We start from the raw sequence: 115343 nt of genomic DNA, 5'->3' as shown, positions 1-115343 counted from the left end.
CAAGGGTGTAAAATAGGCATTTCTTGTGGGAGAAAGGTTGGGTTTAACCCATTTATTCACTTTTTCGCTTCCTGTCGCCGCTGAAGCATCTGTTTTTCCTGTCCATACCTGAGCCAGTTCATCCAGTTCCGCCTCCGTCCATTTTGCTGAAGGCGCCGTCGAAATTTGTTTTTTGATCAGATCCAATTCGGTTTCCGACAGCCAATGTGCCTTGTGAATCAAAATGAAAAAGGCCAAATCCGCCTTCAAGGCTTTGTCCGTAATGGAGGTAAGGTATGCCATGAATTTTTCAGGCATCTGTCTGTGGAGATTTGAGATGCCGGTATAAAATCGGGTCATATCATTTTCCCGAAGATTGCCCTGATCGTCCCAGGCCATCCATTCAGGGAAATCAATTCGCAAACTTTGATGAATGGCTTTTGCTTCATCTGGTTTTCCTCCAAAATAAAGAATAGAAAGATGAGAAGGCTTGAATTTAAGAAAGCCCATTTCTCGACCAACCAAAAGATCGATCCCCGCTTTTTCAAAATCCAATTGACCTATAAGAATTCCAGCTGCTAGAGAATGGAAATATCCCCCAGAACTCGGGTATGCATGGGCGATTCCATTTAAGTACTTGAGGGTTTCATTGATGTATTGATCCTGGTAGGTCCGGACCACCCTTGTTTCTCGATAATGCAATTCGTCGATACTCCGTTGTTCAAGTCCGATCATAGAATCCAAAAGGGCAAGATCTAGGTCCAAATTATCGACCACATGGTTGCTCCATAGATTGCGCAGTAACGAAGAACGGATCGCGAATTCGGAGGGTAGATCCCTCATGTCCATTTCGAAAGGATCAATATTTCCCAATCTGTTGGCAGTGGCCAATCTATTGATCTGAAGGATAAGATCAGACTTCCCTTCCATGGGAATGTTTTCCAAAAAGCCATGCTTTGTTTTCAAGCCAATCTCGTTTGCCAGGGAAACGGGGTTTTTGGAAGAGACCAAATTTATGGTTTCAAGGGCTTCTTTTGGTCTATTCAACTTGGAATACAACAAGGAAAGATTATTGCTTAAATGAGGGTTTCCCGGAAAATATTCCAATCCTTTTTCAAGATAAAACTGTGCCTCGAAAACCTTCTCCACCTCATGCAATTTGGAACTCAAAAGGAGAATGTTAGGAACATTCGGAGCATTGTCAAAGCTTTCAATCAAGTGTTCCATCGCCGCTGTAGGCTGGTTGAGCCGGTAGCGAAGATGTGTAGCCGCATTTTTCGCTTTGTCGTTTTTTCGGTATTGGAGCCATGAGTTTTCATAGAGAATACTCGCTTCCAAAGGTCTGTCGGTTTGGTAATAATAATCGGCAGACAAGTTGGTAGAGGCAGTGCTCAACTGTACCCCAATCACTCCCTCTCCGTAGATGGTTAGGATGACCAGGGTCATTGCGGCACCGATTCTCATGTGGAAATAGGCGAAAAACTGTGGCTTGAAAAGCACCTTTTCCAAGGCCCCTCCTTTGTTCATCAGGTTCGAAAAATTGGTGAATAAATAAGCGAAAAAGAGTAAGCTCAAAGCGATTTGACCATACAAAAAAACATTGTTGAAGAATTCGGATAAAGGTTGGTTTTCCGTGAAATCAGCTTTCCACCAAGTCCAAACAGTAATAGCAAAACCCAACCAATAAAAAGATATTCCGATCAAGGGATTTTCAAAGGGTTGCGGGACCTGATCAATTTTCAACCGCAAAACAAAATAGCCCATGATGCCACAAATAAGCATAAGGAACATGGGCGGAATTGTCGGGAAAGGCAGGTTGATTTCACCTGAAATTTTCAAAAGGGTGAAAATCAAAAGCAGAAAATACAGGATAAAAATAACAGTGATGTGCCAGGAAATCTTCAGTCCTACGCCCTTGTTCAACCGGGCAAGAAAAATATAGACACCAGAAATAAAGGCATGCCCGATGTGAAGCATAAACAAAACAGCGATTACTGTCGCTGGCAAAGTGAGGCTCTCTGAAATCAAGGTCAAAGGTTTTGAAACTTCACTTGCTTGAATAAGGAGGAACATCGTGCCGCTTGACAAAGTGGCGATCAGCAGGAATTTAAAAAGTATCTGCCAGTGTGAAAAGAAAAATTGAATCAATACGATTGGAACTATCGTTCCCAGCAGCAAAGCAATCAAGGCATAATTACTGGCGATTCCACCAATATTCAACCCATTGACGCCACTGAAAGCCAGTAAAAACATGATGGATGCGGTACCTCCGATGAAGTACATTTTCCTCAAGGTACTGACCAAAGTTAGACCCAGCATGAACAAGAACCAAAATACCAATCCAAAACCCAAAGTCACCCATGGGAAAAATATGGGAGGGAGGGATTCAAAGTTTTGAAATACCAGGGCATTATCGATTTCTATTGGGAGTATTTCTCCTCCCAAATTGATGAAATCCAGAGGGATGGTTATGGATTCCACGAAAAGTCCAGGTTCGATTGGCATCACAGCCTGGTCCCAAAAGAAAAAAGTAAACAATAAGAAAAAGCCTCCCAATGCCGTCAGGAGTATTGGGAGACTTTTCAAAAGGAATTCATTGGTTTTTTTCAGGGATAGCCAATCCATTATTCCATCACCTTAGGTACTCGGAAATAATCGGAATCCCGCTGCGGCGCATTTTTCAGCCCTTGCTCATGTGTAAGGTGATTGGCCACAGCATCTTCTCTAAGGACATTTACCTCTGAGGACATGGTGGTAATCGGTTCTACGCCTTGAGTATCGACTTCATTCAATTGCTCTACCCAATCCAGGATTTGGGACATGTCCTGAGTCATTTTTTCTGCTCCTGCCTCATCAAATTCCAATCGGGCCAAGTGCGCAATTTTTTTCAAGGTATTGACATCTATTTTCATAGGGTATTTAGACTTTGGTTATCGGGGGACAAAACGGTGTTGTCTTCCCATAATTGTTGTTGAATAATTTCGAAACAGGTTTCTCTCAATGACGCTACATCTTTTGATGTTTTCCCTTCGGTCAAAATTGGTTTGTGAAAAACCATTTTCGCGGTTCGTAAATTGAAAAGAAATCTGCCATCGTCTGGCAAAATTAAATGATTAAACGATAAAGTTACTGGAATGATGGGGATTTGTTTGTCGATGGCCAATGAAAATGCTCCATCTTTGAATCTGTTCATTTGGGGAGGATTGGTGGTGGTGATTCCACCTTCCGGAAAAATCACCAAGCTGCTCCCTTGATCGATGGATTTTTTAGCCCGTACCAAAACTTCCCCTCGACTTCTGGGGCTGGTTCTATTGACTGCGATGTGCAATTTCCTGAAATAATAGCCGAAAAGCGGGATTTTCCGAATGGAACTTTTGCCGATAAAAACCACATCTCCTGGAACCAGCCCCATCATGGCTATGTCCAGGTAAGAAAAATGATTGGCCACAAACACATAGTTTTTATCCTTTTCGATATTCTTTTTTCCTTCCAGTTCAACACGCATAAAAATTAGAACAAAGAATGTTTTGGCCCATATCCTGTTGATTTTGCGTCCAAATTTCTTGAGTCCGGGGACCCAAATGAAAATGAGTAAAAGTGGAAAGACTAGAAGAAAACCAATGCAAAAAACCAAAAAAACATAAAGAGTATAAATTCTTCGGATCAAAATCATGCCTTCCTATCTTTTTTCATTTGAAGTGAGATCACCAATAATTTGTTTGCGCTGCCGAAATTGAACAATTTTCATTTTTTGGCAAAGTGTAAACTTAATGATTTTGCATGGATTTTAGATGGCCTGATTGTTATTTGAAAAGATCAAGGCATTGCTTTATTCCATCTGTGAATTTTGAATCGCGGTTTTGGGGGATGCATTCCTTATAAAAAAAAACTCCGGATGGTCCACTAGGGGCGATCCGGAGTTTGTAAGTGAAAGAGATTAAAGCTTATTTAAAGGTGTAGTCCACATTTGGCAATTGGGACAATACAGGTGACGGAAGGTCCAAAGCTTTGGCCCTCCCGTCAATTTTCGGGGATACGGGTCCTTTTTTCTTAAGATATTGCTCGATAATATCATGGACCGTAAAGTCCAAGACTTTGGGGTTTTTTACATTTGGCATGCGGCAGATTACATCCATGGGTTCCCCTGTTCTCAGACAAGCCGCTAATGTATACTCTTTCTTCAAGTCAAGCGGCTTGCCACCCACGGAAATGGATACCACCCTGTTTCCTTTGGGTGCGTTTGCATTGAAGGTAAGTTCCATTCCGGAAAATCTCACCAGCCAGCCACCGAATCTTTCTAGAGGATTTTCTGCAAACACATTGTTCAACTCTTTTTCCATCCAATCTTTGATTTGTTGTCCGGAAGCGACGCCTGTTTTTGCTTTTTCGTTTACCGGTATCATATTCCAGACATCTCCATAAGTGATTGCCGCTTTTCCGGTTTCGTCCGGGACAATTGGGGTGCTAAACCTAAACCCATTCGAAATGGCGATATCTGCTCCAGTTTTCCATCTGACGGCGTCAGTGATCATGTTATCCATTGCATTTTCCACTACCAAATATCTGAATAATGCGGTGTTGGTATGTCCGATTACCCTATTGATAGTGGCATTATAGGGCGCTAGTTGTTCTTGAACAATTTTATCCAAGTCTGGATCTGCCGGATATACTTTCGGATCCACATCAATCAATTCATAGGACTGACCTACAATTTTTCCGTCTTTGACTTCAAGATCAAGTCGACCCACAAAAGAGGCAAATGCACCTGGCTCTACCACTTGGGCATACTTTCTTTTCAAAGGAACTCTTATCCGCTCATGGGTGTCATTGCCCAAAATAAAATCAACTCCCTTTACAATCTCCTGATCCGCAAGATGGACCTGTTTTGAAATCCCGATATGGGTGACCAAAAACAGGATATCCACTCCTTTTTCTTCCTTCATTTCCTTGATCATGGCTTGAAGATTGTCTTCAATGCTCTTAAACGTGAGCCCTTCGCTGAAGCTTGGGTTTTGTCGGATAGGAATTTCCGGATCGTTGTAAGACAAGAAACCAAGTTTTACACCCTTCACTTCCTTGATGATATAAGGTTTGAAAAGCATCTCTCCCGTCGCATCCTCATACATGTTGGCTGCGATGAGCGGCTTGTTGTAGGCTTTTAAGACTGCCTGCATTTGCGTGTTGCCATAGACGACTTCCCAATTCCCCGGTATCAGGAAATCATATTCCATGGCGGCTACAATCGGTCCAAATGCTTCACCTTTGGAGAGTGCCGCGATGGCACTTCCCTGGATCATGTCTCCTCCATCCAAAATGATGGTTCCTTCTGGATTTTCCGCCTTGATTTGCTTGAAAATTGTTTGGATATTGGCGATACCGCCTCTTACCTTAAAGACGAATTCGTCATTTTCAATGAAGAATTCCTGATGGGGCAACAACTGCCCATGAATATCTGCAGTCTGTAAAATCGTGATTTTTTCCACTTCTTGGTCTGAGTTTGATTGGTTTTCCCCAGATTGGCAGGAGCCAAGAAAGCCAATCGATAGGAGTATAAGAGGGAGTAAAATATATTTAGGCGAAAATTTCAACTTTGATTTCATCATGTTTTTTGAAGTTAGATTGATTATAATTCCAATGTGGTATACCCAATGCGCTTTAATTCGAAGATGTAAGTAAGTCCATTTGGGACCACTTCAAGGCCTTCCATTAGGCTTTCCGGCGCAACCTTAAACTGTTTTAGGGACATGCCACAAATGCGGTATTTGATTCCTGCTTCTGCGCCCTTAGCGATCACTTCCGAAAATTCGCTACCCATTACGAAAGCCTCAACGGATTTCCCACAGGCCATAATGACAAATTCTCCTCTCTGGAATTTGCTTTCTGCAGACAATGTTTCTCCGGTATCCACGGCAGCCACCACATGGTTGGGCTGACTGATCAATACAGCATAGTTCTTACTGGTGTGTTCGGGATCCTGCGTCTCAATTGTCTGAGCCATCGAGACAAAGGTGTGGAAAAAGAAGAATGCAGCAAAAGCCATTATTCCGACAGTGCTTTTTATGTTTTTCATATATCTTTTCTTTTAAGTGAATTTTTCATTTGAGTTTTATTGTGGATTAACTGATCCAATCCATAAGAAACAGCACCGTTCATGATGAAGAAAATCAAGACACCCATCAAGGCGATGTTCTTGAAAAGAGGTCCATTGGTTCCCGCATCTGAAACTTGGATGGTAAGGGTAATGGGGATCAAAATCAGTAAAAGAACAAGCGAGGAGATTTTGGTTTTGAAGCCAATCAAAAACAATATCCCTCCCAAAATCAGACCTATACCTGATAATAGAATCAGTGTTTCTACCGGAGCCATCCATGTTGCCAAATAGCCCAATTCAGCTTGTTCCAACTTTTTTGCGGCTTGTTCGCCATGGATAAGATGGTTGAGTCCTGCCATGATAAATATCAGGCTACTCATTCCACGCAATATTAAATAAGAAAGCTTTTCCATCAATTTATGATTCTTTAAAGAATTAAACCCTTATCATGCGTTACCTTTTTTCCAGCCTGAAATTGCTCAACAATCAGTCGTTATTTTCAATTTTTGACTTCACCCTATTGGTAAAATGCGTCAATCTCCAAATACTCTGATTTCTGTACAGTTTCAACCCTATCTGTCAAACTATTGCATGTTTCGGGTGAATAGAAAAGGAAGACAATCCTGATTTTCGGTTCGTTGGACCAATCAAAAGGAAGCTTTCCTCAATCATTATTAAATCAATAAAAATCTTGGAGGTTTGGAATCCGGTTCCTGATACAGGGAATTGTGGAGGTTTGACAGGCTCCTTGGTCTTTGGGATTCCAAGGTCAAAGGAGTATCGTAATTAATTTTCCAAATTGTCCCCAAGAAAAAACTAGTTGAAGGACATTCGGAAGTGAAATCCGATTTATTATTTTTGGATGTATCTGCAGGGTATTGAAGACATTTGTTTGGGCAATTTTGTTTTTGAGGGTTTGATGAACAAGTTTTTTTAACCTCCGTCTTTTGGTTGGAGGAGACAAAATCATATTTCAGGTCCGTGCTTGGGTTGGAGTAAATGAACAACAATGCTCCAAATATTGTCAATAAATTTTTCAACAGCATGCTGAGCGGATTTGTTAAGTTTGATTTTAATTGAACACAAATTCTTCGATAACAAATATAAAGCGCTCAAAAAGCAGGTTCAGTGTATTTTATCACACAAGGAATTTCGCTCTTCAAAAAGCCGACTCGATCAGCTTGCGTAAAATGGGTTTTAACCTAAAATATGTATTAGGTAAGCCAAAGGGGTTGAAATTTACCGATTGGGGAAGTTGAAAATTGCAGGCAAAAACTAATTGTATAGAAATTGTAGGCTAAATTAGAAATGGTAATGCAGAACACGGGTTTCATCCGCTAAAAAAGGCAGGGCAGAACAAAAAACTTGATTTTGAAAATTCCAGGAAAAATAGAGCTGATTGGAGCGAAAGACCCCAATCAGCCCTATTGACTTTAAATTTTTTTCACTTTTATAGAAGTCCCCTCAGTACTGATGACTTTGATTTTTTCACCCTTGTCAATGAATTCACCCCTCGAATAAGCATCGTAAACTTCATCCTCAATCATGACTCTGCCACTCGGCATCAATCGGGTATGTGTGACACCTTCCTTACCCAATAGGTCATCCGCATAAAATGTAGAGGTGTATCCTTCCGAGCTTTTTTGGGTAGTTGAAAGAGCAATGGTACTAAATGCCTTCCATTGATTGATTTTGGGGGCCAAAAAGAAAATGAGTGAAACAGCAACGATAGCAGCCAAAATCACAGTCAACAAGGCAACAAAAAGATCTCCTGAGGGAACGAAGGTGAAATCAAAAGCATCATTTGGAATCATTCCCAAAGTCAGGCCTGTAAGAATGCCAATAATCCCAAGTATTCCGAATATCCCAAAGCCAGGTATGACGAAGATTTCCACCATAAGTAAAATTACACCGGCTATAAAGACGGCGATTTCCCAATTTTGCGCCAAGCCGGTCAAGTAATAGGGGATAAAATACAAGATAATGGCGACCAATGAGGCAGCCAATGGAAATCCAACCCCGGGAGTTTGAATTTCAAAATAGATTCCGGCAAAAATTATCAGGATCAGAAAACCGCTAACTGCTGGGTTCAAGAAAAAGGAAATCACTGTTTCCACCCCTGAAGTTTGATAGGCAATCAGCTCGTAGTCCTCAATGCCCTGTTTTTTAACAATCTCATCGATGGAGTTCACCTGACCTTCACTAAATCCATTTGCAATGGCTTCCGACACAGAAAATGTGACCACCGAACCTGCTTTCGTAATTCCTTCCACTTCGAGTTTTTCATCCACCATTGCTTCCGCGATTTTGGGATCACGTCCCTTGGCTTCAGCGGTGCTTCTCATCATTGACCTCATGTAAGATTGATATTTGTCCGGTGCAGCTTCCCCACCACCGCCCATCACCACAGTGGCTGCTCCGATACTGGCTCCAGGAGCCATATAAATGCTGTCGCATGCAATCGAAATCAGTGCCCCAGCGGATGCGGCATCTTTGTTGATAAAGACGTGTATGGGGGTGTTTGTTTCCAAAATCATGGTTCGGATATCATCGGCGTCGTTTACGGCTCCACCGTAAGTATCCATTTCGATGATGATCATGTCGGCACCTTTACTTGCCGCATCTTCCAAGGCCAATTTCACCTTTCTGTTCATTCTCGGATCTATATCCGCCTTTATTTCAAAAGTATAGACTTTCTTTTTACCAGGGATACTATCGTTTTCTTGAGCAATAGTAGGCATGAAAGACAGTAAAAAAGTTAACAACAACAGAGGGAAAGCAAATTTCATAGTCAAATTTATTTGTGTTAAATATACCAAAATTTAAAATAATCTGGACTAAAATCTAAAACGAGCTGTTTTATTAACGCCTAATCCCACACCAAAAACAAATACATTCGTTAAATGTTGCGGACCTTTGTCAATATTCGGCACATGCTTGTCTTTGTCCTTGCAATTGATAAAATAAATCAGAAATTTGTACGAGTATAAATTGTGGAAGTATGAAGAAGTATCTATTGGTAATGTATTTTATGATTTTTGGCTTTTTTGCCCATGGATCCAATTTGGTTTTAAGGGACTCTATAGGCATCGAAAAAATAGGGAATCAATCTTTTATCGTTCATTTGGTAAGTGAGAAAGAAACCTTATTCGGGATTTCAAGAAGATACCAAACCTCTGTAAATGAAATCATTCAAAAAAATGAAGAGCTCAAACAAGGCCTTAAGATTGGCCAAAGAATACTGATTCCTTACATCACCAAAACGGCAATCCCGACAGGTGCAAAGGTTCATAAAGTAACCGCTGGAGAAACATTGTTTTCCATTTCAAAAGTGTACAACATCACAGTGGGAGAAATTATGTCCTGGAACAAACTTCAGGGAAATGACCTGAGTGTTGGCCAAGCATTGATCATCGAAGGAGCAGCACTTGCCAATTCTCCGAGTGAAAAGCCGGAGGTAGGCGCTCAGAAAAACGCAGAGACAGCAAATCCCAACAGAGAAAAATCTTCAGCTGAGCCAAAGAAAGCAGCTGAGAAACCTATTGCCAAGGAAAATAATAAAGTCGCCGAGGTGAGAAACACTTCTTCTTCTGTACCTGCGGCCCCCTCAAACAATGCGGAAACATTGGTGCCAGGAGATTGGATTACCCATACGGTTGGTGCGGGAGAAACCCTTTTTGGTGTAGCCACCAAATACAATGCAAAAATGGGCGATCTGATCAATTGGAATGCGTTATCTTCCAATAACCTCGCAGTAGGACAAAAACTAAAAGTAGGAAGGGAAGCCGCAGCACCTTCCACAGTACCCGTGATCAAGGCGACAGTTCCAGTCATCGTAAACAATGAGAGAGTGAACGGTACTTTGAGTAGTCCTGAGCCTGCAGAAGCGGAATCCAATACGGCATATAAAAACATGAAGCAGACTGGGTTGGCAGAGGTCATCGAAGGGACAGGAAATCATAAAAAATACCTGGTACTTCATCGGGATGCACCAGTTGGAACGATCATGCGGGTAAGGAATGAAGAGAATGACATCACGATCTTTGCAAGGGTTGTCGGCAAATTACCGGAAACAGGAGACAACAGCAGGTTGGTTATAAAATTGTCGAAAGCAGCATTCGATCAGTTGCGTGCAATCAATTCCAGATTCCCCGTGGAGATTTCGTTCTAATAATTGGATTTACCCGTTTTGTGCAAAAGCAATTCAATTTTGGGCTGAAATCCCATCATATTCATTCAGTTGTTCATGGTATTCGACTTTACAATATCGCGATTTTACATTATTCTCTAAAATAGTCAGATATTCTTGCAGTTTCAGCTCCTATTAGAAACCTAATGCCTAATTCGGGTTTAATCTGGACCTTTTTCACTGAAAGATTTACATTTTAACCCATAAAAGACCATTGAGACACAATCCTGTCCCAATGGTCTTTTTTTTGGTCAAGTAGAACTTCTTTTTTTAGTCTATATGAGGGGAGTGGAAGATGACTCTGAGGTTAAGGACTTGGTTTTTGGAAGTGATATTAGCCGCATTTTTTGTACTGAATTCTCGAAGACAATTTTCGGACACAATCCCAGCTTTGGTATTGAAACCTTTATCGCTTACTTTTGTGTCGGCATTGGCACTTCGCATGAATAAATTTCAATTAATTATCCATCATGTTTTCAGATTTGTCTGGAACATGCTTTTTATCATTTCCTATCCGGTTTTGGCGACTTTTGGGATCCTTTTTGTAGGGGTAACCTATTTTTTTTCTGCATTATCCAAATTGCTGACAAGGTTGAGCCCCAACAGAGAAGAAATTGTTTTGCAAAATTCAGAATGGGAGCCTCTATCAAATTCAAGCGTGCTTTTGGAAGGCAAAATATTCAAGCAAATCATGTTCGGTCCAGCTTGTTACCAAATTAGGAGAACAGATGGAATACCCTCCGTGCTTGAAGACCATTATTTTGGCAAAAAAATAAAGATCATGGAAGAAGGATTTTTATTGGAGAAATGGAATGCGACCGAATCCAAAGATCTTCCAGATTTTGATATTTGCCTTTACGATCCAGACCAAGATAAACTGACTAAATTGACTACCATTAAATCCTTTGATTGGCATCTTTCGCAAAAAGAGGACGACTGGTTGTTGTTAAAGTGGTTTGACGGTACGCAAGGTGGCGAAGTAAAAGTCACGATATAGGATGGATTTAAAAGAGTTTTTGGATCAAAAAGTGTTGCAGTTCAATCAACATGGATTTATTGCATTGGACCCAATTTCCATTCCGCACATGTTCAGCAAAAAACAAGATATCGAGATCGCTGGTTTTTTTGCTGCGGTTTTGGCTTGGGGGCAGCGGAAAACTATCATCAACAAATCCTTGGAATTATTCGAAATGATGGACAATGCACCACATGATTTTATTCTCAATCATTCCGAGGAGGATCTTAAGCCATTTCTGAATTTCAAGCATCGTACCTTCAATGACATTGATACACTATATTTCTTGGCGTTCTTCAAATGGCACTATCAAAAACATGAGAGTTTGGAAAATGCTTTTTTAATCGGTTGGAAGGATGAGCCAAACATAATGGAGCAACTACTTACCAATTTCCATGATTATTTTTTTCAGTTGGAAGACGCGCCTCAACGTACCCGAAAACATATTGCCACACCCAAGAGGAAGTCCGCATGCAAGCGGATCAATATGTTTTTGAGGTGGATGGTGCGCTCGGATGACAAAGGGGTGGATTTTGGTATTTGGAATACCATAAAGCCAAACCAATTGATCTGCCCTTGTGACCTCCATGTGGATAGGGTAGGGCGAAAGCTCGGCTTGATTACCCGAAAACAGACTGATTGGCAAACTGCCGTAGAATTGACGGATAAGCTTAGGGGATTTGATCCCGAAGATCCCGTAAAGTATGATTTTGCCTTATTCGGACTGGGAGTCGAAGAGAAGTTTTAGAGAATCATTTTTTGTTACCCAAGCCTAGTGCTTGACCAAGGAAGCGCTCTTCTTTGGCAAAATGGTTTTCGAAAATCCGCTTAACATGGATCATGTTCGGAGAGGAAAAATTTGTCCCATCCCAAGTCACCCAAGACGTTTTCCATGATTCCCATGATTTTTTCAATCAAAAAAATCGACAATGGGATTCCAGTTTGGGAATCCCATTGTCCATAATCTTTATAATACAGGATCAATCCTGTTTCCAGATGGATGGATTTTGTCTCCATTTTTCCAGAGAAGTCAAGGTGCCGTTGTCAATGTAACCATCAGCAACTGCTTGGGGCAGCATGGCCGCATAATCGCTCAAACAAACCAATGAAACTCCAGCTTCCTCAAAGTTCTTTTCCGCCAATTCAAAGCCATAGGTGAAAATAGCGACCATTCCCAATACTTCAAATCCCGCAGCTTTCAAGTCAGCCACTGCTTTTAGGGAGCTTCCACCGGTGGAAATCAAATCTTCCACCACAACCACTTTCTGACCAGGAGTTACTTTTCCTTCGATCATGTTTTCCATACCATGCCCCTTGGCTTTGGAACGGACATATATAAAGGGAATGTCCAAAACATCAGCCAAGAGTGCTCCCTGAGGGATTCCAGCCGTAGCAACTCCTGCGATTGCCTCTACCTCTGGGAAATGTAAGCGGATGGCTTTGGCAAGGTTGTCTTTGATGAAGTTACGAACATCAGGAAAGGAAAGCGAAAGTCTGTTGTCGCAATAGATGGGTGATTTCCAGCCTGAGGCCCAGGTAAATGGTTTCTCTGGTTGAAGACGAATGGCTTGAATTTCGAGTAGTTTGGCTGCTACCTCGGAAGCGATGGTTGAATCGAATAATTTCATGGTCCAAAAATAATGGATAAAAAATAAGGGGCTGTTGTGCAGGCTGAAAATTTTTATGCAATTTTGACAGATATTCAGTTTTATCCAGATTGAGAATTACCCCTAGCCATGAAGATTTTTATCAATGACAAACCGGTAGACATCCTTTTACCAAAGGATTTGCCAGAGGAGAAAACCTTTGAATGCATTTATGACAATCCCCAAGATTTTCCGGCAACTGCAGATTTCCATGATGACGTATTGATCATTGAGCCCTCTAAAGATGTGATCATCAAGTTGCTTTACTTATTGCGAAACAGAAAATTGAAAAACTTGGATTCGGTCACCTTGGTGTGTGCCAAGAAAAATGAAGTTACAGCATTTATAAAAAGTAGGTTTACCATTATCAAAGCTGCTGGTGGGATCGTAACGAAAGGACAAAAGGCACTTTTTATTTTTAGATTGGGAAAATGGGATTTGCCAAAGGGGAAATTCGAGAAGGGGGAATCACCTTTGGACTGTGCATTAAGGGAAGTGGAAGAGGAATGCAATATCAAGGTCAAGTTGGGGCCGGAGATTTGTAAAACATGGCATACTTATACCCAAGACAGGAAAAGCATTTTGAAAAAGACCTATTGGTATGCGATGGAGAACATCAATGATGTAGGCATGAAACCCCAAAAAGAAGAAGGTATCGATGATATTCGTTGGATGACGCACCATGAAGCAAAGGTTGCTTTGGTCAATTCCTATCCATCTATGCGGTATTTGTACAAGCGTTTTTTAAGAATGGAACAGACCCTTCACAATTGATAAGGTAAATACTCCTCAATTTTCCCCCCATATTTGTGAACTTCGCGAATGATAGTGGAGCTGATTGCTGAAAACTCAGGAGAGGTAATCAAAAACACGGTTTCCAAATCCGGGTTTAGATTTCGGTTCATTTGGCTGATTGTGTTTTCGTATTCGAAATCGGTAGTGTTTCTCAGGCCTCTAACCAAAAAAACCGCATCATGTTTTTTTGCAAAAGTAGAGGTCAATTCGTTATAGATGAGTACCTGTACTTGTGGCATTTTTTGGTAAATACTTTTGATTTTATCTACCATCAACTCTATCTCAAAATATCTGTTTTTTTTGGCAGAATTATAGCCAATCCCGATGATGACCTCATCAAAAATGTTGAGACTTCGCATGACAATATCATGGTGCCCTTTGGTAAAAGGATCGAATGTACCAGGAAATATGGCTGTTTTTTTCATGAAAAGGCGATGGATTTATTTGAATTCATACAAGGATTCAAAGAGCATTGACTCTTTGAAAAGTAGTGTGCCTTCGTGATAGCTTTGATTTAGACTTGGAGTGGGAAGTTTGAAATTCCAAAAATATTGCTCTCCCCAACTGCTGGAGATCCCAAAATCCTGCGTTTCTCCAAAGATCGAAACTCTGTAGTGCCTGGCATTGAAGGAAAGTTGATGGGCAACACCTGAAATGTAATCCAGTAGGATTTCTTTGTTATCGACTTCAAATCGATTGAAAAGTGTAAGTTCTTGATTGGTGAATGCTGACAAATAGCAAAACCCATCATAGATTACTACTAAGATTTCCTGATCTATATAATCGGTTTTTCCCTTTAGGCCAAAGGACAAGAATGAACAGGCACCATGGTGGAAGGAGATTTTATGCTTGTTTTCGGAAATCAAATCAAACAATTCCTGGTTTAGGCTTCCAACTAGTTGGAGCTTGGAACTTTCGAAACTTGAATGGAATGTTTGTTGGTTTTCTTGAGCTTCCCCAGAAAACAAAAGGTAGGCTGAATCTAATGACGGATCATATAAGACCCCCGGTACCAGACTGAATGAGTCATTGTGGACATATACCTGAGTAGGGACATCCATTTTGAAAAGGAAATCCGATTTGATTGCATCTTTCAAGCTGCCCGTTTCCGGAAACCCAACTTGGTGAATTGCGGAAATTTTATCGTTTCTATCCCGACCCATCAGTACATATTGATGGGTAAATAAGAAAAGCGATAGATTTGACACCTCTTGGATGTCAAATCTATCGCTATATACCTTATTTTGGATATTTTCTTTTTGAACTCTCAAGATTATTCCCAGTTACCTGCTGTAGAAGAATCCGTTCTGGATCCAACTCTCAAGGCTTTTTCTTTGTTGTTCGCCCTTCTCTTAGGATTGATTGGATCTGGATCCCTTATTTCGAATACACCGATCTGTCTTTGGCTTCTTTCTATTTTGTCTGCAAAGAACTCAAACTGCTTTCCACCGGATCCAGGTACGATGTGAAGGTTTTGGAGGTTGAAGTTTGGATATTTCCTTTCGTTGAACAAAGAGTCCATTACGTTTACTGAACCTAAAGTGTCAATTTTTACAGTGATTTCCTCTTTGCCATACTCCAACAAGGTTGTTGATTCTTTTCTTTGAATCAACCAAATTTTTCCTTCTTCAATGAATTTTTCTAGGTCCTTCCAATTTCCTGCATATTCACCGTGGGTTGCTTGGTACGCAATTTGTGCATCTCTAAGCATTTGGAGTTTTTCAATGATTCTAGCTTCCGTAAGCGCAATTGTTTTTTCATTTTCAACCACATCATCTACACTCATGTAGAGTTTATAGCCTAGGAAGAGGGCAATTGCAAGAAAGACAATTGATAAAATTCTGGGTAAAGTCATAATTGGATAAATTTAAACTTCAAGATTAGATTGATGGTTGATTAATGTGTTGTTATTAAGATGCTATGTTAAAGAATTATTTTCAAAATTAAAATATCCTTTCCACATTCCTATCTCTTTCAAGGATTTTATTCCCCAAAAAAGCTGATGTTTCTCCTCTTTTTTTATGACTGCCAAATTTTCGATGTTGAGGAAGCCTATTTCAGTGATCAACTGCCGGTCAAGGGCCAGTTCAGGATCGGTGCCCATTTGTAAATGCCCCCCGATCTCTTTTACCTCAAAATACAATTCTACGGCATGAAGTGGCTTTTTTAAATATTCATAGGTAAATAAGAAATTTGAGACCTCTACTTCCAAACCTGTTTCTTCCAAAAACTCACGTTTCAGGTTTTCAGTGGCAGAACTTCCATACTTCATTCCACCTCCAGGGACATTCCACAGGAATTTCTCTTTCCCCATCATGTGTTTGATCATCAGTATTTTATTGTCACGAATCAAAACCCCATTCACCCGGGTCCGAAGTCTTCCTCCAAATTTCTCTTCTATTTCTTTCTCCAAGTTTATCATAATACTCTTAGATTCGCATTCGATGGATGGTAAAGATAATCAAGAGGCAATAAAAGCCTCTCTTCTGATCAAAAGAAATTTCCCACATGTCCCAACCCAGGGACAGGAATTGTTTTTCTCCAAGATGGATGGGTTCCTCACGGCAAAGGTTAGGGATTCTTATGTTTTCGTTCTCCGGGGGTATGCTGGAACAGGAAAGACATCCGTCATTTCAGCCTTGGTCCGGTCGTTGCCTGCTTTAAGGTTAAAATCAGTACTCTTGGCTCCAACAGGACGCGCCGCCAAGGTCATGAGCAATTACAGTGGGAAGTCTGGTTTCACGATCCATAAAATCATTTACCGTCCCAACAGCGAAGCTGGTGAAGTCGGCCTAAGGTTTGAATTGCAAAAGAATTATTACAAAGACACCATCTTTATTGTGGATGAGTCTTCCATGCTCAACGATGATGGTGGGGGAAGCGGAAGCCTATTGCGTGACCTTATCCAGTATGTGTTCCAAGAATCCAGCAATCGCTTATTGCTGGTGGGAGATACCGCCCAACTGCCACCTGTGGGAAGTACCAACAGTCCAGGTTTGGACACGAATTACCTGATCAGAAATTTTAGACTTCAGGTTCAGGATACTGAATTGACCGAAGTCATGAGACAGCAATTGAGTTCGGGCATCCTATACAATGCCACCCAACTCAGGGGCGAAATCACGAAGGACAAGCCCCGGATTATTTTCACAACCAAAGGTTTTAGGGATTTTTTCAAAATGACTGGAGAAAGGCTTGAGGAAGGTTTGCGGTATGCTTATGAAAAATTTGGTACTGAAAACACAATTGTGATCACCCGTTCCAATAAATCTGCCGTACAATACAATAGGTATATTCGTCAGATGATTCATTTCTTTGAAGATGAGATCAATGCTGGTGATCTTTTGATGATTGTGAAAAATAATTATACCTATATGGCTGATTCCGAAAAAGTTAATTTTCTTGCCAATGGGGATTTTGCAGAGGTGGTGAAAATCCGATCCTTCGAAGAAGTATATGGCCTTAGATTTGCTACATTGGAATTAAGATTGATTGATTACCCCGAAGAACCGTTCTTTGAAGCCAAAGTGATTTTGGATACGCTGTATAGTTCCACACCGGCCTTGTCTCCAGAGGAATACAAATCCCTTTATCGACAAGTTGCCGAAGATTATGCAGACGTTGCCAATAAGTCAGAAAGAATGGCGCTGATAAAAAAAGATCCATATCTTTCAGCCTTACAAGTCAAATTTGCGTATGCATTGACTTGTCATAAATCCCAAGGAGGACAATGGAGTGGCGTTTTCGTGGATCAAGGATATCTTACTGAAGAACAAGTAGACAAGGAATATCTACGTTGGCTTTACACTGCGGTGACAAGAGCAACCAAGGAGCTTTTCCTGGTGAATTTTCACCAAAGGTTTTACTCAAATGAAGAAAATAACGAATTAAATTAAACAAATCTATAGTATGAAAAAGCTAGCTTTATTTATGGTGATGGTCTTGGTGGTTTTTGCCGCACAAGCCCAAGAACAACAAACTGGTCCAGTATTGACCCTCAAAGAAAAATCCATTGATTTTGGAGATCTTACCCAGGGAGACAAGGTGGAACATACATTCGTTTTCCAAAACACAGGTACTACACCTTTGATCATTTCCAATGTGGCTGTTACTTGCGGGTGTACTGCAACTCAGTGGCCAAAGGAACCAATCGCTCCTGGAAAATCCTCTGAGTTGAAGATCAGCTTCAATTCCGCTGGTAAAATGGGAAAACAAAACAGTGTGGTCAGGATTTATTCCAACGCCTCAGAACCAATCGAAAAAGTGTCATTGATTTCGAATGTTCTTCCCAAAGGAAAATAAAAATTTCTCTGAATAATTTAAACTCCCACAAAGGCCAATAGGTCTTCGTGGGAGTTTTTTTTATTACCTAAATTCCATGGAGGCCAATATCGTTGCAGTCAACTTTTTCGACCATCTCTCATAAACCAATTTGCTGGGATGTAGATTGTCGGAAACCACCATTTCAGGCAAAGCCCCGATTTGGCGGTATTCTTGGGTGATCTCTATAAAATGCACCTTTAATTCTTCTGCTATTTCTTCTTTGGCAGTGTTGTATGCGTCGATTTCACGTCCGACTTTGTCCTGATCGGTACTTCTCGTTTTGGCAAAAGGGGTGATACCCCAATCCGGTATTGAAATCACTGCCACTCGGTTGGGATCGCCTTTGGCAAAAGCAATTGCATCCAAAAGCAAGCTCCTGAATTCTTCCTTATAATTCTCAACCGGTCTTCCCCTGTATTGATTGTTGACTCCAATCAACAAAGTCACCATGTCATAGGTGTTTCCTTGGATATTTGCAGCCTCTATTCCTTTCGCCAATTCATCTGTGGTCCAACCTGTTTTGGCAATGATCATGGGTTTGGAAAAAAAGATGGCTTCTTTTGCCAACAGGGATCTTGTAATATTTGGATATCGACCCGATTCTTCGACACCTTCTCCTATAGTATAGGAATCTCCAAGTGCGAGATAAGTATATTCTTGATTTTCCATTGATTTGGTGCCTTTTTGATCGGTACTAGTAGGCTGCAAGCTGACGCAGGCCATTTGAAGTGAAAATATAGAACCCACAATCAGGATTCTGAATAAGGGTTTTTTCATGAATTATTCAATTTTATTTTTGAAAAATCGTTTTTTGTAAGGTGAAAATCCCCCTGTCCGCATCCATCTCTACTTCAGCACCCACCGGAATGATGAATTGCTTGGACAAATGTCCGATCATGGCGCCTTTGTAAGCTGGAATTCCCAAAGGGAGAATGTAATCATCCAAGATATCATCCAATGTCAACGAACCATATCCGCCTGACGGGTTGCAATCCGAACATTGACCGAAAATAAAGCCCTTGATCTTATTCAGGGTTCCGTTTAATTTAAGTGTGCTAAACATGCGGTCCAGTTTGTAAGGCTCCTCACCGACATCTTCCAAAAACAGGATGGAATTCTTGAAATCCGGAAGATAGGGGGTGCCGGACAATGCCGTCAAAACAGTGAGGTTTCCACCAAGAATTTTGCCGCTGACTTTACCGGAAGTGATGGTTTGTATTCGGTTTTGTTTGATGACCAAGTCGTCGCCCTTGATTTGCTCGTTTTCGAATAGGATTTGTTCTTCCTTGAAAAACATATCCTCAAACTGTTTTACATTGAAGCTGTTCCAACTTCCCGAGCCGTTGGGCCCATGAAAGGTGATCAAACCTGTTTTGGCATGGATGGCATTGTGCAGGGCGGTAATGTCGGAATATCCAATGAGTGGTTTAGGGTTTTTTTTGATCAAAGAAAAATCGATCAGGGGAAGTATCCTTGCAGCCCCAGAACCGCCTCTGATACATATGATGGCCTTTACTTCCTTGTCCGAAAACATCCCGTTTAGGTCTGCGGCTCTTTCATTATCAGTCCCGGCGAGATGACCTCTTCGGTTTTTTAAATTATCCCCCAATTTCACATGAAGTCCCAATGCTTCCAATGCTTCCTGGGCAAATTGAAACTGAATCCTTTCGGCGGTAGCAGCGGAAGGGCTGATCAATCCTACGGTATCCCCTTTTTGAAATGCTTTTGGCAAAAGGGTTTTTGCATTGGGCTCGTTGGTGTTTTCACCGATGAAGGAAACCAAGGGAAGGCTTCCTAATCCCAATCCGAGTGTCTTGAGGAAAATTCTTTTGTCCATATTTCAATTAAAAGGAATCTCTGACATAAACCAATACTTTCTCCATTTCTCGACGGATTTCACTGGCCTTATTCAAATAATTATTGTTCATGAAAGCAAATGCATAAAATTTATTTCGGCTCGTTCGAATGATCCCCACCATGCTGTGGTTGTTGCTGATGGTTCCGGTTTTTGCAAACACATAGGGTCGAGGGGCTTTGTAATTGTTTTTTAGCGTACCACTGATTCCGCCTTGCGAAAGCAGCTGCATCAATTGATTTCTGGGAAGGAGATCTTCAATCTTCACCATTAAGTCAACCATGCTTCTCGGCGTGGCCAGATTGTGTCGGGAAAGTCCTGAGCCATCCACCCACTGTGGACGATCTGGTAAATCCATGAGGTAGGTTTTTAGGATGTAATCGATCGCCCGCTCGGTATTCATTTGACCCATAATCTGATCTGAGACCATCATGAGCAATTGCTCTGCAATAAAATTATCGCTTTCCTGGAGCATTTCGGACCATAATGGCCGAATGTTTCCGCCCCTGAATACTTTGTGTCCCGGGGGCAGAACTTCTTTTACCAGTTGAATGGGTTTTTGCAAGGTTGCACTGGCCAATTCCACGAATATTTCCGGAGAGGTGATGAATGGAACAGCTTCCTTTTTAGGGATGTATAATTTCGGATTGTAATAAAATGCATTTGAACGGAAATCCCTTTCTATTCCTTTCATTTCCTTATCCGTCACGGAAAGGGAGTTTTTGAAAAGAGTAGGGGATACCCGGGGGATGTTATTTGAATGGCTGATGGTGACCAGATTTCCAAAGATGGGAAATGGAGATCTTTCGGAAGAGTAAGCATAATAATAATCGTCCCATTGCCAGCCATAGCCGAAAGCAGTTGAATTCCAGTTTTGATCGGAAAAGTTAATCTTTTTGTATGGAGCCAAAAACTCCTTGATTTTTGGTTGGGGAAGTATGTCATACCCCCAAGAAGGATCACCGGCCCCCCAAATGGTGATTTCATCCCCATTGGCAACATATCGGAAGGTATTGATGCTGTCACCTAAGGTGACGAGGCTCGCATAAAAGGTCAGCAACTTGATAGTGGAAGCCGGGATGAAATTGATATGGCTGTTTTTTTCAAACATCACCCATTGGCTGTCAAGATCATAAAGCATAAATCCCGTCAAGTGGTTTTCGAAGAAAGAAGTCTCCCCCAAAAGTTCATCAAGGCCTTGGTACCTTTTTTTGATTGCCTCCTCCTGCCCAAAGGCGAACTGGAAAGTAAACAGGAATAATAAGAGGGAAATGAATGATTTAATTGGCATTCTCGATCATTTTTTGGGGTTTTTAAAAGACCAAAACAACAGGGTCCAGCCCAAAATGAAAGCGACTCCACCTAAAGGAGTGATCGCTCCTAAGATATTTATTCCCGTCAGGGCAAGGATATACAGAGAACCTGAGAAGATGATGATGCCAACGAAAAAAAGCCAAATGGATTTTTTTAAGAGCGTTTTTTCGGGGAATATTTCGAAAAGAATGGCGGTGCCGAAAATCGCAAAGACATGATAAAAATGATAATTGACGGCAGTTTCAAAAGTGGCTTGTTTGCCTGTACTTTCGAGAATGGACGAAAGGCCGTGTGCACCAAATGCGCCGATTGCAACGGCCAATGCCCCCAAAATAGCTGCCAGGCGGATGTATTTTCCTTTTTTCATTTCAATGATTGTTCCTCTGACCAAAAATAGCGCTTCCTATCCTAACCATGGTGCTCCCTTCTTCTTGTGCTATTCGATAATCGCCACTCATACCCATCGATATTTCTTTCAGGTCGAAATTTGAAGGTAAATCCATTTGATTCAGCTCCTCCATCAATGTTTTCAACCCTCTGAATTCCTTCCTGATGACAGACTCATTTTCGGTAAATGTGGCCATTCCCATCAATCCAATTATCTTTACGTTTTCGAGTTGGTGAATCTCCGGGCTACCCAGCATATCTTCCAGTTCTGCTTTGTCAAAACCGAACTTACTTTCTTCCTTGGCGATATGAATCTGCAGAAGGCAGGAGATGGTTCTGTCTGCTTTTATTGCTTGTTTGTTGATTTCCTTCAAAAGTTTGAAAGAATCCACTCCATGGATCAAGTAGATAAAAGGAGCAATGTTTTTGACTTTGTTGGATTGAAGGTGTCCGATCATGTGCCAGCGGATGTCAGAGGGCAATTGGGCGTGTTTTTCCAGGATTTCCTGGACTTTATTTTCCCCAAAATCCCTGATTCCGGCATCATAGGCTTCTTGTAAGAGTGGGACAGGTTTGGTTTTGCTGACGGCCACAAGGAGACAATCCGGGTGAACAAAATCTTTTTTAATGCCAATAAGATTTTCTTTAATACTCATTCCTTTAAATTTGATTAAAAAAACAGTTAAACTCTGAAAACAAAGATATGGCTATATTGGGGACATTGCTAAAAAAAGGCATCAGATTAAGGAGCGCATTGGAGCAGGAATTCAGTTCCTCTTTGGAGATCCAAAAGAATGAGCTGAGAAAGTTAATGATCAAAGCAAGGCATACCGAAATAGCTAAAAAATATCATTTTGATCAAATACTGAAGTTCTTCAAAAAAGAAAACGGCGATTTTTACCAAGCTTTTTCAAAGAATATACCCATCTACAATTACGAAAAGATTTATGAGGAGTGGTGGCACCGGTTGAAAAATGGAGAGAAGAACATCACTTGGCCTGGCAATATCCAATATTTTGCCCTGACATCGGGAACTTCTGGTGCTTCTTCCAAATACATTCCCATCACCAAAGACATGGTCAAAGCCATCCGCAAAATTGGGGTACGTCAGATGTTAACGCTTTCAAAATATGATTTGCCTGACAATCTTTTTACTAAGGGAATTTTAATGCTGGGAGGCAGCACAGATTTGGATTTTAACGGGACTTTTTTTTCCGGAGATCTCAGTGGGATTACCACAGGAAACCTTCCGATTTGGTTCCAGCGCTTTTATAAACCGGGAAACAAAATCTCCAAAAATAAAAATTGGGGAGAAAAACTGGATCAAATCGTTGAAGAAGCCCCGAACTGGGATATTGGGATCATCGTAGGTGTGCCTGCCTGGCTTCAGATCCTACTGGAAAAAATCATACAAAGATATCAACTTAAAACCATTCACGACATCTGGCCCAATTTGATGATTTACGTCCATGGAGGAGTTTCCTTCGAACCTTACAGAAAGGGTTTTGAAAAGCTGTTGGAAAAGCCACTTGTCTATATGGAAACCTACTTGGCTTCTGAAGGTTTCTTGGCCTATCAAGCCATCCCAAACCAAAGGTCCATGAGATTGGTGCTGAATCAGGGGGTTTTCTTTGAGTTTATTGCATTCAATGAGAAAAATTTTAATGAGGAAGGAGAGTTACGCGAAGATCCCCAAACCTTTAAAATCGACGAGGTGGAAGAAGGTGTGGATTATGCACTGTTGATCACGACCTGCGCAGGCGCATGGCGGTATCAGATCGGTGATGTGATTCGATTCGTTTCCAAAGAAAAATGTGAAATCGTCATCACAGGAAGAACAAAGCATTTTTTGAGTCTTTGCGGCGAACATCTTTCTGTGGACAATATGAATCATGCCATCGAACTGGTTTCGGAGGAACTGAATTTAAATGTCCGTGAGTTTACGGTTTTGGGACTTGCACATGAAGGGCTTTTTGCGCACCATTGGTTTGTGGGAACCGACGACTCCGTTAGCAAAGAAGATCTATTAAAAAGGATTGACTCACATTTAATGACCCTGAATGACGATTATGGGGTAGAAAGACAACATGCATTGAAAGCTGTTCATTTAACGGTTCTTTCACCCTCTATTTTTTACAATTGGATGAGGGAACAGGGAAAAGAGGGAGGTCAAAACAAATTTCCCAGGGTGCTAAAAGGAGAAAAAGCAGAGGCATGGCTTTATTTTTTGAAAGTAAATAATATTGATTTATGAGCCAAGCTTTGTTAGAAGGTTTGAGTATGGGCATGATATTGTCCGCTATGATCGGTCCGGTCTTTTTTACATTAATCCAGAGCAGCATCGAAAGCGGTTTCAGGTATGCAGCCATCGTAGCGCTCGGGATCTTTACCAGTGATTTGCTTTATGTGGTGATCACTTATTTTGGGGTAAGCTTATTTGTTCAAAACCCGATGTTCGAAATTGTATTGGGTTATTTTGGTGGGGTCGTTTTGATTGGATTCGGAGTCGTTACTTTTTTTAAAAAGGCGCCTTTAAGACCCAATTCCGGAGGCATTCCCATCGCCAAACCACTAAAAAAGATGGGGTTTCTGAAGGGTTTCGGCATCAATGGCATCAATCCATTTGTTTTGCTTTTTTGGATCTCAATCGCTGGACTTGTCAACCTCAAGTCGGATTTCCGGAAAGTGGACGTGTTCGTGTATTACACCGGCTTATTGCTGACTGTATTCAGCATTGATTTGTTGAAAGCTTACATCGCAAAACAACTTCGTCCTTTGGTAACGCCCAAGGTCATGAAAAACTTAAATAGGGTGACAGCAGTTGTACTTGTAGTTTTCGGAATACGATTGTTTAAATATGCATTGGACAAACACTTATTATTAACCTGAAAATAATGAAAACAGACAACAAATCAAATCGATTTTGAATGGTGTTCATATTGATACTGGTCAGTTTTGGTTTTGTCAATGGCCAAAATGAAATGGGGGCGATGGAATTCAATCAGACCCGCCTGGACTATAACAAAAAAGGAATGCTGATTCTGGGTTTGTGGGCCGCTGGAAATATGGCTGTAGGTGGGGTAATGGCCGGTAGGACAAGCGGTGAAACAAAAGGTTTCCATCAAATGAATATTTATTGGAATTCGGTCAACTTGGCCATTGCTGGTTTTGGGTATTACCAAGCAACCAAGGAAATTCCCAACTCGGAATTTTGGGCAACCATGGAGGCGCAGCAGGGGATAGAAAAAATCCTATTGGTCAATGCTGCGCTTGATGTGGCTTACATGGCAGGAGGCTTGTTTCTTTTGGAGCGGGGGAAAAGGTTGGAAAAAGACCAATTCAAGGGTTTCGGCAAGTCTATCGTGCTTCAAGGAGCTTTTTTGATGGGATTTGATGTGGTCATGTACGTTTTTCATCATCAGAACGGACAAAACCTTCCCAAGATTTTCAATAAACTGGAATTGACTCAGAATGGAATTGGTCTGGTCTTCCCCCTTTAGCTTTTTCCATTAAACCCTTGTTACGCATTGCCAATTTTATTCTAATCTGAAATTCCTAAAAATCAGTGAGTTGTTAATTTTTTTTGACTTCGCCAAATCTCGGCGCTACGCATCATTCTCCCAATAGCCTGATTTTCTTTAAGTTTCAGACCCATTAGGAAACGGAATGCATATTTCTGGTTGAAATACCGAATTTGGGATTCTATGTTATTGGTTATTGGTTTTAAAAAAAAAAGACCCCAAATTTTAAATTAAAAAACCCTCAAAGCATGAAGCTTCGAGGGTTTTTTAATGTTTTATTTGAAAAAATTAATCCTCCAAATATTTATTTACAGGTACGTAAGGCGCATTGAAAGCCTGAGCCACACCTTCGAAAACAATGTCTCCGTTGATGATATTCAAACCAGGGATCAACTCTGGGTTTTCCTGAGCTGCTTTTTTCCACCCCTTATCCGCCAATTGAATGGCATAGGGTAGTGTCGCATTGGTTAGCGCCAAAGTCGAAGTATAAGGCACTGCACCCGGCATATTGGCCACACAGTAATGCACCACACCTTCGATCACGTAAGTTGGGTTTTCATGAGTAGTTGGTTTGCATGTTTCGATGCAACCTCCTTGGTCCACGGCCACATCTACCACGACCGCTCCCTGTTTCATGTCCTTCAACATGTCTTGGGTGATCAAATGCGGAGCTTTTGCACCAGGGATCAAAACTGCTCCGACGATCAAATCGGCATCCTTGATCATTTCCCTGATGTTGTATTCATTGGACATCATGGTTTTTACATTTGCAGGCATCACGTCTGCAAGATAGCGCATCCTTTGCAGGGAAACATCCATAATGGTGACGTCAGCTCCAAGACCGGCGGCCATCCAAGCTGCTTGTGTGCCCACGATACCACCGCCAAGAATAAGTACTTTAGCAGGCAAAACACCTGGAACACCACCAAGAAGGATACCTCTTCCTCCAAGTGGTTTTTCAAGGTAGTTGGCTCCTTTTTGAATCGCCATTCTACCAGCTACTTCAGACATGGGTACCAAAAGGGGTAAAGACCTATCTGTTTTTTCAACGGTTTCATAAGCCAGGCAAACAGCTTTGCTCGCGATCATCGCCTTGGTCAAAGGCTCATAGGAGGCAAAGTGGAAATAGGTGAAAAGCAATTGACCTTCCTTGATCAGTTTGTATTCTGGCTCAATGGGTTCCTTTACTTTGATAATCATTTCGGCAACACCGTAAACCTCTTCAATAGAAGCGAGTACCAAAGCACCTGCCAGTGTGTAATGCGCATCTGTAAATCCGCTACCTTCACCTGCATTGTGCTGAACATACACGGTATGTCCTCTTTTGACAAGTTCTTTTGCGCCTGCAGGGGTGAGGGCAACCCTGTTTTCATTGTTTTTTATCTCCTTTGGAACACCGATTATCATAAAGTTGTAATTTGGGTTATTAAATAGTGTGCGTAAATATAATAAGGGAATCCATTTTCAGAACACAATCCGATCACTTATTTTGATTCAAATAGGAAATCGGGACCTATTTGAAATTTAATTTTATTCAAGTACATTTAACTTCATATTATTTCAACTTTTAAAGTTTAATGAGGAATAATTCCGACAGTTTTTAAATATGATTTAGCCTTTGTTTCCGTTGGCGGAATGAATTAATTGTATTTAAAAAAAACCTTGAATTATTTAAAATCAAAATAAAATTTTGTTTATGTAATTTTTAAGTATTTTAAATAAAATTTATCTTCAAAAAAATTCACAATCATTCTGTCTGGAGCTTTGTTAAAATAGCAAATTTAATTATTTTTGAAATACTTGCACAAAGCGTGCAGTAAACCCAAATTAACTTTTAGTTCATCTAAACATGACTGTAGTGGCAACATTATCAAAAAACAAAAACCTAAAAGTGCTTGATAAAGAGCAACTTCTGAAAGATTACCGTTTGGCCCAAGTGAGCCGTCAAGCTTCCCTGATGGGGAGAAAAGAGGTTTTTATGGGGAAAGCCAAGTTCGGGATTTTCGGTGATGGAAAGGAAATGGCCCAGATAGCAATGGCAAAACACTTCAAAGCTGGAGATTTTCGCTCGGGATATTATAGAGATCAGACTTTTATGCTCGCCATAGGTGAGTTGACGATCGAAGGGTATTTTGCACAGTTGTACGCACATACAGATGTAAAGGCCGAACCAGCGTCTGCAGGAAGGTTGATGAACGGGCACTTTGCTACCCGTTTTCTCCATGATGATGGGACGTGGAAGGAGTTGTCTGCAATGAAAAACTCTTCAGCGGATATTTCTCCCACTGCAGCCCAGATGCCAAAACTTTTGGGATTGGCCTATGCGTCGAAATTATTCCGTCAAAACAAGGAAATCCAACACCTCAAGCAATTCAGCAATCATGGAAATGAAGTGGCATGGGGAACTATTGGGAATGCCTCTACTTCAGAAGGTATGTTTTTTGAGACAATCAATGCGGGCGGCGTGTTACAAGTGCCAATGGTCGTATCGGTATGGGATGACGGGTATGGAATTTCTGTTCCAAATGAATACCATACCACAAAAGGGAGTATTTCCGAAATCTTAAGAGGTTTCCAGAGAAATGACGACCAAGCTGGGTATGAGATTTTTGTGGTAAAAGGTTGGGATATAGAAGGTTTGGACCGAACCTATGAGAATGCCGCAAGGATCGCTCGGGAAGAGCATGTGCCGGTATTGATCCATGTGATAGAAATGACCCAGCCTCAGGGGCATTCCACTTCCGGATCCCATGAAAGGTACAAGAGCAAGGAAAGACTTTCTTGGGAATTGGAAAACGATTGTATCCTAAAATTTAAAGAGTACCTGATCAACAAAGAGGTTGCAACCGAAGAAGATCTCGATCGTATAGAAAAGGAAGCCAAGACTTTCGTGAAAGAAGCGAAAGAAAGCGCTTGGAAAGCATTTGCTGGAGGGATCAAAACGGAATTGGAAGAAGCTGTGAGTTTAATCAAGAACCTTCCTTCCACATCAACCAAATTCGTACAAATAGCAGAAGAACTAAACAAAACGCTCAATCCAATCAGGAAGGATGTGATCAGTACGGTACGAAGAGTCTTATGGATGCTTCGTAGTGAACCGGAAAGCATAAAAACGGAACTGAGGACTTGGTATCAAAATCAGCAAGCCATCAATGAAGATCGTTACAGCAGCCATTTATACAGTCAGTCAGAAGATAGGGTTGGCAATATACAGCCCATCGCGGTTGAATATGCCGATGATGCTTCTCTGGTCGATGGCCGTGAAATACTCCAAGCCTGTTTCGATAATTTACTTGCAACAGATCCGCGGTTTTTTGCCTTCGGCGAAGATGTCGGTAAGATCGGAGATGTCAATCAGGCATTTGCCGGATTACAATCAAAATTTGGCGAATTGAGGGTAACCGATACCAGTATCCGGGAATGTACCATTATTGGGCAAGGAATAGGAGCTGCTTTGAGAGGATTAAGGCCGATGGCCGAAATTCAATATTTGGACTATTTGTATTATGCGCTGATGACCTTGGCCGATGATCTTGCCTGCTTGCAATACAGGACCAAAGGAGGACAAAAAGCACCTTTGATCGTCAGAACCAGAGGCCACCGATTGGAGGGGGTTTGGCATGCGGGCTCGCCGATCGGAATGATTTTGAATTCCCTCAGGGGAATGTTGATCTGCGTACCGAGGGACATGACCCAGGCGGCAGGAATGTACAATACCCTGATTAAAGCCGATGAACCGGCATTGGTGATTGAGTGCCTGAATGGCTATAGACTTAAGGAGAAAATGCCTTCCAATATTGGAGAATTCAGGGTTCCATTGGGTAAACCAGAAGTGCTCAGGGAAGGAAGTGACATCACTGTGGTCACTTATGGATCGATGTGTAGAATCGTCATGAGTGCAGCGGAAGAATTGCTGCAAATGGGGATAGACATAGAGGTCATTGATGTGCAGACATTGCTGCCATTCGATACCGATGGGATGATTGCAGAATCGTTGAAGAAGACCAATAGGGTTTTGTTTACTGATGAGGATTTGCCGGGAGGAGCTTCTGCATTCATGATGCAGCAGGTGATTGAAGGCCAAAAGGCATTCTATTATCTTGATTCTGAGCCAGCCACATTGGCGGGAAAGGCACATCGACCAGCGTATTCTTCCGACGGAGATTATTTCTCAAAACCATCAGTGGAAGATGTCGTGGAAAAAATATATGAAATGATGAGTGAAGTGGATCCCATAAGATTCCCGGAAATCTAAGTAATAGCCTTGCACAAAAAAAGACCCATAAAATATTTTATGGGTCTTTTTTTGTGCAAGGCTATGAAACAATCCTGTTGATGCTTCGAGCTGGATCTGTTTTAACCTGTTTTATGCATTGGGAACACAATTCAATATTGTAATTGACAGGTAATCAATTGGGTATTTGCTATTTTTAACTGCCCCCTATTGGTATCGGAATTTGTTCTCCCAATCGTCTGATTTTCTTTGAGGTTCAATCCCATTTGGAAACCTATATTAGGTTTCGGGTTTAAGGGATTCCCAAAAAAAAAAATTCAGTTTCACTCAAAAACCTACCTTCTTGAAATTTGGGAAAGGGTTACTTCAGGACTGGATACAATATTGCTTTTGTTGAGCGCTCTGTCCTGAATCTGAACATCTATCCTTATTGTGTCATTTCTGAATAGGGATTGCCAACCAAAGGATAGCATTGAATACCTGATGGTGCCTTCCACAGCCTGGGTATTGTTGTTGTTCAGGATCCTTGGGAATCGACCGTTGAAGGTGGTGTAAAATGGGGGATTTTCCCAGCGGAATTCACTGAATACCCCATTTCGTTTGATAAAGAATTTAACGAAGATATTGTTGTGATTTTGATTTTGTTCGACCCAAACGGTATCCCGAACGACAATGTTGTTGACTGTGGGATTGACTGCCCAATCTATTGGGTTGAATTGAGGAGCCTCTGAGGGACGTTTACCGTAGAGAATCAGCGCTCCTGTATTGTCCCTTTTGAATTCCAAGGCATTGAAGGGGGGATCCACATCCGTTGCATTGAGTCCAAGATCTCCTTCGGCATCCTTGAAAGTAATGGAGACAATCAAGGAGTCGGAGCTATTGGTGGAAACAAATTCCATACCCTTAAAAGCCACTTCTGGAACGGAGGGGAAATTATCCGGTGGGGAAATGCATGATCCCAGCAGGATTAAAAACAATAAATTGTAGGTAAAATTTTTTACACTCATCATGCTCCTCTAAATTTACAAGAATTCTGGCAATTGTAAAGTTGTTCAATTTTGCCAAGACAAATTATAAAACGATGAATTATTTCAAAAGTTTTTCCGAGAGATTGCTTCAAATGGATTTTGGTGATTTCCAAGATCGAGCTTTGGAGCTTTTTGAATTTCAAGCGAGGAACAACCCCATTTACAAGGCTTATCTTGACGCCAGGAAGATAAACCTGGCTTCCGTCACAACCATAGAGGAAATTCCCTTTCTTCCGATTGGTTTTTTCAAGGAACATCAAGTGATCAGTGGGAGGCCTAAAGATTCAGAGGAGTTTTATTCCAGTAGCGGAACCACCGGAATGATCACAAGTAGGCACTATATTTGGTCTGAGGAGTTTTATCTTGAGCATTCCTTGCATCTGTTTGAGCGGGAATATGGATCCATTAAGGATTTTCATGTTTTGGCATTGTTGCCTTCTTACTTGGAAAGAAAAGGAAGTTCCTTGGTCAGGATGGCCGATTACTTTATTCAGGAATCCGGATCTGCGCATTCAGGATTTTATTTGTACAACCATCAGGAATTGGTTGAAAAACTCCATTTCCTTAAAAGTGGAGAAAGGAAAGTTCTGCTGCTTGGGGTTACTTTTGGTTTATTGGATCTCGTGGAAGGTGGACATGAACTACCCAAAATGGACAATTTGATCGTAATGGAAACGGGAGGCATGAAGGGGAGGAGAAAGGAAATGATCAGGGAGGAAATCCATCAACTGTTAAAAACCGGTTTTGGATTGGATTTAATCCATTCGGAATATGGGATGACGGAATTGATGTCACAGGCCTATTCAAAAGGGGATGGTAAATATAATTTACCGCCCACCATGCGCGTTCTTATCCGGGATGTCAATGACCCTTTTTCTTGGTCCAACAGAAGTCAAGGAGGTGTCAATATTATTGACTTGGCAAACTTTTATTCTTGTGCCTTTTTGGAAACACAGGATTTGGGTAGAATCGACTCGGATGGCATGCTGGAGGTTTTGGGAAGGTTTGACAACAGTGAGTTGAGGGGCTGTAATTTAATGCTGAATTAATTTTGTATTCAATTAGTAAATAAACATATTTGATATTAGAAATTTAAAAAGTATGAAAAGATTAGCAATTATAGTGTTAGCAGCTGGAATAATGGTACTTAGTGCATGCGCTTCAAGTAGACCTTGCCCTGCTTATTCAAAGGCGTTGGATTCAAAGGAAGTAAAAGTATAAAAATATGCTGACCGTCAATAGTCAGCATATTTTTTTATATCCTCTAAGGAGATTGTTTTTTCTCCTAGAATCACCAATCTTTCCACAACATTCCGCAGTTCCCGAATATTTCCAGTCCATGGAAACTCCTGGAGTTTTTTGATGGCTTCCTTGGAAATTTCTTTCTTGGCCGTTCCATATTCTTTTGCGATATCATCGAGGAATTTATCCACCAATAGCGGAATGTCTTCCTTACGATCCTTCAATGATGGCACCTGTATGAGGATCACACTCAAGCGGTGGTAAAGATCCTCCCGAAAATTTCCCTCCTCTATTTCTTTTTTCAGATCTTTGTTGGTTGCCGCCAATACCCGAACATCCACTTTGATGTCTTTGTCGCCGCCGACACGAGTAATTTTATGTTCTTGGAGGGCACGAAGCACTTTGGACTGGGCCGATAGACTCATGTCGCCTATTTCATCCAAAAATAAGGTTCCATGATCCGCTTGTTCAAATTTGCCCTGCCTTTGCTTCATGGCAGAGGTAAAGGCTCCTTTTTCATGACCAAAAAGTTCACTTTCTATCAATTCAGAAGGGATCGCAGCGCAGTTTACCGCCACAAATGGAGCGTCAGAGCGATTGCTCTTGCTGTGAAGCCAATGGGCGACCAATTCCTTGCCGGTGCCGTTTGGACCGGTGATCAGTACCCTAGCTTCCGTTGGCGCAACTTTCTCGATGGTTTCTTTCACCTGTTTTATGGCCGGTGATTCTCCGACCATATCGAATTTTTGGGAAAGTTTTTTCTTAAGGACCTTGGTTTCTGAAACCAGGTTTTTCTTGTCCAAGGCATTGCGGACCGCCAACAAAAGTCTGTTGAGATCCGGTGGTTTGGAAATAAAGTCGAAAGCTCCTTTTTTGGTTGCTTCTACCGCAGTTTCAATGCTGCCGTGTGCGGAGATCATGATGAATTGGGGCTGTTTTTCCAATAGGGCAACTTGATCCAAAACGTCAATGCCATCCATTTTGGGCATTTTTATATCGCACAGTACAAGGTCAAACTCTTCTTCTTGAATCATTTTCAATCCTTGCTCTCCGTCTTGGGCTTCGAAAATTTGGTATTTTTCGTATTCCAAGATTTCTTTTAAGGTAGCTCTGATGACTTTTTCATCATCTATGATCAGAATTTTCGACATAATTTCCTGGATTGTTTTAAAGTAAAAGTGCAAGCCTGTAAGCCGGGTTCTGTTTCCCGCAAAACGGGACACTTGCCATTTATCTAGGCCAGAACTCGCGCTCTGGCTCAATCGATCTACCCACTCCGGTTTCCCGTATCGATAAAAATATCGACATGGGATTGGACGAGCAGCCCTTGGACCGGAGCCTATTTGATCTTTCAACCCATAAGGTTTGCCTTGCCCCCTTCATCACTGTCGGGGCGGTGGGCTCTTACCCCACCTTTTCACCCTTACCCGGTTTAGGTTTTCACCAGACCCGGGCGGTATATTTTCTGTGGCACTGTCTGTAACCTTGCCGTCACCAGCAAAGCTCCTTCCCGTTAGGAAGTATGGCGCTCTACGTTGCCCGGACTTTCCTCCCTCTTCTTTCGGTGGTACCAAAAGAAAACAGCGACAAGTCGGCTTGCACTTCGCAAATAAAAGGATTTTATTCCAATGCTCTGCAAGTGTCTTTTTTTTTTCAAATTTTGTTTCGGTCAAAAAGGTGGAATAGGGGAAGTCGAACCTTCTAAATTCAAGTGGATTGATGAAATCTATATTTTTTGGGGTTTGAAAGAAAAATCCAATTAAAATTACTCAATCCTTATTTGGATTAAGTTTAAATAGATAATAGATTTGCATCATTATTTAAATTAAATCCAAATAACAATAATGGATTGTTGTATGAAATACATTTACACAGTGCTCTTGGCGGTGGTTTTGACTCCACTCATATTTACCAATTTCTCCCAGGCAACTGGGTTAATCTCCAATGAAAAAGAAGGAAAATCAGTTTCTATTTCCGGGAAAGTAACCTCCCTTGATGGTGAAACCATTCCTTTTGCCAATATTTTGGTGTTGGGGACAGTTAAAGGCACCTATACCAATTTGGATGGGTCTTTCCAGATTTTTGATCTCCCAGACGGGGATTATTCGATCAAAATTTCTGCCGTTGGTTTTAAAAGCTTTACAAAAGAAGTGAATGTGACATTGGGCCAATTGAATAAACTCGATTTGGTTTTTGAAGAAATCGGTGTAGAAATGCCACAAATCACCGTCATCGCAGATAAGGATAGGATTTTCAGTAGGGTTCCGGGATCAGTTTCCTATATAGATCAAAAAGAATTGAAAGCACTCAATCCGATTAGTGGAAATGAAGCGATCAGAAGATCCCCGGGAGTACATGTTGTGGATGAAGAAGGTGTGGGCATGCGGGTCAATATAGGGATCAGAGGTTTGGATCCAGACAGAAGCCGGTCCGTATTGGTGATGGAAGATGGAATTCCCGTTGCTTTAGCACCTTATGGAGAGCCTGAAATGTATTATTCTCCAGCCATTGATCGGATGACGGGAGTAGAAATTCTCAAAGGATCTGGACAGGTACTTTATGGTCCACAAACCATAGGTGGTGTGGTAAATTACATCACAGCCAATCCGCCACAAGAAGAAGAAGGAGCAGTCAAAATTCAAACAGGGCAGGGGGGATATTTTTCTGGAATGGTTTCCTATGGCAATACCTTTGGGAACACTGGAATTGCCGTAAATCTTTTGAAAAAACGCGCAGATCAAGTCGGTTACGTTGGATTTGACATCACCGATTTTAATACAAAATTACTATTTAACATCAACCCCAAATCAAGTTTGGGTGTAAAGCTTGGGATTTACAATGAAACTTCCGACGCTACCTACATTGGGTTGACTCAAACCATGTTCGATGCCGGAAATGAGGATTTCACAAGAATGGCTCCAAATGATCGCTTGGATGTCAGAAGATATTCTTTGAGCTTCAGCCACCAATATGATTTTAACAAGAATATCAGGTTGAAAACAACTGCATTTGGATATACGACCACCCGTAATTGGAACCGGCAGGATTTTACAAGAAACACCAATTCAAACAATCCGCCGGCCAACTGGACGGGCGTTACTTGGGGGGATACGGCTGTTCCCGGTGGAGCGGTTTTTATGAGAAATTCCACAGGAAACAGAGACAGGCAATTTGAGGTTGCAGGATTGGAACCTCGACTGGAGATCGATTACGACTTGTTTGGAGCCAAAAATGAATTGATCGTTGGTACCCGTTTTCTATATGAAAGAGCTTATGAGCAAAGAGTGAATGGTACCAAAGTGGGTGTTCAGAGTGGCAATTTGGTGGAGGATGAAATCCGAACAGGATATGCACTCAGTGGATATGTACAAAATAAAATCAATGTCACTGACAAATTATTGCTGAGCGCCGGGCTCCGGTTTGAAAACTTTGATTACGAAAGAGACATCAACAGGAGAAGCTTTCCGGGCATTGGGGTCAGGGATACAGTTTTGATGGCGGGAAATGCCATCACTGAAATCATTCCAGGTATTGGTTTCAACTACAAACCAACCCAAGTAATTAGCGTCTTTGGAGGAGCCCACAGGGGATTTGCGCCGCCAAGAGTGAAGGATGCCATTTCTAATGTAGGTGAAATATATCAGCTCGACGCTGAGAAAAGCTGGAACTATGAACTCGGATTACGCACGGATATCAACAATTGGATTTTTGTGGAAATGACCGGATTCTTCATGGATTTTTCAAACCAAATCATCCCGGTATCCGAATCCTCAGGTGGACTGGGGACGGGCTTGGTGAATGGAGGAGCGACAAACCACAAAGGAATTGAAGGTGCTGTTGTATTTGATTTGAGTAGGGTAATTGGAATGAAAAAAACCAAATTGATGTATGATTTCAATGCCGCCTACGTAAATGCAAGTTTTTCAGAGGATAGATTTCTCGAGGAGGTCAATATCTCCGGAAACAGAACGCCCTATGCTCCACAGTTTTTCATCAATTCTGCTTTTACTTTGGAAACCCAATCTGGTTTTGGGGCCAGGTTGAATGGGAATTTTGTAGCAAGTCAATTTACGGATGAATTGAATACGGTAGCATCTAGCTCTTCTGGAGAAATAGGACAGATCCCTTCTTATTTTGTAATGGATGCCGTTTTGAATTATAATGTTGCGAAATGGAACACCAATTTTAATCTTACAGTAAAAAACCTCACTGACGAAAGATACATATCCAATAGAAGGCCTCAAGGAATCAGACTTGGCCTACCGAGATTTGTGACTGCCGGTTTTGAATTCAGGTTTTAAAAAAAAAATACTCTGGTGACAAACAAAATTTAAACCTGCGGGTTAGATATTGGAAGGCTTAATGCTTTTCTTCATAGTGCTGGGTTGAACCGTTCCAAGAAATTGGAACGGTTCTTTTTTTGCCCAATCCAATTTTGGAAATACCCTCGTATATGCTTTAAAAAAAATGGAACGCACAAGAAATTTAAAACTGAATATTTTGCTTTTGACCTTAGTGTCGGGTCTTTTGTTTTTGGCTTGCTCGGATGATAAAAAGGAGATGGAGCCAATGCCTGTCATAGAGACGATCTCGGGAACAGTTGCATTCACCAATATTGGTGCCAGGGCATTTGTATTCACCGCAGTGACAGGCTCTGGAATCAGTACCGATCTCAACGTGGAAAATGCACCTCTAACATTGAAGATCGGAAACAGGTACCAGTTTATCAATAATGCAGGAGCAGGACATCCATTCCAGATCTTAGGCATTGGCAATACCATTTTGCTATCACAAAATAATGTTGAGGGGACTCTTGAAAAGGATAATCAGGTCAATTATCAGGTAGATGGAATGAACATCACTTTCACACTAACCCAGAATTTGGCCGACCAAATTGCTCCTTATATCTGCGGCAACCATTCTTCCATGTCCGGAAGAATAAATGCGGTAAATTAATACAAGGCTTGGATAATTTTTAAAAGGCCAAGATCCACGGATCTTGGCCTTTTTGGTGGTTTTTGGGTAAGCTGAAAAAAAGCAATTTTGTCAGGAGCCTAAATAACCTCCCACAATGATTATATTTGCGGTCGACTAGAAGAGGATTAAAATGATATTGGTAGGAAATGCTGTGATTAGTGATGACATCAAGGAACAGTTTTTTGTCTGTGACTTGGAAAAGTGCAAGGGTGCTTGTTGCGTTGAGGGAGATGCTGGTGCACCTCTAGAAGACGAGGAAACGAGGATCCTTGAAGAAATTTATCCCCAGATCAAAGACTATATCACGGAGGAAGGAAGGGCAGTGATCGAGAAACAAGGAACCTGGGTGTTTGACAAAGACGGAGATAAGGGAACGCCTACTATCGGTGAGAACAGGGAATGCGCATATGCTTTGTATGATGAAAGAGGAGTCTTAAAGTGTGGGATTGAGCAAGCATATTTAGATGGAAAAACCACTTTCAAAAAACCCATCAGTTGTCATCTTTATCCCATCAGGATCAATAAATATGATGAGTTTGAAGCCTTGAATTACGACAGATGGGATATATGCAGTGCCGCCTGCGTTCTGGGGGGCAAATTGGGTGTACCACTTTACATTTTCCTGAAAGATGCACTGATCCGTAAATTTGGAGAATCTTGGTACGGCGAATTGGTAAAGGAAATAGAAGGATAATAAAAAAAGAAAATTTGATTTTTATCCAATCCCAAACAGTTGGGCACAATGGCTTTTTGGCTAAAACCAAACAAAATCTTCTGATGAAATCAGAAGATTTTTCCTCGTGAGACAGGTTGGAATCAATTCTAAGGATTGTCGTAAGCCTCTTTGATCCAGTCAAATAATTCTTTGTCGGCGTATTTTGTTTTTGTCAACTGTACCTTATGGATGTAACCTGTCGGTAAGGTTTCTTTCCTTGAATTTCAAACCGAGGATGAGGCGGGTTTTGTAGCATGTTTTCGTAGGACGAGCTGTCTTTTTTGGAGTTGCGGTAGTTTCATTCCCGAATCATTGGATTTTTTGAAATCAATCTTCGGATTTCCATATACTATTGGACTTTATTGTATCACATCACACTGATCCAGTGTCCAAGTGAATGCCCGGCTTTCTGGAGAAGGATTTATTCCATATATAGAAGAGGAAATTTTGTGACCGAATTTATGGAAAATTTTACTCTTCGAACTGAATTGAACGGTTCAATTACAATTTAACCGGGGTCTTGCCTTACAAATCCCAATCCAACCTGAATTAATTGATAATCAGTTAATTGGTGCTGATTTTGACTTCACTATATCGGTTATAAGCCCAGTTCTCCAAATAGTCTGATTTTCTTGTAGTTTCAAGCCCATTTGGAAACCTAAAACACCTTTCAGATTTAAGGATGTTTGTTTTTTGGAATCGTGTACATACATCACATTATTCGCCTAAAAAATCTTGATCTACAGAATTAAGAAGGGAATTGGAGGGTTTTTTTAAAAAAAATCACGAATCGAAAAATACAGGTTGCGTGAATATCAATAGTATTTGCCAAAAGGAAGCTTATTTCCCTCTTGGTAAATACCATTGAGAATCCCATTAATTCCCTGAAGAACTGGTTCTTTTAATGACGGCAAACAAGATGGAGACTGCTGCGACTACCAATAGCAAATGAATGATAGCGCCAATGCTGTAAACAAAAAAACCAATTATCCAGCTGATGATGACGATCACAGCGATCAAATACAATAAAATTCTCATTATGAATGTGGTTAAGTTTTAAACAAGACTTCCTGCTGGATCTAATCCTGCAGGAAGTCTGGGTTTCCCAAATGTTAGGGGTTAATCTTTTTTCTTGAAATTATCTTTGATGTACTCGATTTCCTCAGAAGCTTGTTCTTCCAAAACTTCAAATTCTTTTTCAATTACTTCTTTTTGGTCTTCTGCAGCATCTCTGTACTGGGTAGCCTTATTTTCCATGGCTTGAAGTTTTGCGTCTAACTTTGCGGTAAGATTGTCAAATTCTTTTGCCATGGTGCCAGCCCTCAGATTCTTTTCGTTTTTCAATTCCATCAATTCTTTTTCCAGTTTTACTTTTTCCTGAATCAGATCTTCATAAGTAGTGGAAACCAAAGCAGACAAATTGGACTGGTCATTGGTCACGATGAGCGTGTCATCGTTGGTGGTGCCATTGTTTGATTGCTCGCAAGAAACGAGCGCAAACATTAGTGCGGCGCTTAAATAAATTATTTTTTTCATGATTTTGCTGGTTTGGATTGTTGTTTAACCAAATTTTAAAAAGAAATGTGATTCTGTAAATAAGCGAAATTCACCTATTTTGAATTGCAAATTACGACCATCTTGGCATGGTAATCCTTACACCTTTTTTTAAAAAATTGCATAATTCTATGGTGATGCATCTATTTACATCAATAATATTCTTAAAAAAAAATTATTGGTATTTTTCAATCCTTTTAAATAACGCAAAAAATGCCCAAGGAAGGCCTTTTTACTGTTCAAATTCACTGGGCTGCTTTTTATCTTTTCAAAATCAATCTTCCTGGATTTTCAAGGTTTCAATTTTGATTCATATAAATCGATCCAAGCCTGAACTGTCATTTTACCCGAAAGCTGCCCAATGAGTTCGTATGGGATCTGATCTGTTTTTTTGAATCGTATACAGCTTTTTCCCATGTCCAATTTGAGTTTGCTGTGTTTTGGATATTCCCCAACAAACCATTCCAATAAATTTGGATCCGCATAAATCCCCATGTGATAGACAGCGATAAACCTCTTTTGGGAGGCAATTCCCATAAAAGGGACAGGTAATTTTGGATCGCAATGGTAGCCAGCAGGGTAGAGAGAATGGGGGACTACAAACCCAATCATCCCGTAATTGAGCATTTCTTCAAAGCCTTCGGGAAGATTCGAAAGGATGGTCTCCCGAAGTTTTTTCATTGGAATTACTCTGTCCTCAGGGATTATGGAAAAGTATTCTTCGATGGAGCTGGCTTCAAATTGCATAGGCCTGGTTGCTTGTATAGTCAAATTTGGGAAATTATTTCAGAATTGCTATGCTGGAGAATTCATTATTTGCTTTATTGTTGTAAACCAAAAATTTTCAATAACATCCATGGAGCTTTCCCACTTTGAAATTTCAGTGTCATTGGATTTTCAATTGCGAAGAGAGCACCCAGTCCGGTTTTTATCCCTTTTCATTTTTTTCAAGTGAGATTAAAATTGAACAGGGTCAATTTATGGAGATAAGGGTGCTTAGATTATTTGTTTCTTGATTTTTTTCAAACAAAGGTTTGACTATCGGATTTAAACTTCCTGCTTTTTAATGATTTCAATATGCAAATCACACTTTCAAAACCAATCTTATGCCTTACATTAGCGTAAGATTAGTATATGGAGTTAAAAATAAACGCATCATGACCAACAATGACATCATCCGAAGTATTCGGTACACTTTCGATTTCAGCGATTCCACAATGATTGAAATCTTCGGCTTGGCTGAATTCCCTGTTACCAGGGCTCAGGTCAGTGATTGGTTAAAAAGTGATGAAGACCCCGAGCACCAAAGCCTTCACGATAAACAGTTGTCGATCTTCCTAAATGGACTGATCAACTACAAGCGTGGCAAAAAGGAGGGTGAACAGCCAGTCGCAGAGAAAAATCTAAACAACAATATTATTTTTAGAAAACTGAAAATCGCATTGAACTTAAAAGATGATGAGGTTTTAGACATTCTTGATTCGGTGGATATGCGCATCAGCAAACACGAGTTGAGTGCTTTTTTTCGCAAACCGGAACAAAGCCAATACAGGCAATGCAAGGATCAAATCTTACGGAATTTTCTTCACGGCATGAAGTTAAAATATAGGGAAAATCAAGATTAACATGAATCCAATAAACGCTTTAAATTCAAGGACACCTTTGATTACAAGTCTGTTTTCAGAAATTAATCCCTTCGGAATCTACTTAGTTTTTGGAATTTTTGCGTTTTTGAAATTGGGTGGGCTTAATAAATTCAATTGATTTGTCTGGTCTTCTTTGCGCATGCCAATTTGATTCAATCCTCAACCAAGTATCAGAGCATACAAAGTCTGCCAAAAATCCCAAAATGAAGAAAGACCAGTCGAAAATATCGATCAAAGATGTTGCAAGGGAATTGGGACTTTCCATTACGACTATCTCTTTTATCATCAACAATAAGGCAAAAAACCGGATCAGTGATGAGGTCATCAAGAAGGTAGAGGATTACATCGAAAAAGTGGGCTACAAACCCAATGCTTCTGCTCAAAGTCTGAGAACCGGGAAATCCAATACCATCGTGTTTATGGCAGAGGATATATCAGATCCCTTTTTTTCAACCATTGCCAAGGAAATGGAAGACTTGGCCTTCAACAATGGATACAAAATCATTTATTGCAGCACGGAGAACAAGAAAGAAAGAGCCTTGGAATTGCTTTCCACATTCAAGGACAGACAAATAGATGCCTTCATCATTACACCACCGGAGGACTTTGAGGATGAAATCAATGCACTGATCGCCGAAAATAGAAAAATAGTGCTTTTTGACAGGCATTATAATGACCCGAATCACAATTATGTGGTTCTTGACAATTACAACAGTTGTGGAAAGGCGGTAAAGTCTTTGTTGGAGGAGGGGTTTGAAAATATAGCATTTGTGGGATTGGAATCCAATCTTTCACCCATGAAGGAAAGGCTGGAAGGCTATATGGATGCAGTCAAAAACAATCAAAAGCATCCAATTTCACTTCTAATTAAATTTGACGAGGTTAAGTCCGCAAAGGGAAAACAGGTTTTTGAGAATTTATTGAAGGAGCACCCAAACATTGATGCAATTTTGTTTTCGACCAATAGTTTGGCAATAACAGGGCTGCGGGTGCTGCGGGAAGTGGGAAAAAGACTACCTGAAGATATTGGCGTGATTACTTTTGATGACAGGGAATTGTTTGAACTCCATTCGCCCCCGATCAGTGTGGTTTCCCAACCTGTTTCTGAACTGGCAGAGGAGCTTATAAAAGGCACTTTGAATTTGCTCAAATCAAGATCCAAAAGCCCTAAATTGTTTCAGGTCAGCCTTCCAGGGAAATTGATACTCAGGAAATCCTCTATGTTGGAGTCGGGTGCTGCATCTGGGAAAACCAAATAGGCGGGGAGTTTTAGTGGAGTACATTTTTATTTTTCTCAAAGTTGTAATTATTTTTTCCATGACTTTGATGTTTGTAATAGACTGATTTTTAGTTTAATATGTCGGTTTTGATTGTTCTCCTTTTCATTTTCATTTCCAGAAATGGATATGGGTTATTTGGATTTCAGGAATATTAATTCTTCCTTTGAATCAAGTAAAACGTTTTACTAAACCCAAATCTGCACACCACTTTCAGTAGGTGTTTTTATTTGCCTTTTTAGTAAAACGTTTTACTTAAGCAATCCACACCAAAACAATTTACCCAAACTATGAAATGATATGATACTTTCAAGAACAAGAAAACTCAGAAATCCCCTCTTGTTGGCTTCGCTCTTCTTGATGTTAGGACAGGGTCCCATCAATGCAGAACCACTTGCTTTACAGATACAGGACCGATCGACACAAGGCGTAACGCTTAAAGGAAAAGTAACGGGTGAAACGGACAATCTTCCCATCCCGGGAGTTTCTGTTCTGGTAAAAGGAACCACCAATGGAACTGTCACTGACATTGACGGCAACTTTTTCCTATCCGTAAATGCAGCAAATCCAATTTTGGTTTTTTCGTATATCGGATATACAAGCAAGGAAGTAAATGCTTCCAATCAGGAGGTATTCAATATCAGCCTTTCGGAGAATGTTTCGGAATTGGGGGAAATGGTTGTCATGGGGTACAGGTCCCAAAAAGGAGCCACGATTTCAGGCGCAATTGCTCCTGTGGATGTATCTGCATTGGAATCCAGAAGAGTACCAATCGTCACTCAAGCTTTGCAAGGACAAGTAGCAGGCGTTCAGGTAACGCAGAGTACCGGCGCACCAGGGGACGAGATTGAAATCAGAATCAGGGGAAACGGAACCATTGGAAACAACAATCCTCTTTATATCATTGACGGAATTCCGAGCAGAGAGATTTCGTTTTTGAATCCCGCGGACATTGAATCAATGACAGTGCTGAAGGATGCTGCAGCTTCCTCCATTTATGGTTCCAGGGCTTCTGCCGGAGTGGTAGTCATCACGACCAAAAGAGGAAAAGAAGGTCAGGGACTTCAAGTGAATTATTTCGGAGGAATCCAGAAGGTGAGAAATCTCCCAACAATGCTCAATGCTTCCCAATACATGAACAAAGTGGAGGAAGCTTGGAACAATGCCGGTTATTCAGGAACGAATCCCTATACTGCGGATAAAAACCGGACCGATTTGTCGGACACAAACTGGCTGGGTGAACTTTTTGAAGTGGGTAAAACGCACAATCTCCAATTATCGACCCAAGGAGGGAATGACAAAACCACTTACTTGATTTCCGGTGGATATTATGGACAGGACGGTATTGTCGTATCCAAAAACGACAAATTCCAAAGGTTGAATTTCAGAACCAATGTCACTTCAAAAGTGAATGACCGCGTTACCATTGGTGCTAACATGCAGGTTTCTTATACGCTGCAGGATCGGATTTCATCAAGCGGAGATGCTCCGGGAATCATCAGGCATGCATTTTTGAGACCTCCAGTGCTTTCGGTTTTTAAGGATCCTTCTGATCCGACCTATACCGAAAACAGCCCCTACACCGATCTTCCTTTTTACAGAGGTCCAAACGACTACGAAAGTGGGAAATATGAATTCAGTCAAAACCCAATTGCCTTGGCCAATTTCACAGATGATAAATTGGAAAGGTTCAAAACCTTCGGGAACATTTTCGGAGAGTATAATATACTGAAGGATAAATCCTTAAAATTCAGGACCAATTTGGGTGCTGATATCAATTTTCTACACAACAAAGCTTTCAACACCAATTATGGTGATGATGATGGAGGAGGAGCCTCAGTTGATAGGGGTTTGGGAAGACAAAACAGACCCAATGGATTGTCTGAAATGCGTGGGCAGGATGTGACCATCACCTGGAACAATACCTTGAGCTACGACAAAACCTTTGGAAATCACTTCATCAGCGGTCTTTTGGGATCGGAATTCATCAACAATTCCTCATCAACAATGAACGCCTCCAGACAGCGATTTGATTTTACATCACCCAACTTCAGGTACCTTGATTTTGGAGGAACTGAATTGGATCTGTGGAATGGCGGTTTGGGTGAAGAATGGGCGCTCTTTTCCTTTTTTGGATCGGCTACCTATGTCAACAGCGACAAATACATGGTGACTGCGAACCTAAGGGCGGATGCTTCTTCGAGATTTGCCGAAAACAACAAATGGGGGTATTTTCCCTCCGTTTCCGCAGGTTGGTTGATTTCCGAGGAGGACTTTATAAAAAATAGCGACAAGATCTCCGAACTCAAATTGAGAGGGAGTTGGGGACAGTTGGGAAACCAAGAAATTCCAAATTATGCCTATCTCACTTTGTTTCGAAGGGATGCAGACAGGTATTTGATTTCCCGTTATGGAAATCCTGATCTCAAATGGGAAACTACTACCCAATCCAATATTGGTTTGGATCTGGGAATGTTCAGGAACAAATTGTTTTTGAGTTTGGATTATTTCCAAAAAGTCACTTCGGACATTTTGTTGCCGATCTCACTTCCACAACTTGTGGGGGATGTGTCCGCCACCTTCCTGAATGCTGGCCAGGTCACAAACAGAGGTTTCGAAATGTCACTTTCTTACAGAAATAATGACAATCCATTCAAATATTTCATCAATGGAAATTTGACTTCCCTGAAAAACACTGTGGATATGCTGCATCCAAACCTTCCTTATATAGTGGGGAATGTGACCAGGGTTCAGGCAGGCCATCCACTGAATGCGTACTATGGTTTTCTTCAAGAAGGCATTTACCAAAACCAGGAAGAAATCAACAATCACCTCACCGGTACGCCAAACCCAGCCCAAAAACCAGGTGATATCAAGTTCAAGGATTTGGATGGCAACGGGATCATCAATGACAACGATCGGGACTTTATCGGAAACCCAAATCCAAGGCTGGCTTTCGGGATGAATTTTGGAGGGAGTTTTAAATCTTTTGACATCAGCGTTCTCTTTCAGGGGGTGTCAGGTGTGGAAAGATACAATGACCTCAAGAAAATCATCGATTATGATACCAGACCATTCAATTACACTGACAGGGTTTTGAACAGCTGGAATGGAGAAGGATCCACCAATACAATTCCAAGGGTAAGCTTCACGGACAATGGAAGCAGTAGGGTCTCCGATATTTTTGTGGAGGATGCATCTTATCTAAGACTTAAAAATCTGGAGATTGGTTATAGCCTTTCGGCCAATAAAATCAAGGGTTTGGGGAATTTAAGGATTTATATGTCCGGCCAAAACCTGCTGACATTCACCAAATATTCAGGGTTGGACCCTGAGTCGACAAATCTGATTGATATGGGTACCTATCCACAATCGATGACATTGTTGATGGGTGTAAACGCTTCATTTTAAGGGAACAATTTAACAATCCAAAAAAAACCAGGAATATTCCTTGAAGGCCCAAGACCAAATAGAAAGCTTCTTTCAAAGTCCGGCTTCCAATATTCCAATCCAAAAAATAGCTGTTATGAAAAACATACTCAAAATTTTCTTTGTCGCTTCCATCGGTTCCATGATGGGTTGCGAATCCTATATGGAGAAAGAACCCATAGGATTGATTACTCCAGATCAGATCAATACCGACCTAACGGTGCAATCCTTGACTTCTTCGGTGAATGCCACTTACCAACTGCTCTCCAATACTTTGAATGTCATCGGTCAATGGGATTGGACTGGTGGAAGGGTTTTGCGAAACGATTTCGTTGTTTATGACATCGCGTCTGGGGACATGATGAAAAAATGGAATCCGGATGGAGACCAAGCCTGGATGGATGAAGTGGCTTCCTTCAATTTCACCTCCATCAATGGCGCCTTCAATGGAGTTTGGAGTTACAACTACGAAGGGATTTCCAGAGCCAACTTGGCGATAAAAAGCCTTGAAAGCCAGGATTTAACAGGGTTGAATATGTCCCAAGAATTGAAAGACAGATTGCTTGGAGAAGCATATTTCCTGAGGGCCTTTTATTATTTTGATTTGGTCAATAATTTTGGAGACATCCCATTGTTAACCAAGCCCTTGGAAAATTTTTCTCAGGCGTATGAGGTTGCCGTAAGGGCGCCAAAAGCGGATGCGTTTGCATTGATCAAAGCGGATCTTGAAAAATCCCTAGGGTTCTTGCCTGTCAGGAAATATGCCAATGATGCAGAACCTTGGAGGATTTCCATTGGCGCAGTAAAAGCCATGCAGGCCAAAGTGGCGCTTTTCCAGCAAGATTGGGTGGCCACATTGGGTTTTATCAACCAACTGGAGGCTTATGGTTTTTACCAATTGAACCCTAAATATTTTGATGCATTTGATGCTTCAAAAAAATTCCAGGAACAAGAAGTGATCCTGGCTTATGACCACAGAGAAGCCCAGAATCCTGGAAGGGGAAATGGTCTGGCGGCACTGACTGGCTGGGGATTTGTTGCTCCTTCGGAGAATTTCTTGCAGGCTTTCGAGCCAAACGATCCAAGATTGGCTTATACGGTGGAAGTGGAAGCGCGCCAGGTCCATAAAATATTGGGATCCACCGATGGTGCCTTTCGAGGTAATGATGACTCCCCGGGCAACAAGATTTATATCCGATATGCCGATGTCCTCCTTTGGAAAGCAGAAGCATTGATCCAAACCGGAGATATCACGGGTGGTTTGGTGCTGATCGACAAAATTAGGGAAAGAGCCAGAACAAGCCCTCAAATTGATGGAAGTGCTGTTCCTGCAGATGCACTTCCAGCCTACTCCGGAAAGAGCCTGACCAAGAATCAGGCGATCGAAGCCCTTATCCATGAAAGAAGAGTAGAGTTGGGATTTGAATCCCATAGATTCAATGATCTTAAAAGATGGGGAATAGCCAAAGAAGTTTTGACGGCCTTGGGGAAAAATTTCCAGGACCATCATTATCTGTATCCCGTTCCACAAGGGGAAATCGACAGATCCGGTGCCCAAATCACACAAAATCCGGGATATTGATCCATTGAATCTCCCCAACCTGTTCGATCAAATCAAGGGAATTTTCATATATTCCCTTGATTTTTATACAGGTCAAAACCTTAAATTTTACAATCAAAAATACTATATCCCATGCTACGCCAAATTACATTCATTGCTTCCCTCATTCTCACTGTTTCTTCTTCGGTCTTTGCCCAGGAAAAACCGTGGATGATGGGGCCTTTTACAAGAGGAATCGATCCAAAACCAATTATCGAACCCATTACCAATACTTCTTTCAAGGATCCAATGACCGGAAAAAAAGTCAAATGGGAATCCATGGCAACTTTTAATCCAGCCGCGGTGATTAAAAATGACACCATTCAGCTTTTTTATAGGGCTGAGGAAAAATTAGGCGAACAAGAGATTGGGGGACATACTTCCAGATTGGGCTTGGCAACCTCTGTAGATGGGATTAATTTTGACCGAAAAAAACAACCCGTCTTTTATCCAGACCATGACAATCAAAAGGAATTCGAGTGGACCGGTGGAACCGAAGACCCTAGAATCGTGGAAACCGAAGACGGAACCTATGTGCTGACCTATACTCAGTGGAATCGGGAATACCCAAGATTGGCGGTAGCCACTTCCAGGGATCTGAAAAATTGGACCAAATATGGTCCAATCTTCAAAACTTGGAAAGACGGAAAATACCATAATTTGGAAACCAAGTCTGGTGCCATTGTCACGGAATTAAAGGACGGGAAATTGATAGCTGCCAAAATTCACGGTAAATATTGGATGTATTATGGCGTCCCTCATATTTGGTTGGCCAGCTCCACGGATTTGATCAACTGGGAACCTGTTGAAACCCATGAGGGAAATCTGGCTCCGGTTTTGAGCCCAAGACCTGGATATTTCGATTCTTGGTTGGTGGAGGCCGGACCTCCTCCTGTGGTGACTGAAGACGGAATCGTCGTGCTTTATAATGCAGGAAATTCCAATGCAATCGGTGTTAAGGAATTGGGCAACAGAATCTATACAGGTGGACAAGCCTTATTTGATCTTGAAGAACCTTGGAAATTGAAGGACCGATCAGAACATCCTTTTATCAAACCGGAATTACCCTTTGAAAAATCCGGACAATATGTGGACGGTACCACTTTCATCGAAGGCTTGGTATTCAAAAAAGATACCTGGTTTCTGTATTACGGAACAGCCGACAGTAGGGTAGGTGTGGTGACTTGGACCGATAAGTAACGGGGAAGTTTAAGTTTTCCGAATTTTTCATTTAATTTGAGTTAAGAGTTATCCGTATGAATGATTTTGATAAATACAATCTCTGGGGGATTGATTTGGGAGGTACTAAAATTGAAGGGATTGTCCTGAAATCTTTCCAAGAACCCAAATCCTTATTGCGGCTGAGGGTACCCACTGAAGCGCATTTGGGATATGAGCATATTTTGCATCAAGTCAAAATACTGGTCGATCAAATGGAAGCCAAAGTCGGATTCCGACCCGAAATCATTGGAGTGGGAACTCCCGGAGTGTACATTCCCCATCAGGGCCAAATGAAGAACTGCAATGCCACGGTAGTCAATGGACGGGATTTGAAAAAGGATTTGGAGAAAATTTTGAGAATGCCTTTGGTCCTTGCCAATGATGCGAATTGCTTTGCTTTGGCCGAAACCAAACTTGGGGTGGTAGCCGACAAATATCCAGATGCCGAGGTCGTATTTGGAATTATTTTGGGTACCGGAGTGGGAGGAGGATTGGTGGTCAATGGAAAAGTGATCCAAGGAAAACATGGGATAGGAGGGGAGTGGGGACACAATTACCTATATCCCGGAGAAGGTAAAATCTGTTATTGCGGAAAACAAGGCTGTAACGAACAGATTCTTTCAGGACCGGCCCTTGAAGCATATTATACCCAACAGTCCGGAAATCAAATTTCTTTACAGAAAATTTACGAAAATCATCTAAAGGGTACAGATCCTATTGCTTCGCAAACAATCGAAAGACTCTTGACAGGATTTGCAAAGGCCCTGAGCGTTGTTGTCAATATCGTGGATCCGGATGTCATTGTCATGGGGGGAGGAGTAAGCAATATTGACAGCCTCTACACAGAAACTTACGGCATTCTGAAAGAAATGATTTTCAATCATGAATTCGAAACACCACTTGTCAAAGCCCAGTTGGGGGATAGTGCAGGTGTTTTTGGAGCGGCTTTATTGGCGAACCTTCCAAATTCCATTAAAATTATGCATCCTGCCTGAAACCATATCAATTTAAGGAAGGCCAATTTTATTAGGTTTTTAAAGAACAAAGCCATATCTCCAAGATCAAGGGATTGATCTTAAAATCCTTGATAACTGGAAATATGGCTTAAATCTGTGTTCTGCATTACCATTTCTATTCCAGTCTGAAATTGATAATCACAGTTAATTAAAATCTTGAAAGGAGTTCGTAATGCCTCAAACGGGTTAAAAGTCTGTTTACAAAAAAAATGAATTTTGGTTGGTTATTTGAAAAAGACAACTGATATTGAAACTAATTATATAAAAAGATCGTGTTTAAAGTTATTTACTGGAAATCCTTCAGCTCTTGGAGGATTTTCAGCTATTTTAATTGAATTCGGATTTTGAATCTGGAATTTGGAATATTTTCAACTTAAAATTTTATCGCATGAGATCATTATTGTATTTGATTGCTGTCATTGTCATCATTGGATGGATTATAGGATTCTTTGTTTATAGCATTGGTGCCATCATTCATTTCCTTTTGGTAGTTGCGGCTATATCCATTCTATTGGCAGTGATCAGAAGAGCTTAGCTATTCTAGACACATTGAATTCAGAGGTTTCACCAAAGGTTTTCGCCAAAGAATCGATTTTAAATTCCTTTTCAAAGTGAATTTTATCTATTCTGTTGATTGTAAAGCTTGATTTTCTCATTGAGCAATTTGAAATCCAATTTGCCCTTCACTTCTTTGAGGTGATGGAAAATTGCCAATGCTTTGTTGAGTCTGCTGTTGCTGGTCTTTAATTTCGAAACAAGGTAGACCAAACTCCTTTGTTTGCCTTTGGTCAGTGCTCTAAAGTGGAAATTGCCTTCATCATCCTGATCCAACAAAACCTGGAATTCCTCAGGCATTTCATGTCCATATTCGGAAAGGTCCTTCACCAGACTGATCTTGATAATTTGGTCATTCATCAGATTTAATTCTTCCCGATGTTGTTTGTTCACGAGAACAAACCAATAGCTTTCTGATTTCATCAATGCGGCTTGGAAGCTGACCTGATCATTGATTTTACAGATTATCCGCTTGTTGTCTCCTTCTATGAGCCTCAGGGCAATGGCATCTGGCACTGGAAAATGATATTGCCAGAGATTGGAATCGAACTTTTGAAGAGAAGTGCTGAATATTTCCATCGTCGGATATGCCAAGTCAGGAGGCTTTTTTTGGCCCACATTTACTGCAACCGCAGCCATCTGCTTGAACTTGGTTTTTGGACTTGAAAAAGGTCTTGTACACCCAAAAGAAGACCACTGCCGAGAAGAGACTGAATACAATGATTTCCTGCCACATAATAGTATTGTTAAGATAGGAGTTGATACGTAATCAATGCTGCAAAATAAGCCAAGCCGGTCATGAAGACGGTTTGGATAACTGGCCATTTCCAGCTTTTCGTTTCCCTATACACCACCGCCAATGTACTCATACACTGCATCGCAAAAGCATAGAAGACCATGAGGGAGAAAACGGTGGCTGTATTGAAGATTGGCGCTCCAGTGATGGGGTCTGTTTCCTGGGCCAGTTTTTCCCGGATGGTCAACTCATTGTCCACATCTCCACCGATGCTGTAAATGGTGGCAATGGTGGAAACAAAGACTTCCCTCGCGGCAAAGGAGGTGATCAAAGCAATGCCGATTTTCCAGTCATATCCCAAAGGCCTAATGACAGGTTCGATGGTTTTACCCAAGATACCAATATAGGAAGCCTCCAGTTTTTTGGAAGCAAAGTTGTTTTCGGATTCCAAAAGCGCCTCACCTTCCAAACCCTGAATGGCTACCTCCCTTTCGGTATCCAATTGTGCCATTCTTTCTGAAGGTCCATAAGAGGCCAAGACCCAGAGAATAATAGAAATGGCCATGATCACTTTTCCAGCTTCGACCACAAATGTTTTTGACTTGGAATACATGGTGATCAAGACATCTTTCCATCCTGGAATCCTGTAAATGGGCAATTCTATAATCAAGTAACTCTTCTCTTTGGTTTTGAGGATTTTGTTCAGGATCCAAGCGGAAGCCAACACGGCCACTATCCCCAAAATATACATGGAGAGCAGGGTGAGGGCCTGAAGGTTGACAAAACCATAATTTTCATTCGGCATAGCCAATCCAATCAAAATAATATAAACCGGCAATCTTGCCGAGCAACTCATAAAAGGAGTCACCAAAATCGTGATCAAACGCTCTTTGGAATTGCTGATATTTCTCGTTGCCATGATGCCAGGGATAGCGCAGGCCACTCCTGAAACCAAGGGAACCACACTTTTGCCATGAAGTCCAAAAGGTCTCATCAGCCGGTCCATCAAAAAAACAACCCGGGACATGTAGCCAGTCCCTTCCAAAATGGCCAGAAATCCGAAAAGTAAGGCAATCTGCGGAATGAAAATCATGATGCCCCCGATGCCGGGAACAATGCCCTCCGCCAATAGAGAAGTGATGGCTCCAGCTGGCAAATGCTCAGTAAGCCATTGACTGATGTTGGCAAACAAGCCATCGATCAAATCCATGGGAAATTCCGCCCAGGAAAATACAGCTTGGAAAATCACCAACATGATCCCCAAAAAAACCGCATAGCCACCGATTTGGTGGATCAATATCTTGTCCAGGGTACGGGTGAGGTTTTTGGACTCAATGGGTTTTTTGAGGGTAGCCTTCTCAAGGACTTTGGAAATAAGGCCGAATCTCATTTCGGTTTCTTGTATTTGGGCTTTTGCCAAGTTAAAATCATGGGCGATGACCAAGGCCTCGAGCCAATCTTTCTGTTCTTTTTTTAAGATTGATTCCTGTTCTTGAAAACCCAAGAGTTGAAATGCCTGATAGGAGGTTTTGAGTCCGAATTTTGATTGGATGGCATTGGATAACGTCTCTGAAAGGATGTCGTCCATTTTGATGAATCCCGGTGCTTCGAGGAAATTTTCGGTATAAAGCAGGTCTTTTATCTCCTCGATGCCTTTTGGTTTTCTGGCGTCCGTCAGCAAAATCGGAATGCCCAAGGATTTGAAAAGTGAAAACGCCTTGATTTCAATCCCATTTTTTTCTGCCAAATCCACCATATTGATCACCAAAGCCATTGGGATTCCCAAATCCATGATTTGAGAACAAAGCAAAAGTCCCCTTTCCAAGTTGGACGCATCAGCAATCACCATCGCGTAATCGGGATGTTCACTTTGATCGTAGCTGTTGAGCACCCGATGTGCGATGACCTCATCTTCAGAATTTGGATGCAGGCTGTAAGTGCCAGGCAAATCGATTAGACTGAATTTTTTGTCTTTGATCTCACAACTGCCAACCGTTTTGTCCACGGTGACGCCAGGATAATTTCCTATTTTTTGCTTGAGGCCTGTGAGTTGATTAAAAATAGTGGATTTGCCGACATTGGGATTGCCCACGATGGCCACTTCAATGGTTTTAGTCTGGAGGATGGCTTGAGATGATCCCATTATTTTTTTATTAAATCGATTTCGATCGCAGCAGCTTCTGAAACCCTGATTGCGACGATGTTGTTTTCAATCTGAAAAGCGATGGGACCACCCCAAATTGCACTGTTGAGAAATTCAATGGTCTTGCCAGGTCGAATTCCCATTTCCATTAGGGTCAACTTGGTTTCAGCATCTCCTATCGCTTTCACGATGCCGATATTGCCTTTTTTCATTGAATCTGCGGTCATTTTTGGATGGGATATATTTGACAACTCAGCGGGTTTATATTGAATCCTGAAAATTTTTAAGCAATTACCTTGGTGGGAATTGTTTTATTTAGATCAATTATCAATAAGCCAAATTTACAAAATCAAGTCAATATAAAAGGTTTTTGGAGGGAGAAATATTGGTAAAAATTTAAAGTGATATAAGCGCTTTGATAAAAGAGTTTTTGGTTTTACTTTTCTTATATCTTTTGAAAATGCAGAATTGGGATGATCTTTGATTTATAGCGAAATCAAAAGCCAATGGCCATGCAGGCTTGCTTTTCATTTGTGATACCAATTCTTAAAATTAGCCAATGAAATTTCTCTCAGCTGAACTCACCATTTTTCTTCAGAACAAACCCGGCCGTCGGAATCTTAAACTACTTTTTAGATTTTTATTGGTTTTAATGGTCATGATCTTGGTGTTTACTCTGATTTTCCATTTGTTGATGTTGAGAGAAGGACGTGTTTTTTCTTGGACAACAGGGTTTTATTGGACGCTGACCGTGATGTCCACGCTGGGTTTTGGAGACATTACATTTCACAGTGATTTGGGTCGGTTTTTTACCGTCATCGTTCTTTTATCCGGAATGGTTTTTCTTTTGATTCTTTTTCCCTTTACGTTTATCAACTTCTTTTATTCCCCTTGGATGAAAGCCCAGGAACAGGCCCAAGTGCCAAGGGAGTTGCCAAAGGATACCAAAGGTCACGTGGTGCTCACACGATACGGCGCAGTGACAGAGGCATTGATTAAAAAATTGAATCGATTCCAATATGCCTACGTCGTACTCGTGTCGGACCTGGCAGAGGGTTTGAGGCTTAGGGAGTTAGGGGTAAATGTGATGTTGGGGGATTTGGATGATCCGGAAACCTACCGTAGAGGACGGGTGGAGAATGCAGCCTTGGTGGCCACTACGGAAACAGATGTAATCAACACCAACGTGGCCTTCACTGTAAGGGGAATCAGCAAAGATGTACCCATCATCTCCACCTGTAATTTTGAAGCGTCTGTAGATATCCTCAAACTGGCAGGAAGCAACCATGTGCTGCAACTGGGAGAAATCATGGGTGTTTTCCTATCCAGACGGGCAAGTGGAGGAGATGCCAGTGCCCAGGTTATTGGTCGATTCGGTGACTTGCTCATTGCAGAGGCTACAGTGGCGGGTTCTAGTTTGGTAGGGCAAACACTACGGGAAACCAAACTTCGCGAGCAGATTGGTGTCAGCGTGGTAGGCGTTTGGGAAAGAGGTAAATTTCAATCAGCACAACCTGATACCAGAATTACCCAAACTACGGTGATTGTACTTGCGGGCACCGAAGCACAAATAGAAATTTATAATTCGAAATTCCATGTAGAAGCCATCATGAGTGCGCCCGTGGTGATTTTGGGAGGAGGACGTGTTGGGCGCGCCACCGGCCGTGCATTGGCCGCCAGGAATTTGGATTATCGGATTGTGGAAAAAGATCCACTTCGGGTAAAAGGAGACAAGAGAACCATTATCGGGGATGCTGCAGAACTCGAAGTGCTCAAAGAAGCCGGTATAGAGGATTCACCTTGTGTGATCATTACGACGCATGATGATGATGTCAATGTTTATCTTACCATTTATTGCAGGTTGTTAAGGCCGGATATCCAGATTATTACCCGATCTACTTTGGAGAGGAACATTGGTACAATACACAGGGCCGGTTCGGATTTCGTCATGTCCTATGCCTCCATGGGGGCCAATACGATTCTCAATCTTCTCCAGCGAAGTGATATTTTAATGGTCGCCGAAGGCTTGGATCTGATAAAGGTGAAGGTGCCAAAACAATTGGCGGGCCATACCATTGCGGATTCTTCCATCAGAAAAGAGACCGGCTGTACCGTGATCGCCGTCAAAATAGAGGATTCCATGAATATCAATCCAGAACCTTCACTGGTATTGCCCGAAGATGGAGAAATTATATTGATAGGAACAGTGGAGTCAGAAAACAGATTTTTCAAAACCTATGGCGGAAATTGAATTCTAAAAGTCAAAGTTAAACATCATTTTGTGCTTTTTTTCGATATCAGAATTTTTAACCATGTAGTGTCTGATGTGTAAAATCCAATGTCACAAATGGTGCTTTGCTGCAGCCGAGTCCAGTAAATACAATAATGGAAGCATCTGTAAAATAGAAAATTGCTTGCGGGCTCCTTTGGTTTGCCAAGGCTCCCTTTTTATTGAATTTATGTAAAAGCCATGCTTTTGAGCATTGGAAATTTGATTTCAATAGGATTAATGTTTAATATATTGACTTATAAATGTCAATTAAATAAACAATGGAGAATTTACCCAGAATCATAGCAGAGCTGAAGGAAATGGAGAAAAGGATAGACGCCAAGCTTGATTCGATTTTACTTCAAAATCCAAATCCTTTTCCCTTTGAGAGAATCAAAAAAGGAAAGAGATTGAAATGTTTTTGCAGGGCAAGCCGTCTGTTGATCGAAGCGGATTGGGTGGATGACGCCCGGATTTTGTTGGAGGAAATGGAGAAGGAAGGCTTGAAATGGAGGCAATGAAAATCCCGAATTCAATCATGGCTTAAGGATCTTTTCCGGGCTACCTATTTTGAGCCTAAAAAAATAGTGGTTTTAGTGTCAAATTCATTTAAATCTCGATCACGTGATATCCTATTCAGCCGCTATGGATGTTATTATGGAAAAGGACAAGAAAGGTCAAACAATTTGAAATCAAGATAACCATGGGTTTCATTTTCTGAAGGGGTCCAAATAACCCTAAAGATAAATGGATTGTGGGTGGTGGTTAAATGGGCATCCTGTCAAATCCACTCTTCTTTATTTGTTATTCACGTTTTTTGCGGTTTTTTGTAGGAATTGGCTTTTGATTTATTTTCATAATCCTTAAATTTCAGGGATTTTAAAACTATTTCACCCGAATTTAAACTTTTTACATGAAATTTGGACTACTCTTCATCATAATGATTTTGTCAGCAGCTGTCATTAACAGCTTGATATTGATCATTAAAAGAGAGGAAGGTATTAGAAATAGTCTAATGCTTGATACTTCATTGTTTTTTTATAATCTGCCATTGCTGGCCTATTTTCTTTGGTTTGAGGCAGGTTTTATTGTGGAAGCTCCCCATTTGCTTAGGGTATTGAGTCCAGTCATTTATTTATGCGCTCCGTTTTTTTACTTTTTCATCAGGAATTCTCTTTTCAATACCACAGGATTCAGGAAATTGGATTGGATTCATTTTCTCCCTGCCTTGTTTCATTTATTGGAACTCATCCCTTTTTTTATGCAATCCTATGAAGTAAAACTTTCAATTGCAGAGACTTTGGTTTCGGATCCCACACTTTTGAATGTTCTGCCAAGTGGTCTTATTCCGATCAGTTTTCATTATTCTTTTAGAATATTTTTGCAGACTGTCTATTTTGTTTATGCAGTATATCTGGTTTATACAATTAGACCTGACCTTTTAAGGGGATTCAAAAGAAATCTGAAACAAAGTTGGTTGGTAATTGTATTGTTTTTCATGGGATGGGTGGTGGTTTTTCAATTGATTTTTTCAGTATTGGATGTTTTGAAAAAGCTTGAATTGATGGATTTATCCAATGTAAATATGACGATGCGTCTCCTTTCCTTGGTTGGGATTTTATTGCTTAACGTATTCATAAATTTCAAGCCAATGTTTTTGGTGAGAAATGCATATCCGGAGTTCGGCAAACCACGAAGGAAAATCAAGAATTTTGGAAAGAAAGCGCATCTTCCAACCGAGTTGGAAGATGCGGGGCCTATTTCTACTATTGAGGCTGACAAACCTCTTTTGGAGGAATATAATGAAAGCTTGAAAGGCAAAATAATCCATCTTTTGGAGCAAGGGTTGGTCATTAATGAAAAGGGAATGACCCTCATGCTTTTTTCAATTAAGCTGGGAATTCCGCCCAAATTGGTTTCACAAGAAATAAACAAGGAATTTGGCAAGGGATTCAATGAGCTCTTGAACCAATACAGAATCAAATTTGCCATAGAAAAAATTGAACATGGATACCTGGATGATTTTACCGTAGAGGCACTCGGCGAACTTTCAGGTTTCAATTCCAGGACTACATTTTTTAATGCCTTCAAGAAAGAAATCGGTTGCAGTCCCAAAGAATTTTGGAAACGCTACCAACATTCTTTGGGTCAACAATGATTTTTTTGGTTGATAAACAGTGAGTTTGATTCTGTTTCAAGAGTCAAACAATCCGGATTTAGGCCATTTAGTTAACTTTTCCTTCCAATGTTCTCATGGTACAACCAATTTTACACACCAGTTTTTAAGAATCAAATACCGATACTATGCCCCCATACTTCTTGTTGATGTGGTTTTCTATTCTTTTTTGTACAGCTAATGTGGTCACTCCTGTATAGAAGCGATCCAATTGGGTTGAAAAGAGGATATAAAGGAAAAAATGTCCCATAAACAAAAAATGCCACCAAAAGAGGTGGCATCAAAAGTGGGCCCACTTGGAATCGAACCAAGCACCTACTGATTATGAGTCAGTTGCTCTAACCGAATGAGCTATAGGCCCAATTATTTTAAATTTCAAGACCTTTTCTCCCGATCACTATTGGGTAAGCCATGGGCAGGAATTGAAACATGAAATTCAAGGCCAAACCTTGCATTTCGGATTGCAATGTTACATATTTGGTTTTAATTATACAACTTGCGCACAATGAAAAAACTCGAAAACATCGATTTTTTGATCTTCGATTTGGGGAATGTCATTATTGATATTGATTATGCATTTACTATCAATACGTTAAAAAATCTACTTACCGATGATAAGCACATATTGACGAATAGTTTTTTTCCAGCCAAATTTCACAAAGACTTTGAAAAGGGCTTGATCAGTGCAGAAGAATTTCGAAATGCAGTAAGAAATCATTTTCAGGAGGATTGGAGCGATGCGTTAATCGATGAGCTATGGAACAGCTTGCTCAAACACATTCCCATGGAAAGAATCGAACTGATCAAGGAACTGGGTAAGGATTTTGGGCTTGCCGTCCTGAGCAATACCAACAGTATACATGTTGACAAACTGGATCAAATCCTCTTGGAGGATACTGGTGAGGCTTCCCTGAATGTCCTTTTCGACAGGGTGTTTTTCAGTCACGAAATGGGGTTGTCGAAACCCGACGAGGAAATTTATAAATCCGTTATCCAGGAACTTGGGGTTCAACCTGAAAGAACCCTGTTTTTTGATGATCTTTTGGAGAACTTAAATGGGGCCAAAAAAGTTGGGTTACAAACTTTCCATATCAATCACGACAAAGCCCTAATTCGTTTTTTTCAGGATGTATAGTAAAAAAGAATATCTTAGACACGGAATACTGTTTATTGTTACCTTGATCGCGACCACCCTTGCTGGTGGGGAATGGCTTTTTGGAAAATCGATTCTTGGAAAAGACGATGGGTTCCTTACCTGGGAATACTTCTTGAAATCACTTCATTTTTCGATTCCCTTTATCGGTATCTTGTTTATCCATGAAATGGGACATTTGCTCACCTCGATCAAGCATCGTGTGAAGTCGTCCTTGCCTTATTTTATCCCTGCTTGGTTGGGTTTTTTGGGTGTGCCATCTCTAGGAACCTTTGGCGCCATCATCCGAATGAAAGGTTTTATCAATAGCCGGAAAAAATTCTTTGATATAGGGGTTGCAGGTCCTATTGCGGGATTCGTGATCGCCTTTGCTGTATTGGTTTATGGATTTACACATTTGCCTGAGGCGGATTACATCTATGAAATCCATCCAGAATACCTTGATCCAGATTTTGAGGGACACACTGCAGAAGAAGGATATGTCACACTGGAAATGGGCTATAACCTTTTGTTTTATGGAATGGAAAAGATACTTGCGGATCCCGAAAGGATGCCCAACATGTCAGAAATCATCCATTATCCCTATATTTTTGCCGGTTATCTGGCCCTTTTTTTTACCGCACTCAATCTGCTGCCCATTGGGCAACTGGATGGGGGACATGTGATTTTTGGTTTGTTCCCAAGGATTCATAAAAACATATCATTGGCCTTCTATACTGCCTTTTTGTTTTATGCAGGGCTGGGCATTATCAATCCCTATCATGAGTTCAGTAGTCTTATCATTGCATTACCACTCTATATTGGCTTTCTGTTTATCTGTTTTCAGAAGGCTGGACTGCCATTACAGATGAGGTGGGCAATTGTATTGGTATTGGCCACAGTACAATATTTACTGGCATTCTATTTCCCTACTATCGAAGGATACAGTGGTTGGCTCTTCTTTGGGTTTTTGATGGGAAGGGTGATGGGCATCGTCCATCCAGAAGTCAGTGGTCTCAAGGAGCTGGATAGAAAGAGAAAAATAATTGGTTGGATCGCTATTTTGATTTTTATCCTTTGTTTTACCCCACAACCCTTTATGACTGGTTAATAAACCAAAGAAGAGGACTCAATAGCCCTCTTCTTTGTTGTTTGCAAGTGGTCATTATTTCAGAGTGTTAGGATTGTATCATCGATCAATCCTTTCCAATTATTCCTCCAAGTTTCTGTAAGCAATTATTCCTCCAAGTACATTTCTAACTTTGTAGTAGCCCTTGGTTTCCAAGAACTTCTTGGCATTTCCACTTCTAGCTCCTGAGCGACAGTGTACGATGATTTCTTCCCCTTTGTGTTTTTCGATTTCTGACAGCTGATGGGGTAAAGTACTCAATGGGATATTCAATGCACCAAGATTATCCTCTTCGTATTCCCATTCTTCTCGAACGTCGATAAAAGGAAATATTTCGTTTTTATCCAAGCGTTCTTTTAATTCTTCTACGGTTATATCTTCCATTTTGATCCTATTTTACTAAAATTCTAATTGATGTTTGTTCTTTGTTGATGATAAGCTTAATTAAATATACACCCTTCTGAAGTCCCGCAAAATTAATGATTTTTCCTTTTTGGAAATCCTCAGAGGCCAAGTTTAATATCCTGCCAAATGAATCATAAATCACGATTGAATCAAACACTCCTTCTACAAATAATTTATCCTCGACAGGATTTGGGTAGGCAACTGGTTTTGGAGGCGCTTCTGATTCTTCGGTGACAGGTGCCTCTGGATTTAAATGTGCCCGAATCATCAGCGAACCAGTGACACTTTCGTTTTGTTGCCAGCTTCCACTGACATTATAGAAAATCTCAGTTGCATTGTCCTTGGTTTTGTCCAAACCGACGTGAATGAAATCATTGGTAAATTGCATAAACCCCACAAAGAAAATATCATTTACTTGGACATTGGTGTCGAATTCAAAAAAGGAGAATTCCTGTATGTCCCTACTCTCTGGGATCAGAATTTCTTTGACGATTACCGGTGGTTCATCCAGATCATTCCAGACCATCAAATCCACACCTCTGCCTACTTGGTTGAAATTCGTGAAATTGATGCTTATGCCTGTTAAATAGGTCAATTCATCGATTTCATACCGAACAGCAAGCATCCCAGACCTTTGGTTGATTCCTGCCGAATAATCCACTGATCCATTGTCATACGCAAAATAGTCCCTCAAAGGAAGTGTTGTTCTTACCGTATCATTGACCCGATAATCGACGGCATCAAAAAACAAGGTGTCTCCATCAATCAATTTGAAGAGAAATTCATCGCCGGAACTGAGATAGGTTAGGATTTCCCAATCTTGTTGGGTATCAGGAAGTTTGATGTTGAGAAAATCATTGCTGGAAAAAGAACGTCTTTCCAGTGCCAAGGGTACAGGATTGAAAGGTGTGTTATTGTTAATCTTTTGAAGTATAGCTTGGCTGTTCCTTTCCCTGATTTCGACCGTAAATTCCATTGCCCTAAATCGATTGCTGAGGTTGTTGAACTCATTTCTGGTTTTAGCCCAATATCTTTCCGGATTCCTCTTCAATTCAAAAAGGGGGACGGCACTGTGCTTTTCAAATGGTCTGTCATTCGTACTGGTGAGGGATCGGTCGTCAAAAAAGGATGCATTTGCGGACCGGTCCTTGTTCAGAAACACATAATCCAAAAGCCAGCTGTCAAATGGTCCTGAACTTCTTCCACGGGCTTGAAAGCGGAACTGGAATGCGGCATGCTGATAGGAGGGGGGGACAGCAATTGTTTCAGGCGTGAATACTTGTTGGTTATCTTCAAAACCTCCGGCTTGGCTCCAGACTTCCGTCCAAATACCCTGGCCATCCAAAAACAACAAGGTCAATTCGTCCCTAGCATCCGGCAATTCCGCTTTTCCTCCCGCTTGCCAGTAAAAACTCAAAAACAAAGTATTTGCTTCCTGGGATGTCAGATTGGAAAGATCAATTGGTTTTGAGGTAATTCGATCTGTCAATCCCTGCGCTGTCGGGGCATTTGCATAGGGTTTACCGGTATTGTCTACCCCATCCAAAAGCAAGACACCCAAACTCGGAGGGGAATTCCCTACTGTGTTGGACTTGGTGACTCCTTCTACCATCCACTTGGCAGTATCGATTGCATCTGCTGAGAAATCATCCCAAAAAGGAATGTTAAGTGGAGATTCCTTTATTTTTAAATTTTGATTTTTGGTTTTTTGAGCCTTAACTCTTTCTGGCGTAGGCAATTGTGAGAATTGGGCAAAAGCCTTCCAGCTACCTGAAAATGCAATCAACAGGAAATTAAGCAAGAATATGGCTATTGCCTTTTTCATCAAAAATTGGTGGCTTTGGTTATCTCAGAGATCCAAAGATCAATTGGTTCCCCAGTTTTCACTACAGCACCGAATGGGGGCATTTGCTGCAAAATGGTGCCCTGTGGAACAGTATCCGTTGAGACATAATTGATCCTTCCCATTCTCAATCCAGATCCGATAATCAAAAATTCCGCATCTATTTCATCCATACCAACTAAGTTGGGAACATCCAGGATTTGATTGCCCAATCCATCTCCGACGACAAGATCTATTTGGGAGCCTTTGGCGATTTCGAATCCCTCTGGGATGTTTCTGCCTCTGTATTTTTGTTCAAGCACTACATTGATCCCTATATCTGGGACATAGATGATTTCACCTCTCACCAATCCGTTGTTGGCCAAGATTTCCTGGACATTTTTTAGGAGACTGTTAACCAAATTCGGCATTTTGATCAAGGGGGCATTCTTGGCATTCAGGGTGATATAAATCTTACGCCCCTGCTTGACCTTACTTCCTGGTTTTGGAGATTGTTTGATTACCGAAAGAGGTTTGCTTTCAGCATTGAACCCACTGTCTGAGGAGATCTCCAACTGGAGATCCCTTGAACTGAGATATTTCTCCAGCTCCGCATATTCGAAACCTTCCAGATCAGGTACGGTTACCGTCTGGCCATGATTGGTGTAGTTAGGCAAAAAGACGTTGAGGAAAATTAATGTAAGGATTAGGATTATACCTATAACGACTGCAATATGAATACTTATTTTTTTGAGGGAGTCTTTTATGGTACCCATTGAGTAGTATTTTTTTTAAGCTAACGTATAGCGTTTGAATAAAATTGAATTTCAAACACAAATGTATTCATTTGAATTGAAATTCAGGGCGCAAATCCTGTACCCAATTTCAAACAATCCTGAAAGATTTCAATCAAGACTGTTTGGAATTGCTGGTTTTTTCAAATGAGGGAATTAATACAGGATAAGCCTTCTGGTTTCGGTAATGGATCTGCTGGTGATTTTCACGACGAATAATCCCTTAGAAAAGAGTTGGGAGCTGAAGGAATATGTCTGATTCAATGTGTTTGGATAATCAATGTCCTGCACCAAAGCTCCTGTAGCTGAGAAAATCTGGATATTTACCATTTCAAAAGTCTCCAGATTAAAGGCGATATTGAAGATTTCCCTTGCCGGGTTAGGGTAAATGACTGTGTTTCCCAAGCCTGGATTTACAGGTTCCTCATTTGCGGCAAGAAATAATTCGACATTGTTTAGGTACAAGGTACTGTTTGTCTCCTCGCCTCCTTCCAACACAAAAGCCAATCTACTCTTTTCGTTTCCTTTTCCGGCGAAGGCCGTCAGATTTACATAGTCTCGAATATAGTCGGTTGAGGAATTTGGATTAACCTGCCCTGTCTGGACGGTGCTGATCTCATTTCCTGTTTTTCGATATACTTCCTGATAGGTCACACCACCGTCTTTACTGGCAAGCAATTTGAAAACAGTGCCAGCCGAAACCGGGCCAGATGCCCTATCAAAGAAGACACTGGCTTGACTGCTAATGCTCAAATCAAAGGTAGGAGAGCCTAACCAATAACTGTTGAGCGCTTGTTGCGCATCGATTCTGGCAACATTGCTTCCAGTCGAACCCACTTGCAAGGCCGCCAAATCCCAAGCTTCAAAATTATTCTCGGGATTCACCGTTACCCAAGGACCGATGGAAGTGGCATTGTCAAAATTTTGTCGCCAAGGTGCACGTGTACTTTCTGTATTTTGTACCACATACCTGAGCAAAGTACTTGGGTCTCTGTCGTTTTGATCGAAATTTGGAGCCGTCAGCGCATATCCCAATGAATTCATTCCCATGGAAGTGGACTTGGGTAGGTTGATGTTGGTGGTTCCTCCAGCAGGAAGTGCTAAACCCCGTGCAAGAAAGGATTGTGGGGAATTGTTGTTTGTCCGTCTGGTAAACATAAATCCAGAGACTGGGAGATTTCCGGTATTCGTGATGGAAAGAGTTTCCTGTCTATGTTCTCCGTTGGTAATGGGCTTCGGTTCCACCAATTCATTGATTCTTACGGCATATCGGAAAGTCTCTTGAGATAGGATTTCAATGTCTTTTATATAAATATTGTTTCCGTATCCATTTCTACTGATAAATGCAATTCTAACATTTCCGAAATCGGAGAACTTGGCCAAATTGACAATTTCCCTTCTGAATTGGTTTTCTGAAACAGGGACAAATTCGTCCAAAGTGGGGGCAGATGTTTCCAGAAAATCCCTGCCTTTGTTGTAGGGAGGATTCAAGATATCAAAGGTGTTTCCGCAGTCGGTTGAAACCGCTATCATTAATGCATCACCAAAACCGTTGGCTTCATATGGTGCATGAGCCAAATTGAAAGTTAACTGTGCATTTGGGAAGGCTGACAGGTCTAATTGTGGGGAAATGAAATAATCCAGTTCTCCTGCCCCGTCATATTCATAATGTCGGATCATAATGGCGTTTTGGGTTACGCCTGATATATTCATGTTGCGTTGTTCCCAAGTGATGCCACCATCTGGATTGTCGATGACCCATTTGGTATTGAAATCAGCAGGGATATAGGAGTAGGGCAGTGAGACGACAGTCTGTAAACTTGGAGTGGATGTGATCCGATTGTTTGATGGGTTATTGTCAATAGTGTTGTTGACAAACAGGATATTCGACTCAAATTCATTGCTCCCCGTAGGATTCAAAGTGATGGGGTTGAAAGTGAGAATGGTGGATTCACCAGTGGTAAGGTTTACCGAGAATGTTCTTGTCTCCAAGACCACACCATTGTTTTTGATCTCAACTTGGGTAGTGGTGATTGGATTGGTTCCAGAATTGAATACTTGGATTTGTGGGGTGATTTGATTGGTACATATGAAATCCTGTGGATTTATGATCCTTTCAAAACCAAGATCATTGCTGACCAATTGGGGGACGATTGTCGCCCTGTTATTCACCAAGGAAGATCTTCTGGGGCTGAACTCCAAAACCACGTTCATTCTGGCGACTTGCCCGACAGTAAAGATATTCATGCAGGCATCAGGGGTATAGTCCATGTAGTTTTCGGCCATGTCCCTGCGATCACACGAAAATCTTGGATTGTCCAAGCGGCAAGAATTGTTTGGAGAACCCTGTAAAGGCGTGTCTGCAACAAAGTCGTCCACACTGCAATCCCCATCTCCCCAAATATGCCTCAGTCCAAAAAAATGACCTACTTCGTGTGTGGCGGTTCTTCCGCGAGAACCACTGACAGCATTGTTTCCTTCCCCAAAATAACGATAATCGATGGTCACACCATCAGTTTCGGCCGGATTGGAAGGGAAATTTAGGCCAGGCAATTCTGAAATTGGAAATGACGCAAATCCAATAAATGGAGAGGTCAGGGGCACGACCCAAATATTCAAGTATTCATCCGGTGGCCATAAAGCCAACTGTCCGATTAAGCCCGCATCGCTGGGGCTGTATGTGGATTTTGGCCCTTGGACCCGCATGATTCCACTGGTTGGCAATCCCCGAGGATCCTGTTTTGCCAGCACAAACTCGATTTGTGCATCCGCAGCTACTCCCAAAAACTCAGAAGGTGTACTGCCGATATCTGGATTTTGTCTTCTAAAATCTTCTGTCAATGTTCGGATTTGGGACTGTATTTGTGCCTCCGGAATATTGGCACCTTCGCCTATGGCAGTACCATTGTGAATGACATGAACAACAACTGGGATAATTCTAGGCCCATTTTGGGTTTTGAATTGGGCGGCAGGACGTCTTTTGATTTCCTGCATTTTGCCGTTCATCCATGCTTCGAAATAGTCCCGACTGCCATAGATGCCCAATAGCTCTTCCTGCATTTTTTCCAAATGGAGAGCGCCGCACTTTTCATCGTGCTGATGTTCAATTGCTTTCCCGAAAAAATTTTGGGAAAAAGTGTTTCTAATGGGTAAAATAAATAAAAAGGATAAGACCAAACCCATCCTAAGTGTCAGAAATATCCTTTTCATTCTTGTTACTTTACATTTAAGCTAGGGCAATATTGACAGCCTCTACTTTGTTGATTTCTGGAATTGCTCGTTTTATAGCTTCTTCCACACCCGCCTTTAGAGTCATAGTGGACATTGGGCAGGAGCTACATGACCCCAACAACTCCAATCTCAGCACCATATCTTCTGTGATTTCTACGACCCTTACATTGCCTCCATCTGCTTCCAGATAAGGTCTGATAGTATCCAACGCCTCTTCCACTTTATTTAATATGTCTGTATTCATTCTATTTTTAGGAATTTACATGTACCACTTCTGTCTTTGATTTTTCCGAATTTCTGATCGCAACTTGTCTCGCGACACTCTCAGCCAATTTGGAAAAAGCTTCTCTAGTAATCCCATCTTTCAATACTGCTGGGTATCCCGTATCACCACTTTCACGGATGCTTTGCACGATTGGGATTTCTCCCAAAAAAGGAACATTGAATTTTTCGGAAAGTTTTTGTCCTCCTTCTTTTCCAAAAATATAATATTTGTTTTCAGGCAATTCATCAGGTGTAAAATAAGCCATATTTTCCACAACACCTAAAACAGGTACGTTTATTTGTGGCTGTCTAAACATGGTCAAACCCTTGGTAGCATCGGCAATGGCCACTTTTTGAGGAGTGGTCACAATCACGGCCCCTGTTACGGGGATGGTTTGCACCATTGTGAGATGAATATCAGATGTGCCAGGTGGAAGATCGATCAATAGATAATCAAGTTCTCCCCAGGCTACGTCAGAGATGAATTGCTTCAAAGCTGAGCTTGCCATAGGACCTCTCCATACCACGGCAGAATCCGCCGGCGTCAAAAACCCAATAGACATCAATTTTACACCATATTGCTCAATTGGGTAAATGGTGTTCTTGCCATCCACCTGCTTCACAGCGGGTTGCTCTCCTTCCACGTTGAACATGATGGGGACAGATGGTCCCGCAATGTCCGCATCGATTAACCCCACTTTTGCACCCAAATTGGCCAATGCCACAGCAAGGTTGCAGGAAACCGTGGATTTACCGACTCCGCCTTTGCCCGAAGCAATTGCGATGATGTTCTTCACTTGAGGGAGCAGCGGTGTATCCCCTCTGGTGGAGGTTACATTGGAGGTCATAAAAATATCGAGTTCAAAACCTTTGCCGAAAGCCTTTTCCAAAGCCTCAACACAATTGTTCTTGATAACTTCTTTCAATGGGCAAGCAGGAGTAGTCAACACCACACTGAAACTGATTTTGTTTCCCCCTGCCTCAAGGTTTTGGATCATTCCCAGGGTGACCAAATCTTTTTTCAAATCCGGATCATCCACTGTGGATAGGGCTTTCAATACCTGCTCTTTGTTAATATTCATGCTTTAAGATTTATAATTGCTGCAATTTAGTCTATAATTATTCTAAATAAAAGATTGGGCTGGTGAATAGCATTGATCTTTTAGCGTTAAAAACGAAACATGATTTCAATCCAAATGGTTTCTCTATTTCTAAGGCTAATGTTTTGCACAAATACTTTTTTTATCTTTGCATTTTCAAAGTGTATTCAATGGGCATTAGCAGAGGAACTACAGACAAGGTCAAAGAGCGGGCAGATATAGAGGAGGTGGTCAATGATTATGTGCCTTTGAAGAAAAAAGGTCAGAACCTTTGGGCCTGTTGTCCCTTTCACAACGAAAAATCCCCTTCGTTTTCGGTTTCTCCTGCCAAGCAGATTTATAAATGTTTCGGTTGTGGAAAAGCGGGTGATCCTATCCAATTTGTCATGGACATTGAGGGGGTGGGTTTCAACGAAGCGATAAGGCATTTGGCCCAGAAGTACGGTATTGAGGTTGAAGAAGACAAAGAAGTTACTCCCCAAGACATTCAGGCATTCAATGAACGCGAGAGTCTTTATATCGCATTGGGGTTTGCAAAAGATTTTTTTGTGGCGAATCTCCAGAAAGAGGAGGGAAAAGCCATAGGTTTCAGTTACTTCAAGGAAAGGGGATTCAGTCAAGCCATTATCGATAAATTTGATCTTGGCTATGCAATGGACGGTTGGGACCATCTGCTCAAGGCCGCCAAAAAATCAGGACATTCGGAGGAAATTTTGTTGAAGGCAGGCCTGATCCTCCAAAAGGAAGGAGAGCCAGAAAGACTGTATGACAGATTCAGGGGAAGGGTAACTTTTACCATCCACAATCTGGGAGGGAAACCCATCGGTTTTGGTGCCAGGATTCTCACCCAAGACAAAAAACAACCCAAGTACATCAATTCCCCTGAGACGGAAGTCTATCACAAAAGCGATGTGCTTTACGGGATGTTTCAGGCCAAAAAATCCATCAGGGAGAAAGACAACTGTTACCTTGTCGAAGGCTACACGGATGTGGTCTCGATGCATCTTTCCGGGATAGAAAATGTGGTTGCCTCCTCAGGCACTTCCCTTACGGAAAACCAGATTAAGCTCATCAAAAGATTTACGGACAATGTAACGGTGCTCTTTGATGGGGATGCTGCAGGAATAAAGGCGTCTTTGAGGGGGATTGACATGCTTTTGGAAGGTGGGCTTAACGTGAAAGCTGTCGTCTTTCCGGAGGGAAACGATCCAGACAGTTATTCCAGGAAGGTCGGGTCCAACGCCTTTCAGGAATACTTGGCAAAATTTTCAAAGGATTTTATCGCCTTCAAGATCAGTTTGTATGCTGAAGAAGCATCCAATGATCCCATCAAGCGGGCTGACCTGATCAAACAAGTCGTCCAAAGCCTTTCCAAAATCCCTGATCCGATTATTCGCTCGGTTTACATTCGCCAATCGGCCAATCTTCTTGAGATAGAAGAGGAGATCATCCAGATCGAATTGAACAAAATCCTTTTGAAGGTTCAGAAGGATCAGTTTTACAGAGAACAAAGGGAGGAGAATGAAACTCCCGTTGAGGACTATCTTCCCGTTCAAAAAGAATCGGTTTCCTACACTACCCAGCTTATGGCCCAGGAAAGGGAAATGATGCGGATGTTGGTCAGTTATGGATTTGAAATGGTCTCGGAAGACCTGCGTGTGTGCGAATATTTACTCCAGGAAACAGCGGAATTGAATTTCGAGACCCCGGTTTTTGTCAATATTCTCGTGATTTACAAAAAAGCCTTATCGGATGGTTTGCTTCCCAGACCGGAATATTTTTTGGATTCACCTGACCCAGAGGTAAAAAAAGAAGTCATCAATATGATCACCCGCAGGCATGAGATTTCAAAACTTTGGGAAGATAGACATCAGATTTTCACCCCCGATGAGGCAGATGACCTTGCCAAATCGGTGTACGACAGTATTTTGCGACTGAAGCAGAAAGTGCTCAAAAAAATGCTGGAAGAAGCCATTCACAAAATCAAAGAAGGAGAAGCCCAAAAGGCCAGCGATGAAGAAATCTCCCAAAGTCAGATGGTTTATATGGAATTGAAGAAATTTCAGGTTGAAATCGATCGGCAGTTGGGGATTGTTATCAGTTCATAAACCAAACTTTAATTGGGTAAATACAGTTTTCATCAACAAAGCATGTAATTTTACAGGCTCTAAATAATAGCATTCAACAAACTAACATGTCTCAAGAAAATCAACTCCATACCATAGAAGAAGCAATTGAAGCCATTAAGAATGGTGAGGTAATCATCGTGGTGGATGATGAAGACCGAGAAAATGAAGGTGATTTTGTCTGTGCAGCAGAAAAAGTCACTCCGGAAATCATCAACTTCATGGCCACTCACGGAAGAGGTTTGATCTGTGCCCCACTGATTGAAGACCGTTGCGAAAAATTAGGTCTCCAATTAATGGTGGGAAGTAATACTGCTGCTTTTGAAACCCCATTCACTGTATCCGTAGACCTTGTAGGCCATGGATGCACCACGGGTATTTCTACTAGTGACCGTGCCAAAACAATCAAGGCACTGATCGACGACAGCATTCACCCCGATGAATTGGGGAAACCGGGACATATTTTCCCGCTTAAAGCAAAGCGGGGTGGTGTGCTCAGAAGGGCTGGTCATACGGAAGCAGCCATAGATTTGGCAAGACTTGCAGGCTTCTCGCCCGCAGGAGTCTTGGTAGAAATCATGAATGAAGACGGTACGATGGCCAGGCTTCCCGATTTATTCGAAGTGGCCAAAAAATTTAACCTGAAACTCGTTTCCATCAAAGATCTAATCGCCTATAGGCTCAAAAACGAAAGCTTGATCAAGCGCGAGATTGGCGTCAGTATGCCTACAGAGTGGGGAGATTTTGATCTGATCGCTTTTCAACAAACAAATACCGGTGACCATCATTTGGCTTTGATCAAAGGGGAATGGGCCATAGACGAACCGGTCATGGTGCGGGTACATTCTTCCTGTATTACAGGTGATATATTCGGTTCCTGTCGATGTGATTGTGGATCACAGCTTCACCACGCCATGGAAATGGTCCAGAAGGAGGGGAAAGGGGTTGTGCTGTACATGAATCAGGAAGGAAGAGGAATTGGGTTGATCAATAAGCTGAAGGCATATAAACTTCAAGAGCAGGGAATGGACACCGTTCAGGCAAATCTTGCCTTGGGATTTCCAATGGACAACCGTGATTACGGGGTAGGAGCTCAGATTCTTAGGGATTTGGGAGTAAGCAAAATCCGTTTGATTTCGAACAACCCTACTAAAAGAGTTGGCCTTTTGGGTTATGGGCTTGAAATAGTAGAACAGATTCCCATCGAGATCCTTTCGAATCCACACAACGAAAAATACCTGGCTACCAAGCGCGACAAGATGGGGCATACCATCATGAAAAACAAATGATCAAAATGCCCTGAGCAATCGGGGTATTTTGTTTTATAAAATTGGATGCTCAATCAACCAATCCTTGCCCAAATGCGTTACTTAGTTAGTAACACCAAAAAACAAATCGATATGAATAAGATACTGCTTTCTTCTCTTTTCATATTCTTTATGGGCCAACATCTGATTGCACAACAGAATCAGTTTCCTTCGCAGATTTGGCACCAAGGGAAAATAATCACCAATGCGGGTCAGGTATTTCAAGGCAATATCAAATATGATCTTGATAACAATCTAGTTCAGATGCAGGACCAGAACTTGGAGACTTTTGGCGCCTCAAATGTGTCCCAATTTGAAATATTTGATGAAATCTATGGCGGAATAAGGGTGTTTTATGCGCTCCCCTATGCTTTGGCCACAGATTACGAAACACCGGTTTTCTTCGAAATCCTCACTCAGGGAGATGATATTGCTTTGCTCTGTAGAGAGTATATCGCCACAGACAACAGAGGGGTGGGTATGTATGGATCGATGATGATGAACCCCATGTGGGGACCCCAAATGATGGGTGCACATCGCTTGGCCTTCAATTATTACTTTTTCAAGGATGGTAAAATCCAGAAGTATTCGCAAAAGAAAAAAGAGCTGTTTGATTTTTTTGGAAATAGGGCAGATGAAGTCGAGCTGTTCATGAGAAAAAATAGACTTTCACACGACAAAAGAGGTGATTTACTGAGGATTACAGCTTATTACAACCAACTTAATTAATTATTTATGTCAAAAAAGCCCCTTATTCTTGTGTCAAATGATGATGGAATAACATCTAAAGGCATCAGGGTATTAGTTAGCATTATGAAAAAACTGGGTGACGTAGTCGTCGTGGCACCCGATAGCCCACAATCCGGAATGGGTCATGCCATCACCATCGGTGAGACACTCAGGTTATATGAAGAAGATATTTTTGAGGATGTAGTTGCATTCAAATCCAGTGGTACACCCGCGGATTGTGTGAAATTGGCCAAACATCATGTGTTGAAAGAAAGAAAGCCTGATCTGGTGGTCAGTGGCATCAACCATGGAAGCAATACCTCCATCTCAGTGCTCTACTCGGGAACCATGTCGGCGGCAATAGAAGGTGCTTTGGAAGGATACCCTTCTATCGGTTTTAGTCTTTGTGATTACTCTTCCAAGGCCGAATTTGACCATTTGGAAGAATATGTCTACAAAATCTGCAAGCAGGTACTGGATCATGGCATGGCCAAGGGAGTTGCACTAAACGTGAACTTTCCCCCAAAAAGAAACGAATCCATCAGAGGAATCAAGATTTGTCGCCAAGCACATGCAAAATGGCAAGAAGTTTTTGAGGAACGCTTTGATCCCAATGGACGCAATTATTTTTGGATGGCGGGCAATTTTGTCAATTTTGATAAGGGAGAAGACAATGACGAATGGGCAATCGCCAACAATTATGTTTCCATTGTCCCTTGTCAATATGACTTGACAGCACACCATGCCATCTCTCAAATGAATCAGGATTGGAACTGGGAAATGTTTTGATCTTAGGTGGTAAGACCCGATTACGAATTATTAAAATTAAAAAACCACTCCTCAGAGTCTGATCAATTTAATGGATTATGCAATAAAAGCTGATTCGGATTCCCCGCTTTTGTTGTATAATCCATTGATTATATGCAACTTGTTTTCTAATATTCATGAAATAACGCTCCTGATTCCAAGCATGTATAGAACCTTCATTTTTTTGATTGTTATCGTCATTATTCCGAATTTTACTGATGCGAGGCAAAAGAATACGGATAGCTTGAAACAGGTAATCCGCCAACAGCCAAATGGTTCCTTAAAAATTGATGCCCTGAACAAGCTAACTTTTTTATTAAGGGAACTGGATTTGGAGGAGGCTTTGTCCTATGGAGAAACTGCCGAAAAAATGGCGGTAGAATTCCAAGATAGTCTGGGATTGGGTAGGGCAATGGGGAATATAGGCTGGATCTATTACCGTTTGGGAAAATGGGAGCCAGCTTTCAGGTATTCTAGAACTGCCTATACCATAGGGGTTTCTCAAGGCGATTATAGAGAGGTAGCCATGGTGCTGAATAATCTTGGAGCGCTCTACTACCAGCAAAAAAATTATATAGAAGCGCTCAAAAAATTCAAGGAAGCTTATGGTCTGGGACTTCAATTAAATGATCCCTATGTCAAGATCAGGAGTGTGAACAATATTGCATTGAATTTTTCCCTAATTGGGGAGTTGGATTCGGCAATGGTTTATGCCTTGGAGGCCTTGAAAGTAAATGAACAAGATGGTTCTCATTATTTTTACAGTTTTACAAATCGGGTAATCGGAGATATCCACATGGGTAAAGGGGAATTGTCAAAGGCCATTGATACCTATAAGCACTCTTTGGAAGTAAGCTCGCATCAGAAATTGAAATCATTTGAAACCTCCGTGTTGCACAGATTGGGCAATGCATATCTTAAGAATGGGGAGATTTCCAAATCTATTCAAGTACTGGAAAGAGGCTTGGAGCTAGCGCGATCCAACTCCTTTAGGGATGAATTGCTCCAAATCTATAAAAATTTAGCGAAGGCTTATGAGGAATCCGGAGATATACAAAAAGCATTTATTTATCAAAAATCTTATATCGAGCTCAATCAAGAACTTGATTCTGAATCAGACATGAACCGATTGGCCTTGGTACAGGGAATGTTTGAGGTAGAGAAGTCAGAGACGGAACTTCTTTATTTAAAATCCGAGAATGAACTTAAAGCCATCAAATTGGAATCGGTGGAAAAGACTGTGTTTTTTATGACGCTTGCCGCGGTTGTATTCGTGATATTTTTAATTTGGCTTTTTATCCTGAATAGAAAGGCCGAAGTCACCAACATAAACCTCAAACAGGAGCAGGTAAAAGTAAACCTTCAAAAGAAGGAATTGGAAATTAAATCTTTGGAACTTCAAGATGCCAATACTACCAAGAATTCCCTTTTTTCGATTCTTGGCCATGATCTGAGAGCACCTGTTGCACAACTGAAAGGCGTATTGGATTTGATCCATCAAAAGGAACTGAGCAAAGAGGAATTTGAATCCATTTCCAATACCTTAAAACGTGATGTGGATGCCTTGTTTGTCAACCTTGACAATTTACTCAATTGGTCACGTACACAACTGGATGGGTTTAGGGTGAATATGGCGGAATTGGAAGTTTCTGAAGTTATCCTGCCTTGTTTAAACCTATTTCAATATCAGGCCAGTACAAAAAATGTAAGCTTTAAAATTCTCATTCAGGAAAACGCGTTGATAATGGCCGACAAGGATCTGTTACAAGTAGTTTTGCGTAATTTTATTAGCAATGCCCTTAAATTTTCCAAAAAAGGAGGGGTGATAGCTGTTTTTACCGAAGAGACAGCTCTCAACACTATATTGAAAATCCAAGATTATGGCATCGGTATGACAAAAGAGCAAGTGGAGGCCATTACTGGAGTGGATATGCTTATGAAATCAAGTATGGGAACGGAACAGGAACGGGGCACAGGCTTGGGCTTGCTCCTTTGTAAGAAGATCATCCCTATGATGGACGGGGCCATGGAAATTCAAAGTGAAAAAGGTAAGGGTACCTTGATAACCCTTACCTTACGCAAATCCACCATTACTTTGCCTGCACAAGTGGTTTAAAAACAAAATTGTCTGGACTTATTTTTTTCTGGATCAATCCCAATCTTTTTAAAATGTTCATTGTGTTTTCGAAAATCTCCAAATCCACCCGAGAATCTTCCGCCCATTGGGTTTGCTTAAGCCAAGCTTGAATATCTTCCTGTAAAATCCCGTATTTATCGCTCAACTGGATCGGGAAATCAGGGTCAGCACGGAGCGTACTTGATTTTTCATAGACCAAATCCCTCAATTTTCGTAATATTTCACGGTGTTTTTGAATGGATTCATCGGATGCCACGATCACAAAGCAGGGCCAAGGCGTCGGTATTTCGCCAATTCTCTTGAAAGAACCCTGGTCAACCAAAGGTTTGGTGGTGTATTTTTCCCAAAGAAAAGTCTTCGGAATATCACTGATAAAACTTTTTTTGGCACCTTCCATATTGCCAATAACCTCAAACTCCAAAACACTGAAATCCCATTTTTCTCTTTCGGCCAACAAAAAAGCCATTAGGTGAGAACCTGAACCAAACCTGCTGATGAGAAAAGGTGCATTTTTTAATTCTCCCAATTCAGTCACTTTGGACCTTCCGGAAACATGAATACCCCAAACCAAAGGGGATTTGACATGAAACCCGATAATACTTCCGGGGTTACCCTCTATTTTATCTTTCACAAAACTTTCTGTCAGTACGATGGCGACATCTGCGTTCCCTTCCCGAATCGCCTTGTTCATCTCTCCCGAACCTCTGGATTCATTTTGCCACTCCAGCTTGATTTCCTGATCTAAAAAAGGTTGACTTTCCACCACTTTTTCCCACACATAATTAAAATGTTCTGGTACGCCTATGATTCTTATAGTTTCCATAATCAAATTTTTTCGAAATTATTGCTCCATTGAGAATTCTAATATAATCTCTTTAAATCAAACAAATTTCAATTCTGGATGTGCATCCTTTGGGATGGATAAGTGGAGATCAAACATCATGTGTGGCGCCTCTATCGGTGATCAGAAGGTTACACAATCCAGCAAGAATCAATGAAGTCCCCGCCAAAACCATAGTAAAGATAACTTCCTCGCCAAACAAGAATTTATACAAGAAATTGATGCCCCCCAAAGCAGCCACAATCTGCGGGATTACGATAAACATGTTGAAAATACCCATATAAACTCCCATTTGCTTGGGATTTACCGTACCCGAAAGCATGGCGTAGGGCATGGAAAGGATACTTGCCCAAGAAATCCCCACCAAAGCAAAGCAAATATGGAGCATCCAAGGCGCTGAAATATAATAGATCAGGATAAAACCAAATCCGCCAGCGATCAAACTGAACATGTGCACCAATTTTCGGTTGATTTTCATTTTGCTGGTGACAAATGCCAAAATCAAAGCAAAAAACATGGAAACCAGACCATAGGTTCCAAGATAATTCCCAACGCTGTCCGCAGCATCGTTATACGCCACGGAAGCCGTATCGGTGGATTTGAAAATGTGTTCGGTAATGGCTGGAGTGGCGAAACTCCACATCGTGAAAAATGCAAACCAAGAGAAAAACTGAACCAATCCCAATTTTTTCATCACCATAGGCATCTCCGCAATGTTTTTGAAAATCTCCTTGAATCCATTGAAAAAACCTTTGCTTTCCTCATTTTCCCTTTGGAAGATTTGTAGGTCTTCGGGTGGGTACTCTTCGGTTTTGAAAATGGTAAAGAGAATGGAACTTAACAATACAAAAGCGCCTATCCCAAATGCAAATTTAACCGAATCGGGGATGATCCCTGGTTCTGCTGTGTTCGGGATACCGATCTGGGTCATCATCCAAGGGAGATTACTCGCCACCCAAGTGCCTATCCCGATAATCAAGGTCTGCACCACAAATCCATAGGACCGTTGACTGTCTGGTAGTTTGTCTGCAACCAAGGCCCTGAAGGGTTCCATGCTGATATTGATGGATGCGTCCAAAATCCAAAGTGATCCTGCCGCCATCCACAACGCACTTGAATAAGGGGCGAAAAACAAAGCGGCAGTACTCAAGACTGCACCAATAAAGAAAAATGGTTTCCTCCTTCCGAAGGTTGGATGCCAAGTCCTATCGCTGAGGTAACCCACGATGGGCTGCACCAACAGTCCGGTCAAGGGTGCGGCTATCCAAAGCAGCGGAATCGCATCTTTCTCCGCACCAAGGGTTTGGAAAATACGAGACATAAAACCTCCTTGAAGCGCGAAGCCAAATTGAATGCCCAGAAACCCGAAACTCATGTTCCAGATCTGCCAAAAATTGAGGCGCGGTTTTTCTATGATTTTTAGCATTATTTTGGGGCAATTGATAATTAACGGTTATGGGTTGTATTGGATTTCTATTGGAGTTCAATCGAAAAGGCTTCAGCCAGATGATCAATGGTGACGCTTTGGATTTCCTCTATATCAAAGTAGGGGTGGAGTTGATCCGGTAAGGGATCGAATTCAGAAAGTTTATCCAGAAAAGCCATGTTTTCCTTCTTGGTTGTTATAAGCTCTCCAGCAAATTTGATTTTTTTGATATCCAAGCCGTGAAAAAGAAGCTTTATAGAGTGGAATGCTGAGGCAAACTGCCCCTCAGATTTTCTGAAATGGAGCATTTCTCCTGTGGATGTCCATTCGATTTCCCTTTTGAAAAATCCACCGTTTTTATATGCCATGCTATGTCCATCATCTTCGTAGTGCAGATACTGGGCTTTTCCTTTGCTGTTGTAAAAATGAAGTCTTAAAATCCCATCGTGCTTTTCACCTGTATGCGAAACGTCTGATTGTAGGGCCAGTACAGATCCTGCTTTTACAAAAACCGGTAGGTAATTCAAGGGGGTATCGACGTAAATCACCTGATTGCCCGAATATTTTTGATCATTGAAGAGGTAATACCATTCTCCCTCGGGGAGATATACTTTGGCGATTTCCTTGGTGCTTTCTACAGGGGCGATCAGGAATTTATCACAGAAAATATATTGATTTTGGTAAGCCGTTTCATACACAAGGGGATCATGTGGGAAATCGATGGCAAGACTCCTGGCAATCGGCAAGCCATCGACAGTGCTTTTATAAAATCCGCTGTATAGAGTTGGCAGTAGACGATACCGAAGCTTCATGTAATTTCTGGAAATTTCTTCCACTTCTTCCCCAAATGACCAAGGCTCTGCGTCATTGCTGTTGATCATGGAATGGGCCCTGTAGAGTGGCGCAAAAGTGGCAATACTCATCCATCTGGCAAACAACGATTTGCTGGATTCTCCACAAAATCCTCCGACATCATATCCAGCAAAAGACACACCGCTGAGGCCCAGGCTATTGACCAGGCGAATGCCCGCCATCATGTGTTCTTCGCTGGCCACATTATCACCTGTCCAGGCAGCGGCAAAACGTTGGATACCTGAAAATCCCGATCTGCTTAGGACAAAGGGTCTTTCTTCGGGATTGTGAAGCAAACTTCCCTCCATCGCAGCTCTTGCCATCTGAAGACCATAAATATTCCTGGCTTTTCGATGGCTGACTTCTTCTCCTTCATAATGGAAGTTCAAGAGATTTGGTGTAAACTGACCCCAAGAAGCCGGTTCATTCATATCCGTCCAATAGCCATCTACTCCGATTTCTTGATAGAAAGCCATTTTTTCGGCCCACCATGCTCTGGTTTCTGTTTTGGTGAAATCCGGGAAAGCACACCAGCCCGGCCAAACCTGTCCTTCATAAATTTCCCCATCGGGATATTCCACAAAAAGTCCTTTTTCTCTGCCTTCGGCATAAGGAAGGTAATCTTGATCGGATTTGATTCCAGGATCCATGATCACGACCACCTTAAATCCCTTTTCCTTCAAGCTGCTTACCATCGCCTTTGGGTTGGGGAATTTTTCGCCGTCAAAGGTGAATACCTTGTACTTTTCCATATGGTGGATATCCAAGTAGATGACATCTGCAGGCATGTTTTTTTCACGAAAAGTGTTGGCTAGTGTCATCACTTCTGAATCAGGATAATAGGAATACCGGCACTGTTGGAATCCAAGAGACCAAAGCGGTGGCATCTCCATGCGTCCCGTCAATGTGGTGTATGCACTGATGATTCCTGAAACAGTCGAGTCGTGGAAAAAATAATAATCCAAATCCCCATCTTCAGCACTGTAATATACAAATCGGTTGTTGGAAGCACCAAAATTGAAAACGGTCTTGTGGGAGTTGTCAAAGAATATACCGTAAGCCAGATTATTGTGCAATCCTATGTAGAATGGGATGGACATATAGAGCGGATCATCATTCACCCCATAGGCAAAATAATCCGTGTTCCAGTTGGTATAGGCACGTCCAGCCCTATCGAGATTTCCTGTTTTTTCACCCAGCCCGATGAATCGCTCCTTTTTCTGAACTTTTTTGTAATTGCTAACTTCTGTACCCAGCCATGAAACCGCAAAAGCTGGATCATCTTGATTCAAAACCATCCCATCCGGGCTTAAAAAGGTCAGGCCAAATGGGGAAAGATTAATTTGAACATGGATTTTTGAAGTTTCAAGAGAAATAAATTTGTCATTTTCCACAACAGTGAAATCCAATTTTTTTGGGCTTCCAATGACGCTGTAGGGATTTGGGGAAAAATCATCGTCTTTGCTCACCTGAATCCGGATGGTGTGCACTTCATACAAAGTGATCGAAAAATTAGCCTCGGAAGTTTTTCCAGAGATTCCAATTTCCGATTTTTCCCAAGATTGAACTTCTCCTATGGCAAGGTTTTGCTTTCCCTTTCTTTTATTGGTCACTTCCGTCATTTGTATGGGTAATTTAAGCTGTATGTTTTAATTTGGGCAATTGCAAAAATCTAATTTAGGAAGGAAAATCAAAGTAAAAAACAATGGCAAAAGAAGCGGAGCAGACCCTGGCGAACAACGCAAGAATTAATGCCCCAAAACAAAAAATATGGCCCTATTCAAACGTTTGCACAAATAAAGCGGCCAACATGAAAATTAACCTAGAATTTTTTTCTTTGGGAAGATTGCCGGATAATGAGCTCAGTTTCCAGCACTATGGTTCGGTGTTCCCTGGTGGTGATGGCCTCTTTTTTCTTGTCGATCAGGTCCAAAAGCAATTTAGTGGCTGTTTGACCAATATTGAACCCATGTTGGGAAACCGTGGAAAGCGGTGGGTCAATCATTGCCGAAAACTGCCAATCGGAGAAGCCAACGACTCCGACATTTTCTGGTATTTTAAGGCCTAGCGATTTGAGTGCCATCATGCTGCCCGCCGCAGCGATATCATTGGAGGCAAACACCCCGTCCGGAACAGGTGATTTTTCGAAAATTTCTTTGGTGATCTGAAAACTTTCTTCCTGCGTGCCTTTCGGGCATTCAATGATCCAATCCTGATTCAGCGGGATATTGGCCTGCTTTAAGGCTTCCATATAGCCTTTTTGCCTTTGCTTGCTGATGTCCAGATTTTTGGGTCCTGCGAGATGAACGATTTTTGTACAGCCTTGTGCGATCAAGTGCTTGACAGCCTCGAAAGCTCCTTGGAAATCGTTGACGGTGACATTTACTGTATTCTCAAGGTCGGGAACCCGATCAAAAAAGACAATGGGGAAGTTGATGTCAATCAATTTTTTGAAGTGCTCAAAATCAACTGTCTCCTTAGAAAAACTCACCAACAGCCCATCAATCTGATTGGAAAGCATTGTCTCTATACTCGATTTTTCTCTGGCAAGGCTTTCATTTGTTTGGCAAAGAATGACATTGTAGCCATTTGAAAACGCGATTTCCTCCACTCCACTGATGACTGTTGAGAAGAAAAAATGAACCACTTCAGGGATGATCACACCGATGGTGAAAGATTTGCTTCTCCGCAAGCTCATGGCCACGGCATTGGGCCGATAGCTCCATTTTGCTGCCAAAGCTTTCACTTTTTCTTTTGTCTCATCACTGATTCCCGGATAGTCTTTCAATGCCCGGGAAACTGTCGATGGGGAGATATTCAACTCTTTGGCAATGTCTACAATCGTAACTTGTCCTAATTTCATAGATAATGATAATACTCGTCTGCTGACCAAATGTTTTGTCCCGATTGGGATTGAAATAAAAGATCAGATAGCCACCGCGTAATGTAATACTCCCTAGAACAATAAAAAAGTATTTTTTTCATTTGGGATGTGCAAACGATTGCGGTGACGTTTGCACTACTTTTTTTGTGGTTTTCTGGAAAAAGAACTTGCTTTTCGCAATTCATGGGGTAATATTTCGAATTAACATGCAAACACAACTCCCAAAATTACTGGCTGCCATTTTGTTTTTGACAATGGCTCAATTTACTTATGGACAGGTGACTACGGTTCCTGGATTTCCAAGGGGGGATCAAAAAGTAAAGATCATATATGATGCTTCCAAAGGAACCACCGAGCTTTCAGGTGTGGACCCCATCTATATCCATATTGGTGCGATTCTCCAGAATCCAACCTCCACCGTTTGGGCAATCGTGCCATTTCAATGGGGCACAGCCAATCCAAATGCCAAAATGACAAAGGTAGCAGGTACTGCCAATACCTGGGAGTGGGAAATGACGCCCAATGATTTTTTTGGTACCACTGCAGATCAGAAGATTTACAGACTTGGGCTGGTTTTTAGAAATGCTGATGGGACCAAAAAAGGGGCGTCAGAAACCAATTCTGATATTTTCATCGAGCTCAGCCAAGGGTTTCAGGTTGCATTTACCAAACCCAAAGCACTTTCCGTACTGCTTGAAATAGGGGATACCCAAGAAATTGAAATTGTGGCTTCTGAGAATGCAGCTCTTACGCTAAGCCTTGACGGGGATGAAGTAGCAGCTGCCACCAACAAAGATAAACTTCAATACTCCTTTACAGCCCAATCAGAGGGCGTTTTTTCGATTTTGGCGAAAGCTACCCAAAACCAGCAATCAGCTTCCGAAGAGCTGCTGATCAATGTGGTTGGCCAAAGCCCCCAGTTGCCATTGCCAATAGGTGCTAAAAAAGGGATCAATTATCTCTCAGATTCAGAGGTGATCTTGGCATTGGAAGCTCCGAACAAGAAAAATGTGTTTGTCATCGGAGATTTCAATGATTGGCAAGTATTGCCTCAATATCAGATGAATGCAACGCCGGATGGGGAGATTTTCTGGTTGAAATTGAATGGGCTTATTCCGGGTCAAGAATATATCTTCCAGTATTTGGTGGATGGCAGCATCAGGATAGGAGATCCCTATGCGGATAAAATTTCCGACCCTTTCCATGATTTGGAGATCATTAATGACAACAGATATTCTGGCTTGAAGCCTTTCCCCTCTGGTAAAACAGAGTTCCAAGCCACCTACCTCCAAACTGCACAAACTGCATATCCTTGGAAATATTTAGATTACAAGAAGCCTGCTGTTGAGGAATTGGTGATTTATGAACTCCTGATTCGGGATTTTGATGAGCGGAGAAGTTATAAGGCGGTGACCGAAAGACTGGACTACTTGGTGGATTTGGGAATCAATGCAATTGAACTGATGCCAGTTCAGGAATTTGAGGGGAATCTTTCTTGGGGATACAATCCTGCTTTCTTTTTTGCTCCTGATAAATATTACGGAACCAAAGATGAGTTGAAGACACTCATCGATGAAGCGCACAAAAGAAATATAGTGGTCATCATGGACATGGTCCTCAATCATGCCTTTGGTCAAAACCCAATGGTTCGGCTTTACAACGACGGCGACTATGGCGCACCCACCGAGGAGAATCCCTGGTTCAACAGGACCGCCAAACATCCCTTCAATGTTGGCTATGACTTCAACCATGAAAGTGCCTATACCAAATCTTTTGTCGATTCTGTAAACAATTATTGGCTGACAGAATACAAAGTGGATGGCTTTCGTTTCGATTTGAGCAAAGGTTTTACACAAGTCAACTCAGGAAACAATGTGGGCTTTTGGGGACAAAAAGATGAATCAAGGATCGCAATATGGAAGCATATTTATGATCGGATCAAGGGAAATCATCCCGACGCTTATGTGATTTTGGAGCATTTTGCCGATAACGTGGAGGAAAGGGAGCTGGCTGAGCATGGACTCCTGCTTTGGGGCAATATCAATGGTGATTTCAGGGAAATGGCCAAAGGAAATTCCAATAACTTCAATTGGGCGTATTTCAAAACCAGAGGATGGGCAAATAACAATCTGATCAGTTATATGGAAAGCCACGACGAAGAAAGGACGATGTGGGAATCTCTGACCTACGGGCAGACTTCCCCTTTAAACATTCGAAACCTCAGCAATGCCGTGAACAGGAATCAATTGATGTCTGCATTTTTCTTCGCCATACCCGGACCAAAAATGCTTTGGCAATTTGAGGAATTTGGATACGACCAAGAGTTGAACAACGATAGGCTAGGAGTAAAACCCACCAAATGGGAATACCTCGACAATCCCGACCGTCAGCGCCTTTTCAACCTCTATTCGGCAATGGCTTTATTGAAAAAGGAGCTCAATCTCTTCAATAAACCCGAAGAAGTCCTATTGGATTTTAACCAAGCCTTGAAATCCATTCAGATTTCCGATGGGGATCTTCAAATGTTGCTCTATGGTAATTTTGGTTTGACGGATATCGCAAATGCCTCTCTTTCCTTTCCCGCCTCCGGTCTTTGGTACAATTATTTTACGGGAGAGGAAGTTTCGGTTTTGGGTAGCACGAAGGACATGAAATTGAGTGCAAACTCATTTTTGCTTTTCACCAATAAAAGACTTCCCATTCCGAAAGGTGAAATTTTGGTAGAGGATTTGATTACATCCCTTGACCAAGAAATCGTTGATCTTTCAGTGTTTAAGCTGTTTCCTGTTCCAGCCAGAGACAGGTTGGAAGTGTTGGTCCCTTCAGGCTTTAACCAATTCAATTACAGGATTTTGGATATCACTGGGAGAATTCTCAAAGAGGGCGTTCATTTTGCTGCCACGAATATTTTAGAGGTCGATATAAGGGATTTTAGGGCAGGTCTTTATATCTTTGAGATCAACGACAATCGTCAGCTGCTGAGAAAGCGGTTTTTAAAAGAATAACCAAACCTTTAAATCTAAATTATGAAATTCAAACCGGGAGTTAAATACGGAGAAGAACTCAAAGACTTGCTGGAATATGCAAAAGAAAGTGAGTTTGCATTGCCTGCGGTCAATGTAATCAATACCAATACGGTGAATGCTGTCTTGGAAACAGCCAAAAAAGTGAATTCACCTGTGATGATCCAATTCTCCAATGGAGGTGCCCAGTTTTTTGCGGGTAAAGGATTGAGCAATGAAAATCAAAAAGCCAGTATCGCTGGTGGTGTTTCAGGTGCTTTGCATGTTCACCAAATGGCTGAGGCTTATGGTGTACCAGTCGTATTGCATACCGATCATGCTGCCAAAAAATTACTTCCTTGGATAGATGGATTGCTTGCAGAAGGAAAATCATATTATGAGGCGTACAAAAGACCTTTGTTCAGTTCTCATATGCTGGATCTTTCCGAAGAAACATTGGAGGAAAATATAGCCACATCCGTTGAATACTTTAAAGAATTCAACAAACTTCAAATGGCCATTGAAATTGAGCTTGGTGTCACGGGAGGTGAAGAAGATGGAGTGGACAATACGGATATTGACAGCTCAAAACTGTATACCCAGCCCTTGGAAGTGGCTTATGCCTATGAGCACCTGAAGCAAGTAGGAGACCTATTTACTGTCGCTGCGGCATTCGGAAATGTCCATGGTGTTTATAAGCCGGGAAATGTAAGTTTGAAACCAATCATTCTGAAAAATTCCCAAGATTACATCAATGAGAAATTCGGAACCACAGGCAAACCTTTGTTCTTTGTTTTTCATGGTGGATCAGGATCTACTTTGGAAGAAATCAGAGAGGCCAACAGTTATGGTTCGATCAAGATGAATATCGATACCGATATGCAATGGGCATTTTGGGAAGGTGTTTTGAAATTTTATAAATCAAACGAAGGTTACCTACAAACCCAATTAGGAAGTCCTGATGGACCCGATAGTCCGAATAAAAAATATTACGATCCAAGAAATTGGTTGAGAAAAGGAGAGGAGAGCTTCGTCAAAAGACTTGAAGTGGCCTTTGATATGCTCAATGCAGTGAACAGGAATTAAAATAGACGCATTATAGTGAGGAAAAAGCCGCTTTTGGGTGGCTTTTTCCTTTTTAAAACAAAAATTCATGAAAAAAATATTTATCTATTGCTTTATTTTTTTTGTCGCGGTTTCCTGTAAAAATTCTGGAGACGGTAAACTGGAGAACCACTGGCCGAATGCCGGTATTACTTATGAAATTTTTATACAATCGTTTTATGATACCAATTCGGATGGTATTGGTGATATCAATGGAGTCACCAAGAAACTGGATCATGTGAAAGAACTCGGCGCAAATGCCATTTGGTTTATGCCCATCATGCCCTCTCCAAGCTATCATAAATATGATGTGACAGACTACAAAGCCATTCATCCGGATTACGGCACTTTGGAGGATTTCAAAAAATTGATGAAGGAAGCACACAAAAGAGACATTAAGATAGTGATTGATTTGATCATCAACCACACGAGTAGCGAGCATCCTTGGTTTTTGGAGTCAAAGAAAGGAAGGGATAATCCTTACAGGGATTATTATGTATGGGCGCAGAAGGACACCATTTCTGCCTATTTGAATAAGAAAACAATTACCCTGGACAGTGACAATATTCGTCAATGGCATAACCCAGGTTCTGGAGAGGACTTTTACTACGGATTTTTTATAGGAGGAATGCCTGATCTCAATTTTGACAATCCAAAGGTGAGAAAGGAAATTTATGACATTGGGAGGTTTTGGTTGGAAGAAATGGGAGTAGATGGATTTAGGCTTGATGCTGCCAAACATGTTTTCCCTGATGATAGGCCTGTAGACAATCACGAGTTTTGGATTGAATTCAGGTCTGAAATGGAGAAAATAAAGCCTGATGTTTATTTGGTGGGGGAGGTTTATGATATGAAAGAAGTGGTGGCCCCATATTTACCCGGATTGCCTGCATTGTTCAATTTTGACTTTCATTATACCCTGATAGATGCTTTCAAAGAAAGCAACGGGAGTTTGCTGGTGGAGAAACAAAAAGAAATACTTGATTATTATTTGGGCATTACGCCCGATTTTATAGACGCAACTTTTTCATCCAATCACGATCAACCGAGACTTTTGAATTCCTTGAATGAAAATCCCAGAAAACTGAAACAAGCCATTGCCATTCTCATGACCATGCCTGGTGCACCTTATCTTTATTATGGGGAAGAAATCGGGATGTTGGGAAGAAAGCCTGATGAAAACATCCGAGAGCCCTTTTTATGGGATATTCAAGCAAATGATAAAGGGCGAACCACTTGGATGGAACCTGTTTATTCCATTGACGAAATGGTCACTCCTTTGGCCATCCAAAAATCAATGAGTACAAGTTATTTCAATCACTACAAGGAAATCATCGCAGTGCGGAATACGAATAGGGGACTTGCTTTGGGGAATTTGGAATTGTACTCTGAGGATTTACCTAAGCCAATTATGGCCTACTTTAGAAATCACAAGGATCAAAATCTGTTTGTAGTCCACAATCTGAGTGATCAGGGATTTACCATTGCACTGCCGGAAGGATATGAGAATTTGATCTATTCCTTCGGAATGTCAAAAGCGGATGATGGCAGTATTTCCATGCCTCCATATTCATCAATCGTGCTTGAAAAATAAAGGAATAAAAAAAGAGGCTGAAAAGCCTCTTTTTTTATTTTTAGGTAGAAAGTATTTTGGCAACCCTGAAATCATCCTCATCCACTTCTTTGTCTCCCACAATGGCTTTTGCGATCGGGGTATAGACAACTTTGTGGTTGATGACTCCAGCCATCACATCGTATTTCCCCTGGAGCAAGCCCTCTATGGCTGCCACGCCAAGTTTGCTTGCAAGGACACGGTCAAAGGATGAAGGTGACCCTCCCCGCTGCAAATGCCCCAAAATCGTCACCTTAATGTCGTAATAAGGAAGTTGTTTTTTGACTTTTTTGGCGATTTCAGCCGCCCCACCACTTTTTCCTCCTTCAGCCACAATGACTATATTGGATTGTTTCTTGGCTTTTGTTCTTGCCTTAAGTCTTTCTATCAATCTTTCAATGGGCATTTTTTTCTCGGGAATGAGTGTGGCTGCAGCAGCACTTCCTATACCTGTATTGATGGCGATAAATCCTGCATCTCTGCCCATCACTTCAACGAAGAAAAGCCTATCGTGGGAAGTCGCTGTATCTCGGATTTTATCGATCGCTTGAATCGCCGTGTTGCAAGCCGTATCAAATCCTATGGTGGAATCCGTCCCTGACAAGTCATTGTCAATGGTGCCTGGTAGACCGATCGCTGGAATGCCAAATTCTTTGTAGAATAAATGCGCACCAGTCAATGAACCATCTCCCCCGATGACTACAAGTGCATCAATTCCATGCTTGACAAGGTTGTCATAGGCCTTTTTTCTACCTTCTTGGGTTCTGAATTCCGCACTTCTTGCAGATTTCAGAAAGGTCCCGCCTCTTTCCAAAATATGGGTGATATTTTTGCTATCGAGTTTTTTGATTTCATCATTGATCATCCCTTCGTAGCCCCGGTAGATCCCGTACATTTCAAGTTCATAATAAAATCCTGCTCTCACAGTCGCCCTAATGGCTGCATTCATTCCTGGAGCATCCCCACCGGATGTGAGTACGCCTATTCTTTTTATAGTTTTTGGTTCCATTCAAGTTGGGTGGTTATGTATTTGATCATTATTTCTGCGGTGGCTGGATTTGTGGCCAAAGGAATATTATGTACATCACAGATCCTCATCAGCATCTGAACATCGGGTTCGTGTGGATGTTTGTCCAAGGGATCTCTAAAAAAAATAATGAGTCCCAATTCCTTTTGCGCAGCCATGGCCGCGATCTGTGCATCGCCGCCGTAGGGGCCTGACAATAATTTTTGAACTTTAAAACCTGCCTTTTCTATATGGGAGCCGGTGGTTCCTGTGGCTACAAGCTCCACATTGACACCTTGAAGCTCATTTTTGAATCCGCTGAGAAAATGCACCATGTCGGCTTTTTTCCCATCATGGGCAATCAATGCAATTTTCATAGTGAAGTTTTATAGGTTTGAGAATCAAAGTTAGGGAATTTTAAATATTTCTTATTGGACTTGATTATATTTAATCAAAGGCCAATACCAAAGCATAGACCCGACTGACTATTTTTTAAGTCCCTCCAAATGGCATAGAAACACATATTCCAAGGCCAATTCTTTCAATGCCTTGAACCGGCCTGAGGCACCTCCGTGGCCTGCCTCCATATTGGTCGAAAGCAATAGGAGGTTTTTGTCTGTCTTGAGTTGGCGGAGTTTGGCGACCCACTTCGTGGGTTCCCAATACTGCACCTGACTGTCATGGAGTCCAGAGATTACCAAAAGATTGGGATAGGCTTTCCGTTCGATATTGTCATAGGGTGAGTAGGAAAGGATATAATCATAAAACTCCTTTTCCTTGGGATTCCCCCATTCATGAAATTCTCCGGTGGTCAAGGGAATGGTTTCATCCAGCATGGTCGTCACCACATCCACAAATGGCACAGCTGCAATCACACCTTTGTACAGTTCCGGTTTCAAGTTGATCACCACGCCCATCAAAAGTCCTCCAGCACTTCCGCCCATGGCATAGAGGTGTTCGGGTGAAGTATATTTTTCTTTGATGAGGTATTCTGAACAAGCTATGAAATCAGTGAAAGTGTTCTTTTTCTTAAGCATCTTGCCTGTATCATACCATTGTCTTCCCATTTCCTGGCCACCCCTAATGTGCGCTATCGCAAAAACAAATCCACGTTCCAACAAACTCAAGCGACTTGGACTGAAAGTCGGGTCGGTGCTGTATCCATAGGATCCATAAGCATATTGTAAGAGCGGGTTATTTCCGTTTTTTTGAAACAGGTCTTTTTTATACACCAACGAAATCGGGATTTTGACACCATCTTCCGCAATAGCCCAAATCTTTTCTGATTGGAATTTTATTGCATCATATCCACCCACTACCTCTTGCTGCTTGAGTAGTTTTTTCTCCCCCGTAATCATATTGTAATCAAAAACAGATGCAGGGGTTATCAAGGAATTGAAACCAAAACGAAGCACATCGGTTTCGAATTCTGGATTGTGGCCGATCCATGCGGTATAGGTGGGTTCTTCAAAATCCAAATCGAATGAATCTTTCTTTTCCCAGGGTTTAATTCTTATTCTGGTAAGCCCTTCAAAGCGCTCTTCCAAGACGAGGAAATTTCTGAATATTTCAAAACTCTCAAGCAAAACGGCCTCCCGATGGGGAATCACCTCAATCCAATTTTCCAAGCCTGGATTTTCTATGGAAACCTTCACCAATTTGAAATTCGTGGCCTTCTTGGCATTGGTCAAGATATAGAAATCCTCACCAAAATGCTCCACTTGGTATTCAAGATCGGGGACTCTTTCTTGTAACATTTCAAAGGTTCCATTTGGCTCATCGGCCGAAAGAAATCTGAATTCTGAAGAAATGGTGCTGTGGCTTTGGATAAATAAAAACTTCTTGGATTTGCTTTTACTGACATGACAGTTAAAAGTGTCGTCCTTTTCTTCATAAACCAAGAGGTCATTCTCAGGGTTTTCACCCAATTCATGCCTGTAGATTTGGAAGGATCTCAGGGTTTGCGCATCCTGACGGGTGTAAAATACCGTTTTATTGTCGTTTGCCCAGACCATATTTCCGGAGGCACCCTCTATTTTGTCCTCCAAAAGCAGGCCTGTTTTCAGATCCTTGAATTTGAGGGTGTAGATCCTGCGGCCTACATGATCTTCTGCATAGGCAAGGATCTTTTGGTCGGTGGAAAGGCTGATTTGGCCTACTTGAAAATATTGGTACCCTTCGGCCAATTCATTGACATTGAGAATGATTTCTTCAGTTTCTGTCAGGGAATTTTTCTTTCTGCAAAAAAGAGGATACTCATCACCTTTTTGAAATCGGTGATAATGGAAATATCCATCCTTGAAATAGGGGACGCTTTCGTCATCTTCCTTGATCCTACTTTTCATCTCCTCAAAAAGGCTTTCTTTGAAAGATTCGGTTTCTTTGAGTGATTGATCCAAATATTCGTTTTCCTCCTTCAGATACTGAATGACTTCTGGGTTTTCCCTGTCATTCATCCAGAAATAATCATCCTGTCTCTTATGGTCATGAATTTCAAGGGATTTTGATTTTATAGTGGCAATTGGGTAGTTCATATATAAGGAAAGTTTAATAATTGAATTTTAATGTATTGAGTACAACTTTTAGGTGAATTTGGATCACCCTCTTTGAAGTTTGCGAAAGAAGGCATAAATTCATTTCTATTATTTTAGTAATTTTTACTCAAACCAAACAAATGTAAACTTTAACCAGCAAATCTATGGGTATGTTAAAAGAATTTAAAGAGTTTGCCATCAAGGGCAATGTAATTGACCTTGCCGTGGCGGTGATCATCGGCGGAGCTTTCGGGAAAATCGTCGCCTCTTTTGTAAACGACATTGTCATGCCCCCATTGGGTATGCTATTGGGAGGGGTGGATTTCAAAGACCTCGCCGTCGTACTCAAAGAGGCTTATGTAACTGCAGATGGTGTGGATATGCCAGCTGTATTGTTGAGTTATGGCAGCTTTATCCAGAATGTGGTTGATTTTACAATTATCGCATTTGTGATTTTTTTAGTAATCAAAGCAATTAATTCCACCAAAAAGAAGCCTGTTGAAGCCCCAGTTGCTCCTCCGGCACCAACCAAATCAGAACTTTTGTTGACAGAAATCAGAGATCTTCTTAAGAAAACCCCTTGATCATGCCGGAAAAAAAGGAAGCAGCCCAATCGGCTGCTTCCTTTTTATTTTTAGTCCTTGTTTCTTTTTTGATTCATTCGGTAAACATGCCTGGTGAATTCCCGGTTGACACTGCTTAGTTTGATCGCTTGGGTAGGCCTGATGATTTTGGTGATTTCCCCCATGAAGGCTTTTTCTCGATCTAGGATTTTTTGCTGAAGCGCAAATTTCTGATCGAGCATTTTGGAGGCTTCCCCTTCACTGATCGTACCATCCGAAGCACGGTTCAATTGAGAGAGCTGATCCATAAGATTGTTTTTTTCTTCTGAAAACTTGTTGAATTCAGGCCAAAACTTCTCGGCTTGTTCAGGCTTCAAATCCAGTCTATTTGTGATAAATGCGACTCTTGCTGACTCCAATTTCTCTTTGTCGTATTGCGATTGTGGTCTTTGGCCGAATACATTGCCTATTCCCAAAACCATCAAGCTGAACAATATTAGATATGTTTTTTTCATTTTTTCTTGATTTAAAACCAAAACTCTTCTTGGTATTGATATTCATCATTCTCATCAAATCCCTCCCATTCTGTCTGGATGATTTCATCCAGAATGGAGTTTGGATTATCGGAAAAACTGAGGATATCCTCGGCATTCCAGTAGCCAGCATTGATGTAAAGGTTCACTTCGGCATCAAGGTTGGCCTCCATGCTGTTTTGTTCCAAAGGTTTACTGGGAAGCAAAAACATGAACATTCCAATCACGACCACCGCAGCAGCGGCAATGCTTTGAAAATAGAGCATTCTGGTTTTTTTCCGCTTTCTTTTTTCCAGAATTTTTTCCGGAAGGGAATCAAAATAGCCCGTCGGGATTTTGAAAATATCGTTTTTTGGTAAATTTTCCATGTTGCTCCTTTTAGACAATGGGATCCCGAAGAGGTTTATTTGGTTTGCAATTGATTTTCTATTTTTTTGACTGCGTGGTGATAGCTTGCCTTCAAAGCCCCAATTGAGGTTCCTGTGATTTGGCTGATTTCCTCATAACCAAGGTCTTCAAAATATTTGAGATTGAAGACCAGCCTTTGTTTATCGGGCAAGCTGATGAGTATCTTTTGAAGGATTCTCTGTATTTCATCGCCATCGATATGGCTGGAATGATCGATATAATTCACCATGACTTCTTCATGATCCTCTATGGGAATGAAGAATCTCCTTTTTTTCTTTTCCAAAAAATTCAAGCTTTCATTGGTGGCGATCCTGTACAGCCAAGTAAACAAGGAGGAATTCCCCTTAAAATTAGGGATGTTCTTGAAGGCTTTTATAAATGTGTTTTGACAGATGTCATCGGCATCTTCGTGGACAATGACCATCTTGCGGATAATGCCATAGACTCTTTTTTGGTATTGCGCAATCAAAACACGATATCCCTTTTCTTGCGTCTTTGGATCGCTGATTAAATTTAAAAGTTCTAAATCACTCAATGAAGTCATGCTTTCCTTAGACTGCCAAGCCGGCCAGAGGTTTAAAGTAGTGTCGGTATTCCGAGAAAATCAAATTCAAAAAAATACACATTTGAAAGGAAATCGATTTCTCCGGCCAATTGAACGATTGTCTTTAAATGTGGTACTGCAATAAAACCCGTGTTATGCATTACCCTTCCCGTTCCAGCCTGAGATTGCTTAATAATCAGTCAGTAGTATCCTAGATTGATTTCAACTGAGATCGATAATAAATACGACACGCTCTCAAAAAAGCCTGATTTTCTTAAAGTTTCAAAGCCCAGTAGGAAGCGCAATACCTGTTTCGGGTTAAATTTCTAAAATGTAATCCAATATCCCGGCGTTTTTACCCTTGGGCCTAGTGACCAAAAGCGGAAATTCATCATTCAATTGGATCAATCTTTCGGCCATGCTGCCGATAAACAAAGCCGTGGCTGCAGTTCTCCCTTTTGCTCCGATAATAATGGCATCGGCATGGACATCTTTGGCTTTTTGAAGGATTTCTTCTACAGGATCATCATCATCATCCTTGGTATAGACGGGGGTGATTTTAATGTTTTTAGTGTCAATTTTACGGATGAATTTCTTGAAATTTATTTCAGCATGCATCAGCATGATGGCCGAAAATTCCTCATAACTCTTTCCTGTAAAATGGTACCCCGATGGAACCGTAAAAACGTTTTGACAGACTATTTCAGCCATTCCGCCATATTTCTCACTGACTAAAATGGCTGCCTCCATGGCATCTTTTGAATAATCGGAAAAATCACTGGGGACCAAAAGTCTATCTATTTTCGGAACGGCACCTTCTGGAATAATCAACAAAGAGCAACCGGCTCTTCTGGCCAATCTTTGGGATATCACTCCAGTCCCGGGTAAGTTCACCTTTCTGCCTACAATGATCATGTCGACAGATTTTTCATGTGCCAATTTGAGTATCTTCTTGGAAAGCTGCCCCTCCTTGATTACATAAGAAAGTTCGATATCCTTAAAAATGGAAATATTGGATTCCACCAAACTCTTCATCTGATTTTTTCTTTCCTCAACCATATTCTCAATGAGATGAGGGAATTCTTCCAAAACATCTTTTGGAATGTTCAGGTTTCTGATCACATTGGTGAAATAGATCTTCTTGGTCTGATTTGCATTGGCAATAAATGAGGCAAATTTTACCAGAGTCTTGTCCAAATCACTCTGATCCAGACAAACAATAAGTTTCTTTATTTGGTACATTCCTATTTGAGGATTTCGAATTGCAAAATTAACCGTTTATACTTTTGGAAAGCTAAAATTTTTAAAATAATGTTCTGATCTTTTCAATTACAGCATAAGCAAAACACCGTCCAACTCCCTATCCATCCTGTAAAACCCAGATATTTCGCGTCCCCTTTTTTCTTGGGAGAGCAAATCTGTCCCGAAAACTTGATATTTCCCATTTGATCTAAACCTTGATATAAATCTTTTTTTGATCCATCCAAAACCCAATGAGCCAGATCGTCGCGGTGTAAACCAAGGCGAACATTAAAGAGGCATCCTTGAAGGAAAGCCATCGCAAAAAGCCTTGTTCGTAGATGTACCCTCTCAAACTTTGATCCCCCATGGGAATGATCCCGAGGATACTGATCAGTATTCCCGATAGGATATACAATATCAATGGGTTGCGGCCAAAGACCACGAAAAAATAGGTCCATTTTTTCTTTTTCCAAACCTCGATGATATAAATCAGAACCCCAATAAGAATCAAATCATAACCCACCGTCAACAAGACATAGGAACTTGTCCAGATTTTTTTATTGATGGGGAATGACAAGTGCCAAACAAGGCTGAGCAGAATAAAGACAATACCGGTAATCACGATCACTTTTATGGTTTTGGTATTATTGCCTACCTTTTGGATCAATTTAGAGGCCCAATAACCTGCGATTACATTGACTACTGCGGGAATAGTACTCAAAATGCCTTCTGGATCGAACGGGATTCCTTCTCCGGTGTAGAGATTTTTTGCGCCGACCACCCAAAGGTCAAGTTTTAAAGCTGCATTTCCAGTTAGGGAGTAAGGATCGCCCGACTCTCCGTAGAAATACATGACTGCCCAATAGCCGAGTAAAGCGACTACTGAGAATAAAATCGACCCCAACTTTCCCCAATAATAAAGAATGACTGATGCCAAAAGGTAACAGAGCGCGATTCTTTGCAAGACCCCGAAAAGACGGACCTCTCCCCAATTGATCATTGAAATTTGGCCGGATTCAGTAAATTCGAAAAACGGGAAAGCGTTAAGCCCCCATCCGATCAGGAAAATGACGGCTGTCCTTTTGAATATTTTTTTCAAGAAGATTTCCGTCCCAGCTTTTTCCAGCTTCTTCATGCTGAAGCCCATTGCATTTCCTACTACAAAAAGGAAAGTCGGAAAGACCAAATCCGTGAGCGTGAACCCATGCCAATCAGCATGGGTAAATGGTCCATAAATATGGTTCCAACTTCCGGGAGTATTTACGACCACCATAAGGGCGATGGTAAGTCCCCTGAGTACGTCCAAAGAAAGGTAACGCTCCTGAAGAAGTGTGGTGGTGGGCTGCAGGGTTGGAGGCATAGGATGTTTTGTTTTTAGATATTTTATTTAATCAAAGCATACTTTATCTAAAATATAATTTAATAATGGTTCTAAAACTAATATAAAATTTAAAAATCAGGAAACCTGAATCCGCAAATTGTTATATTGATCTTTCTTGCCTCCATTTGTTTTATTGTTGAGATATTGTTTGAAACATTTAAGCCAATCCCATGAAAAGTATAAAACCAGAAGACTTTAAAGTCACTTTCCCCATCAAATTAAATGATTTACCAACCTTCTTGGAGATCGATGCATCAGAAAGTAAAAAAATAAAGGCATTGGAAAAAGTCAGGGGGCGACTAAGCAAGCACCAAGACGTGATGTACGCCCACAATAAATATGCGGTGTTGATTTGCTTGCAGGGCATGGATACTTCAGGAAAAGACAGCTTGATCCGAGAGGTCTTTAAGGAGTTTAATCCGAGGGGAGTGGTGGTTCACAGTTTCAAAACCCCAAGTTCCAATGAACTTGAACACGATTACCTCTGGAGACACACCATTGCTTTGCCGGAAAGAGGCAAGTATGCGGTTTTCAATAGGACCCACTATGAGAATGTTTTGGTCACAAGGGTGAATCCAAAATATCTCCTCAACGAGAATCTACCGGATATACTTGAAGTAGAAGATGTAACTCCGGAATTTTGGGAAAGGAGGTTTGAACAAATCAATAATTTTGAAAATCATATCGTACAAAATGGAACCATCGTATTGAAATTTTTCCTTCACTTGAGCAAAGAAGAACAAAGAAAACGCTTGGTCCGAAGGTTGGAAAAAGAAAAACACAATTGGAAATTTTCACCTGGGGACCTGGTAGAAAGAGCTTTGTGGGACAAATACCACGAATATTACGAAGAAGCCATCAACAAAACATCCAGCCCAAATGCACCTTGGTATATTGTGCCGGCAGACTCCAAAGAAACAGCAAGGTATATTGTGGCCAAAACCATTTATGATGAAATTTCGAAATATGTGGATATCAAAGAGCCTGAACTAGACGATAAAATAAAGCAAAACATTGCCTTTTATCATGATCAACTCCTTTCGGAAAAAATTTAAGAGAATCAAATTTGGCGATGTTCTGCAAGTATTAAAATTCCAAACAAGTTTTGTTTTCAGGTGAAAAGGAGGTTCCTGTGAGCTTATTTTGTCTGAAATGACAGATTCTGCCTATTGTAAAACCAAAAAGACGAAAAAGGATTTCTCCTTTTTCGTCTTTTTGGTTTGGTCAATTTTTAAACGAAATTTATCAAAGAATTCTTCTTCCTTGAATTACTCTTAGAAGAATCGCAATAACGGCGATAACCAAGAGTACGTGAATAATCCCGCCAGTTCCGTATCCAACGAATCCTACAAGCCATAAAATGATCAATACTACTGCGACAATGTAAAGTAAATTTCCCATGTTGATTAAAGTAAAACGATTAATAAAATGATTACCAATATTAAAGCACCAACAGAAAGATAAACTCCTCCGCCTTCAGCTTTTAATTCTTCTTTTACAGCGCGAACTTCTTTTCGCATCTCCTTCTTTTCCAAAGAACTCAGGTTGGATTTGTCTAAAGCGTTGATTTCATCCAATCTGGTCAATAATGCATTGGCTTTTTCGGACATCACAGCTTTGCCAGTGTGGGCAGGCACAGATTTGACGCTTGATTCGGCTTGCAATGCAATGGGATTGAATGCCAAAAAGAGCATTATCGCCATTAAACTGAGTCTAATTTTTCTCATTTTTTCGATTTTAAAGTTTCAAAAACCCGGAAGGATTTTTGTTTTATTTCAAAGTTTAAATTTGTAAAGTTTTCATAAAGTAAGGCTTACATTTTATTTGGTTTAGTTTACATAAATCACAGATTTTCCAAGTTAATCAAGCGTTTTTCCCTCATTTGTTTGAAATCTGATGGAGAAGAGCCCGTAACCCTTTTGAATTGGGTGGATAAATGGGCGGCACTGCTGTAATGTAATTTATGTGCAATTTCTGTCAAATTGAGCTCTTCATAGAGAAGTAATTCCTTGATTCTTTCAATCCTATGGTTAATGATAAACTGTTGAAGGGTGATGCCATTTACCTCAGAAAAAATATTGGAGAGATAGGTGTAGTTGTAATCCAATTTTTTACTGAGGTAATCAGAAAAATTGATTTTGGGTACATCATCTGAGTAATGGATCATTTCAATTATCACATTTTTAATTTTTCCGATGAGGATACTTTTTTTGTCGTCCAGCATTTCCAAGCCTGTTAAGAGAAGATTTTTCTTTAACTTTTCATATTGGCTGTCTGAAACAGGTTCAAAAATCTCGACTAATCCAAGTTCAATCTGAACTTTTTCAATCCCTAATTTTTTCAATTCTTCCTTAACCACCAATTTACATCGCATGCTCACCATATATTTGATGTAGATTTTCATAAAGGAGTGTTTGGGTGAATTCAAGGAGAATTAAAAGGGGACGTTCATTCTATAATGGTCCCTTATTCAATATTGATACCACGTTTTAAAATCAAAGCATGTGAATTGAAACCTACTTCCACGAGGTTTCCCAAATGATAAGCTTTTTGTTCACCATCATTTCCCTAAAAAAATCAAGAAAATAAAATCAATATTGGTGGGTTTTTCATTGATATAGGGATCTATTGATCCATGAACGCAATTTTGAGATTGGTGGAAGGAGATGATTTTAGAGGTGCATCTCTGGCGATTGAGTAGCTTTTTCAAGATCAAATCAATTCTTAAAAACAAAAAAATTAAACATCAGGATACCAAAAACATTTTCGAAATTGGATATTTAATTTATACAAAGATCTAATTGTCGAAATAAAAGTTTGATTTTGATTCAGGATTTCCCTTTGAGGACATTTCATATTCTTACCGAGATGCCATCAAACCCGTTTCTCCATTAGTTTTTGATCTTGCTTAATTCAAAAGAATTTCATCAATAAATACCCAGCCTTTCTGACCAACGCCGGGATGCCATTTTGGTAAAGACTTGATCGGGAGTATTCTCAATCTCAAAGCCTCAATTTGTAATTGCTCCATTTTGTATACTATCAAATTCAACCTCTTATCACCGGCTTGATTGGGTTGGTCGGGGGTGTCTTTTTGGAAAATTCTCCATTCCCCCTTCAATTCCCGCACCCATATTTCAACGGTTGAAGGAGGGAAAATATAAGAGGATTCATCCAAAAAGAGGCTTATGGCAACTTCATTGATGGTTTTAGGCTGATCAAACTCCATGAGGAGGTCCATTGGATTCTCCTGAAATCCGAGCCATTTCCCCGAACCAAAATCAAAATCCCCCTTTTGAAGGTCAAACAATGTTTCTACTCCCTTGCCTTTGTATTTTTCATTCGGAGGAAATTTTAAATTGAGGAAATCTGGCTTTTTCCCTGATTTAAGAAAAACCGTTGAAGCCTCAGGACTGCCCAACCAGCCTGCCGCAAAAGCCCTGGCCCGCAAAGTGCTGGATTTTTCCAAAACAATCGGTTTTTCGTATTTTAAGGAACTACTGCTGTCTGGTGGAGTATTGTCCACTGTATAAAAAAGTTTCGTGCTCTCAATTGGATGCTTCAGCCGGATTTCGGTTTGATCTGAAAAAACAGTTTGATCAAAATCGATGATAGGGGGATTCAAGACGTACAGAATCCCATCATTTTGAAAACCGATCTCAATTTTTGTATTGGTCAAGGATGCTTTTAGTTCTTTAATTTGTCCTTCGGGAAGAGAAGTGTTCCATAGATAAAGAAAATCCAATTGCTTCAAGCCTGAAAGTGCCTTGGTCTCATATGGAGCTATTGGGTTTCCCGAAAGAGAAAGACTTCTTAAATTTTTTAACCCACTTAGGATTTGAAGTGTATTTCCCCCAATTCCTGTAAAATTCAGGTTCAATTTTTCAAGGTTTTTGAATGCAGCCAAAACAGCCATGTCCATTTCCTTCAATGGCATGTAACTTAGGTTGATGCTTACGATTTGTTCCTTTATGGGCTCTAAGCCTTTGATTTCTTCTAAATTGAAATTTTCTTTCCCATAAAAATTAACTTCCAAACCAGCAGATTGGGGGTGAATGGGCTGGATACGTCGATAAAAATTATTGAGCGATTGGACAAGTTCCTGATCTGCGGAGGCAAAATCATAGGTGTTTTTTTGTGTTTGGAATTTAGACTTCGCCAATAAAAGGAACTCACTCTCCGCATTAAAGTGAACCAGTTTTTTTTCAAAATGTACCGAATCCTTAATCCAAGCTTGGATCAATAAGATTTCATCTTCTGACAATTGCATTTTCCCTTTGGGAGGCATATGGTCCTCGTCTTCCAAGGGGAGCAGGATGTGTCGGAGGAGCAGACTGTTTTCAGGCTTCTCAAAATCGATTACCGGCCCATTTTCTCCCCCAGTCAAAATGAATTCTGGCTCATCTAGTCGAAGGTCCCCTTTTTTCTTGGAAGCTTTGTGACAGCTGACGCATTTCTGTTCCAAGATGGGTTGGATGACATGCGCGTATGCCAAAGCTTCCTCAAATGGAGTAGAGGTAAGCGTTTTTTGATTCAAAGGAGACCAAAGGAAATCTTCTCCATGCGTAAGGGAAGCACCGAGGTGGCCGGCAATCAGGATACAAACAGCCAAACTTATCGCCATGATTTTATTGGCTGGCACAAAATCTTTTTTAAAACTCCAGTACAAAAGGGATCCTAGCCAAAAAACCAGAATTCCTGTCCATTGGTGGTTTTGGATATCCGATCTTTCATAACCGGACTCAGTGGCAAGGAACAATCCAGCAATAACCGTAAAGGCAGAAAATAGCAGACCCAGAAGCAATATCCCACTGGTCAATAATTTGGGCCGTTTGGATTCGGAAAGGATTTTCGGAAATAGTACAAGTACAACTCCAATCAGAAGCAATACGATCGGGAAGTGTAACAATAAGGGGTGCGTCCTTCCCACCACTTCCAGAATGGCCGGGAGTTGAATCCTGTCTTGTCCAATAATCAAGATTAGAATAAAACCGTGTGCTGCAATAAGTGCATTTTCTGAAATCGAAACCAAGCGGGAATTTAACGGCATACCATTGAAGTTAAATTTGCCATTAAACCAATATTTGCTTTACCACCTTACCAGAGACATCAGTCAACCGGTATCTTCTACCCAGATGTTTGTAGACCATTTTTTCATGATCGATGCCAGCAAGATGCAAGATGGTCGCCTGAAAATCATGGATATGAACAGGGTCTTCGGTGATGTTGTAGCCAAAATCATCCGTTTCGCCATGAACGATGCCGGGTTTGACTCCGCCTCCCGCCATCCAAATGGAAAATGCTCTAGGGTGATGGTCTCTTCCATAGTTGTCCGCCAAAATCTTGCCTTGACAGTAATTTGTCCTGCCAAATTCCCCACCCCAAATAACCAATGTTTCATCCAGCAGGCCCCGCTGTTTCAAATCGGTAATCAATGCCGCGGATGCCTGATCCACATCTTTTGCCTGATTGGCCATTTCATTGGGCAGGTTGCCGTGCTGGTCCCAGCCTTGATGGTAAAGTTGGACGAACCTGACACCGTTTTCTGATAACTTTCTTGCCAACAGGCAGTTGGCTGCATAAGTGCCCGGGATGAGACAATCGGGTCCATAAAGTTTGATGATGCTGTCGGGTTCTTTCGAAATGTCAGTGACTTCAGGTACAGCCGTCTGCATTCGGAATGCCATTTCATATTGCTGGATTTTGGCATTGATCTCAGGATCGCCAAAATTTTCATAATTCATTTGATTCAAAGAAGCGATTTGATCCAGCATCTTTCTGCGGTCCTGTCTGCTCATTCCTTTGGGATCACCAAGGTACAAGACAGGATCTTCGCTGGCAGAAAACTGAACCCCTTGGTGGACGGAATCCAGAAAACCATTTGTCCATAATTTGGAATAAACGCCCTGGCCATTTCCCTTTCCTCTGCTAAGCAGCACACAAAAGGCAGGCAAGTTGTTGTTTTCACTTCCCAAACCATAACTTAACCAAGAGCCCATGCTTGGTCGATTACCCACTTGGGCACCAGTCTGAAAGAAGGTCAATGCCGGATCGTGGTTGATGGCTTCGGTGTGCATGGATTTTATGATGCAGATATCATCCACGATTTTGGCGGTATGGGGAAAGATGTCGCTGATCCATGCTTTTGCTTCCCCATATTGTTGAAAACCAAAATAGGAGCCCACCAGCGGAAAGGAACTTTGGCCTGATGTCATGCCGGTCAATCTCTGGCCCTTCCTGATGGATTCAGGTAATTCCTGTCCCATATAGGTGTTGAGCAGGGGCTTGTAATCAAAGGATTCGAGTTGAGAAGGCGCTCCATTTTGGAAAAGGTAAATGATTCTCTTTGCTTTGGGCGCAAAATGTGGAAGGGCTGCCATCATGGCTTCTTCATCCAATCCGGCATTTCCTTTGAACAGATCAGGGATCAACAAACTTCCCAAGGCCAAACTCCCAATTCCAAGCCCAACTTTTGATAGGAATTTCCTTCTGTTTTGGTTCAGCCCATTTTCTAATATTTCCTTTTCCATCTCATATCTTGGTTATGGTCTCCTCCAAATTGTAAAGGGCTGTCACAACCTGCATCATGGCCGCCAATTCAGGGGTGATCTCCTTTTCCGCCAATGGCGATTCCCCAACCTGAACCAATTGAGCGATAATTTCTGGATTGCCTTCAAACCTCAAAAGTTCATCCTTGAAATAGGCTGTCAATACTTTTAACTCGTTCGCTTGCGGATTTCTGCAGAGGATCCTTTGAAAAGCAACCCTGATTTTGCTTTCCGAGTCTTTCGTGCTGCGGTTTAAATTTTGGGCAAGAACTCTGGATGCTTCCAGGACCAAAGGGTCATTTAACATCACCAATGCCTGCAAAGGTGTATTGGTCCTTCCCCTGTTGACTTCACATTGATCCCGGTTGGAACCGTCAAAAATGATGGGCATTGGTGGGGGAGAGGTGAGTTTGATAAAGGTATAGAGTCCACGTCGGTAAAGTTTTTCGTCTTTGTCCTGCGTGTAGGTTTTGAGTTCTCCTCGGCCAGATGTGGCCGCCTCCCATAGCCCCTCTGGTTGGTAGGGTTTGACACTTGGACCACCGATTTCCTTTACCAAAAGACCACTGCTTTCCAAGATCAAATCCCTGATGTTTTCGGCGGAAATGCGGATTCTGGAGGAGCGGGCCAAGTAGGTGTTGTCAGGATCAATGTCCAGTTTTTGTTTTTCTATTTTTGAAGATTGCCTGTAAGTGGAAGAACTGAGGATTTGTTTGACCAGTCTTTTGATGTTCCAACCGTTTTCGATAAAGTCCACGGCCAACCAATCCAACAACTCTGGATGGGAGGGGAGCTCCCCCTGCATTCCAAAATCTCCTGTGGATTTGACAATCCCCTTTCCGAAGATTTCTTGCCACACCAAGTTGACAAAAACCCTGGCTGTCAATGGGTTTTTCTTGTCAACGGTCCATTTTGCCAATCCCAAACGGTTTTTCTCAAAATCCTGAGGAAAGGGAAACACACTTTCTGGGGTGTTGGGGAATACCTCAATGGTGGGGGCATCATAAACTCCTCGATCCAAGATGTAGGTGGGGCGTCTGGTTTCCAATTCATCCATGACCGACACTATCAATTTGCTGGTATCCTGATGATTGACAAAGTTCAGTAATTGATCAGTATCATTTCTTTCTATCCAGAGGATTGGAGTTTTGGCAGGTTTGGACTGGCTCACATCCCCTTCATAGCCTTTTTCGGGGGTATTGTTGAAGAAAGAAAATAGCTGGTAGTAATTTTCTTGTGAAAATGGATCGTATTTGTGGTCGTGGCATTGCGCACATTCCATGGTGATTCCGAGCAATCCTTTGCTGAAAGTATTGGTTTTGTCAAGGATATATTCGATGCGGTATTCTTCCTCGATGACCCCACCTTCCTCGGTGTACTTGTGGTTTCTATTGAATGCGGTGGCAAGAATCTGTTCTTTGCTCGCATTTGGGAGAAGGTCACCTGCCAGCTGCCAGGTGATGAATTGGTCATAGGGAAGATTTTTGTTAAAGGAATGAATCACCCAATCGCGGTAAGGCCATTGTGTTCTGATATTGTCATCCTGATAGCCATAAGAGTCTGCATACCTGGAAATATCCATCCACAGCACAGCCATTTTTTCGCCATAACTCGGTAGTCCCAATAGATGATCAATGATATTCCCATAGACTTGATCACTGTTGTCCTCGTCAAATTTTTTGATCAATTCTATTGTGGGAGGAAGTCCTGTGATGTCCAAGCTGATTCTTTTTAGCAATTCGAGACTTTTTGCCTCCGGATTTGGTTTCAATCCGACCCGATTCATTTTGGAAGCAATAAAAAAATCAATCTCATTTCTTGCCCAATCACTGTTGTTGATTTTGGGGACGATAGATTTCTTAGGAGGAACAAAAGCCCAATGGGGTTCATATTCGGCTCCCTGTTCTATCCATTTTTTGATCATTTCAATATCTTCTTTGCTCAATTGTAAATTGGATTCCGGTGGAGGCATCATCTCATTGGGATCCAGGGAACTAATCCTTAGGAAGATTTCGGATCTTGATAGTTCATTGGGGATGATGGCGTGCTTGCCAGGGCTTTCCTTCAGTGCTGCATAGGCCTCTTCCGGAATATCCAACCTCAATCCCGCTTCCCGTTTATTGCCATCAGGGCCATGGCACACAAAACACTTATCTGAAAGAATGGGGCGAATATGGAAATTGTAGCTTAATTGTTCATTCTCAAATAAATGAATTTCGTTTTCCTTCTCAACACCACATCCACTCCCCAAAAAGAGGATAAACAGTGCTGCACATAAAAATCTAAAAATGTTCATTTTTTAGGTATTTGGAAAAATTAAGTTCGCAAATAAAATCGAAAAAAAATGAATAATTATATAAAAATATAGAAGAAGGTTTGAGTTGGTTTTTGTGGGACAAAAATTAAAAAAATCGATTTTCGGAATGATGTAATGCTAAAAAAAGAAGCCATTTCAAGAAAAATCTCGAAATGGCTTCTTTTACTTAAATGATTGGAAAACCAACCCTTTTTTACTGAATTAAATGGCTTTCAGGAGGTTCCCGTATATTGCCTTCGAAACCAGCTTAACCTTTTATCAATGAGAAATCGAAAGTCTCCAAGAAAGCAGTAGTGAAATTACCAGCCTTGAACTGCTCGTCTTCCAAAAGTGCAATGTGGAATGGGATAGTAGTTTTGATGCCATCAATCACAAATTCTTCCAGAGCTCTTTTCATTCTGACGATCACCTCTTCCCTTGATTGACCACTTACGATAAGTTTTGCAATCATGGAATCATAGTTTGGTGGAATGATATAGCCAGCATAAACGTGGCTGTCCACCCTTACTCCACGTCCGCCGGGGATGTGAAGATTCAGGATTTTCCCAGGACTTGGTCTGAAGTCCTTGGTCGGGTCTTCAGCATTGATTCGGCATTCCATGGCGAAAAGTTTAGGGTAATAATTTTTCCCACTGATTTTCTCACCTGCAGCCACCTTGATTTGTTCCTTGATCAAATCAAAATCTGTGACTTCTTCCGTGATGGGATGCTCTACCTGGATCCGGGTATTCATTTCCATGAAATAGAAATTCCGGTTTTTATCCACCAAAAACTCGATGGTTCCGGCACCTTCATAAGCGATGGCTTCGGCACCCTTTATCGCGGCGGCTCCCATGGCCTCTCTCAATTCGTCAGTGATAAAAGGCGAGGGGGTTTCTTCAATCAGCTTTTGGTGCCTTCTTTGGATTGAGCAATCTCTTTCCGACAAATGACACGCCTTGCCTGCACTATCTCCCACGATTTGGATTTCGATATGTCTGGGTTCCTCTACATATTTTTCAAGGTAAAGACCATCGTTTCCAAAAGCAGCACCAGATTCTTGACGGGCATCATCCCAGGCTTTTTTGAAGCCCGCTTCTTCCCGTACAATCCTCATTCCTCTGCCTCCGCCACCGGCAGTTGCTTTCAAGATGACGGGATAACCCATTTCATTGGCGATTTTCACACCATCATTCATGTTTTCCAAGATCCCCACAGATCCCGGAATGGTGGGAACTCCTGCAGCTTTCATGGTGGCTTTGGCCGTAGCCTTGTCACCCATCCTATTGATCATATCAGGACTGGCGCCTATGAATTTGATTCCATATTCCTCACAGATTCTGGAGAATTCGGCGTTTTCAGAAAGAAAGCCATATCCAGGATGGATGGCATCTGCATTGGTTATTTCTGCTGCCGCGATGATTCTTGGGATGTTGAGATAGGATTCTCTGCTGGGTGCGGGTCCTATGCAAACAGCCTCATCGGCAAATCGAACATGCAAGCTGTCTTTGTCAGCGGTGGAATATACTGCTACTGTCTTGATCCCCATTTCCTTACAGGTACGGATGATTCTCAGTGCAATTTCTCCCCTATTGGCAATTAATATTTTTTTAAACACGGGTGATTAGGGTCTAAGTAACAAAAACGAATTAACCGGCAGGATCTACCAGGAACAATGGCTGATCGTATTCCACAGGTGTAGCGTTTTCTACCAAAACCTTTACGATTTTACCGGAAATTTCTGATTCTATTTCATTGAAAAGTTTCATGGCTTCGATGATGCACACCGTCTGTCCAGCCACCACACGGTCACCAACAGTGACAAAAGGGTCAGAATCTGGATTGGCTGTTCTGTAAAAAGTGCCAATCATTGGAGATTTGACTTCAATGTAATTGTTTGTCTCTTCCTTTACAGGTGCAGGAGCTGCAGGTGCCGCCACTGGTGCTGCCGCAACTGGATTGGAGACTTGGTGATGCCCCGGATTGTTGTCGGACTTCACTACCGTAGTATCAGGAAATTTTTTGATGGAAAGTTTGAATTCGTCGGTTTCAATTTTCACTTCGGCTAGGCCAGTGTTTGAAATAAAATCTATTAACTCTTGAATCTCTTTGGCTTTCATATAAAATCTTGGTTTAGGATTCCCAAATTGACATTGGGTTTACATTTTGTTTAAAAACTGAACAGCGATTTAATTTAATAAAAACTGGCCGCTATTTAATATTATTTGACTCTTTCAGAATAGGATCCATCTCGGGTATCCACTTTGATCATGATGTCTTGCTCGACAAACAAAGGAACCATGACAGTTGCTCCGGTTTCGAGGGTCGCTGATTTTTGAGCATTGGTAGCGGTGTCTCCTTTGATGCCGGGTTCTGTATAGGTAATCATCAGTTCCACAAAAGGAGGGAGTTCCACAGCAAGGGGAGTTTCCGTTTCCTCATGGACCATGATGTCCACCAATTGCCCCTCTTTCAAAAGGTTGGATCTTTCGATCAATTTTTCATCGATTCGGATTTGCTCGAAGTTTTCCGTATCCATAAAGTGATATCCCATTTCATCTGAATAGAGAAACTGGTGTCCTCTTTTCTCCACCCTTGCGGTGGTGATTTTTTCGCCAGCATTGAAAGTTTTATCCAATACTTTACCCGATCGAAGGCTTTTCAGCTTGGTTCTTACAAAGGCTGGCCCTTTTCCAGGCTTTACGTGCTGGAATTCTGTAATGGTATAGATGTCATTGTGAAATTCAAGACATAATCCATTTTTAAAATCTGCCAAAGATGCCATATTTTTTCTGTCTAGTATTTAAATTATTTTGGGTCGTAGCCCCACTTCAGGAAAATAGATCCCCAGGTAAATCCACCGCCAAAAGCGGCAAGGATGATATTGTCTCCTTTTTTCATTCTGGATTCATAATCCCAAAGACAAAGGGGAAGGGTTCCTGCTGTGGTATTTCCGTATTTTTCAATGTTCATCATGACTTTATCCATTCCGATTCCCATTCGGTTGGCGGTTGCATCAATGATTCTTTTGTTGGCTTGATGGGGGACAAGCCAAGCTACATCCTCCGCCTTCAGGTTGTTTTTGGTCATTATCTGGGCACTTACTTCTGCCATGTTGGTTACCGCGAATTTGAAAACGGAAGAACCTTCTTGGAATGCAAAATGCTCTCTGGCAGCTACTGTTTCAAGGGTGGCAGGTTTTCTGCTTCCGCCTGCTTTCATATGAAGAAAGGGAGCTCCAGATCCATCAGAATGCAACATGGAATCCATTATTCCAATGTTTTCAGTTGTGGCTTCCAGCAATACGGCTCCGCCTCCATCACCAAAAATAATGCAGGTAGACCTGTCTTGATAATCTACAATAGAAGACATTTTATCCGCCCCTATCACGATCACTTTTTTGTGCATGCCTGTTTCAATAAACTGGCTGGCAATGGTCAAAGCATATAGAAATCCAGAACATGCGGCCGAGATGTCAAAGCTGTAACTGTTTTTAGCCCCTACGTTATCAGCGATAATATTGGCTGTCGCTGGAAAGGGCATATCTGGGGTGACAGTGGCACAGATGATCAAGTCAATTTCTTCTGGATCAGTATGGGTTTTTTTCAGAAGTCCACTTACTGCTTTGGTCCCTATGACGGAAGTTCCTTGGTTTTCACCTTTTAGAACCCTTCTTTCCTTGATTCCTGTTCTGGAAACAATCCACTCGTCATTGGTATCCACCATCGTTTCCAATTCCCGATTGGTAAGGATGTATTCAGGAACCCAACCGTGGACTCCTGTAATTACTGCTCTGGTTTTTTCCATTCACTATTTGATTAAAATCCCAATCGCTGCCGAATGACAACACAATTGAGGATTTTTAAGGTGTTTTTTTATAAAGCATACTTTATTCCAAAAGGAAATTGCAATTAAGCTTTAAAATTATTTAAAATGACGCTTACCACCAAAGGTTTTTACCATTTGAATGAGGAAGATGGGATTATCTTTTGCAAAAATCCCAAAACCAGTCATTGTTAAATAAAAAAATCCATTCGAAACTACGGTTTCGAACGGATTTAATCAAACAGCTTACGCTATTTTCTTAATGTTTTGGATTTTGAAGAAGTTAAGCAAGAACTTCTTTTTCCATGATTACCTGACCTTTGTAATACAATTTGCCATCAAGCCAAAAAGCTCTGTGTGGCAAATGGAATTCACCTGTGGTTGGACATTTTGCAAGACCTGGAGCAGTTAACTTATAATGAGTTCTTCTTTTGTCTCTTCTGGTGTTTGAAATTTTGCGCTTAGGATGTGCCATCTCTATACAATTTAGATTAATCTTTTTTCTTTAATTTTTTTAAAACTTCCCATCTTGGGTCGAGGTCTTCCTTAGGCTCTTCGGATGCTTCCGTGATTTCGTCTGCATCGTCCGATTTCCTGTCGGAAATATATACTAGATCGCCATCGCCTTCAAAGTCCTCATCATCCATCTCTTCTAAATAATCCGGATGAATTTTCTTTGCAGGGAGGGCAAGCAGAATAAATTCATAAATCAACTGGGCTACGTTGATGCTCTGCGTGTCTTGGGGAATCATAAATAGATCTTCACTGAGTTCTTGTTCCTCAGGTCCGTATTTATAAATCACTTTTTCTACAGTTGAAAGGGGAAAATCAAATTCTTCCAAACTCCTGTCGCAGGTCAGCTTTACTGTTCCCTTAATTTCAAAATAAGCTTCGATAAGCGAACTTTGCTTATTGATTTGGATTTTAGCGCTCAGATTTCCTTGGCTTACAAAATCATTCGGATCAAAATGCCCGAAGAAATCATCCTTCACTTCAAAAGTGAAATCATGCTTTCCCTCCTTTAATTTTATGAGATCAATATCGTATGCTTTCAAGAATTTCACGCCTCTTCCTATTCATTTAAGACCGCAAATTTAGCGAACTAATTTAGAAATATAAAATTTGGTCTGAAATTATTTTGGGAATCTTTGCCAAACTTTCTCAGCAGTCTATTTCGCCACTGCCCAATCCACTGTTTTTCAAATCTTAAAACCCATTTTGAAGGCTCAAAATCTTTCCATGGATCAATTCTCCTCTTCTTCCCAACCTGTCCGGGATTTAATGATGTCATAAGCTTGAAAGATTGCAGCAGACATGGATCCCTCATTGGCAATGTTCTTTCCCGCGATGTTGTAGGCTGTCCCGTGATCGGGAGAAGTCCGGATGATCGGGAGTCCCGCGGTGAAATTCACCCCGGTTTCAAATGCCAGTGATTTGAAAGGAATCAATCCCTGATCATGATACATTGCCAAAACCCCATCGAATTTCTTCTGGTGCATCATCCCAAAAAAACCATCTGCCGGATATGGGCCAAAAACCAAATGTCCTTTTTCCTTAAATCCCCCGATGACTGGTTTGATGATGGATTCCTCTTCATCCCCCAACAAACCGTCTTCACCAGCATGTGGATTTAAACCCAATACTGCGATCCTTGGTTTAGGGATACCAAAATCATGTTGGAGAGATTGGATCATGATCTCCAATTTCCCCTTGATGTTCGCCGCCGTCACCTGATTTGGAACTTCTTTGAGTGGGATATGTCCGGTGACTACCCCCACCCGGATACCTTCAGCCACCAAAAACATCAAGCTCTTATTGATGCCAAAGGCTTCAGTCAGATATTCGGTATGCCCAACAAATTTGAGCGCTTCGGAATTGATATTGCTTTTGTTCAGGGGTGCTGTCACCAAAGCATCAATTTTGTTTTCTTTGAGATCTGCGATGGCTTGGTCTAGAGCGGCAAGGGCAAGCTTTCCCGCTTCCTGTGTTTCCACTCCGGGGATTACTTCAGGACTTTCCTCCAGAACATTGATGACATTTATTTTTTTGTGATGGACTTCATTGATGGACCTGATCTGCATAAAATTGAAATCATCCATGCCCAAGTGTTTCCTGTAAAAAGTCAATGCCTTTCCATGGGCATAGATCACGGGAGTAATGATTTTATGGATGCGGTTGTCCATCAGGGCTTTCATGGTCACCTCGGCACTGATACCATTAATATCTCCTATACTGATTCCTATTATGGGTTTGTTTTTTCTTGGATTCATCAAAATTTGAGTTGACGTAAAGCAAATGATTTTGTGCAAAATGTTTCGGTATTCTTCCCAAGAATTTATTTGGAATCAATACCTTGTCAAAAAAGGGCAAAAACATTCGCTTTATCAAAGCAAATAATTAGAGACCCTAGCTAGAATTGTTTTAATTTTGACCTGCAATTTATAATAAAAATATTAGAGTATTGAATATGCAAAAAGTCAAACCTAAAAAACACCTTGGACAGCATTTCCTCATTGATTTGGGGATTGCCGAGAATATCGCCCATTCTCTCACTGGCCACCAAGGGGTGAAGAAGGTCTTGGAAATAGGTCCTGGAATGGGAGTTTTGACAGATTTTCTATTGGAAAAACAATGGGAGCTGTTTCTGGTAGACATTGACAAGGAATCCATTGCTTACCTCAACAATAAATATCCACAGATTACAGAGCGCATCATCGAGGCAGATTTTCTCAGAAAGGATTTTGCGCCGATCATGGAGGGGCAATATGCCATCATCGGGAATTTTCCATACAATATCTCTTCCCAGATTCTTTTCAAGGTTCTGGAAAACAAAGACCAGGTGACGGAAGTCGTCTGTATGCTCCAAAAGGAAGTGGCGCAGCGAATCGCCTCGCCCAAAGGAAACAAAGATTATGGAATCCTTTCGGTTTTCCTACAGGCTTTCTATGATATCGAATACTTGTTTTCGGTTCCCCCGGAGGTTTTCAATCCTCCTCCAAGAGTCAATTCCGGCGTGATCCGATTGACCAGAAACCAAACCCAAAAACTTGATTGTGATGAAAAAATGTTTTTCAGCGTGGTCAAACAAGGTTTTGGAACAAGGAGAAAAACCTTGAGGAATGCATTGAAGGGAATGTCCCTTTCAGAAGAAATGAAAGCGGATCCCGTTTTGGACAAAAGAGCAGAGCAGCTGGATGTGGCCGAATTCGTGGAGCTAACCAATAAAATACAGAAATCTTGGAAAACATAAAATCTTTCGAATTATCCAAGGAGTTTTTGGAAAGCCTCCAAGAGGGGATCGAAAACCAACAGAATGATTACATCATCCAGTCTTTGGAGGGTGTCAATGTGGCGGATATTGCCGCGCTCCTGGACGAGCTCAATATGGAGGAGGCTATTTATGTCCTCAGATTGATGCCGTCCGATGTGTCGGCGGATATCCTGATAGAGCTCGAAGAAGATTCTGTCGTCAAAGTGATCAGGGAAATGGAAGCTTTCGAGCTTGCAAAGCTGATCGATCAGATGGAATCTGATGATGCCGTGGATATCCTCAATCTGGTGCACAATAAAGACAGGGAAGATGTGATCAGCCATCTCCAGGACAAGGAAAAATCCGCACATATCGTAGATCTTTTGCGATATGATGAGGACAGTGCCGGGGGATTGATGGGAAAGGAATTCATCAAAGCGAACCAAAACTGGAACGTGATTCAAACCATCGAAGAAATCAGGCGTCAGGCAGAAAAGGTGGAAAAAATCTATTCGATCTATGTAGTCGACAATAAACAACACCTCCTTGGAAGGGTTTCGCTCAAAAAAATCATTTTGGCCTCCTCCGACACCAAAATCGCCGATATCTACGAGCCTGAGGTGTTCTCTGTGCCCACACAAATGGATCAAGAGGAGGTAGCGGAAATCATGCGTAAATACGATTTGGAATCCATACCCGTGGTCAATTCAAAAAATAAACTTTTGGGTAGGATTACTGTCGATGATATCTTGGATGTCATCCGTGAACAGTCCGAGGAAGATATCCAGGCGATGACGGGTTTTTCGAGTGATGTGGAAGAATCAGATAGCATCTTTAGGATTTCGAAGGCCAGGTTGCCTTGGTTGCTTATTGGGGTAGTCGGGGGATTGATGGGTTCTCAAATCATCGGTTATTTTGAGGATGGACTCAGCAAATACATTGCATTGGCTTCCTTTATACCCCTCATTGCTGCTACAGGAGGGAATGTTGGAATCCAATCTTCTTCCCTCGTGGTACAGACGCTTGCGGCGAAATCGGTTTTTGAGGAATCCATTCTCAACAGGTTTATCAAAGGTCTTTTGGTGGCTTTGGTCAATGGCCTGATGCTCGGCGCTTTTGTATTCTGCACCGTGTTTTTCATTTATGGTTTTGAGTTCAGGTTTGGACTGACAGTGGGCATTGCCTTGTTTTGTGTGGTGTTGTTGGCCTCGTTTATGGGGACGGTGACACCGCTGGTCTTGGACAAATATGGCATCAATCCCGCCATGGCTTCTGGGCCCTTCATCACAACGGCAAATGATCTTTTGGGATTGGCTGTTTATTTCGGTGTTGCGACCTTGCTTTTGAACCTTTAAAGGAGGTATAAAAAAAGGCAGGCCCAAAAAGAATGGATGCCGTTCTGAAAAAAATCATTCAACAATAATTTTCATAATCCCCAAAACCCATGAAAATTCTCATCATAGACGAAATGCATCCAAGTATCCATTCCTTATTGGAAAAGGAAGGACACTTGGTGGATTATAGACCGGAAATAACGCGAAAGGAGATAGAAGCAGTCATCGGAAACTATGAAGGCATGATCATCCGATCCAAGACGCCGATGGATAAGGCCTTGTTGGAGAAAGCGGTTGGATTGAAATTTATCGGCAGGGCTGGTGCAGGCCTTGACAAAATCGATTTGGAATACTTGGAGAAAAAGGGAATCAAACTCTTTACAGCAGCGGAAGGAAATCGGGATGCTGTTGGGGAGCATGCCATTGGGATGTTGCTTGGTTTGTTCAACCATCTTTCACAAGCCGACGTACAGGTCCGCAAGGGCATTTGGCAGCGGGAGGAAAATAGGGGAGAGGAATTGGCAGGGAAAACCGTGGGCATCATAGGTTATGGGAACATGGGCGAGTCATTTGCCAGAAAACTTAGGGGATTCGATGTGCTGGTTTTGGCCTATGACAAGTACAAAAAAGGTTTTGGAAATGAATATGTGGAGGAAGTTGGTTTCAAGCGGCTTGTCGGGGAGGCTGATATTTTGAGCTTGCATGTGCCACTCACCGATGAAACCAGGAATTTCATCACCCCTGAGGTTTTGGAGCAATTTGCAAAACCCATATACTTGATCAATACCGCCCGGGGAGAAATCATTTCTTTTGACACCATCAACGAAGGCTTCGAACGAGGAATTTTGAAAGGAGCAGTTTTGGATGTTTTGGAAAATGAGAAATTCAACAGTTTTACATCTGCTGAACGCCTTGCTTTCGAAAAATTGGCAAGTAGGGAAAATGTGATGTTCTCTCCCCATGTTGCCGGATGGACTTTTCAATCCTATGAAAAAATCAATAAAGTACTGGTGTCCAAAATTGTTAAAGCCTTCAAATAAACAGGAGTAGGAAACAAAGGGGTTTAGAATTTATTTTAAATGGCTTGAAGTTTCAAAAAGCACTTCCTACCAAATCCATTTCTTGACTTTGGAAGTAGGGACTAGGCAAATAAAATGAATGGATTGGGAACAAGGATATGGCCGCTTTTTCGGCGGGTTCATTCATGATACGGCAAAAAGCATTTTCGCTTCGGCCTATCCAGTTTTGTTGAACCTCAATTTTCTTTTTTAAACCTTTAAATTGCTTAATCGTTTCTATTCCTTTATCTTTGTCATAGATAAATACAACGAACTATATGAAAGGCGGTCTCAGCAATGAGACCGTTCTTTTATTTTTCATAGCCATAGTAAAAAAAAATAGACCATGGGAAAAATACAGTATTACACTGAGGAGGGTCTGAAAAGATTGAAAGATGAGCTTTTGACTTTGAAGACCAAAGGGAGACAAGATATCTCCAAGCAGATAGCGGAAGCTAGGGACAAAGGTGATTTGAGCGAAAATGCCGAATATGATGCGGCCAAAGACGCTCAAGGTTTGTTGGAACTTAAAATCGCCAAATTGGAAGAGGTGGTAGGAAACGCAAGGATCTTGGACAATTCCAAAATGGATCCATCTAAAGTTGGTATTTTGAGTACTGTCAAAATCAAGAACGTGAAAAACGGGATGACTGTCAGTTATACTTTGGTGTCTGAGGAAGAAGCCGACTTGAAGGAAGGTAAGATTTCTCTGGCTTCTCCATTTGGAATGGGTCTCGTTGGTAAATCCAAAGGCGACATTGCCACCATCAACGCCCCCGCAGGCCAATTGGAATTCGAGATTCTCGACATTAATTATTAAATTTTTATTTCCCGATGGTTTCTCCCTCGGGATTTTTTTATTTTTGTAACTATGGCAACACTCTTCACTAAAATCATCAACAGAGAAATTCCCGCAGAAATCATTGCTGAGGATGACAATTACATTGCATTTTTAGATATCATGCCTTTGGTAAAGGGACACGTTTTGGTAGTCCCAAAAAAGGAGACAGATTATATTTTTGCACTCGAGGATGATCTATTGGCTGGGCTCTTTGTCTTTTCCAAGAAAATAGCAAAGGCGATCGATAAATCCATCAAATGTACCCGTGTTGGGGTAGCAGTGATTGGATTGGAAGTTCCCCATGTCCATGTCCACCTTGTCCCGCTCAGGACAATGGATGATATCAATTTCACAAGACCAAAAATGAAGCTTTCGAAAGAGGAATTGGCCGAAATTGCTACGGTGATTAGGGGCGGACTGGATTCCTAAAGATCTTTTGAATTGTAAAAAGAGTCAATTGGAAGGTTAATATTAAAACGAATAAAAAAAGAGAAACACGAAGTAAACTTCCTTTCGTGTTTCTCTTTTTTTTATTCCCCGGATAGGAATGAAACCCTTCAACCCGAAATATGCATTGGGTCTCCCAATGGGGCTGAAACTGCAAGAAAATCGAACTATTTAGAGAATTAGGCTTAGCACCGAATATAGTGAAGTCAGAAATCGCAAACAAGGAACAGATTATCAGGGGATTTCAAGATGGGATGGCGTTGGTGATGCATTGCCCGGGTTCAATTTCCCACGCTTGATTTCACCTTTGCATTTTTTCAAAGGTTATCAGTAAATCGAATTCCATGCAGACTTTCAGCCTTCAGCTAATTTTATCGATTTCCTCGATTCGATATTTGGGTGTCCCCCCTTTTTTGGTAGCGACAAAAGCGCCCAGTTTGCAAGCAAAATCCAAGATTTCTCCTGGGGATGATCCTTCCAAATAGGTCTTCACAAACCCACTTAAAAAGGCATCCCCTGAACCCACAGTATCCTCTACCTGAACTTGATAACCTGCATGTTGGAAAAACACACCCTTTTGGTAAAGCAATGCACCTTGGGAACCCAGGGTGATGCAGACCATTTGGATAGGGAAATGCTGGGTGAGGAATTCGCAAAGTTTTTGACTGACCGGGGAAATCCTAAAAGATTTTCCATCCTTGCTGTTTGGATTCAAATTTATAGGGAAGGCCGAATATTCTTCTTCCACAGAAATCCCTAAATGATCCGCAACAATCATCAATTCCTCTTCATTGATTTTGAGAATGTCCGTGAAACCCAGCACAATTTCTATTTTTTCGAAATCATAAAAAGGGGCTCTGAGGTTGATGTCAAAAATTTTAAGGGTTTTGGTGTGTAGGAGTTGATGAAGGGTGTCCCAGCTTTTATTGTTTCTCACCGAGAGACTTCCAAAAATAAACGCGGCAGCATCGTCGACCGCTTTCATGTTTTCTTCCGTCAAGTCGATGAAATCCCAAGCCACCGGTGATACAATGGTGTACCTGATGTTTTCTCGATCTCTGTTGTCTACCACTACTTTACCGGTGGGGTGGACAGGGTCAGTTTGGATAAGCGTAGTGGGCAATCCATAGGAGGACACGAAATCCCTTAGGGCGATACCTTTTTCATCCTCCCCCAATCGTGAGATCATCTGGATGTTGAGCCCGAGCTGCTGAAGATTCAAAGCAACATTCATCGGAGCACCTCCGGCAATTTCATAATCGGGAAAGCAATCCCATAGCATTTCTCCGAAGCAAACGACTTTTTTAGACATGGCTTTTTTGTAGATCTTTCTGGATTTCTTCCAAGGATCGGCCCTTTGTTTCGGGCATCTTAAATGCAACCCATAGAAGCTGGAGTACCATCATCAAGGCAAAGAAAGCAAAGATATTCCCCGCGCCGAAACTGTTGGCCACAAAAGGGAAAATATTGGCGATGACCGCTGCGAGAATCCAATGGGTAAAAGATCCCATGGACTGACCGAAGGCCCGCAGCTCGTTGGGGAAAATCTCAGCAATAAAAACCCAGATCACCGAACCCTGTCCGATGGCATGTGATGCGATAAATCCAAATACAAAGAAGGGAAGGAGGGAACTGCTTATAAAACCGCCGAAATAGCTGTAGGCCATGAGCGAAAGTGAAATGATATACCCAACCGAACCGATATACATCAATTTCTTCCTCCCGATTCTGTCGATCAGGTAAAGTCCCAGCATGGTCGCAACGATATTGATCGCGCCGATTCCGATGGTGGATAGGAGTGCATTTTCAGTCGAAATCCCGGCGGATTCAAAGATCCTTGGGGCGAAATAGATGATGGCATTGATCCCTGACATTTGATTGAAAAAGGCCATGAGG

Annotated in this window: 102 protein-coding genes, 1 tRNA gene and 1 other RNA gene (2 of these 104 running past the window's edge); 41 read left to right on the top strand and 63 right to left on the bottom strand. The window is 41.5% G+C overall.

The window, feature by feature from the left end:
* From F824_RS0107275 to F824_RS0107240, 7 genes are all read right to left on the bottom strand, one after another.
* A protein-coding gene (locus tag F824_RS0107275; RefSeq protein ID WP_019597210.1) for a tetratricopeptide repeat protein crosses the window boundary here: on the bottom strand, positions 1–2604 show its 5' portion. The gene continues 216 nt to the left of window position 1, outside the view; the window shows 2604 of its 2820 coding nt (coding positions 1–2604); it begins with the start codon at positions 2602–2604; the stop codon falls past the left edge of the window.
* Positions 2604–2891 (bottom strand): Asp-tRNA(Asn)/Glu-tRNA(Gln) amidotransferase subunit GatC, encoded by a 288-nt coding sequence (gatC, locus tag F824_RS0107270; RefSeq protein ID WP_019597209.1) that lies wholly within the window; start codon positions 2889–2891, stop codon positions 2604–2606. The genes F824_RS0107275 and gatC overlap by 1 nt, the downstream gene beginning before the upstream one ends.
* Positions 2888–3484 carry a lysophospholipid acyltransferase family protein gene (locus tag F824_RS0107265; RefSeq protein ID WP_316928723.1) on the bottom strand — a complete coding sequence of 199 codons (597 nt, stop codon included), beginning with the start codon at positions 3482–3484 and terminating at the stop codon, positions 2888–2890. The genes gatC and F824_RS0107265 overlap by 4 nt, the downstream gene beginning before the upstream one ends.
* Before the next feature lie 439 nt (positions 3485–3923).
* Complete coding sequence (locus F824_RS0107260) at positions 3924–5582, bottom strand: bifunctional metallophosphatase/5'-nucleotidase (protein ID WP_019597207.1); 1659 nt, start codon at positions 5580–5582, stop codon at positions 3924–3926.
* Between the two features lie 20 nt (positions 5583–5602).
* A complete protein-coding gene (locus F824_RS0107255; RefSeq protein WP_019597206.1) occupies positions 5603–6049 on the bottom strand; it encodes a DsrE family protein in 447 nt (148 codons plus the stop codon).
* Positions 6046–6450, bottom strand: coding sequence for a DoxX family membrane protein (locus F824_RS25635; RefSeq protein ID WP_236613202.1), 405 nt, complete (start codon positions 6448–6450; stop codon positions 6046–6048). Before F824_RS25635 ends, F824_RS0107255 begins: the two co-directional genes overlap by 4 nt.
* 1053 nt (positions 6451–7503) lie before the next feature.
* Positions 7504–8859, bottom strand: coding sequence for an NfeD family protein (locus F824_RS0107240; RefSeq protein WP_019597203.1), 1356 nt, complete (start codon positions 8857–8859; stop codon positions 7504–7506).
* A 212-nt stretch (positions 8860–9071) separates the two neighbouring features.
* Between F824_RS0107240 and F824_RS0107235 the strand changes: the two genes are divergently transcribed.
* The 3 genes from F824_RS0107235 (at position 9072) to F824_RS0107220 (ending at position 12022) form a co-directional block, all read left to right on the top strand.
* Positions 9072–10241 (top strand): LysM peptidoglycan-binding domain-containing protein, encoded by a 1170-nt coding sequence (locus F824_RS0107235; RefSeq protein ID WP_022582248.1) that lies wholly within the window; start codon positions 9072–9074, stop codon positions 10239–10241.
* Between the two features lie 460 nt (positions 10242–10701).
* On the top strand, positions 10702–11256 hold the full coding sequence (locus tag F824_RS0107225; RefSeq protein WP_019597200.1) for a hypothetical protein: 555 nt from the start codon (positions 10702–10704) through the stop codon (positions 11254–11256).
* Position 11257: 1 nt separating this feature from the next.
* Complete coding sequence (locus tag F824_RS0107220; RefSeq protein WP_022582250.1) at positions 11258–12022, top strand: TIGR02757 family protein; 765 nt, start codon at positions 11258–11260, stop codon at positions 12020–12022.
* Between the two features lie 232 nt (positions 12023–12254).
* Here F824_RS0107220 and pyrE read toward each other — a convergent pair whose 3' ends face one another.
* Entirely contained in the window at positions 12255–12902 is a 648-nt protein-coding gene (pyrE, locus tag F824_RS0107205; RefSeq protein ID WP_019597196.1) for an orotate phosphoribosyltransferase, read from the bottom strand.
* A gap of 108 nt (positions 12903–13010) precedes the next feature.
* Between pyrE and F824_RS0107200 the strand changes: the two genes are divergently transcribed.
* A complete protein-coding gene (locus F824_RS0107200; protein WP_019597195.1) occupies positions 13011–13694 on the top strand; it encodes an NUDIX hydrolase in 684 nt (227 codons plus the stop codon).
* On the opposite strand, the gene coaD is transcribed toward F824_RS0107200, so the two are convergent.
* The 4 genes from coaD to F824_RS0107180 form a co-directional block, all read right to left on the bottom strand.
* Complete coding sequence (gene coaD / locus F824_RS0107195) at positions 13685–14140, bottom strand: pantetheine-phosphate adenylyltransferase (RefSeq protein ID WP_019597194.1); 456 nt, start codon at positions 14138–14140, stop codon at positions 13685–13687. The two genes, F824_RS0107200 and coaD, sit on opposite strands and share 10 nt — an antisense overlap.
* A 15-nt stretch (positions 14141–14155) precedes the next feature.
* Entirely contained in the window at positions 14156–14986 is an 831-nt protein-coding gene (locus tag F824_RS0107190) for a DUF3822 family protein (protein WP_031327148.1), read from the bottom strand.
* 2 nt (positions 14987–14988) lie between these two features.
* Entirely contained in the window at positions 14989–15570 is a 582-nt protein-coding gene (locus F824_RS0107185) for a hypothetical protein (protein ID WP_026333551.1), read from the bottom strand.
* 63 nt (positions 15571–15633) lie between these two features.
* Positions 15634–16137, bottom strand: coding sequence for an NUDIX domain-containing protein (locus F824_RS0107180; RefSeq protein ID WP_019597191.1), 504 nt, complete (start codon positions 16135–16137; stop codon positions 15634–15636).
* Between the two features lie 22 nt (positions 16138–16159).
* On the opposite strand from F824_RS0107180, the gene F824_RS0107175 reads away from it, so the two are divergent.
* A complete protein-coding gene (locus F824_RS0107175; RefSeq protein WP_019597190.1) occupies positions 16160–17611 on the top strand; it encodes an ATP-dependent DNA helicase in 1452 nt (483 codons plus the stop codon).
* A gap of 13 nt (positions 17612–17624) precedes the next feature.
* Positions 17625–18017 carry a DUF1573 domain-containing protein gene (locus F824_RS0107170; RefSeq protein WP_022582251.1) on the top strand — a complete coding sequence of 131 codons (393 nt, stop codon included), beginning with the start codon at positions 17625–17627 and terminating at the stop codon, positions 18015–18017.
* Between the two features lie 63 nt (positions 18018–18080).
* On the opposite strand, the gene F824_RS0107165 is transcribed toward F824_RS0107170, so the two are convergent.
* Genes F824_RS0107165 through F824_RS0107145 form a run of 5 tightly spaced genes read right to left on the bottom strand, consistent with a single transcriptional unit; the run spans position 18081 to position 22250 of the window.
* Positions 18081–18815 (bottom strand): SGNH/GDSL hydrolase family protein, encoded by a 735-nt coding sequence (locus tag F824_RS0107165; RefSeq protein WP_019597188.1) that lies wholly within the window; start codon positions 18813–18815, stop codon positions 18081–18083.
* 13 nt (positions 18816–18828) lie between these two features.
* Complete coding sequence (locus F824_RS0107160; protein ID WP_019597187.1) at positions 18829–19875, bottom strand: S66 peptidase family protein; 1047 nt, start codon at positions 19873–19875, stop codon at positions 18829–18831.
* 7 nt (positions 19876–19882) lie between these two features.
* Positions 19883–21184, bottom strand: a complete 1302-nt coding sequence (locus tag F824_RS0107155; RefSeq protein ID WP_019597186.1) for a D-alanyl-D-alanine carboxypeptidase — start codon at positions 21182–21184, stop codon at positions 19883–19885.
* A gap of 6 nt (positions 21185–21190) precedes the next feature.
* Entirely contained in the window at positions 21191–21574 is a 384-nt protein-coding gene (locus tag F824_RS0107150) for a DUF423 domain-containing protein (protein WP_019597185.1), read from the bottom strand.
* A gap of 1 nt (position 21575) precedes the next feature.
* The gene (locus F824_RS0107145; protein ID WP_019597184.1) at positions 21576–22250 is read right to left on the bottom strand and encodes a YggS family pyridoxal phosphate-dependent enzyme; all 675 of its coding nucleotides are present in this window, start codon (positions 22248–22250) and stop codon (positions 21576–21578) included.
* Positions 22251–22297: 47 nt separating this feature from the next.
* Between F824_RS0107145 and F824_RS0107140 the strand changes: the two genes are divergently transcribed.
* The 3 genes from F824_RS0107140 to F824_RS0107130 are packed head-to-tail and all read left to right on the top strand — an operon-like array spanning position 22298 to position 25094.
* Positions 22298–23848, top strand: coding sequence for a GH3 family domain-containing protein (locus tag F824_RS0107140; protein WP_019597183.1), 1551 nt, complete (start codon positions 22298–22300; stop codon positions 23846–23848).
* Positions 23845–24483: a LysE family translocator gene (locus F824_RS0107135; RefSeq protein WP_019597182.1), complete on the top strand. Its 639-nt coding sequence runs from the start codon at positions 23845–23847 to the stop codon at positions 24481–24483. Before F824_RS0107140 ends, F824_RS0107135 begins: the two co-directional genes overlap by 4 nt.
* 38 nt (positions 24484–24521) lie before the next feature.
* A complete protein-coding gene (locus F824_RS0107130; RefSeq protein WP_019597181.1) occupies positions 24522–25094 on the top strand; it encodes a DUF6992 family protein in 573 nt (190 codons plus the stop codon).
* Between the two features lie 309 nt (positions 25095–25403).
* On the opposite strand, the gene ald is transcribed toward F824_RS0107130, so the two are convergent.
* Positions 25404–26522, bottom strand: a complete 1119-nt coding sequence (gene ald, locus F824_RS0107125; protein ID WP_019597180.1) for an alanine dehydrogenase — start codon at positions 26520–26522, stop codon at positions 25404–25406.
* 442 nt (positions 26523–26964) lie between these two features.
* Here ald and F824_RS0107120 point away from each other — a divergent pair, with 442 nt between their 5' ends.
* Positions 26965–29370, top strand: coding sequence for an alpha-ketoacid dehydrogenase subunit alpha/beta (locus F824_RS0107120; RefSeq protein WP_019597179.1), 2406 nt, complete (start codon positions 26965–26967; stop codon positions 29368–29370).
* Between the two features lie 314 nt (positions 29371–29684).
* Here the strand turns inward: F824_RS0107120 and F824_RS0107115 are convergent, their stop codons facing one another.
* Positions 29685–30359, bottom strand: coding sequence for a hypothetical protein (locus tag F824_RS0107115; RefSeq protein WP_019597178.1), 675 nt, complete (start codon positions 30357–30359; stop codon positions 29685–29687).
* Positions 30360–30430: 71 nt separating this feature from the next.
* Between F824_RS0107115 and F824_RS0107110 the strand changes: the two genes are divergently transcribed.
* Entirely contained in the window at positions 30431–31426 is a 996-nt protein-coding gene (locus F824_RS0107110; RefSeq protein WP_019597177.1) for a long-chain-fatty-acid--protein ligase, read from the top strand.
* Between the two features lie 186 nt (positions 31427–31612).
* On the opposite strand, the gene F824_RS0107105 is transcribed toward F824_RS0107110, so the two are convergent.
* The gene (locus tag F824_RS0107105) at positions 31613–32770 is read right to left on the bottom strand and encodes a sigma-54-dependent transcriptional regulator (protein ID WP_019597176.1); all 1158 of its coding nucleotides are present in this window, start codon (positions 32768–32770) and stop codon (positions 31613–31615) included.
* 22 nt (positions 32771–32792) lie between these two features.
* An RNA gene (gene rnpB / locus F824_RS26790) (RNase P RNA component class A) lies at positions 32793–33222 on the bottom strand.
* A 253-nt stretch (positions 33223–33475) separates the two neighbouring features.
* Between rnpB and F824_RS0107095 the strand changes: the two genes are divergently transcribed.
* The 3 genes from F824_RS0107095 (at position 33476) to F824_RS0107080 (ending at position 37290) form a co-directional block, all read left to right on the top strand.
* A complete protein-coding gene (locus F824_RS0107095; protein WP_019597174.1) occupies positions 33476–35920 on the top strand; it encodes a TonB-dependent receptor in 2445 nt (814 codons plus the stop codon).
* A gap of 166 nt (positions 35921–36086) precedes the next feature.
* Positions 36087–36575 (top strand): hypothetical protein, encoded by a 489-nt coding sequence (locus F824_RS25630; protein WP_033405145.1) that lies wholly within the window; start codon positions 36087–36089, stop codon positions 36573–36575.
* Positions 36576–36726: 151 nt separating this feature from the next.
* A complete protein-coding gene (locus F824_RS0107080; protein ID WP_019597171.1) occupies positions 36727–37290 on the top strand; it encodes a DUF3109 family protein in 564 nt (187 codons plus the stop codon).
* Positions 37291–38187: 897 nt separating this feature from the next.
* On the opposite strand, the gene F824_RS27445 is transcribed toward F824_RS0107080, so the two are convergent.
* The 3 genes from F824_RS27445 to F824_RS0107050 form a co-directional block, all read right to left on the bottom strand.
* Positions 38188–38349: a lmo0937 family membrane protein gene (locus F824_RS27445; RefSeq protein ID WP_019597168.1), complete on the bottom strand. Its 162-nt coding sequence runs from the start codon at positions 38347–38349 to the stop codon at positions 38188–38190.
* Between the two features lie 81 nt (positions 38350–38430).
* Positions 38431–38847 carry a hypothetical protein gene (locus F824_RS0107060; protein WP_019597167.1) on the bottom strand — a complete coding sequence of 139 codons (417 nt, stop codon included), beginning with the start codon at positions 38845–38847 and terminating at the stop codon, positions 38431–38433.
* A gap of 309 nt (positions 38848–39156) precedes the next feature.
* The gene (locus F824_RS0107050; RefSeq protein ID WP_019597165.1) at positions 39157–39612 is read right to left on the bottom strand and encodes a DUF1801 domain-containing protein; all 456 of its coding nucleotides are present in this window, start codon (positions 39610–39612) and stop codon (positions 39157–39159) included.
* Positions 39613–40022: 410 nt separating this feature from the next.
* Here F824_RS0107050 and F824_RS0107040 point away from each other — a divergent pair, with 410 nt between their 5' ends.
* The 7 genes from F824_RS0107040 to F824_RS25625 all read left to right on the top strand — a co-directional run bounded on the left by F824_RS0107040 (position 40023) and on the right by F824_RS25625 (position 49589).
* Entirely contained in the window at positions 40023–40490 is a 468-nt protein-coding gene (locus F824_RS0107040) for a YehS family protein (RefSeq protein WP_019597163.1), read from the top strand.
* Between the two features lie 224 nt (positions 40491–40714).
* A complete protein-coding gene (locus F824_RS0107035; RefSeq protein ID WP_033405187.1) occupies positions 40715–41770 on the top strand; it encodes a LacI family DNA-binding transcriptional regulator in 1056 nt (351 codons plus the stop codon).
* 318 nt (positions 41771–42088) lie between these two features.
* Positions 42089–45199, top strand: a complete 3111-nt coding sequence (locus F824_RS0107030; protein WP_019597161.1) for a SusC/RagA family TonB-linked outer membrane protein — start codon at positions 42089–42091, stop codon at positions 45197–45199.
* Between the two features lie 115 nt (positions 45200–45314).
* A complete protein-coding gene (locus tag F824_RS0107025; protein WP_026333549.1) occupies positions 45315–46799 on the top strand; it encodes a RagB/SusD family nutrient uptake outer membrane protein in 1485 nt (494 codons plus the stop codon).
* Between the two features lie 111 nt (positions 46800–46910).
* Positions 46911–48017, top strand: a complete 1107-nt coding sequence (locus tag F824_RS0107015) for a glycoside hydrolase family 130 protein (protein ID WP_019597158.1) — start codon at positions 46911–46913, stop codon at positions 48015–48017.
* Positions 48018–48073: 56 nt separating this feature from the next.
* Positions 48074–49033 (top strand): ROK family protein, encoded by a 960-nt coding sequence (locus F824_RS0107010; protein ID WP_019597157.1) that lies wholly within the window; start codon positions 48074–48076, stop codon positions 49031–49033.
* A gap of 409 nt (positions 49034–49442) precedes the next feature.
* Positions 49443–49589 carry a lmo0937 family membrane protein gene (locus F824_RS25625; protein WP_139189649.1) on the top strand — a complete coding sequence of 49 codons (147 nt, stop codon included), beginning with the start codon at positions 49443–49445 and terminating at the stop codon, positions 49587–49589.
* An 83-nt stretch (positions 49590–49672) separates the two neighbouring features.
* On the opposite strand, the gene F824_RS0107000 is transcribed toward F824_RS25625, so the two are convergent.
* The 4 genes from F824_RS0107000 to F824_RS0106990 are packed head-to-tail and all read right to left on the bottom strand — an operon-like array spanning position 49673 to position 52715.
* Positions 49673–50248 (bottom strand): YdeI/OmpD-associated family protein, encoded by a 576-nt coding sequence (locus F824_RS0107000; RefSeq protein ID WP_019597155.1) that lies wholly within the window; start codon positions 50246–50248, stop codon positions 49673–49675.
* Positions 50205–50345: a FeoB-associated Cys-rich membrane protein gene (locus F824_RS28165; protein WP_081624981.1), complete on the bottom strand. Its 141-nt coding sequence runs from the start codon at positions 50343–50345 to the stop codon at positions 50205–50207. The genes F824_RS0107000 and F824_RS28165 overlap by 44 nt, the downstream gene beginning before the upstream one ends.
* Positions 50346–50355: 10 nt before the next feature.
* Positions 50356–52488, bottom strand: coding sequence for a ferrous iron transport protein B (gene feoB / locus F824_RS0106995; RefSeq protein ID WP_019597154.1), 2133 nt, complete (start codon positions 52486–52488; stop codon positions 50356–50358).
* Complete coding sequence (locus F824_RS0106990; RefSeq protein WP_026333546.1) at positions 52488–52715, bottom strand: FeoA family protein; 228 nt, start codon at positions 52713–52715, stop codon at positions 52488–52490. The genes feoB and F824_RS0106990 overlap by 1 nt, the downstream gene beginning before the upstream one ends.
* A gap of 332 nt (positions 52716–53047) precedes the next feature.
* Here F824_RS0106990 and F824_RS0106985 point away from each other — a divergent pair, with 332 nt between their 5' ends.
* The 3 genes from F824_RS0106985 (at position 53048) to F824_RS0106975 (ending at position 56915) form a co-directional block, all read left to right on the top strand.
* Positions 53048–54739: a potassium channel family protein gene (locus tag F824_RS0106985; protein WP_019597152.1), complete on the top strand. Its 1692-nt coding sequence runs from the start codon at positions 53048–53050 to the stop codon at positions 54737–54739.
* A gap of 299 nt (positions 54740–55038) precedes the next feature.
* Positions 55039–55278, top strand: coding sequence for a hypothetical protein (locus tag F824_RS0106980; protein WP_019597151.1), 240 nt, complete (start codon positions 55039–55041; stop codon positions 55276–55278).
* Between the two features lie 392 nt (positions 55279–55670).
* Positions 55671–56915 carry a helix-turn-helix domain-containing protein gene (locus F824_RS0106975; RefSeq protein ID WP_019597150.1) on the top strand — a complete coding sequence of 415 codons (1245 nt, stop codon included), beginning with the start codon at positions 55671–55673 and terminating at the stop codon, positions 56913–56915.
* Between the two features lie 124 nt (positions 56916–57039).
* On the opposite strand, the gene F824_RS28160 is transcribed toward F824_RS0106975, so the two are convergent.
* Positions 57040–57183: a GIY-YIG nuclease family protein gene (locus F824_RS28160; protein ID WP_019597149.1), complete on the bottom strand. Its 144-nt coding sequence runs from the start codon at positions 57181–57183 to the stop codon at positions 57040–57042.
* Between the two features lie 37 nt (positions 57184–57220).
* Positions 57221–57294: transfer RNA gene (locus F824_RS0106965), tRNA-Ile, on the bottom strand.
* A gap of 144 nt (positions 57295–57438) precedes the next feature.
* Between F824_RS0106965 and F824_RS0106955 the strand changes: the two genes are divergently transcribed.
* Together F824_RS0106955 and F824_RS0106950 are read left to right on the top strand one after the other, a co-directional pair.
* Positions 57439–58068 (top strand): HAD family hydrolase, encoded by a 630-nt coding sequence (locus F824_RS0106955; protein WP_019597148.1) that lies wholly within the window; start codon positions 57439–57441, stop codon positions 58066–58068.
* The gene (locus F824_RS0106950; RefSeq protein WP_019597147.1) at positions 58061–59176 is read left to right on the top strand and encodes a site-2 protease family protein; all 1116 of its coding nucleotides are present in this window, start codon (positions 58061–58063) and stop codon (positions 59174–59176) included. Before F824_RS0106955 ends, F824_RS0106950 begins: the two co-directional genes overlap by 8 nt.
* 99 nt (positions 59177–59275) lie before the next feature.
* Here F824_RS0106950 and F824_RS0106945 read toward each other — a convergent pair whose 3' ends face one another.
* From F824_RS0106945 to F824_RS0106915, 6 genes are all read right to left on the bottom strand, one after another.
* Positions 59276–59578 carry a rhodanese-like domain-containing protein gene (locus F824_RS0106945; protein WP_019597146.1) on the bottom strand — a complete coding sequence of 101 codons (303 nt, stop codon included), beginning with the start codon at positions 59576–59578 and terminating at the stop codon, positions 59276–59278.
* Positions 59579–59585: 7 nt separating this feature from the next.
* Entirely contained in the window at positions 59586–61424 is a 1839-nt protein-coding gene (locus F824_RS0106940; RefSeq protein ID WP_019597145.1) for a T9SS type A sorting domain-containing protein, read from the bottom strand.
* On the bottom strand, positions 61424–62197 hold the full coding sequence (locus tag F824_RS0106935) for a PASTA domain-containing protein (protein WP_019597144.1): 774 nt from the start codon (positions 62195–62197) through the stop codon (positions 61424–61426). The genes F824_RS0106940 and F824_RS0106935 overlap by 1 nt, the downstream gene beginning before the upstream one ends.
* A gap of 174 nt (positions 62198–62371) precedes the next feature.
* On the bottom strand, positions 62372–65425 hold the full coding sequence (locus tag F824_RS0106925) for a M43 family zinc metalloprotease (protein WP_019597142.1): 3054 nt from the start codon (positions 65423–65425) through the stop codon (positions 62372–62374).
* 16 nt (positions 65426–65441) lie between these two features.
* Positions 65442–65690, bottom strand: a complete 249-nt coding sequence (locus tag F824_RS0106920; protein WP_019597141.1) for a NifU family protein — start codon at positions 65688–65690, stop codon at positions 65442–65444.
* 7 nt (positions 65691–65697) lie between these two features.
* Complete coding sequence (locus F824_RS0106915; protein WP_019597140.1) at positions 65698–66792, bottom strand: Mrp/NBP35 family ATP-binding protein; 1095 nt, start codon at positions 66790–66792, stop codon at positions 65698–65700.
* A 188-nt stretch (positions 66793–66980) separates the two neighbouring features.
* Here F824_RS0106915 and dnaG point away from each other — a divergent pair, with 188 nt between their 5' ends.
* From dnaG to F824_RS0106890, 5 genes are all read left to right on the top strand, one after another.
* Positions 66981–68918, top strand: coding sequence for a DNA primase (dnaG, locus tag F824_RS0106910; RefSeq protein ID WP_019597139.1), 1938 nt, complete (start codon positions 66981–66983; stop codon positions 68916–68918).
* An 86-nt stretch (positions 68919–69004) separates the two neighbouring features.
* A complete protein-coding gene (locus F824_RS0106905) occupies positions 69005–70225 on the top strand; it encodes a bifunctional 3,4-dihydroxy-2-butanone-4-phosphate synthase/GTP cyclohydrolase II (RefSeq protein ID WP_019597138.1) in 1221 nt (406 codons plus the stop codon).
* 111 nt (positions 70226–70336) lie between these two features.
* On the top strand, positions 70337–70972 hold the full coding sequence (locus F824_RS0106900) for a hypothetical protein (RefSeq protein WP_026333545.1): 636 nt from the start codon (positions 70337–70339) through the stop codon (positions 70970–70972).
* A 6-nt stretch (positions 70973–70978) separates the two neighbouring features.
* Complete coding sequence (surE, locus tag F824_RS0106895; RefSeq protein WP_026333544.1) at positions 70979–71761, top strand: 5'/3'-nucleotidase SurE; 783 nt, start codon at positions 70979–70981, stop codon at positions 71759–71761.
* A 181-nt stretch (positions 71762–71942) separates the two neighbouring features.
* The gene (locus tag F824_RS0106890) at positions 71943–73895 is read left to right on the top strand and encodes a tetratricopeptide repeat-containing sensor histidine kinase (RefSeq protein ID WP_161629724.1); all 1953 of its coding nucleotides are present in this window, start codon (positions 71943–71945) and stop codon (positions 73893–73895) included.
* On the opposite strand, the gene F824_RS0106885 is transcribed toward F824_RS0106890, so the two are convergent.
* From F824_RS0106885 to F824_RS0106870, 4 genes are all read right to left on the bottom strand, one after another.
* The gene (locus F824_RS0106885) at positions 73870–74739 is read right to left on the bottom strand and encodes a type 2 periplasmic-binding domain-containing protein (RefSeq protein WP_019597134.1); all 870 of its coding nucleotides are present in this window, start codon (positions 74737–74739) and stop codon (positions 73870–73872) included. The two genes, F824_RS0106890 and F824_RS0106885, sit on opposite strands and share 26 nt — an antisense overlap.
* A gap of 109 nt (positions 74740–74848) precedes the next feature.
* Positions 74849–76183 (bottom strand): MFS transporter, encoded by a 1335-nt coding sequence (locus tag F824_RS0106880; RefSeq protein ID WP_019597133.1) that lies wholly within the window; start codon positions 76181–76183, stop codon positions 74849–74851.
* A 47-nt stretch (positions 76184–76230) separates the two neighbouring features.
* Positions 76231–78657: a glycoside hydrolase family 31 protein gene (locus F824_RS0106875; protein ID WP_019597132.1), complete on the bottom strand. Its 2427-nt coding sequence runs from the start codon at positions 78655–78657 to the stop codon at positions 76231–76233.
* A gap of 200 nt (positions 78658–78857) precedes the next feature.
* The gene (locus F824_RS0106870; RefSeq protein ID WP_019597131.1) at positions 78858–79898 is read right to left on the bottom strand and encodes a LacI family DNA-binding transcriptional regulator; all 1041 of its coding nucleotides are present in this window, start codon (positions 79896–79898) and stop codon (positions 78858–78860) included.
* Positions 79899–80125: 227 nt separating this feature from the next.
* Here F824_RS0106870 and F824_RS0106865 point away from each other — a divergent pair, with 227 nt between their 5' ends.
* The 3 genes from F824_RS0106865 (at position 80126) to F824_RS0106855 (ending at position 85619) form a co-directional block, all read left to right on the top strand.
* Positions 80126–82924, top strand: a complete 2799-nt coding sequence (locus F824_RS0106865; RefSeq protein WP_019597130.1) for a DUF4961 domain-containing protein — start codon at positions 80126–80128, stop codon at positions 82922–82924.
* A 21-nt stretch (positions 82925–82945) separates the two neighbouring features.
* Positions 82946–84007, top strand: coding sequence for a class II fructose-bisphosphate aldolase (gene fbaA / locus F824_RS0106860; protein WP_019597129.1), 1062 nt, complete (start codon positions 82946–82948; stop codon positions 84005–84007).
* A gap of 67 nt (positions 84008–84074) precedes the next feature.
* A complete protein-coding gene (locus tag F824_RS0106855) occupies positions 84075–85619 on the top strand; it encodes an alpha-amylase family glycosyl hydrolase (protein WP_026333543.1) in 1545 nt (514 codons plus the stop codon).
* Positions 85620–85659: 40 nt separating this feature from the next.
* Here the strand turns inward: F824_RS0106855 and pfkA are convergent, their stop codons facing one another.
* The 3 genes from pfkA to F824_RS0106840 form a co-directional block, all read right to left on the bottom strand.
* The gene (pfkA, locus tag F824_RS0106850) at positions 85660–86646 is read right to left on the bottom strand and encodes a 6-phosphofructokinase (protein ID WP_019597127.1); all 987 of its coding nucleotides are present in this window, start codon (positions 86644–86646) and stop codon (positions 85660–85662) included.
* On the bottom strand, positions 86628–87020 hold the full coding sequence (locus F824_RS0106845; RefSeq protein WP_019597126.1) for a methylglyoxal synthase: 393 nt from the start codon (positions 87018–87020) through the stop codon (positions 86628–86630). Before F824_RS0106845 ends, pfkA begins: the two co-directional genes overlap by 19 nt.
* 108 nt (positions 87021–87128) lie before the next feature.
* The gene (locus F824_RS0106840; protein WP_019597125.1) at positions 87129–89177 is read right to left on the bottom strand and encodes a S9 family peptidase; all 2049 of its coding nucleotides are present in this window, start codon (positions 89175–89177) and stop codon (positions 87129–87131) included.
* Positions 89178–89341: 164 nt separating this feature from the next.
* Here F824_RS0106840 and mscL point away from each other — a divergent pair, with 164 nt between their 5' ends.
* A complete protein-coding gene (gene mscL, locus F824_RS0106835; RefSeq protein WP_026333542.1) occupies positions 89342–89761 on the top strand; it encodes a large-conductance mechanosensitive channel protein MscL in 420 nt (139 codons plus the stop codon).
* A gap of 50 nt (positions 89762–89811) precedes the next feature.
* Here mscL and F824_RS0106830 read toward each other — a convergent pair whose 3' ends face one another.
* From F824_RS0106830 to F824_RS0106810, 5 genes are all read right to left on the bottom strand, one after another.
* Entirely contained in the window at positions 89812–90255 is a 444-nt protein-coding gene (locus F824_RS0106830) for a hypothetical protein (protein ID WP_031326977.1), read from the bottom strand.
* Between the two features lie 11 nt (positions 90256–90266).
* Entirely contained in the window at positions 90267–90641 is a 375-nt protein-coding gene (locus F824_RS0106825; protein ID WP_019597122.1) for a hypothetical protein, read from the bottom strand.
* A gap of 35 nt (positions 90642–90676) precedes the next feature.
* Positions 90677–91225 carry an RNA polymerase sigma factor gene (locus tag F824_RS0106820; RefSeq protein ID WP_019597121.1) on the bottom strand — a complete coding sequence of 183 codons (549 nt, stop codon included), beginning with the start codon at positions 91223–91225 and terminating at the stop codon, positions 90677–90679.
* Positions 91226–91543: 318 nt separating this feature from the next.
* A complete protein-coding gene (locus F824_RS0106815) occupies positions 91544–92467 on the bottom strand; it encodes a universal stress protein (RefSeq protein WP_019597120.1) in 924 nt (307 codons plus the stop codon).
* Positions 92468–92675: 208 nt separating this feature from the next.
* Positions 92676–93827 (bottom strand): acyltransferase family protein, encoded by a 1152-nt coding sequence (locus F824_RS0106810; RefSeq protein WP_019597119.1) that lies wholly within the window; start codon positions 93825–93827, stop codon positions 92676–92678.
* 191 nt (positions 93828–94018) lie between these two features.
* Here F824_RS0106810 and F824_RS0106805 point away from each other — a divergent pair, with 191 nt between their 5' ends.
* Positions 94019–94903, top strand: coding sequence for a PPK2 family polyphosphate kinase (locus F824_RS0106805; RefSeq protein ID WP_019597118.1), 885 nt, complete (start codon positions 94019–94021; stop codon positions 94901–94903).
* A gap of 190 nt (positions 94904–95093) precedes the next feature.
* Here F824_RS0106805 and F824_RS27435 read toward each other — a convergent pair whose 3' ends face one another.
* The 13 genes from F824_RS27435 to pdxA all read right to left on the bottom strand — a co-directional run bounded on the left by F824_RS27435 (position 95094) and on the right by pdxA (position 108787).
* Positions 95094–95249 (bottom strand): lmo0937 family membrane protein, encoded by a 156-nt coding sequence (locus tag F824_RS27435; protein ID WP_019597117.1) that lies wholly within the window; start codon positions 95247–95249, stop codon positions 95094–95096.
* 5 nt (positions 95250–95254) lie between these two features.
* Positions 95255–95575, bottom strand: a complete 321-nt coding sequence (locus F824_RS0106795; RefSeq protein ID WP_022582126.1) for a hypothetical protein — start codon at positions 95573–95575, stop codon at positions 95255–95257.
* 116 nt (positions 95576–95691) lie between these two features.
* A complete protein-coding gene (locus tag F824_RS0106790) occupies positions 95692–96252 on the bottom strand; it encodes a helix-turn-helix domain-containing protein (RefSeq protein WP_019597115.1) in 561 nt (186 codons plus the stop codon).
* A gap of 504 nt (positions 96253–96756) precedes the next feature.
* Positions 96757–98898 (bottom strand): c-type cytochrome domain-containing protein, encoded by a 2142-nt coding sequence (locus tag F824_RS0106780; protein WP_019597113.1) that lies wholly within the window; start codon positions 98896–98898, stop codon positions 96757–96759.
* Positions 98899–98920: 22 nt separating this feature from the next.
* Positions 98921–100378, bottom strand: a complete 1458-nt coding sequence (locus F824_RS0106775) for a DUF1501 domain-containing protein (RefSeq protein ID WP_019597112.1) — start codon at positions 100376–100378, stop codon at positions 98921–98923.
* Position 100379: 1 nt separating this feature from the next.
* On the bottom strand, positions 100380–102692 hold the full coding sequence (locus tag F824_RS0106770) for a PSD1 and planctomycete cytochrome C domain-containing protein (RefSeq protein WP_019597111.1): 2313 nt from the start codon (positions 102690–102692) through the stop codon (positions 100380–100382).
* A gap of 268 nt (positions 102693–102960) precedes the next feature.
* Entirely contained in the window at positions 102961–104310 is a 1350-nt protein-coding gene (gene accC / locus F824_RS0106765) for an acetyl-CoA carboxylase biotin carboxylase subunit (protein ID WP_019597110.1), read from the bottom strand.
* Positions 104311–104341: 31 nt separating this feature from the next.
* Positions 104342–104812: an acetyl-CoA carboxylase biotin carboxyl carrier protein gene (accB, locus tag F824_RS0106760; RefSeq protein ID WP_019597109.1), complete on the bottom strand. Its 471-nt coding sequence runs from the start codon at positions 104810–104812 to the stop codon at positions 104342–104344.
* A gap of 101 nt (positions 104813–104913) precedes the next feature.
* Positions 104914–105477: an elongation factor P gene (gene efp / locus F824_RS0106755; protein ID WP_019597108.1), complete on the bottom strand. Its 564-nt coding sequence runs from the start codon at positions 105475–105477 to the stop codon at positions 104914–104916.
* A gap of 23 nt (positions 105478–105500) precedes the next feature.
* Positions 105501–106499 (bottom strand): beta-ketoacyl-ACP synthase III, encoded by a 999-nt coding sequence (locus F824_RS0106750; protein ID WP_019597107.1) that lies wholly within the window; start codon positions 106497–106499, stop codon positions 105501–105503.
* Positions 106500–106800: 301 nt separating this feature from the next.
* Positions 106801–106992: a 50S ribosomal protein L32 gene (rpmF, locus tag F824_RS0106740; protein WP_019597106.1), complete on the bottom strand. Its 192-nt coding sequence runs from the start codon at positions 106990–106992 to the stop codon at positions 106801–106803.
* Positions 106993–107008: 16 nt separating this feature from the next.
* The gene (locus F824_RS0106735) at positions 107009–107581 is read right to left on the bottom strand and encodes a YceD family protein (protein ID WP_019597105.1); all 573 of its coding nucleotides are present in this window, start codon (positions 107579–107581) and stop codon (positions 107009–107011) included.
* 180 nt (positions 107582–107761) lie between these two features.
* A complete protein-coding gene (gene pdxA, locus F824_RS0106730; protein ID WP_019597104.1) occupies positions 107762–108787 on the bottom strand; it encodes a 4-hydroxythreonine-4-phosphate dehydrogenase PdxA in 1026 nt (341 codons plus the stop codon).
* 197 nt (positions 108788–108984) lie between these two features.
* Between pdxA and rsmA the strand changes: the two genes are divergently transcribed.
* The 5 genes from rsmA to F824_RS0106695 all read left to right on the top strand — a co-directional run bounded on the left by rsmA (position 108985) and on the right by F824_RS0106695 (position 113429).
* Positions 108985–109767 (top strand): 16S rRNA (adenine(1518)-N(6)/adenine(1519)-N(6))-dimethyltransferase RsmA, encoded by a 783-nt coding sequence (gene rsmA / locus F824_RS0106720; RefSeq protein ID WP_019597103.1) that lies wholly within the window; start codon positions 108985–108987, stop codon positions 109765–109767.
* The gene (mgtE, locus tag F824_RS0106715; RefSeq protein ID WP_019597102.1) at positions 109755–111122 is read left to right on the top strand and encodes a magnesium transporter; all 1368 of its coding nucleotides are present in this window, start codon (positions 109755–109757) and stop codon (positions 111120–111122) included. The genes rsmA and mgtE overlap by 13 nt, the downstream gene beginning before the upstream one ends.
* 89 nt (positions 111123–111211) lie before the next feature.
* Positions 111212–112141 carry an NAD(P)-dependent oxidoreductase gene (locus F824_RS0106710; protein ID WP_019597101.1) on the top strand — a complete coding sequence of 310 codons (930 nt, stop codon included), beginning with the start codon at positions 111212–111214 and terminating at the stop codon, positions 112139–112141.
* Positions 112142–112505: 364 nt separating this feature from the next.
* On the top strand, positions 112506–112979 hold the full coding sequence (gene greA / locus F824_RS0106700) for a transcription elongation factor GreA (protein ID WP_019597099.1): 474 nt from the start codon (positions 112506–112508) through the stop codon (positions 112977–112979).
* A 51-nt stretch (positions 112980–113030) separates the two neighbouring features.
* Positions 113031–113429, top strand: a complete 399-nt coding sequence (locus tag F824_RS0106695; protein ID WP_019597098.1) for an HIT family protein — start codon at positions 113031–113033, stop codon at positions 113427–113429.
* A 379-nt stretch (positions 113430–113808) separates the two neighbouring features.
* Here F824_RS0106695 and F824_RS0106690 read toward each other — a convergent pair whose 3' ends face one another.
* Together F824_RS0106690 and F824_RS0106685 are read right to left on the bottom strand one after the other, a co-directional pair.
* Complete coding sequence (locus F824_RS0106690; protein WP_019597097.1) at positions 113809–114759, bottom strand: carbohydrate kinase family protein; 951 nt, start codon at positions 114757–114759, stop codon at positions 113809–113811.
* Positions 114752–115343 carry the final stretch of a sugar porter family MFS transporter gene (locus F824_RS0106685; protein WP_019597096.1) on the bottom strand. 752 nt of this gene lie beyond the right edge of the window, so 592 of the gene's 1344 nt are visible here — the last part of the coding sequence; its start codon lies beyond the right edge, outside the window; the stop codon is at positions 114752–114754. The genes F824_RS0106690 and F824_RS0106685 overlap by 8 nt, the downstream gene beginning before the upstream one ends.

Origin of the sequence: Rhodonellum psychrophilum GCM71 = DSM 17998 (genome assembly GCF_000381545.1) — a bacterium.
Taxonomy (GTDB): Bacteria; Bacteroidota; Bacteroidia; order Cytophagales; family Cyclobacteriaceae; genus Rhodonellum; species Rhodonellum psychrophilum.
This window is presented reverse-complemented; position numbering and strand designations above follow the sequence as displayed.

What these genes read in the sequence shown, in the direction of transcription:
- gatC (WP_019597209.1), bottom strand. Translation starts at nt 2,891, where the DNA reads ATGAAAATAGATGTCAATACCTTGAAAAAAATTGCGCACTTGGCCCGA.
- F824_RS0107265 (WP_316928723.1), bottom strand. Translation starts at nt 3,484, where the DNA reads ATGCGTGTTGAACTGGAAGGAAAAAAGAATATCGAAAAGGATAAAAAC.
- F824_RS0107260 (WP_019597207.1), bottom strand. Translation starts at nt 5,582, where the DNA reads ATGATGAAATCAAAGTTGAAATTTTCGCCTAAATATATTTTACTCCCT.
- F824_RS0107255 (WP_019597206.1), bottom strand. Translation starts at nt 6,049, where the DNA reads ATGAAAAACATAAAAAGCACTGTCGGAATAATGGCTTTTGCTGCATTC.
- F824_RS25635 (WP_236613202.1), bottom strand. Translation starts at nt 6,450, where the DNA reads ATGAGTAGCCTGATATTTATCATGGCAGGACTCAACCATCTTATCCAT.
- F824_RS0107240 (WP_019597203.1), bottom strand. Translation starts at nt 8,859, where the DNA reads ATGAAATTTGCTTTCCCTCTGTTGTTGTTAACTTTTTTACTGTCTTTC.
- F824_RS0107235 (WP_022582248.1), top strand. Translation starts at nt 9,072, where the DNA reads ATGAAGAAGTATCTATTGGTAATGTATTTTATGATTTTTGGCTTTTTT.
- F824_RS0107225 (WP_019597200.1), top strand. Translation starts at nt 10,702, where the DNA reads ATGAATAAATTTCAATTAATTATCCATCATGTTTTCAGATTTGTCTGG.
- F824_RS0107220 (WP_022582250.1), top strand. Translation starts at nt 11,258, where the DNA reads ATGGATTTAAAAGAGTTTTTGGATCAAAAAGTGTTGCAGTTCAATCAA.
- pyrE (WP_019597196.1), bottom strand. Translation starts at nt 12,902, where the DNA reads ATGAAATTATTCGATTCAACCATCGCTTCCGAGGTAGCAGCCAAACTA.
- F824_RS0107200 (WP_019597195.1), top strand. Translation starts at nt 13,011, where the DNA reads ATGAAGATTTTTATCAATGACAAACCGGTAGACATCCTTTTACCAAAG.
- coaD (WP_019597194.1), bottom strand. Translation starts at nt 14,140, where the DNA reads ATGAAAAAAACAGCCATATTTCCTGGTACATTCGATCCTTTTACCAAA.
- F824_RS0107185 (WP_026333551.1), bottom strand. Translation starts at nt 15,570, where the DNA reads ATGACTTTACCCAGAATTTTATCAATTGTCTTTCTTGCAATTGCCCTC.
- F824_RS0107180 (WP_019597191.1), bottom strand. Translation starts at nt 16,137, where the DNA reads ATGATAAACTTGGAGAAAGAAATAGAAGAGAAATTTGGAGGAAGACTT.
- F824_RS0107175 (WP_019597190.1), top strand. Translation starts at nt 16,160, where the DNA reads ATGGATGGTAAAGATAATCAAGAGGCAATAAAAGCCTCTCTTCTGATC.
- F824_RS0107170 (WP_022582251.1), top strand. Translation starts at nt 17,625, where the DNA reads ATGAAAAAGCTAGCTTTATTTATGGTGATGGTCTTGGTGGTTTTTGCC.
- F824_RS0107165 (WP_019597188.1), bottom strand. Translation starts at nt 18,815, where the DNA reads ATGAAAAAACCCTTATTCAGAATCCTGATTGTGGGTTCTATATTTTCA.
- F824_RS0107160 (WP_019597187.1), bottom strand. Translation starts at nt 19,875, where the DNA reads ATGGACAAAAGAATTTTCCTCAAGACACTCGGATTGGGATTAGGAAGC.
- F824_RS0107155 (WP_019597186.1), bottom strand. Translation starts at nt 21,184, where the DNA reads ATGCCAATTAAATCATTCATTTCCCTCTTATTATTCCTGTTTACTTTC.
- F824_RS0107150 (WP_019597185.1), bottom strand. Translation starts at nt 21,574, where the DNA reads ATGAAAAAAGGAAAATACATCCGCCTGGCAGCTATTTTGGGGGCATTG.
- F824_RS0107145 (WP_019597184.1), bottom strand. Translation starts at nt 22,250, where the DNA reads ATGAGTATTAAAGAAAATCTTATTGGCATTAAAAAAGATTTTGTTCAC.
- F824_RS0107140 (WP_019597183.1), top strand. Translation starts at nt 22,298, where the DNA reads ATGGCTATATTGGGGACATTGCTAAAAAAAGGCATCAGATTAAGGAGC.
- F824_RS0107135 (WP_019597182.1), top strand. Translation starts at nt 23,845, where the DNA reads ATGAGCCAAGCTTTGTTAGAAGGTTTGAGTATGGGCATGATATTGTCC.
- F824_RS0107130 (WP_019597181.1), top strand. Translation starts at nt 24,522, where the DNA reads ATGGTGTTCATATTGATACTGGTCAGTTTTGGTTTTGTCAATGGCCAA.
- ald (WP_019597180.1), bottom strand. Translation starts at nt 26,522, where the DNA reads ATGATAATCGGTGTTCCAAAGGAGATAAAAAACAATGAAAACAGGGTT.
- F824_RS0107120 (WP_019597179.1), top strand. Translation starts at nt 26,965, where the DNA reads ATGACTGTAGTGGCAACATTATCAAAAAACAAAAACCTAAAAGTGCTT.
- F824_RS0107115 (WP_019597178.1), bottom strand. Translation starts at nt 30,359, where the DNA reads ATGATGAGTGTAAAAAATTTTACCTACAATTTATTGTTTTTAATCCTG.
- F824_RS0107110 (WP_019597177.1), top strand. Translation starts at nt 30,431, where the DNA reads ATGAATTATTTCAAAAGTTTTTCCGAGAGATTGCTTCAAATGGATTTT.
- F824_RS0107105 (WP_019597176.1), bottom strand. Translation starts at nt 32,770, where the DNA reads ATGTCGAAAATTCTGATCATAGATGATGAAAAAGTCATCAGAGCTACC.
- F824_RS0107095 (WP_019597174.1), top strand. Translation starts at nt 33,476, where the DNA reads ATGAAATACATTTACACAGTGCTCTTGGCGGTGGTTTTGACTCCACTC.
- F824_RS25630 (WP_033405145.1), top strand. Translation starts at nt 36,087, where the DNA reads ATGGAACGCACAAGAAATTTAAAACTGAATATTTTGCTTTTGACCTTA.
- F824_RS0107080 (WP_019597171.1), top strand. Translation starts at nt 36,727, where the DNA reads ATGATATTGGTAGGAAATGCTGTGATTAGTGATGACATCAAGGAACAG.
- F824_RS27445 (WP_019597168.1), bottom strand. Translation starts at nt 38,349, where the DNA reads ATGAGAATTTTATTGTATTTGATCGCTGTGATCGTCATCATCAGCTGG.
- F824_RS0107060 (WP_019597167.1), bottom strand. Translation starts at nt 38,847, where the DNA reads ATGAAAAAAATAATTTATTTAAGCGCCGCACTAATGTTTGCGCTCGTT.
- F824_RS0107050 (WP_019597165.1), bottom strand. Translation starts at nt 39,612, where the DNA reads ATGCAATTTGAAGCCAGCTCCATCGAAGAATACTTTTCCATAATCCCT.
- F824_RS0107040 (WP_019597163.1), top strand. Translation starts at nt 40,023, where the DNA reads ATGACCAACAATGACATCATCCGAAGTATTCGGTACACTTTCGATTTC.
- F824_RS0107035 (WP_033405187.1), top strand. Translation starts at nt 40,715, where the DNA reads ATGAAGAAAGACCAGTCGAAAATATCGATCAAAGATGTTGCAAGGGAA.
- F824_RS0107030 (WP_019597161.1), top strand. Translation starts at nt 42,089, where the DNA reads ATGATACTTTCAAGAACAAGAAAACTCAGAAATCCCCTCTTGTTGGCT.
- F824_RS0107025 (WP_026333549.1), top strand. Translation starts at nt 45,315, where the DNA reads ATGAAAAACATACTCAAAATTTTCTTTGTCGCTTCCATCGGTTCCATG.
- F824_RS0107015 (WP_019597158.1), top strand. Translation starts at nt 46,911, where the DNA reads ATGCTACGCCAAATTACATTCATTGCTTCCCTCATTCTCACTGTTTCT.
- F824_RS0107010 (WP_019597157.1), top strand. Translation starts at nt 48,074, where the DNA reads ATGAATGATTTTGATAAATACAATCTCTGGGGGATTGATTTGGGAGGT.
- F824_RS25625 (WP_139189649.1), top strand. Translation starts at nt 49,443, where the DNA reads ATGAGATCATTATTGTATTTGATTGCTGTCATTGTCATCATTGGATGG.
- F824_RS0107000 (WP_019597155.1), bottom strand. Translation starts at nt 50,248, where the DNA reads ATGGCTGCGGTTGCAGTAAATGTGGGCCAAAAAAAGCCTCCTGACTTG.
- F824_RS28165 (WP_081624981.1), bottom strand. Translation starts at nt 50,345, where the DNA reads ATGTGGCAGGAAATCATTGTATTCAGTCTCTTCTCGGCAGTGGTCTTC.
- feoB (WP_019597154.1), bottom strand. Translation starts at nt 52,488, where the DNA reads ATGGGATCATCTCAAGCCATCCTCCAGACTAAAACCATTGAAGTGGCC.
- F824_RS0106990 (WP_026333546.1), bottom strand. Translation starts at nt 52,715, where the DNA reads ATGACCGCAGATTCAATGAAAAAAGGCAATATCGGCATCGTGAAAGCG.
- F824_RS0106985 (WP_019597152.1), top strand. Translation starts at nt 53,048, where the DNA reads ATGAAATTTCTCTCAGCTGAACTCACCATTTTTCTTCAGAACAAACCC.
- F824_RS0106980 (WP_019597151.1), top strand. Translation starts at nt 55,039, where the DNA reads ATGGAGAATTTACCCAGAATCATAGCAGAGCTGAAGGAAATGGAGAAA.
- F824_RS0106975 (WP_019597150.1), top strand. Translation starts at nt 55,671, where the DNA reads ATGAAATTTGGACTACTCTTCATCATAATGATTTTGTCAGCAGCTGTC.
- F824_RS28160 (WP_019597149.1), bottom strand. Translation starts at nt 57,183, where the DNA reads ATGGGACATTTTTTCCTTTATATCCTCTTTTCAACCCAATTGGATCGC.
- F824_RS0106955 (WP_019597148.1), top strand. Translation starts at nt 57,439, where the DNA reads ATGAAAAAACTCGAAAACATCGATTTTTTGATCTTCGATTTGGGGAAT.
- F824_RS0106950 (WP_019597147.1), top strand. Translation starts at nt 58,061, where the DNA reads ATGTATAGTAAAAAAGAATATCTTAGACACGGAATACTGTTTATTGTT.
- F824_RS0106945 (WP_019597146.1), bottom strand. Translation starts at nt 59,578, where the DNA reads ATGGAAGATATAACCGTAGAAGAATTAAAAGAACGCTTGGATAAAAAC.
- F824_RS0106940 (WP_019597145.1), bottom strand. Translation starts at nt 61,424, where the DNA reads ATGAAAAAGGCAATAGCCATATTCTTGCTTAATTTCCTGTTGATTGCA.
- F824_RS0106935 (WP_019597144.1), bottom strand. Translation starts at nt 62,197, where the DNA reads ATGGGTACCATAAAAGACTCCCTCAAAAAAATAAGTATTCATATTGCA.
- F824_RS0106925 (WP_019597142.1), bottom strand. Translation starts at nt 65,425, where the DNA reads ATGAAAAGGATATTTCTGACACTTAGGATGGGTTTGGTCTTATCCTTT.
- F824_RS0106920 (WP_019597141.1), bottom strand. Translation starts at nt 65,690, where the DNA reads ATGAATACAGACATATTAAATAAAGTGGAAGAGGCGTTGGATACTATC.
- F824_RS0106915 (WP_019597140.1), bottom strand. Translation starts at nt 66,792, where the DNA reads ATGAATATTAACAAAGAGCAGGTATTGAAAGCCCTATCCACAGTGGAT.
- dnaG (WP_019597139.1), top strand. Translation starts at nt 66,981, where the DNA reads ATGGGCATTAGCAGAGGAACTACAGACAAGGTCAAAGAGCGGGCAGAT.
- F824_RS0106905 (WP_019597138.1), top strand. Translation starts at nt 69,005, where the DNA reads ATGTCTCAAGAAAATCAACTCCATACCATAGAAGAAGCAATTGAAGCC.
- F824_RS0106900 (WP_026333545.1), top strand. Translation starts at nt 70,337, where the DNA reads ATGAATAAGATACTGCTTTCTTCTCTTTTCATATTCTTTATGGGCCAA.
- surE (WP_026333544.1), top strand. Translation starts at nt 70,979, where the DNA reads ATGTCAAAAAAGCCCCTTATTCTTGTGTCAAATGATGATGGAATAACA.
- F824_RS0106890 (WP_161629724.1), top strand. Translation starts at nt 71,943, where the DNA reads ATGTATAGAACCTTCATTTTTTTGATTGTTATCGTCATTATTCCGAAT.
- F824_RS0106885 (WP_019597134.1), bottom strand. Translation starts at nt 74,739, where the DNA reads ATGGAAACTATAAGAATCATAGGCGTACCAGAACATTTTAATTATGTG.
- F824_RS0106880 (WP_019597133.1), bottom strand. Translation starts at nt 76,183, where the DNA reads ATGCTAAAAATCATAGAAAAACCGCGCCTCAATTTTTGGCAGATCTGG.
- F824_RS0106875 (WP_019597132.1), bottom strand. Translation starts at nt 78,657, where the DNA reads ATGACGGAAGTGACCAATAAAAGAAAGGGAAAGCAAAACCTTGCCATA.
- F824_RS0106870 (WP_019597131.1), bottom strand. Translation starts at nt 79,898, where the DNA reads ATGAAATTAGGACAAGTTACGATTGTAGACATTGCCAAAGAGTTGAAT.
- F824_RS0106865 (WP_019597130.1), top strand. Translation starts at nt 80,126, where the DNA reads ATGCAAACACAACTCCCAAAATTACTGGCTGCCATTTTGTTTTTGACA.
- fbaA (WP_019597129.1), top strand. Translation starts at nt 82,946, where the DNA reads ATGAAATTCAAACCGGGAGTTAAATACGGAGAAGAACTCAAAGACTTG.
- F824_RS0106855 (WP_026333543.1), top strand. Translation starts at nt 84,075, where the DNA reads ATGAAAAAAATATTTATCTATTGCTTTATTTTTTTTGTCGCGGTTTCC.
- pfkA (WP_019597127.1), bottom strand. Translation starts at nt 86,646, where the DNA reads ATGGAACCAAAAACTATAAAAAGAATAGGCGTACTCACATCCGGTGGG.
- F824_RS0106845 (WP_019597126.1), bottom strand. Translation starts at nt 87,020, where the DNA reads ATGAAAATTGCATTGATTGCCCATGATGGGAAAAAAGCCGACATGGTG.
- F824_RS0106840 (WP_019597125.1), bottom strand. Translation starts at nt 89,177, where the DNA reads ATGAACTACCCAATTGCCACTATAAAATCAAAATCCCTTGAAATTCAT.
- mscL (WP_026333542.1), top strand. Translation starts at nt 89,342, where the DNA reads ATGGGTATGTTAAAAGAATTTAAAGAGTTTGCCATCAAGGGCAATGTA.
- F824_RS0106830 (WP_031326977.1), bottom strand. Translation starts at nt 90,255, where the DNA reads ATGAAAAAAACATATCTAATATTGTTCAGCTTGATGGTTTTGGGAATA.
- F824_RS0106825 (WP_019597122.1), bottom strand. Translation starts at nt 90,641, where the DNA reads ATGGAAAATTTACCAAAAAACGATATTTTCAAAATCCCGACGGGCTAT.
- F824_RS0106820 (WP_019597121.1), bottom strand. Translation starts at nt 91,225, where the DNA reads ATGACTTCATTGAGTGATTTAGAACTTTTAAATTTAATCAGCGATCCA.
- F824_RS0106815 (WP_019597120.1), bottom strand. Translation starts at nt 92,467, where the DNA reads ATGTACCAAATAAAGAAACTTATTGTTTGTCTGGATCAGAGTGATTTG.
- F824_RS0106810 (WP_019597119.1), bottom strand. Translation starts at nt 93,827, where the DNA reads ATGCCTCCAACCCTGCAGCCCACCACCACACTTCTTCAGGAGCGTTAC.
- F824_RS0106805 (WP_019597118.1), top strand. Translation starts at nt 94,019, where the DNA reads ATGAAAAGTATAAAACCAGAAGACTTTAAAGTCACTTTCCCCATCAAA.
- F824_RS27435 (WP_019597117.1), bottom strand. Translation starts at nt 95,249, where the DNA reads ATGGGAAATTTACTTTACATTGTCGCAGTAGTATTGATCATTTTATGG.
- F824_RS0106795 (WP_022582126.1), bottom strand. Translation starts at nt 95,575, where the DNA reads ATGAGAAAAATTAGACTCAGTTTAATGGCGATAATGCTCTTTTTGGCA.
- F824_RS0106790 (WP_019597115.1), bottom strand. Translation starts at nt 96,252, where the DNA reads ATGAAAATCTACATCAAATATATGGTGAGCATGCGATGTAAATTGGTG.
- F824_RS0106780 (WP_019597113.1), bottom strand. Translation starts at nt 98,898, where the DNA reads ATGCCGTTAAATTCCCGCTTGGTTTCGATTTCAGAAAATGCACTTATT.
- F824_RS0106775 (WP_019597112.1), bottom strand. Translation starts at nt 100,378, where the DNA reads ATGGAAAAGGAAATATTAGAAAATGGGCTGAACCAAAACAGAAGGAAA.
- F824_RS0106770 (WP_019597111.1), bottom strand. Translation starts at nt 102,692, where the DNA reads ATGAACATTTTTAGATTTTTATGTGCAGCACTGTTTATCCTCTTTTTG.
- accB (WP_019597109.1), bottom strand. Translation starts at nt 104,812, where the DNA reads ATGAAAGCCAAAGAGATTCAAGAGTTAATAGATTTTATTTCAAACACT.
- efp (WP_019597108.1), bottom strand. Translation starts at nt 105,477, where the DNA reads ATGGCATCTTTGGCAGATTTTAAAAATGGATTATGTCTTGAATTTCAC.
- F824_RS0106750 (WP_019597107.1), bottom strand. Translation starts at nt 106,499, where the DNA reads ATGGAAAAAACCAGAGCAGTAATTACAGGAGTCCACGGTTGGGTTCCT.
- rpmF (WP_019597106.1), bottom strand. Translation starts at nt 106,992, where the DNA reads ATGGCACATCCTAAGCGCAAAATTTCAAACACCAGAAGAGACAAAAGA.
- pdxA (WP_019597104.1), bottom strand. Translation starts at nt 108,787, where the DNA reads ATGAATCCAAGAAAAAACAAACCCATAATAGGAATCAGTATAGGAGAT.
- rsmA (WP_019597103.1), top strand. Translation starts at nt 108,985, where the DNA reads ATGCAAAAAGTCAAACCTAAAAAACACCTTGGACAGCATTTCCTCATT.
- F824_RS0106710 (WP_019597101.1), top strand. Translation starts at nt 111,212, where the DNA reads ATGAAAATTCTCATCATAGACGAAATGCATCCAAGTATCCATTCCTTA.
- greA (WP_019597099.1), top strand. Translation starts at nt 112,506, where the DNA reads ATGGGAAAAATACAGTATTACACTGAGGAGGGTCTGAAAAGATTGAAA.
- F824_RS0106695 (WP_019597098.1), top strand. Translation starts at nt 113,031, where the DNA reads ATGGCAACACTCTTCACTAAAATCATCAACAGAGAAATTCCCGCAGAA.
- F824_RS0106690 (WP_019597097.1), bottom strand. Translation starts at nt 114,759, where the DNA reads ATGTCTAAAAAAGTCGTTTGCTTCGGAGAAATGCTATGGGATTGCTTT.